The sequence below is a fragment of the Streptomyces sp. NPDC091377 genome, from assembly GCF_044757045.1.
In the GTDB taxonomy this organism is placed as follows: domain Bacteria; phylum Actinomycetota; class Actinomycetes; order Streptomycetales; family Streptomycetaceae; genus Streptomyces.
Window position 1 is genome coordinate 1 of sequence record NZ_JBIVUE010000001.1, and the last position, 113,082, is coordinate 113,082.

Here is a 113,082-nt window from a genome sequence, read left to right on the forward strand (position 1 = left end):
GTTGATAGGCCAGATCTGGAAGCGCCGTAAGGTGTGGAGGTGACTGGTACTAATAGGCCGAGGGCTTGTCCTCAGTTGCTCGCGTCCACTGTGTTGGTTCTGAAACCACGAACAATCATCGAGACCCCCCTTTGTGATGGGGTGGGTTTCTGGTTGGCTGTTTCATAGTGTTTCGGTGGTTATAGCGTGAGGGAAACGCCCGGTTACATTCCGAACCCGGAAGCTAAGCCTTACAGCGCCGATGGTACTGCAGGGGGGACCCTGTGGGAGAGTAGGACGCCGCCGAACAATTATTGGGGGAACCCCCGCACCTGACGGTGCGGGGGTTTTCTGCGTTTAGGGTCGAGGTATGCGCTATGACCTTGTGATCTTTGACAACGACGGTGTCCTGGTCGACAGCGAGCCGATCTCCAACCGGCTGCTCGCCGCCTATCTCACCGAGTTGGGGCACCCCACCTCGTACGAGGACTCCCTCCGGGACTACATGGGCGCCGCCATGCACCGCGTCCACGATCTGATCGAGGAGCGGACCGGGGAGCGGCTGCCTGCGCACTTCGACGAGGTGTTTCACGGGCGGGTCTTCGCCGCCTTCGAGCGGGAGTTGCGGCCCGTGCCGGGAGTGGTCGACGTGCTGGAGAAGCTGACCGCCGACGGGGTGCCGTACTGCGTGGCCTCGTCCGGGAGCCATGAGCGGATTCGGGTGGGGCATCGGACGACCGGGTTGGACCGCTGGTTCGAAGACGGGATGATCTTCAGCGCCCAGGATGTGGGGAAGGGGAAGCCCGCACCGGATCTGTTTCTCCACGCCGCTCAGGTCATGGGCGTCCCGGCCGGGCGGTGTGTGGTCGTGGAGGACAGCCCGCTGGGCGTGCGGGCCGGAGTCGCGGCCGGGATGGACGTGGTCGGGTTCACCGCCATGACCTCGGCCGACCAGCTCACCGGGGCCGGGCGGCTCTTCTCGGACATGCGGGAGCTGACCGGGCTGCTCGGGTGAGGGGCGTGGGGGCGCGGGCCGGGCGGTGAAGTTGAGGGGAATTCAGCTTTGGCTGGATATACCCAGGAGACGCCCGGGGGCCTACGCTCCCGCCATGACTGAGGTGCTGCGGCGCGGTAGGGCTTCGCTGGCGTTCGGGTTCTTCGCCCAAGGCGTGGCGTTCGCCCTGCTGGTGACGCGGATCCCGGCCGTTCAGGACCGGTACGGGGTGTCCGACGCGCTGCTGCCGGTCTTTCTCGCCGCGGTGCCGATCCTCGCCGGGGTCGGGAGTGTGGCCACCGAGCGGCTGGTGCGCCGGGTGCGGCCCAGTGGGGTGCTGCGGTGGTCGCAGCCGGTGGTGCTGCTGGCACTGTTCGGGGTCGGGGCCGGCGAGGGGATGGCGGGACTCGCGGTCTCGCTCGCGGTGTTCGGGCTGGCCGTGGGGGCGCTCGACGCCTCCATGAACATGCTGGGGGTGAGCCTGCAGCGGTCGTACGGGCGGAGCATCATGCTCGGGTTCCATGCCGCGTACAGCCTGGGCGGGATCGTCGGGGCCTCGCTGGCGTGGGCGGGGGCGCACTGGGGGCTGGCGCTGTGGGTGTCGTATCTGCCGGTGGTGGTGCTGGTGCCGGTCGCGCTGGTGGGGAGCCGGTGGTATGTGGACGCGAAGCCCTCCGGGGAGCGGACCGGGGAGGTGACGGCGGCAGAGGAAGCCGGGTCCGGGGTGGTGTTCAAGGCGCTGCTGCCGCTCTGTCTGGTGATGACCTTCGCGTACATCGGGGACTCCACGGTGTCCAACTGGGGTGCGAAGTACCTCCAGGACGTGCTGGGGAGTTCCGAGCAGCTCGCGACCGTGCCGTACAACGTGTACATGGTGACCACGCTGGTGGGGCGGGCGCTGGGGGATCTCGGGGTGCGGCGGTTCGGGGCCGTGGTGGTGGTGCGGGGCGGGGCGGTCGTGGCGGCGGTCGGGTTCGCGGTGGTGGCGGGGGCGCCGGGGGCCTGGGTGGGGATGCTCGGTTTCACCCTGCTGGGGCTCGGGTTGTGTGTGCTGGTGCCGCAGACGTTCGCGGCGGCCGGGCGGCTGTTCCCCGGTGCTTCGGACGCCGCGGTGGCGCGGCTCAATGTCTTCAACTACGTCGGATTCCTGATCGGGTCGCCCTTGGTGGGGGCGCTGGGGGACGCCTGGAGCTATCGGGGCGCGATGCTCGTACCGATGGTTCTGGTGCTGGTCACCTTGGTGTACGCCCGGTCGTTCGACGCTCAACCGGACCGATACGGTGGCGGGCATGAGCGGTCGCGCACAGCTGATGTGGGACGAGGCGGTAACGGGCTATGACTTCGGTCCCGAGCATCCGATGGATCCGGTACGGCTGGATCTGACCCGGAGACTGGTCGGGGCGCTGGGGCTCGACCGGGCGATGGAGGTGGTGTCGGCCAAGCCGGCCGGGGACTCGACGCTGCGGCTGGTGCATCGCGAGGACTACATCCGGGCGGTGAAGGCGGCGTCGGCGGAGCCGGGGGCCGCGGATCCGTCGTACGGGCTGGGGACCGTGGATGATCCGGCGTTCGCCGGGATGCACGAGGTGTCGGCGCTGATCGCCGGGTTGTCGGTGGGGGCGGCGGAGGCGGTGTGGCGGGGAGACGCGCTGCACGCGGTCAACTTCGCGGGCGGGCTGCATCACGCCATGCCCGGGGCGGCGTCGGGGTTCTGCATCTACAACGACGCGGCGCTGGCGATTGCGCGGCTGCTGGAACTGGGCGCGGAGCGGGTCGCGTACGTGGATGTGGACGTGCACCACGGGGACGGGGTGCAGGCGGCGTTCTGGGAAGACCCCCGGGTCCTGACGATCTCGCTGCACGAACATCCCCGGACGCTGTTTCCGCAGACCGGATGGCCGGAAGAGACGGGCGCGGAAGGGGCCGCGGCGGGGTCGGCGGTGAATGTGGCGCTGCCGGCGGGGACGGGGGACGCCGGGTGGGTGCGGGCGTTCCAGGCCGTGGTGCCCGAGCTGTTGGCCGATTTCCGGCCGGATGTGCTGGTGACCCAGCACGGGGCCGACACCCACTTCGAGGATCCGCTGGCGCATCTCGCGGTGTCGCTGGACGCGCAGCGGGCGGTGCAGGTCGCCTGCCACGAACTGGCGCACGAGCACGCCGAGGGGCGGTGGGTCGCGCTCGGCGGGGGCGGCTACGCGGTGGTGGACGTGGTGCCGCGGTCGTGGGCGCATCTGGTGGGGATCGCGGCGGGCAGCGAGATCGCGCCGGAGACGGTGATTCCCGAGGAGTGGCGGGCGCAGGTGTACGCCCGTACGCGGCAGTTGGCGCCGGTGCGGATGAGCGACGGGCGGTGGCCGGTGACGTGGGGGGCCTGGGAGGCGGGCTACGACCCCGGGGACCGGGTGGACCAGGCGGTGCTGGCGGCGCGGCGGGCGGTGTTCCCCCTGCGGGGGCTGCTGGCGTAGCGCGGGGAGCGTGGGAGGGGGGCGGGAGGAGGGTCCGCGGAGTTGCCGGTTGTTCGCGGCTCGGGACCCTCGGTGCTGTTCGGTGCCGGGCATCCGTGTCGGCCGCTCGGTTTCTACGCCGGGCTCGCGGACGCCTTGTCGGCGGCGGGATGTGCCGTCCTCACACCGGCGCAGGGTCGTTGTGTCGACATAACGACCCGGTTCGGTCTACGCATGTACAACCTTGATGACGTACGGCGAGTCGCGCACGTACGGGCGCACAACCCGGGTGGCCTCCGGTGGTGCGACCGGCGCGCATACGCCCGCTCCGCCGCCGGTCCGGGCCGCGCCGACGGGCCCCGCAGAGGCCGGTGGGCCGCTGCCCGAGCGGGTGACCGGGGGCCACGGCTGGGTCTGCGGAGCAGGTCAGCCGGGGTTCGAGGCCATCGGGCCGACCGATGCGGATGAACCCGCCCTGTTCGTCGGGCGGGCCGAGGGGCGGGTGTCGGTGGTCGTTCCACTCAAGGACGGCGTGCGGTCGGATTACCACCTGCCGCTGACCCGCTACGTACTCAATCGAGCGTGTCTGTCACAGTAGGCCGCCGATGGGTGCACCTCTTCCCCACTCGCATCACCCGCCCCTACATTGGGGAGTGAGCACGCAACGACGAAGAGTCACCGGAAGGGGAAGCCGGTGGCCGTCGAGTGCGGAAGGTTCAGGTGTGTCATGGCTGCAGCTGGCGATCAGAGGCCTCTGAGTGAGGTTCAGTTCCTTACCGTGGCGGAGGTAGCCTCGGTGATGCGAGTGTCGAAGATGACCGTGTACCGGCTGGTGCACAGTGGTCATCTGCCCGCGATCAGGGTGGGGCGGTCCTTCCGTGTCCCCGAGAACGCGGTTCATGAGTACCTCCGCGACAGTTATGTGGGGGTGGAGACGGCCTGACGGCGGCCCGGGGGGACCCTTCGGCGCCGCACGGCTGCCCTCGGATCCTCCCGGTCCGGCCTCGATTACGACCTCAGCGCTCGGGCGGGTAGGCTAGCCCCTCGTAGGTCGTGTGGGCCCATGGCGCCCAAACACCGAGTGATGAGAAGTGAGCGAGGGTTGTCGTGGGCTCTGTAATCAAGAAGCGGCGCAAGCGGATGGCGAAGAAGAAGCACCGCAAGCTGCTGAAGCGCACGCGCGTTCAGCGTCGTAACAAGAAGTAGGTGCGGTGGCGGACTTCCGAGCCGCCTCCGCGCCGCGATGCGTGTGACGCGTCTGGCGTGACCGTGGCCCCCGTCCGGATTCCGGGTGGGGGCCACGGTCGTTTCTGTTTCCGTCCCTGTCCCTGTCCCTGTTTCTGTCCGTCTTCTGGTCCCCGTTGTTCGAATCGGTGTTTTCCCGACCGTGCGGTCATCACAGCGCAACGTCGAAGCGCTAGGTTGGCGGCAGAGACGTGGTGCGTCGGGGAAGGCGGGAAGGGAAGGGCTGGTTTTGGGCAAGGTCGTACTGGTGACCGGGGCGGCCCGGCGGCTGGGGGGCCGGTTCGTACGGCGGATCCAGCGGGACCCGGGGGTGGAACGGGTCGTCGCCGTGGACGTGGTGCCGCCCGAGCACGATCTCGGCGACGCCGACTTCGTCCAGGCCGACATCCGCCAGCCGACCATCGCGCGGGTGCTCGCGGAGAGCGGCGCCGACACGGTCGTCCACATGGACGTCACCGCGACCGCGCTGGGCAGCGGCGGCCGGACGGGGGTCAAGGAGACCAACATCATCGGCACCATGCAGTTGCTCGGGGCCTGTCAGAAGTCGCCGACGGTGACCCGGCTGGTGGTGAAGTCCAGTACGAATGTGTACGGGTCGGCGTCGCGGGATCCGGCCGTGTTCAGTGAGACCACGCCGGTCAAGTCGCTGCCGAGCGGCGGGTTCGCCAAGGACACCGTCGAGGTCGAGGGATATGTGCGCGGGTTCGCCCGGCGCCGCCCCGACGTCGCCGTGTGTGTGCTGCGGTTCGCCAACATCCTCGGGCCGAGCGCGGACTCGCCGCTCGCCTCGTACTTCTCGCTGCCGGTGCTGCCGACGGTCCTCGGATACGACCCGCGACTCCAGTTCGTGCACGAGGACGATGTCATCGACGTCCTGGGGATCGGGGCGCGGGAGCCGGGGCGTGGCACGCTCAACAGCGGGACGTTCAACATCGCGGGTGACGGTGTGCTGCTGCTCTCGCAGTGCTCCCGGCGGCTGGGCCGGCCCATCGTGCCGCTGCTGCTGCCGGCGGTCACCTGGGCCGGGACGCTGGTGCGGACGCTCGGCATGAGCGACTTCTCGCCCGAGCAGATCCGGTTGCTGACCCATGGGCGGGTCGTTGCGACCGGCCAGATGCGCGAGACACTGGGGTTTCAGCCGAAATACACCACCGCAGAGACGTTCGCGGACTTCGTGCGCAGCCGCGGACCTGGACTGCTGCCGCCGGAGGCCCTTGCCAGGGCCGTCGACCGGATCGCCGCGCTGCCCGTGGCCGGCGGCGGCCACCCCCCGAGCGCCGACTGAGGAGCGCATCAACGATGGCGGACGCCAAGGTCATCCCGTTCGACGACGACCGGTCCCGGGGCGGCGCGGCACAGCGCTCTTCGCGGCGCCGGGGTGCCGGGAGTCGACGGGGCGGTGGTGAGTCGGCGTCCGTCCATGAGCTGGACGGACGCGAGACGACCAACGTCCAGCCTTTGTCGCGCCGGGGGGCGGAGGCGGAGGGGGAGGGGCATGGGGACGGGGGGTCCGTGGAGTCTGGGGACTCCGGTGGTTCCGGTGGTTCCGGGGATTCGGGGGAGGCGGCCCGGAAGGCGGCGGCGGGGAAGCCTGCGGCGGCCGGGCGGGCCGAGGGGGCCGGGAAGGCTGCGGCTGCCGGAAGGGCCAAGGGGGCCGGGCGGGCCGAGACCTCTGGGAAAACGAAGAGAACTGGACGGGCCGGGAAGGCTGGGCCGGTTGGGAAGGCCAAGCGGGCTGTTGCGGCCGAGGCGGCTAGCGCGGTCCCTGCGGCCGAGGTGGCCGGGCAGGCCGGGGCGGCCGGGCAGGGCGGGGGAGCTGGTGTGGCTGAGAGGGTTGAGCTGCCACGGCAGGTCGGAGTTGGCGGAAAGGCCGGTCAGGATCGGGCGGGCGAGTCCGCCGGGTCCGCGAGGGGTTCCGAGGATGCTGGGGTAGGTGGGGACCCCGAGGCCGCCGGGCCCGCTGGAGTCGGTGGCGACACTGGAGCAGCCGAAGCCGAAGCCGTAGCCGGAACTGAAGCCGAACCCGAACCCGAAGCCGAATCCGATGGGGCCGTTGGGCAAGGGGCTGGTGTGGCGGGGTGGGTTGCTGGGGGGCTGGGGTTTTTGCGGCGGCGGGTCACCGGGGAATATGAGGTCGATGATTTCGGGTACGACGAGGAACTCACCGATCAGGTTCTGATGTCCCTGCTGCGGCCGATGTACGAGAAATACTTCCGGGTCGAGGTGAAGGGCATCGAGAACATCCCGGCGGAGGGCGGTGCGCTGATCGTCGCCAATCACTCCGGGACGCTGCCGCTGGACGGGCTGATGATGCAGGTCGCCGTGCACGACAAGCACCCGGCGGGCCGGCATCTGCGGCTGCTCGCCGCCGACCTGGTCTTCGTACTGCCGGTCGTCAATGAACTCGCCCGTAAGCTCGGGCACACCCTGGCCTGCGCGGAGGACGCGGAGCGGCTGCTGGCGCAGGGGGAGCTGGTGGGGGTGATGCCGGAGGGGTTCAAGGGCATCGGCAAGCCGTTCAGCGAGCGGTACAAGTTGCAGAGGTTCGGGCGGGGCGGGTTCGTCTCCACGGCGTTGCGGCAGGGGGCCCCGATCATTCCGTGTTCGATCGTGGGGGCCGAGGAGATCTATCCGATGCTCGGCAACTCCAAGACCCTCGCACGGCTGCTCGGCTTCCCGTACTTCCCGCTGACGCCGACCTTCCCGTGGTTCGGCCCGCTGGGCGCGATCCCGCTGCCGACGAAGTGGACCATTCAGTTCGGTGAGCCGATCCCGACGGACGGCTATCCGCCGGAGGCCGCCGAGGATCCGATGCTGATGTTCAACCTCACCGACCAGGTCCGCGAACAGATTCAGCACACGCTGTACAAGCTGCTCGTGCAGCGGCGGTCGGTGTTCTTCTGACTTTCGCCGATCCACGACAGCGGGGGCGCCCTTCCTGACGAAGGACGCCCCCGCTGTCGTGGATCGGGCTACTCGGCGTTCTCGCCGTCGATGCCCAGGCCGGGCAGGAGGCCCGGCAGGAGGGGTGGGAGGGTGACGTCGGGCTCGGCGTTCGGAGGCTTGGTCTGGGACGGGGAGGCGCCGCCGGTGTGCTGCGGCGGGTTGAGCAGGCCGCCCGTGTTGCCGCCCAGCAGCCCCTCGTCCTCGTGGTGGGGGGTGGTGGGACGGCTGGGCTTTCCGGTGCGGTCGTCGCCGCGGTCGGTGGAGCTGTCGCCCTTGCTGGGTGCGGAGGAGGCGCCGCCGGTGCCGGTGGAGCCGGTCGACGGGCCGGTGCGCGGGTCGCCCTGGCGGTTGTCGTCGGTCGCTCCGCCGCCCTGCGTCGGGGGCTGGGGGAGCAGCGACTGGAGCGGGGCGACTTCCTCGTCTATGGCGGCGAAGACCGAGGTCACCTGGTCGCTCACGTCCCCGAGCTGCACGGGCAGCCGGTCGCGCAGGGCGCCCCACGCCTCACGGTGGGACGTGGAGAAGGAGGAGAGCGCCTGGATGGGGCCGAGCGAGTCGGGGTCGCGCTCGTAGGCCGCGGTCAGCAGCCGGTGGCCCTCGGAGGCGTCGTGGGTCATACCGGACAGGGCCCGGCGGATCTCGCCCAGGGATTCGTGGTCGAGCTGCCCGCCCCGGTCGCGCTCCATGAGTCTGCGGGCCTCGTTGAGCCGGGTGGACGCCTGGTCCAGGAAGGCTTCGCCGCGTTCGCCGTCGCCGTCGGCGAGACCGCGCTTGAAGTCCTCGATGCCGCGCTTCAGGCCGTAGAGCGAGTCACCGGGGAGGGCGTCCGAGCTGGCAGCGGCGACTCCGCCGAAGGCGCCCGCGGCCACACTCACACTCAGGCCGCCGGCCGTCAGGCCCTTGGCCAGTCTGCTGCGCGGTCGGAGCTTCCCCAGCGGGGTGGCCCGATGAGCGCCCTTGCTCCGGCGGGAGCGCTGCTCGGGCACCGAAGGGTCCGCCGCCGCACCTCCCGCGGTGCCTTCCTGGAGCATCGCCTCCATGGCGGCCACCAGCTGTGCCCGTTGTACGACCTTGACCTCCGGGTCGAGCCCCGGGCGGGGCAGTTCGCCGAGACCGGTGGCGAGGGCCAGGAGTCGGCCCTGCTCGGTCGTGTCGGCGGCTGCCGGGGTCGGTGGCGATCCCTCGGGCTGCTCGGCCGCCGTGCCCTGGCCGGCCTGCTCCTCCAGGGCCTGGGCGAAGGCGTTCGCCCGCCGGTGCGCCGATACGTTCGCGATCACTGGCGGCACCTCCTCTCGTCATGACGGTCGACTCCCCAGGGGGTCCGGAGGGTTGCACGCCCTGACCGGATGCCCTCGATCGGGTGATCGGAGCGGGCCAGGGTGTGTCCACAGGGAGCCTGCATCCCGCACAACGAGCGGCGCGGCACTTGGGTTACGGACTGCGGATGATCGGATGGGGGAGTCAACGGGCTTTCACTGACCGTGAGTTGGCGGTGGCTGAACGTGTGTACGTGTGGAGGCGCCCGGTCGGGTGATCAGCGGGCGTCGTCCGGGAGCAGCCGGGCGAGGGTGCGCACGGCGCGGTACTGGAGGGTCTTGATCGCCCCTTCGTTCTTGCCCATCACCCGGGCGGTCTCGGCGACCGACAGCCCCTGGAGGAACCGGAGGGTCACGCACTCCTGCTGCTGGGGATTGAGCCGGCGGACGGCGTCGAGCAGGGCGGCGTTGGAGAGGGACTCCAGGACGGAGTCCTCAGGGGAGCGCTCGACCTCGTTGGCGTCGAGCATCTCGCCGGTGGTGACCTCCAGACGGAAGCGGCTGGACTTGAAGTGGTCGGCGACCAGGTTGCGGGCGATGGTGACCAGCCAGGCGCCGAAGTCGCGGCCCTGCCAGGTGAAGGTGCCGATCCTGCGCAGGGCGCGCAGAAAGGTCTCGCTCGTGAGGTCCTCGGCGGTGGCTTTGCCTCCCACCCGGTAGTAGATGTAGCGGTAGACGGTGTCGCTGTACTGGTCGTAGAGACGGCCGAACGCCTCGGCCTCGCCGGCCTGGGCGCGCTCGACGAGTTCCATCATCCGGGCGCTGTCGCTGTCGGCCGCGGGACGGCGGGCGGTGGCGTTGGCGCTGGTGGTGGTGTGCGTGGTGCCGGACGTGCGCGATCGTCTGCCGACCGCGGCGGTGCTTTCGGCGAGCGCGTAGCAGGGGCCTACGGGCGCGGTGGCGGAGGCGAGCGCGGGGACGGCGTACGCGGTGGGGACGAGGTCGCGCAGCAGTTCTTGGACCGTTGCGCGAAGCGTAGCCAGGCCCGAGGCGTCAACCCCGACGTGTGGGTACACGGGACTCCCAGAGGCAGAGCTTCCATCACGAGCAGTGCGGGACCTTTCACCCGTCGTAGCGACGGAGGGGTACCGGTTTGCGTCTGAGGAGAATAACGCTTCGTGCAGGCCCTGCTACACCCAGTTGCTCAAATCATCGATTACGTCGCTTCTGTAACCGATTGACGTTCGTTCAAGTGCCGCTTGCTGAACGGTTGTTGATCGAAACGTTTCGGGTTCTGGGTAGATGAGGGGCGTGTTGTGGCTGTGCGCGGACAAGGTGAGTGGTCAGGGCGTTCCCTGGGTACGGTGCGATGATTGGCCGGTTTTACCGGTCACGCCGTTCCCGGCCGCCTGTCCCCGCGGTTCCCACCGCCTGTCCCCGCGGTTCCCGCCGTCCGTCCCGCGGTTCCCACCGTCCGTCCCCGCCGTCCGTCACTCCGCTGTCATCGGCGCTTGCGGTGCAGGGCGATCGCCGCGGCCGTGCCGCCGGCCACCGCGCCGACGCCCGCGGCGGCCGGGATGCCCACCTTCGCCGCCTTGCGGCCGGTGCGGTAGTCGCGGAGCCGCCAGTCGAGGGTGCGGGCGTGCTTGCGGAGCTTGCCGTCGGGGTTGATGGCGTAGGGGTGGCCGACCAGGGACAGCATCGGGATGTCGTTGTGGGAGTCGCTGTAGGCGGCGCAGCGCTCCAGGTCCAGGCCCTGCGCGGCGGCGAGGGCGCGGACCGCCTCCGCCTTCGCCGGGCCGTGCAGCGGCTCGCCGACCAGCTTGCCGGTGTAGACGCCGTCGACGGACTCGGCGACCGTGCCGAGCGCGCCGGTCAGCCCGAGGCGGCGGGCGATGACCGTGGCGATCTCGACCGGGGCCGCCGTGACCAGCCAGACCCGCTGACCGGCGTCCAGATGCGCCTGGGCCAGGGCGCGGGTGCCCGGCCAGATGCGCTCGGCCATGTACTCGTCGTAGATCTCCTCGCCGATGGACATCAGCTCGGCGACCCGGTGGCCCTTGACGATGGAGAGGGCGGACTCCCGGACGTCCTGCATGTGCTCGGGGTCCTCGACCCCGGCCAGCCGGAACCAGGTCTGCTGCCAGGCGAACTTGGCGAGGTCGCGGGTCTGGAAGAACTTCCGCTTGTACAGGCCCCGGCCGAAGTGGAACAGCGCCGCGCCCTGCATGACCGTGTTGTCCAGGTCGAAGAAGGCGGCGGCCTCGGTGTCGCCGGGCACCGGGAACTGGGGCTCCTCGCCGGCGTCGCGCGCGGCTTCCTCCGCGACCTCGGACGCCTCGGTGGTCTTGCGCGCGGCCTCGGCCGAAGCCTCGCCTGCGAGCACGCTCCGCGCCGTGGCGGAGCGCCTGCGGGGGGTGAGCCATCGGAGAGCGGCCATGGCGTGAGCATAGCCAGTCTGTTCGGTGGTTCCGGAGTCGGGAGGTTCGCGGGGCGTGAACTCTCCGCGTCCCCCGAGTGACGGCCTGAGCGGGCCCGCAGGGCCCCTGAGCGGGTCCTCAGCGCGCTGCCGGTGGGGTCCGGGTGGGCCCCGCGCGGGTTCCGGACGGGCCCCAGGCGGGCCCCGCGCGGGTTCCGGGCCCCTTCCGGGGCCGTCCCGGGGCGGTCCCGGGGGCGGTCGGCGGCGCGACAATGGGTTGCATGAGTCCCATCTTTCGGCGGAAGGCCCCCGCCCCCCAGGAACCCGCCGCGCGTCTCGTGACGCTGATCCGCAAGCCCGGCTGCCATCTGTGCGACGACGCGCAGACGGTGGTGGAGAAGGTGTGCGGGGAGCTGGGCGTGGCCTGGGAGGAGAAGGACATCTCGCGGGACGGGGCCCTGCACGACCAGTACTGGGAGCAGATTCCCGTGGTCCTGGTCGACGGCCGGCAGCACACCTTCTGGCGCGTGAACGAGGAGCGGCTCAGGAAGGCACTGACCGGCCAGTACAAGTAGTCCGAAAATCGCTTAGGATCGACGGCGAATCGGTCTCGGGGGCGTTGATCTAGAGGAGTGTGTGCGTCGTGGCCCCCGGACTTGCGGATCCGCGCAGCGTGTGCGCCGGTTCCCGTCGCGGACGGAGAAGTTGCGTGACCCCGGTCACGTTGGCCGGGCAAATCGGACACTGTCTTTGTGCACGCGTTCACAAAGACATAGCCTGCTGTCGACGGGGCGGTCCGGGGACACACGACCGCCTAAAGCCCCGCTCTACCCGCAGGAGCACCGTGGCAACTGGCCGAACTCACCGACCGGCGACCCGTAGCCGAGGGATTCCCGAGGCCACCGTCGCCCGGCTTCCGCTGTATCTCCGCGCCCTGACCGCGCTCTCCGAGCGCTCGGTGCCCACCGTCTCATCCGAGGAACTCGCGGCGGCGGCGGGGGTCAACTCCGCGAAGCTGCGCAAAGACTTCTCGTACCTCGGCTCCTACGGGACGCGTGGCGTGGGCTACGACGTCGAGTATCTCGTGTACCAGATCTCCCGCGAACTGGGCCTCACCCAGGACTGGCCGGTTGTGATCGTCGGTATCGGTAACCTCGGCGCCGCGCTCGCCAACTACGGCGGCTTCGCCTCCCGCGGTTTCCGGGTCGCCTCCCTCATCGACGCCGACCCGGCGCTCACCGGCCGGACCGTCGCCGGGATCCCCGTACGCCACACCGACGACCTGGAGCAGATCATCCAGGACAACGGCGTGTCGATCGGAGTGATCGCCACCCCCGCCGGTGCCGCCCAGCAGGTCTGCGACCGGCTCGTGGCCGCCGGGGTCACCTCCATCCTGAACTTCGCCCCGACCGTGCTGAACGTGCCCGAGGGGGTCGACGTACGCAAGGTCGACCTCTCCATCGAGCTGCAGATCCTCGCCTTCCACGAGCAGCGCAAGGCCGGTGAGGACCACTCCGCCGAGCACACCGCCGCCCCGGCCGCCACCAAGGGCGCCAAGCGGTCCGCCGACAAGGGACCCGACGGGGACGTGCCCGCCGTGATGCCGGCATGAGTCTGCTCGTCGTCGGGCTGAGCCACCGCAGCGCCCCGGTCAGCGTCCTGGAGCGGGCCGCGCTGAGCGGTGACGCCCGGATCAAGCTCGCGCAGGACACGGTCGCCGCCGAACCGGCCACCGAGGCCGCCGTGCTGGCCACCTGCAACCGGATCGAGCTGTACGCCGACGTGGACAAGTTCCACGCCGGGGTCGCCGAGCTGTCCACGCTGCTCGCCCAGCACAGCGGGGTCGGGCTGGACGAGCTGACTCCCCATCTCTATGTGCACTACGAGGACCGGGCCGTCCACCATCTGTTCTCGGTGGCCTGCGGGCTCGACTCGATGGTGGTCGGCGAGGGCCAGATCCTCGGCCAGATCAAGGACTCCCTCGCCGTCGCGCAGGACCTGCACACCGCCGGACGGCTGCTGAACGACCTCTTCCAGCAGGCCCTGCGGGTCGGCAAGCGCGCCCACTCCGAGACCGGCATCGACCGGGCCGGGCAGTCCCTGGTCACCTTCGGCCTGGAGCAGCTCGGCACGGCCGGCGGCGCCGGGGTCCCGGCGTACGGCAGGAAGGCGCTGGTGATCGGCGCCGGATCGATGTCCTCGCTGGCCGCCGCGACCCTCGCCCGGGCCGGGGTCGCCGAGATAGTGATCGCCAACCGCACCGCCGAACGTGCCGAGCGACTCGCCGGGATCCTGAACCTGGCCGATGACACGGACGTGGTGGCCCGCGCGGTACCGATGGACGCGGTGCCGAGCGAGCTGACACGTGCCGACATCGTCGTCTCCTGCACCGGAGCGACCGGGCTGGTCCTCACCGCCGACCGGATCGCGGAGGCGGTGGAGGCCCGCACCGGCGCACCCGCCGCCGACCGCACCGACGCCCCGGACACCCCCGAGGCCACCGCCGCCCCAGCCGGCGGTCCGGGCGCGGACGGCCGTACGACCGCCGCCGGGGCCGGCAAAGGCGCCGCCGGGGACGACGGGTGTCCGCTGGACCTGGCCGCCGTACAGCCCGGGTTCTCGGTGCTGGGCGAGGCCGCCGTCGCCGGGATGGACGCGGCGACGCTGGAGCAGCACGCGAACTGGGTCGCCGGCGGGGCCGCCGCCGAGCGGCGCGAGACCGTACGCACCGGGCCCGGGGCCGACGCCCAGCTGATCACCGCGCTGGCCGCGACCGCCGCGACCGCCGGACGGGTGCCCGAGCACCGCAAGCCGGAACCGGTCGCCGAAGCGCCGCGCCCCGAACCCGTGCTCTTCCTGCTCGACCTCGCCATGCCGCGCGACATCGACGCCGCCGTGCACCGGCTCGCCGGGGTGCGCCTGGTCGACATCGAGTCGCTCGCCGAAGCCTCCGCCGACGCGCCGATGGCCGCCGACGTCGACCAGGTCCGCACCATCGTCTCCGCCGAGGTCGCCGCGTTCGGCGCCGCCCAGCGGGCCGCGCACATCACACCCACCGTGGTGGCGCTGCGGACCATGGCCGCCGATGTCGTCGCCGGTGAGATCGCCCGCCTCGAAGGGCGGCTGCCCGCCCTCGACGACAGGCACCGCGCCGAGATCACCCAGACCGTACGGCGCGTGGTGGACAAGCTGCTGCACGCGCCGACCGTACGGGTCAAGCAGCTCGCGGCCGAACCAGGCGGCGCCGGGTACGCGGACGCGCTGCGCACCCTGTTCGACCTCGACCCCGAGACGGTGGCAGCCGTCTCCCGAGCCGAGGACAGCACAGACACGAAGGACCGACCGGCATGAGGGACAACACGCTGAGACTGGGGACACGGCGCAGCCGGCTCGCCATGGCCCAGTCCGGGCTGGTGGCGGACGCCGTGCGCCAGGTGACCGGACGCCCGGTCGAGCTGGTGGAGATCACCACCTACGGCGACACCTCCCGCGAGCACCTCTCGCAGATCGGCGGCACCGGTGTCTTCGTGACCGCCCTGCGGGACGCGCTGAACCAGGGCGAGGTCGACTTCGCGGTTCATTCGCTCAAGGACCTGCCCACCGCGCAGCCCGCCGAACTGGTGCTGGCCGCGATACCCGCGCGCGAGGACCCCCGGGACGTGCTCGTCGCCCGGGACGCGCTGAAGTTCACCGATCTGCCCCGCGGGGCCCGCATCGGTACCGGCTCCTCGCGCCGCATGGCACAGCTCAACGCGTACGCCCGCGCCCACGGCCTGGACATCGAGACGGTCCCGGTCCGCGGGAATGTCGACACCCGGATCCGGTACGTGCACGACGGTGGACTCGACGCGGTCGTCCTGGCCGCCGCCGGGCTCAACCGGATCGGCCGGAGCGACGAAGTGACCGACTTCCTGTCGGTCGACACGGTTCTGCCCGCCCCCGGCCAGGGGGCACTGGCGGTCGAGTGCAGGGCGGGGCACACCGCCCAAGACGCTGCCCTCATCGCCGCGCTCGGTGAACTCGACGACCCGTACACCCGGGCCGCCGTGACCGCCGAACGGTCACTGCTCGCCGCCCTGGAGGCCGGCTGCAGCGCCCCTGTGGGCGCACTCGCCGACCTCCTGGCCGACGGGCAGATTGTCAAGGAAATGCGCCTGCGGGGCGTCGTCGGCACGACCGACGGCTCCCGGATGGTGCAGTTGTCCACCACCGGTCCCGTGCCCGAGACGCACGAGGGTGCTGAAGCCCTCGGCCGCGAACTCGCCGCCGAGATGCTCGTCCAGGGCGCGGCCGGTCTGATGGGGGAGCGAGCACATTGAGCCCCACCAACCTTCCCGCCGGTCCGGAACACGGGCACGTCACCTTCCTGGGTGCCGGACCCGGAGATCCGGGACTGCTCACTCTGCGCGCCGTGGAGGCGCTGGCCACCGCGGACGTCCTGGTCGCCGAGCCCGAGGTGCTCGACGTCGTACGCGTCCACGCCAGGTCGGGCGTCGCCGTCGTGGACACGGACGCGGATCCCTCCGGGGACCCTCGTCCGGGCACGAGCGCGCCTCAGCTGACGGTGGTTGACGGAGCGTCAACTACCGTGCGGGGCCCCGCGGAGCGGGATGCCGCACATCTTGTCATGGAGGCCGCGCGGGGCGGGAGGCGGGTCGTGCGTGCGGTGCCCGGGGATCCGGGGCTCGACACGTACGCCGCCGAGGAGATGCTCGCCTGCGCCGCCGCCGGGGTGCCCTTCGAGGTCGTGCCCGGCGTCGCCACCGCCGTGGGGGTGCCCGCGTACGCGGGGGTGCCGCTGCGGGACGCCCAGGGCGCGGACGTCCGGTTCGTGGACGCCCGTACCGCCTCCGACCGGTGCTGGACCGAGGTCGGGGCGTCGGACGGCACGGTCGTCGTGTCCACCTCGCTGGACTCGGTGGCCGGCGCGGCGGGTGAACTGGTGTCGGCCGGCCGCAAGCCGGACACCCCGATGACCGTCACCGTCGCCGGTACGACGACCCGCCAGCGGACCTGGACCGCCACCCTCGGCACCATCGCGCAGACCCTGAAGCAGGCCAAGGTGCTGCCCTCGCCCGAGGGCGGGCGGCCGGTGATAGCCGTGGTCGGTGAGCGCAGCGCGGCGGCCCAGCGCGACCAGCTGTCGTGGTTCGAGTCCAAGCCGCTGTTCGGCTGGCGGGTGCTCGTGCCGCGTACCAAGGAACAGGCGGCCTCGCTCTCCGACCAGCTCCGTTCCTACGGCGCCGTGCCGCACGAGGTGCCGACCATCGCCGTCGAGCCGCCGCGCACGCCCCAGCAGATGGAGCGGGCCGTCAAGGGGCTGGTGACCGGGCGGTACGAGTGGATCGCCTTCACCTCGGTCAACGCGGTCAAGGCGGTGCGCGAGAAGTTCGAGGAGTACGGGCTCGACGCCCGTGCCTTCGCCGGGATCAAGGTCGCGGCGGTGGGCGAGCAGACCGCCCAGGCGCTGATCGCCTTCGGTGTGAAGCCGGACCTGGTGCCGAGCGGTGAGCAGTCGGCGGCGGGGCTGCTGGAGGACTGGCCGCCCTACGACCCGGTCTTCGACCCGATCGACCGGGTGTTTCTGCCGCGGGCCGACATCGCCACGGAGACGCTGGTCGCCGGGCTGATCGAGCTGGGCTGGGAGGTGGACGACGTCACGGCCTACCGGACCGTGCGGGCGTCGCCGCCGCCGGCGGAGACCCGGGAGGCGATCAAGGGCGGTGGTTTCGACGCGGTCATGTTCACCTCGTCCTCCACGGTCAGGAACCTGGTCGGGATCGCGGGCAAGCCGCACAACGTGACGGTGATCGCGTGTATCGGCCCCGCCACCGCCAAGACCGCCGAGGAGCACGGGCTCCGGGTGGACGTGATGGCCCCCGAGCCGTCCGTGCACCGGCTGGCCGAGGCGCTGGCGGAGTTCGGGACGCGGCGGCGGGAGGCCGCGATCGAGGCCGGCGAGACGGTGACCCGGCCGAGCGAGCGGCGTCCGGGCTCGCGCAGACGCCGGACCACGACTTAGGCCCCGGCGCTGGAGCGCGGGGGCGGACGACGGACCACGACGCAGACCCCGGCGCCGGAGCGCGGGAAGGGTGAGGTGTCGGCCGGGAGCGGGCTTGTGCTCCCGGCCGACGCCCGTTTTCGCCCCCGCAGGGCCGTCGTCCGCCGCCGGGTGATCCCTCGCCCGGATGGCCGAGCGGGCGGCGCCGTGTGACGCTGGCGTACATGCGAGCAGCCCTTGTCGAGGAACTGGCCGGTGTGGACGCCGTCGCGGTCGGGGAGCTGGCCGCGCCCCTGCCCGGGGACGGTCAAGCGCTGGTCAGAGTGCACGCGGCCGGGGTGGGGCCATGGGACGTGGGGTTCCTCGGGGGCGGGTTCCCCGGCGTCCAGGTGCCCTTCGTGCCCGGTCAGGAGATCGCCGGGGTGGTAGAGGCCGCCGGTGAGCGGGCCGGGGTGCGGCCCGGGGACTGGGTGTGGGGGACGCTGTTCCCGGCGGGCGGCGGGTTCGCCGAGCTGGCCGTGCTCGACGGCGCGCGGATGGCGGCGATGCCCCGTGACGCGGGGTTCGAGGAGGCCGCCGGGCTGGTGATCGGCGCCGGCACCGCCTACGAAGGGGTCATCGAGCGGGGCCGGCTCCAGGGCGGGGAGACGCTGCTGGTCACCGCCGCCGCGGGGGGTGTCGGGAGCGCCGCCGTGCAGATCGGGGTGGCGGCCGGGGCCCGGGTGATCGGCGTGGCGAGCGGCCACCACCACGCGTTCGTACGGGGGCTGGGGGCCGAGGCCGTGATCGACTACCACGATCCCGGATGGGCCCGGGAGGTGCTGCGGCTCGTCCCCGGCGGGGTCGATCTGCTGATGGACTGCGCCGGAGGGGCCAGCCGCGACGAGGCGCTGCGCGCGGTACGGGACGGCGGGCGGGCCGAGTTCATCGTCCTCAGCGACGCCGAACCCGCGCTGGAGCGCGGCATCACCGGCGACTCCTTCGCCGCCCAGGTCGACCGGGCCCGCCTGGAGGCCCTCGGCGGACTGGTCGACACCGGGCGACTGCGGATGAACGTCGATGCGGCCCTGCCGCTGGAGGACGCCAAGGAGGCACTGACCCGGGTCGCCGCTGGGCACACCCGGGGGAAGGTGGTGCTGCGGGTGGCGTAGGGCGAGGTCGGGGGGCCCGGGGTGGGGGTGGGGGCGCGGGCGTAGCGTAGGGGTATGTCGAAGTACGGATCCTTTCCCGGGGCGCGGCCCCGGCGGTTGCGGGGGTCTGCCGTGATGCGGCGGATGGTCGCCGAGACCCGGCTGCACCCCGCCGATCTCATACTGCCCGCCTTCGTGCGGGAGGGCGTGAGCGAGCCCGTGCCGATCGCCTCGATGCCCGGGGTCGTGCAGCACACCCGCGACAGTCTGAAGAAGGCCGCCGCGGAGGCGGTGGCGGCCGGAGTCTCCGGGATCATGCTGTTCGGGGTGCCGGAGGAGGCCAAGAAGGACGCCCTCGGGACGCCCGGCACCGACCCCGACGGGATCCTCCAGGTGGCGCTGCGGGACGTACGGGCCGAGGTCGGTGACGACCTGCTCGTCATGTCCGACGTCTGCCTGGACGAGACCATCGAGCACGGGCACTGCGGTGTGCTCGACGCGCACGGCCGGGTCGACAACGACGCCACCCTGGAGCGGTACGCCGAGATGGCCCAGGTGCAGGCCGACGCCGGGGCCCATGTGGTCGGGCCCAGCGGCATGATGGACGGCCAGGTCGGCGTCATCCGGGACGCGCTCGACCGGATCGGGCGGGAGGACGTGGCGATCCTCGCGTACACCGCCAAGTACTCGTCCGCCTTCTACGGCCCCTTCCGGGAGGCCGTCGCCTCCTCGCTGACCGGGGACCGCAAGACCTATCAGCAGGACCCCGCCAATGTGCGCGAGTCGCTGCGCGAACTCGCCCTCGACCTGGAGGAGGGGGCCGACCTGGTGATGGTCAAGCCGGCCGGGCCCTACCTCGATGTGCTGGCGAAGGTCGCCGAGTCCGTGGACGTACCGGTCGTCGCCTATCAGATCTCCGGGGAGTACTCGATGATCGAGGCCGCCGCCGAGCGCGGCTGGGTGGACCGCGACCAGGCCATCCTGGAATCGCTCACCGGCATCAAGCGGGCCGGGGCGCAGAACATCCTCACCTACTGGGCGACCGAGGCGGCGCGCAAGCTGCGGTAGCGCCGGGCCGTCCGTATCGCGGAAAAGTCTGTGCAGGATGCAGCTGTCTTTCTAGGCTGCGGGGCGAGCCGTCAGGCTCTCGTCCCGCAGCCAAGGAGCCGCCGCGCCATGACCGTCATCGAGTCCCTCTCCCCCTTGCCGCCGCTGGCCGGGCGCGTCCGGACGATCGGGGGCTCGCCGGTCCGGGACATCCTCGCGGTCACCGCCCGGCCCGAGGTGATCAACTTCGCGGGCGGGCTGCCCGCCCCCGAGCTGTTCGACACCGTCGGCATCGCGGACGCCTTCCGCGCGGTGCTGGACGAGATGCCCGAGCGGGCCCTCCAGTACGCCACCACCGAGGGCGAACCCGCGCTGCGGACCGCGCTGGCCGGCCGGATCGCCGACCGGGGGCTGCCCACCGCCCCCGACGACATCCTCGTCACCACCGGCTCCCAGCAGGGCCTCTCCCTGCTGACCACCGCCCTGATCGAACCCGGTGACACCGTCCTCGTCGAGAACCCCTGCTACCTGGCCGCCCTCCAGGCGTTCGGCTTCGCCGGGGCGCGGATCGTCGCCGTCCCCGGCGACGAGCACGGCATCGACCCGGACGCGCTGGACGACCTGATCGTGCGGGAGCGGCCCAAGCTGCTCTACACCGTCCCCACCTTCCAGAACCCCACCGGCCGCACCCTGCCCGCCGACCGCCGGGCCGCCGTCGCGGCCGTCGCCGCCCGGCGCGGGCTGTGGATCGTGGAGGACGACCCGTACGGCGAACTGCGCTTCGACGGCGCACCCGTCCCCTGGATCGCCTCGTACGGGGACGCCGCCGAGCGGGTCGCGCTGCTCGGCTCCTTCTCCAAGGTCATGGCGCCCGGACTGCGGCTCGGCTGGCTGCGCGGGCCCGCCGCGCTGCTGCGGGCCTGCGCGGTCGCCAAGCAGGCCGCCGACCTGCACACCCCGACCGTCAACCAGCTCGCCGCCGCCCGCTATCTCGCCGACCGCGACCTCGACACCCACGTCGGCCGGGTCGCCGCCGTCTACCGCGAGCGGCGCGACGCCATGCTCGCCGGGCTGGCGGACGCCCTCCCGCCGGGCTCGGTCTGGAACCGGCCCGAGGGCGGCATGTTCCTGTGGGCGCGGCTGCCGGAGCCGTACGACACCACCGCGCTGCTGCCCCGGGTCGTCCGGCACGACGTCGCCTATGTGCCCGGCGCCCCCTTCTTCGCCGGGCCACCCGACCGCGCGACCCTGCGGCTGTGCTTCGTGACCCAGACACCGGAGGAGATCGGGGAGGGGCTGCGGCGGCTGGGGGCGGGACTGCGGGGCGGGGGTACGGACGCGCCTTAGCGGTGCCTTTGGACTCGCCTTAGCGGTGCGTGGACTCGCCTTTGCGGTACCCGGACTCGCCTTCGCGGTCCCGTCCCCCCCCCGGTGGCCGTGGCAGGGGCCGGCTATCTGGACGGGACCACCCTGAGGCCGAAGTTCCAGTCGCCCAGGTGTCGGGCGATGGCGACGAACAGGTACGCGGCGTGCTCCTGGGCGGCGGCGGTGGAGATGCCGCCGATGTCGAGGAGAGTGTCCTCGGCCCAGCCGAGATCGGTGAGCAGGGCCACCGTGAGCCGTTTGGCCTCGGGGTCGTCGCCGGACACGAAGAGATGGCTGGGACCGGCGACCAGGGTGGGTTCCGCCATCACGGGCGCGTTCACCGTCGCCAGCGTCTTGACCACCCGGGCCGAGGGGAAGGCCCGCTGGATCTGCGCGCCCAGCGGCTCCTCGGGGTGGGCGAGCGACTCGTCGGCCCGGAACCCGACGGCGCAGTCGATGATCACCTTTCCGGCGAGGACGGCCTCGCCGATCTCACCGAGCAGACCGAGGGACTCGGTGCCGGGGGTCGCGTTGACGACGACCTCCGCGTGGACGGCGGCGTCCCGCACGGTCGCGACGGGCAGCCCCAGGGCCGAACGGGCCCCGGGGTCGCGCGAGCCGAGCAGGACGTCGTGGCCGGCGGCGGTCCAGGCGGGTGCGAGGGCACGGGCCACATGGCCGGTGCCGAGGATTCCGATACGCATACGGGGGACGCTAGGCGCCGCGCCCCGGCCGCCGTATCGGCCGGGGGGACCAGCCGGGACCTACGTCCCCCGGACCGGGCCTCGGTCGCAGGGACGGGGCCTGCGACCTTCTCCTGCGGTGTCCCTGCGGTGTCCCGGCGGCTCCTGGCGGCTCCCGGCCCTCTCAGACCTTCTCAGAGGCGTTCCGGGGTGCGGATGCCCAGGAGGGTCATGCCCGTGTGCAGGGTGCGGGCCGTCAGATCGCTGAGGAACAGCCGGTTCTCGGCGATGTCCCTCGGCGGCTCGGGCTTGATGACCGGGCACTTGTCGTAGAACGTCGTGAACAGCGACGCCAGTTCGTACAGATACGCCGCCAGCCGGTGCGGGGCGTACTCCGCCGCCGCCTCGGTCACCGTCGCCGCGAACGCGTCCACGTGCAGCCCCAGCGCCCGCTCCGCCGCGTGCAGCTCCAGCTCCGGGTGCGCGGCCGGCCGTACGTCCCCCGCCTTGCGCAGCATCGAACGGATCCGGGCGTACGCGTACTGGAGGTACACCGACGTGTCACCGTGCAGCGACACCATCTGGTCCAGGTCGAACTTGTAGTCCCGGCTCGCCGACGTCGACAGGTCCGCGTACTTCACCGCGCCGATGCCCACCTGGGCACCCCGCTCGGCGATCTCCGCCTCGGACAGGTCCTTCGCCTTCTCCCGCACGACCGCCGACGCCCGCTCGATCGCCTCGTCCAGCAGATCCACCAGCCGTACGGTCTCGCCCTCACGCGTCTTGAACGGCTTGCCGTCCTTGCCGAGGACCGTGCCGAACGCCAGTTGCTGCGCCGTGACGTCGTCGCCCAGCCAGCCCGCCCGGCGGGCCGTCTCGAAGACCATCCGGAAGTGCAGCGCCTGACGGGCGTCCACCACGTACAGCAGCGTGCTCGCCTTCAGCCGGAACACCCGGTCCCGGATGGCCGACAGGTCGGTCGCCGCGTAGCCGAAGCCGCCGTCCGACTTCTGCACGATCAGCGGCACCGGATTGCCGTCCGGCCCCTTGATGTCGTCGAAGAAGACACACAGCGCGCCCTCGGAGCGCACGGCCACGCCGGACTCCTCCAGCAGCCGGCAGGTCTCCGCGAGCATCTCGTTGTAGCCCGACTCCCCGACGATGTCCGCGTCCCGGACCTCCAGGTCCAGCTTCTCGAACACGGAGAAGAAGTAGATCTTCGACTCGTCCACGAACCGCTGCCAGGTCGCGAGCGTGTGCGGATCCCCCGCCTGGAGGTCCACCACCCGGCGCCGGGCGCGCGTCTTGAACTCCTCGTCGGAGTCGAACAACTGCCGGGCGGCCTTGTAGAGGCGGTTCAGATTGGACATCGCCTCCTCACCGCTGGCCTCGGCGTCCTTGTGGTCCAGTTCGTGCGGGTGCTCGTCCAGATACTGGATGAGCATGCCGAACTGGGTGCCCCAGTCGCCGATGTGATGCCTGCGGACCACGTTCTCGCCGGTGAACTCCAGCATCTGGACGAGGGCGTCACCGATCACCGCCGAGCGGAGGTGGCCGACGTGCATCTCCTTGGCCACATTGGGCTGGGCGTAGTCGATCACCGTGGTGCCCGGGTGCGGGGCAAGGGGCACCCCGAGACGGTTCGTCTCGTCGGCGTAGCGCTCCGCGAGGTTGGCGATGATCGCCCGGTCCGTGAGGGTGATGTTGAGGAACCCGGGGCCGGAGACCTCGATGTCCTTGATCACGTCGCCGGTCGTCACCCGGGAGACGACCCGGGTCGCCAGCTCACGGGGGTTCGCCTTCTCCTTCTTGGCCAGCGCGAGGATGCCGTTGGCCTGGAAGTCGGCTCGGTCGCTCCGTCGCAGCAGGGGGTCTCCGACGGTTTCCGGGAGGGTGGCCGTGAGGGCGGAGGACAGCTGTGCTTCGACTGCGTCGCTCAGGGAAGTGACCGAGGGCATGGGGTAGGTGCCGTTCTCCTCGATGGGGCGGATAGACCCGGCCAGTATCCCACGGGGGGTGTAGCGGTTTTCTGGGCGCGGGCCCCTGGGGGCCGCCCGAGGGGGCGCTGAAAAGGGGTTTTCTCCGTTCGCCGCGTTGCTGGGAGAATGTGGGGGTGGCCGGTGACCGTACCCGGTCCGTCTCTGGAGGAAGAAGGACGTGCCGATCGTGGCTCAGAGCACCGAGACCGTCGACTGGGTCTCCCGTTTCGCGGACGAGGTCATCGAGGCGTCGGAGCGTCGGGCCCCGGGCAAACCGGTCGTCGTCGCGTCGGGCCTCTCCCCCTCCGGCCCCATCCACCTGGGCAATCTGCGGGAGGTCATGACCCCGCACCTCGTCGCGGACGAGATCAGGCGGCGCGGGCACCAGGTGCGGCATCTGATCTCCTGGGACGACTACGACCGGTACCGCAAGGTGCCCGCCGGGGTCGCGGGGGTCGACGAGAGCTGGGCCGAGCACATCGGCAAGCCGCTCACCTCGGTGCCCGCCCCCGCAGGGTCCGCCCACCCGAACTGGGCCGAGCACTTCAAGGCGGCCATGGTGGAGTCGCTGGCCGAGCTGGGCGTCGAGTTCGACGGGATCAGCCAGACCACCCAGTACACCTCCGGCGTCTACCGCGAGCAGATCCTGCACGCCATGCGGCACCGGGCGGACATCGACGCCGTCCTCGACCAGTACCGGACCAAGGCCAGGACCGGGAAGAAGCAGCAGTCGCAGAAGCCGGTGGACGAGGCCGAGCTGGAGGCCGCCGAGGGGTCCGGCGCGGCCGGCGAGGACGACGGGTCCCTCGGCGCCGCCGGATACTTCCCGTACAAGCCGTACTGCGGCAACTGCGGCAAGGACCTCACCCATGTCGTCTCCTACGACGACGACACCACCGAGCTGACCTACTCCTGCACCGCCTGCGGCTTCTCCGAGACCGTGCGGCTGAGCGAGTTCAACCGGGGCAAGCTGGTCTGGAAGGTCGACTGGCCCATGCGCTGGGCCTACGAGGGCGTGATCTTCGAGCCCAGCGGCGTCGACCACTCCTCCCCCGGATCCAGCTTCCAGGTCGGCGGGCAGATCGTCGGGATCTTCGGCGGCGAGCAGCCGATCGGACCGATGTACGCCTTCGTCGGCATCTCCGGGATGGCCAAGATGTCCTCCTCGCGCGGCGGTGTCCCCACCCCCGCCGACGCGCTGAAGATCATGGAGCCCCAGCTGCTGCGCTGGCTCTACGCCCGCCGCCGCCCCAACCAGTCCTTCAAGATCGCCTTCGACCAGGAGATCCAGCGGCTCTACGACGAGTGGGACAAGCTCGACACCAAGGTCACCGACGGGGCCGCCCTGCCCGGCGACGTCGCCGCCCACGCGCGGGCCGTCGGGACCGCCACCGGTGAGCTGCCGCGCACCCCGAGGCCGATGCCGTACCGGACCCTCGCGTCCGTCGCCGACATCACCGCCGGGCACGAGGACCAGGCCCTGCGGATCCTCTCCGAACTCGACCCCGAGCAGCCGCTGGAGTCACTCGACGCGGTCCGGCCGCGCTACGACCGGGCCGAGTCCTGGATCAACACCCAGGTCCCCGCCGAACAGCGGACCGTCGTGCGCCAGGAGCCGGACATCGAACTGCTGAAGTCCCTGGACGACCGGGCACGGGACTCCGTACGGCTCCTGCTCGACGGCCTCGCCGACCACTGGTCCCTCGACGGGCTCAGCCATCTCGTCTACGGCGTCCCCAAGGTGCAGGCCGGTTTCTCCGCCGACGCCACGCCCAAGGAACTCCCCGCCGAGATCAAGACCGCCCAGCGGTCGTTCTTCGCCCTGCTCTACCACCTGCTCGTCGGCCGTGACACCGGGCCCCGGCTGCCCACACTGCTGCTCGCGGTCGGGCAGGAGCGGGTGCGGGGGCTGCTCGGGGAGTAGCCCCGCCCGTCCAGCGCTGAAGGGGGCGTCCGGCATCGCGCCGGGCGCCCCCTTCGCCGTACGTCCGTGCCGGACGGCTCGCCGCCGTCAGGCGATGTGGTCCTCCATCAGCTCGCCGTTGAGGCGGGTCGCGAAGTCGTCCATGTACTGGTTCAGTTCCCGGGACTGGAGGCGGATGCTGTACGTGGCCTCCACGTTCGCGGCGAAGGTGCCGGGGGTGGGGATGCCCTCGCCGTCTATCGAGTACTTGAAGACCTCGTACAGCTCGTCGGCCGTGGGCGGCGCCGCCTCCGGGACACCGTCGCCCAACGGCCGCAGTCCGCCCGCCCCGTTCGGTACCTGCATCTGGGGGTCGGGGGTCTCCTCGGCGTACTCCTCGACCGACTCGGGCGCCGTCGCGGGTGCCATCTCGGGCGTCAGCTCGGGCTTCGTCTCGGGTGCCGCCGCGGGCTCGGGGGAGCGCGGGTGGGGGACCGGGAGCGGGGCCTGGATCCGCTCGGACTGCTCGTCGTACCAGGACTGGTGTTCCTGCTCGGGGACGAAGGTCGGGGGCTCGTAGCCGGGGTCGTAGCCACCCTGATACTGCTTCTGCTGAGGGGTGTTGAACCACTGGCTCGGGACGTCGCCGCCGGTCTGCTGCGGGAGCCGGGGGGCGGGGAGCGGGGGTTCACCCTGGGCCTGGGCTTGGGCGTGCGCCTGCGCCTGCGCCGGAGCCTGGGCGTGGTGGACGGCGGGGGTCTGCGTGATCTGCGCCCGGCCGGTCTCCGCCTGGGCGGTGTGCGTCTGGGCGGGGTGCGTCGGGTGCGGGGACTCCAGCTCCGGGGTCGCCGGAGGCGGCGGGATCAGGGCCGGCTCGATGCCCGCCGCCGCCAGACCCGCGGGGGCCGTCTCCGCCAGCGGCACCCCGTACTTGGCGAGCCGCAGCGGCATCAGCGACTCCACCGGGGCCTTGCGGCGCCAGCCACGGCCGTACCGGGAACGCAACCGGGCCTGATAGACCAGGCGTTCCTGCTCCAGCTTGATCACCTGCTCGTAGGAGCGCAGCTCCCAGAGCTTCATCCGGCGCCACAGCAGGAAGGTGGGGACCGGGGAGAGCATCCAGCGGGTGAGGCGGACCCCCTCCATGTGCTTGTCCGCCGTGATGTCCGCGATCCGCCCGATCGCGTGCCGGGCCGCCTCCACCGACACCACGAACAGCACCGGGATCACGCCGTGCATACCGACACCCAGCGGGTCCGGCCACGCCGCCGCGCCGTTGAACGCGATCGTCGCCGCCGTCAGCAGCCACGCCGTCTGCCGCAGCAGCGGGAACGGGATGCGGATCCAGGTCAGCAGCAGATCCAGGGCCAGCAGGACGCAGATGCCCGCGTCGATACCGATCGGGAAGACATAGCTGAAGTTCCCGAAGCCCTTCTGGAGGGCGAGTTCGCGGACCGCCGCGTACGACCCGGCGAATCCGATACCGGCGATGATCACGGCACCGAAGACGACCAGACCGATGAGAACGCGGTGCGTCCGTGTCAGCTCAAGTGGCGCGGCCACCCGTACTCCCCTCCCACTGCGGTTCGTTGCGCGGCCAACAGAGTGGCACATGTGAGCGAAGGACGGGGGGCTGGACCACGGTCAGGTCCGGTTCCCGGGCCGACCCGTCACGGACGGGTGCGGACCGGTCACCGAGGCGGGTCAGGTCTTCGAGGACGACGAGGAGGAAGAGGAGGAAGAGGACGAAGGAGACTTCGTGGAGGAAGGGGACTTCCTGGACGACTCCGGTGCGGCGCCCTGGCCTTCCGAGCCCGGCTCGTCGGTGCTCCCGTCCGTGCCCCCGCCCTCGCTCGCGTTGGCCTTCGTCACCGACGCGATCGCCTCCTTGGCGGCCTTCTTCGCGTCCTTCATCAGATCGCCCGCGCTCGGCGTCTCGTCGCCCGCCAGGCCCGCGCCGTTGTAGTCGAGGGTGACGACCACGTTCTCCACCCGTGCCACGATCGTCTGCTGCTTGAAGTCACCCTCCTTCTTCTTCAGGTCGTAGCGCACGGCCGTCGCCTGGTCGCCGGTGCCGGACAGCGGCTCGGGCTTCATGTTCTTCGCGCCCTCCGCCGCCTGCACCTCCCGCACCTGCTTCTCGTAGTGCTCCCGCGCCAGTTCGTCACCCGCGCCGCGCGTGACATCCGACTCGAAGCGCAGCAACGACACATTGAGCCAGCGGAACTGGGAGCCGTCCACGCCGTTGTTGTCGAGGCTGCTCCAGGAGCAGGTCGCGCGCATCGTCGTGTCGTCCGAGGAACCCTCCTTGCCCTTGGTGCCCTCGGGCACCAGGTCCTCCAGGGTCTTCTTCGTCAGAACGTCGCACACCTCGGGCAGTTGCCGGTACGCGGCGGCCCGCACGGTCGGGGACGGGCTCGCGGAGGTCTCCTGGGCCTTCTCCGACGCCTTCTTCGCGTCGTCCCCGCCGTCGGAGCCGGAGGAGCAGGCCGCCGCCACCAGCATCACGGGAACGGCCGCCGCCCCGAACAGGACCCTGCTCACCCGCCTGGTCCGCTGGTCGCTCCGGTCGGCTCGCTGTGCTCGTCGCTGCATGGTTCCTTCACTCATGACACTTGTGTTCCCTGCCATCGGATCGGGTCCGAGGGGCCACGGTACGCGGTGAGAAACCTGTGCGAACCGTGTTCACCGCCTTCCCGGGCGAACGAGAGGAAGGGTGTGGAACGGGTCACACGCCGTCAGCCGGACAGTGAATTCGCCAGCCGCGAGGCCAGTTTCCTGGCCTTGTCCTGCATTTCCTTGCTGTCGGGTGTCGCGCCCACGGTCGCCGACTGCTCCTCGTACTCGATCGTGACGATCACATTCGACGTGCGGAACGCCACAGTCACCGTCCGCTGCTCACTCGTCGAACCCGAGCCGCTGAGCGCGTCGTCGATGAACGCCACGTCGCCGAGATCGTCCAGGGTGCGGGGGAGGGGGGCGGGGGTGGGATCGGTGGACGGGGAGGTGCCGTCCGCGGGGGAGTCGGGGGAACCGTCGGAAGAGCCGCCGGAGGAGCCATCGGCGGAGTCTTCGGTGGAGCCGCCGGTGGAGCCGTCGGTGGAGCCGGAGGACTCGGAGTCCTCGGGTGTGTCCGCGCCGGAGGGGTCGCTCGCGGGGGACGACGAGCCGTTCGAGGGGGTGTCCGTCGTGTCGGTCGGCTCCGGGAGGTCGGCCGCCTGTTCCTTGGCCGCGTACAGTTCCTGCGCCTGTGCGTCGTCGCTGACGGCGGGGTCGTACGACACCACGCGCTCCAGATCCACCAGGAGGTGGTGGGTCGCGGTGGCCGACTCGACCTTCCAGCGGCAGCCGACCTTGCGGTCCGTGTCGTACGTGAGGGTCGCCTCGCCCTCGTACGCCTCCTCCCGCCCGCGTTCGTCGGGGAGTTCCCTGATGCCGGGGAGCAGCGAGTCGAGGGTCTCCTGGCCGACCGCGCCACAGGGTTCGGGGAGGGTGCGGTAGCGGCCGGGTTCGGCGGCGGCGGTGGCGGCGCCGGTGGTGCCGGGGTTGGAGTCGTCGGACGTGTCGCCGTCGCCCGAGCCGCCGGTGCAGCCGGCCAGGACGGCCGCGAGGAGGGTGGCGACGCCGGGTACGAACGCCTTCCGCTGCACGGTGAGGCTCCTCTCGACGGGGGTGTCGGGGTGGTTCCAGGGGGCCGGTACTCCAGTGTCCCCGCAGGTTATTCGCTTGCCGCGCGCGGGTGGCCACTGGGAACAATGTGTATCGCACGCCGAGCCGTGGGCGCCGGTCCGTTGTCCCTTTCCTTGATCTTGGCGCCGGTTTTGCGATTTCAGTCTTTTGCTTTGAATTCGGGGGTTGGGGGAGAAATGTCGTACGTGGAGGTGCCCGGAGCGCGGGTGCCCATCCGGATGTGGGCCGACCCCGCGTCCGTCGAGGGCGGCGCGATGCAGCAGTTGCACAATGTCGCCACGCTGCCCTGGATCAAGGGGCTCGCGGTGATGCCGGACGTGCACTACGGCAAGGGCGCGACGGTCGGGTCCGTGATCGCGATGCGGGGCGCGGTGTGCCCGGCGGCGGTCGGCGTCGACATCGGCTGCGGGATGTCCGCCGTGCGGACCTCTCTCACCGCGAACGACCTGCCCGGCGATCTCTCCCGGCTGCGGACGCGGATCGAGACGGTGATCCCGGTGGGGCGCGGGATGCACGACAGCCCCGTCGACCCCGCGCGGCTGCACGGGTTCGCGACCGGCGGGTGGGCGGACTTCTGGACGCGGTTCGAGGGGGTCGCGGAGGCGGTCAAGTTCCGTCAGGAACGGGCTGCGAAGCAGATGGGATCGCTGGGCAGCGGCAACCACTTCGTTGAGGTATGTACCGATACATCCGGTTTGGTGTGGCTGATGCTGCACTCCGGCTCCCGCAACATCGGCAAGGAACTCGCCGAGCACCACATCGGCGTCGCCCAGCGACTCCCGCACAACCAGGGGCTGATCGACCGCGACCTCGCCGTTTTCGTCTCGGACACCCCGCAGATGGCGGCGTACCGCAACGACCTGTTCTGGGCGCAGGAGTACGCGAAGTACAACCGTACGATCATGATGGCGCTCCTGAAGGACGTGATCCGCAAGGAGTTCAAGAAGGCGAAGCCCACCTTCGAGCCGGAGATCTCCTGTCACCACAACTATGTGGCGGAGGAGCGGTACGAGGGGATGGACCTGCTGGTCACCCGCAAGGGAGCAATCCGGGCGGGGGCCGGTGAGTACGGGATCATCCCGGGGTCGATGGGCACCGGCTCGTACATCGTGAAGGGGCTCGGCAACGCGAAGGCGTTCAATTCGGCCTCGCACGGGGCGGGTCGCCGGATGAGCCGGAACGCGGCCAAGCGGAGGTTCTCGACCAAGGACCTGGAGGAGCAGACCCGGGGCGTCGAGTGCCGTAAGGACTTCGGGGTCGTGGACGAGATCCCGAGCGCGTACAAGCCGATCGAGCAGGTCATCGAGCGGCAGGGCGACCTTGTGGAGGTCGTGGCCAAGCTCAAGCAGGTCGTGTGTGTGAAGGGCTGACCCTCACATCTCCCGGTGCAGCTTGGTGTTCGATGCCTGGGCTCGGGGGCGGAGGATCAGGAGGTCGACGTTGACGTGGCTGGGGCGGGTCACCGCCCAGGTGATGGTGTCGGCCACGTCGTCGGCGGTGAGGGGGGCCGGGACGCCGTCGTAGACCTTGGCGGCGCGGGCCTCGTCGCCGGCGAAGCGGGTCAGGGCGAACTCGTCGGTCTTGACCAGGCCGGGGGCGATCTCGATGACCCGGACCGGGCGGCCGACGATCTCCAGGCGGAGGGTTTCCGTGAGGACGTGGGCGCCGTGCTTCGCCGCCGCGTAGCCCGCGCCGCCCTCGTACGTGCCGTGGCCCGCCGTCGAGGAGACCACGACCACCGTGCCGTCGCCGCTCGCCTCCAGCTTGGGGAGCAGGGCCTGGGTGAGGTGGAGGGTGCCGAGGACGTTCGTCTCGTACATCCGGCGCCAGTCCTCCGGGTCGCCGCTCTCCACCGAGTCCAGGCCGAGCGCGCCGCCCGCGTTGTTCACCAGGACGCCGATCGTCTTGAACGCCGTCGCGAACTCGTCCACGGCCGCGCGGTCGGTGACGTCCAGCGGGTATGCCGTCGCCTTGCCGCCCGCCGTCGTGATCTCCTCCGCCAGTGCCTCGATACGGTCCTTGCGGCGGGCCGTCAGCACCACCCGGTAGCCGGCCGCCGCGAGGTGCCGGGCCGTCGCCGCGCCGATTCCGCTGCTGGCGCCCGTGATCACGGCGATGCGGGAGGCGGGGGCGATGGGCGTCGTCATTCGAGGCTCCTCGGGGTGGGGATCGGGCTTCAGGGCTGGGGTCGGTCGTCGTCGTGCGTGCGGGCCCGTTGGGCCTGTTCGATGTGCGACTCGGCCCCCGTCTTCACCTGGTGACTGCGTACCGATGGACAGTAGCTCTTCCCAGGGTCGCGGCTGGTGGCGGAGCCGCCTTCAGGAGGCGGTGCCGGTGCTGGTGGTCGCGTAGGTCGTCGGGGGCACGCCGACCGTTCTGGTGAAGTCGCGGATCAGGTGGGCCTGGTCGGCGTAGCCGAGGTCGGCGGCCAGGGCGGCCCAGTCGACGTCCTGGCGGGTACCGGCGTGTTCCAGGGCCTCGTGGATGCGGTAGCGCAGGATGACCCACTTCGGGGGGACGCCGACGTACCCGGAGAAGAGGCGTTGCAGGGCCCGTACCGAGAGGTCGGGGGCGATGTCGGTGACCCGGCGGACGGACCGGTCGGCGCGGATGTGCCGGACCAGGTCCATGGCGAGGTCGGCCTGGGGGTCGGGCGCGGGGGCGAGGGACAGGAGGAAGGTGTCGAGAGCGGTGCGGCGGTCCGTGTCGGTGGGGGCGGTCACGACGGACCGGGCCCGTTCCGGGGTGGCCGCGGGGAAGACCGTCCCGGCGCTCTCGACCCGGCCCGTCCAGTGGCCGGCGGGGCGGCCGGGGGCGTAGGGGCGGAAGCCGCCGGGGCGGAACTTCACCCCGCACACCCGGCCCCGGCCGGTGAGCTTGCGGGTGTAGAGGCCGAGCGGGATGCCGGTGACCTCGGCGTAGGGCGGGCCCTCGTCCTCGTCCCACTGGAAGGTGAGGTTGACCGAGGGGTGCGGGACGATGTGCGAGGCGTAGGGCTCGGGGAGGTCCCAGTCGATCAGCCAGTACGTCTCCACCCAGTGGCGCAGCGGCTCCGCGGGCGGGTGGCGGCGGAAGCGGACGCGGGTCAGCAGCCCGGCGGGGTCGACGATGCCGCGCGTGTCCCGGGACTCGTGGGGGTCGGGGGGCTCGGGGCGGGCTGGGGCCATGGTCGGATCGTACGGCGGGGCTCCGCGCCGCTGCCCCGGCTGTCCCGGGTACCGTCGTGTTTTTTCAAGCTCCGGCCGGGTCGGGTTCCTACCGTCGGTGCCATGGACATCGAGAGCGGGACATCGGGCACGGGCGCGGGCACGGACGTGTACGGGATCGCCGAGTTGCTGGGGATCGCGCGGGAGCGGGCCGTGCCGGTGGTGCGGGCGGTGCCCGACGCGGCGCTCGGCGCGCGGACGCCGTGTGCGGAGTATGACGTGAAAGCGCTGGTCAACCATGTGTTCCAGGTGGTGATCGAGTTCCGGAAGCTGGCCGCGAAGGAGGCGGCGGACTTCTCCGGCGGCATCCCGGACCTGGTGGGGAGCGACCCGGGCTGGCGGGAGCGGTTCGCGGCGGAGACGGAGCTGCTGGTGGCGGCGTGGGCGGCGCCCGGTGCCGAGGAGGGCACGACGGGGGCGTGGCGGATGCCGGCCGCGCTGGTGGGGGCGATGGCGCTGCTGGACCTGACGGTGCACGGGTGGGATCTGGCGCGGGCCACGGGACAGGAGTACCGGGTGGACGAGGGGTCGGCGGCGGTGGTGGAGCGGCTGACGGGGGCGGTCGCCGAGCTGGGGCCGACGGCGCGGTCACAGGGCGTGTTCGGGGAGCCGGTGCCGGTGGCGGAGGGCGCCTCGGGGTTCGAGCGGCTGCTGGCGCTGACCGGGCGGGAGCCGGGCTGGCGGCCGTGAGGAGAGGGAAGGGGAGGGGTTGAGGGGTGGGGGTCCGGGGTGGGAGGTCGGCCGGGGAATAGTGGGCGAGGGGGGTCTGTTCTCCGGGTATAGTTGAACCGTCAACAATCTGGAGGGTGAGCGACCATGCAGTTCGGGATCTTCAGCGTGGGGGATGTGACCCCGGACCCGACCACGGGACGGACGCCGACCGAGCGCGAGCGGATCAAGGCCATGGTCGCGATCGCGCTCAAGGCCGAAGAGGTCGGGCTGGACGTGTTCGCCACCGGTGAGCACCACAACCCGCCGTTCGTGCCGTCCTCGCCGACGACCATGCTCGGCTATGTGGCGGCCCGCACCGAGCGGCTGATCCTGTCCACGTCCACCACCCTGATCACCACGAACGACCCGGTGAAGATCGCCGAGGACTTCGCGATGCTTCAGCACCTGGCCGACGGCCGGGTGGACGTGATGATGGGCCGCGGCAACACCGGTCCGGTCTACCCCTGGTTCGGGCAGGACATCCGGCAGGGCATCAACCTCGCCGTCGAGAACTACGCCCTGCTCCACCGGCTGTGGCGCGAGGACGTCGTCGACTGGGAGGGGAAGTTCCGCACCCCGTTGCAGGGCTTCACCTCGACGCCCCGTCCGCTGGACGACGTACCGCCGTTCGTCTGGCACGGCTCGATCCGCTCGCCGGAGATCGCGGAGCAGGCCGCGTACTACGGCGACGGGTTCTTCCACAACAACATCTTCTGGCCGGCCGACCACACCAAGCGGATGGTCGAGCTGTACCGGAGGCGCTACGCCCACTACGGCCACGGCACGCCCGAACAGGCGATCGTCGGGCTCGGCGGGCAGGTGTTCATGCGGAAGAACTCGCAGGACGCGGTGCGTGAGTTCCGGCCGTACTTCGACAACGCGCCGGTCTACGGACACGGACCGTCCCTGGAGGACTTCTCCGAGCAGACCCCGCTGACCGTGGGCTCGCCGGAGCAGGTGATCGAGAAGACGCTCAGCTTCCGCGAGTACGCCGGTGACTACCAGCGTCAGCTGTTCCTGCTGGACCACGCCGGGCTGCCGCTGAAGACCGTCCTCGAACAGCTCGACCTGCTGGGCGAGGAGGTCGTGCCGGTGCTGCGCAAGGAGTTCGCGGCGGGGCGGCCGGCCGAGGTGCCGGAGGCGCCGACGCACGCGTCGCTGCTGGCCGCCGCCCGCCGGAGCACGGAGCAGGAGGTGACTGCCGTATGAAGCTCGTCGTCGTGGCGGCGGGGCTGAGTGTCCCGTCGTCCACCCGGCTGCTGGCCGACCGGCTCGCCGCCGCCGTCGAGAAGACGGTGCCGGTCGAGGTGCGGGTCGTCGAGCTGCGGGAACTGGCGGTGGAGATCGCACACCACTTCACCAATGGGTTCCCCGGCCCGAAGCTGGGCGCGGCGCTGGACGCGGTGGCGGACGCGGACGGGCTGATCGTGGTCACGCCCGTGTTCACCGCCTCGTACAGCGGGCTGTTCAAGTCGTTCTTCGACGTGCTCGACAAGGACGCGCTGGACGGCAAGCCGGTGCTGATCGCCGCGACCGGTGGCACCGCGCGCCACTCGCTGGTCCTGGACCACGCGCTGCGCCCGCTCTTCTCGTATCTGCGGGCCGCGGTCGTGCCGACCGGGGTGTACTCCGCCTCGGAGGACTGGGGCGCCGAGGGCCTGGACGGCCGGATCGCCCGGGCCGCCGGGGAACTGGCCGCCCTGATGAGCGGGCCGGGCACGACCGCCGTGCCCGCCGGGCGGCGGCCGGTGAGTGGACGCTCACCCGAGCGGGGTCCGGCGGCGGTGTCCGACGCGGCGTTCGAGGTGGTCCCGTTCGAGGAGCAGCTCGCGGCGGTGCGGGCCGGCTGATCCGAAGGGCCGGGGCGGGCCGGCCGGCCGGCTCCGGTGAGAGCCCAGTAAGAAGGCGGCCCCGGAGCCCCGCACCCCGGTGTGGGGCTCCGGGGTTTTGTCACACTGGGGCGGTGGCCCCGACTGTGCTCCTCGCCGAAGACGACCGCGCGATCCGGCACGCCCTGGAGCGCGCCCTCACCCTGGAGGGCTACCGGGTGACCGCCGTGGCCGACGGGGTCGAGGCGCTGGCCAGCGCCCATCGCACCCCGCCGGACGTTCTGGTGCTGGATGTGATGATGCCGGGCATCGACGGCCTCCAGGTGTGCCGGGTGCTGCGTGCCGAGGGCGACCGCACGCCCATCCTGATGCTGACCGCGCTGGTGGAGACCCAGGACCGGATCGCGGGCCTGGACGCGGGGGCCGACGACTATGTCGTCAAGCCGTTCGACGTCGAGGAGGTCTTCGCCCGGCTGCGGGCACTGCTGCGCCGCACGGGCGGAAGCGGAAACGGCAACAACAACGGCAACAACAACGGCAACGGCACCGGCGGTGGTAACGGCGGCGGCGACAGGGCGGTTGATGAGGTGCCGAACCCGGCCGCTGCGGCACGCGCCGTACCCGCCGTACCCTCCGTACCCGCCGCACCCTCGACGCCCACCCCGTCCGCCGTCGCCGCGCGGCAGCTTGTCGCCGCCGGGCTGCGGATGGACCCGGACGCCCGCCGGGTGTGGCGGGACGGGCGGGAGCTGGAGCTGACCCGTACCGAGTTCGAGCTGCTGGAACTGCTGATGCGCAACGCGGGCATCGTCCTCGACCACGCCACGATCTACGACCGTATCTGGGGCTACGACTTCGGCCCCGGCTCCAAGAACCTCGCCGTCTACGTCGGCTACCTCCGCCGCAAGCTCGACGCCCCCGGCGCCCCCCAGCTGATCCACACGGTCCGCGGGGTGGGGTACGTGCTGCGGGAGGACTGAGTGGCAGGGGTGGACGACGGCGGGTGGCGGGGACGGCTCCGGTGGGTCGGGGGCCGGCTGCGCGGGGTGTCACGGCGGGTCCGGCGCGGTGGGGCCGGGGCCTCGGGCGCCGGTGGGCTGGTGTCGCTGCGGGCCCGGTTCGCGATGTCGTTCGCGCTGGTGGCCGCCGCCGTCACCGTCGTCGTCGGGCTCCTCTCCTACAGTGCCGCGGCCCGGCTGCTGCGGGTGGACCAGCAGTCCGTCTTCGACGAGGTGGTCAAGGACCTCCAGGGCGAGGTGCGGGAGCGGCGGATGTCGCCCCGGGACTTCTCCTCCTCCGCGCCGGGCCACGACCTGGTCCGGCCCGCCCGCACCGATGTGCAGGTGCTGGGGCCCACGGGCGGGGTGGTGGACAAGGGCAGTCCTGGGCTGCCGGTGGTCGCCTCGGACGTGGTGGTCGCCGCCGCCCCGGACGCGGGGCACCTCGTGGTGCACGAGGAGGTCGACGTCGGGGACGACGTGTACCGGGTGGCGACCGTCGCGCTCGGTGAGGGCCGGGGCGCGGTCCAGGTCGCGCAGGAGTTCAGCGACACCGAGGATCTGCTGCGCAGCCTCCAGCGGCGCACCCTGCTGGTGATGGCGGCGGTCGTCACCGGTGCCGGGCTGTTCGGCTGGTGGCTGGCCCGGCGGATCACCCGGCGGCTGGTGATGCTGACCTCCGCCGCCGAGGCTGTCGCCCGCACCCGGCGGCTCGGGATCGACGTCCCCGTCTCCGGCACCGACGAGGTGGGGCGGCTCGGCCGGGCCTTCGACCGGATGCTGGGCCGGCTCGCCCAGTCGGAGGACGACCAGCGCCGGCTCGTCCAGGACGCGGGGCACGAACTGCGCACCCCGCTGACCTCGCTGCGGACCAACATCTCCCTGCTGCGCCGGATGGACGAACTGCCGCCGGAGGCGCGCGAGGAACTGGTCGCCGATCTGGGGCTGGAGGCGCGGGAGCTGACCGACCTGGTCAACGAACTGGTCGATCTGGCGGCGGGCCAGTCCGACACCGAGCCGCCGCAGCGGGTCGACCTCGCCGATCTCGCCGAGGACGTGGCGGAGGTGGCGCGGCGCCGCACCGGGCGGCGGGTCGTGGTCAGGGCGGGCGGCCACACCGTCACCGGCGGGGGCCGGCCGCAGATGCTGACCCGGGCGCTGACCAACCTGGTGGAGAACGCGGCCAAGTTCGACCGGGACGGCAGCGCGCCCATCGAGATCGTGGTCGCCGGTCCCGCCCGGCCCGGCACGGTCCTGGTGGAGGTGCTGGACCGGGGGCCGGGGGTCGCCCAGGCCGATCTGGAGCGGCTCTTCGACCGGTTCTTCCGCACCGCCGACGCCCGCGCCCTGCCCGGCTCCGGGCTCGGTCTGTCCATCGTCCGCGAGGTGGCGCTGGCCCACGGCGGCGCCCCGTTCGCCCACCGGCGTGAGGGCGGGGGCTCGGTGATCGGGTTCACGGTGGGCGGGGGAGCGGCGGCGCACGGGGCGGACTAGGGTCTGTCGTTTGGATCAGCCTGGCTATGAGGAAACGGCGCTGCTCGGCGACCCCGCGACGCCGGGATGATCCAAACGACAGACCCTAGGGCTGAGCGGGCCCTTCTCCGCCCGCACTCCGGCGCCTTTCCGTACCCCGGCCCCTTTTCGCACCCCGGTCTCTTCCCGGACTCCGGATGCTTTTCGGACTTCGGTTCCTTTTCGTGGCGCCCGTCGAAGCCCGCTGATCGTTTAGCGTGCTCCGGGCGGGATGCGCGGTGGATTCCGGGAACACGGTTTCCCGGTCCGGCGCGGGCCCCGCCGAAAGGCCCGTACCGCTGCCATGACCGACCCGGCTCTCGTACACGGGCGGACCTGGCCGTCGTAAGGGAAACGCAAGGGCCGGACCGCCGAGTTCAGGAAGTCGGACAGGGAATCGGATGAAGCCACGCGTCGATCTGCTCACCAAGGAATATCCGCCGGAGATCTACGGCGGAGCCGGAGTCCATGTCGCGGAACTCTCCCGGGAATTACGGAAACGGGTCGCGCTGCGCGTGCATTGCGTCGGGGCGCCGCGCGACGAGCCCGGGGTGTTCGCGCATCCCGAGCCGGACCTCGGCCCGGAGGCGGGCGCGGCGCTGCGGACGCTGGGCGCGAACGTGTCCATGGCGGCGGGCTGCGCGGGCGCCGACCTGGTGCACAGCCACACCTGGTACGCCAACGCCGCCGGGGCGCTGGCCAAGGTGCGCTACGGGATCCCGCATGTCGTCACCACCCACAGCCTGGAGCCGCTGCGGCCCTGGAAGGCGGAGCAGCTCGGGGGCGGATACGCCCTGTCGTCGCTGGTGGAACGGACCGCGCTGGAGCAGGCGGACGCGGTGATCGCGGTGTCCGCGGCGATGCGCGCCGACATCCTGCGGGTCTACCCGGGGGTGGATCCGGCGCGGGTGCGGGTGGCGCACAACGGGATCGACACCGCCGTGCACGCCCCCGACCCGGGCACCGGGGCGCTGCGCCGGCACGGCGTGGACCCCGGCCGGCCCATCGTGCTCTACGTCGGCCGGGTCACCCGGCAGAAGGGGCTGCCCCAACTGCTGCGCGCCGCGTTCGCGGTGGACCCGGCGGCCCAGTTGGTGCTGTGCTGCGGGCAGCCGGACACTCCGGAGATCGCCGCGGAGACCGCCGTACTCGCCGATGAACTCGCGGCCCGGCGCGGGGGTGTCGTACGGATCGACGGGATGCTCGACGCGGTGTCGCTGCGGCAACTGCTCACCCACGCCACGGTGTTCGTGTGCCCCTCGCTCTACGAGCCGATGGGCATCGTCAATCTGGAGGCCATGGCGTGCGGTACGGCGGTGGTGGCGACGGCGACCGGGGGGATACCGGAGGTGGTGGTGGACGGGGAGACCGGGCTGCTGGTGCCGGTCGAGCAGCGCGACGACGGGACCGGGACGCCGCTGGCGCCGGAGCGGTTCGCGGCCGATCTCGCCGCCGCGATCAACCGGCTGCTGGCGGAGCCGGAACGGGCCCGCGCGATGGGCGCGGCCGGGCGGGCCCGCGCCGAGCACAGCTTCGGCTGGGACCGGGCGGCCGACGCCGTGCACTCGATCTACCGGGAGGTGCTGGAGGGGTGACGCGGGGACGGGGGGAGATGCCGGCGGGGTGGTGACGCGGGGACGGTGGGGAGGGGCGGGGGGCGACCTCAGGGAGTCCGTTCGAATGCGTTGACCCGCCCACCCGGGGCGCCGCTACGTTCGCGGACATGTCGGAAGCGCACTCCCCGTCGCCCCCGTCGATCGCGCCGGCCGCGTCGACGGTTCGGCACGGCGAGACCCGGGTCACCACCCTGGAGCTCTTCTTCGACCTGGCCTTCGTCTTCAACTTCACCCAGCTCGCCCGGCTGCTCAGCGACGACATGACCCCCCGGGGGCTGTTACAGGTCCTGCTGATCTTCTGGCTGCTGTGGTGGATGTACGGCGGTTACGCCTGGCTGACCAACCATCTGCCGCCGCACCGCCGGCGGCATCGGCTGCTGCTTCTGCTGGGCATGGCCGCGTTCCTGGTGCTGGGCCTCGCCACGCCCAACGCGTTCCACGGCGACGGGATCGCCTTCGGCGTGGGCTATCTGCTGATCGTGGCCGTGCACGCCGCGCTGTTCGCGTTCGGCGGGCCCAGGGCGGCCCGGAACATGCTGCGCATCGCCCCGTTCCACACGGCCGCCGCCGGGCTGATCATCACCGCCGGTTTCCTGGACGGCACCCTGCCCTATCTGCTGTGGGGCGGGGCGGTGCTGCTGGAGGTCGTGGCGCCGGTGGTGACCGGGGTGTCGGGGTTCCAGCTGCGGCCCGGTCACTTCGTGGAGCGCCACGGACTGCTGATGATCATCGCGCTGGGCGACTCGTTCCTCGCGCTCGGCATCGGCATGGACGGGGGCCAGGCCGGGCTGTCGGTGGTCACCACCGCGGTGCTGATCTTCGTCATCCCGGCCTGTCTGTGGTGGGTGTACTTCGACGAGTCGGAGAAGGCGCGCCGGGCCGAACTGGCGCTGGAGCGGCAGAGCAGTCCGCGGCGCTCCCGGCTGGCGCTGAGCGCGTTCTTCTACGCCCATGTGCCGATGCTGCTGGGGCTGATCCTGGTCGCCTCGGCCGTGAAGAAGACCATCGTGCATCCCTTCGCCCCGCTGGACCTGGCGCCCGCGCTGGCGCTGGCGGGCGGGGTCTCGCTGTATCTCGCGGGCATCGCCTGGTTCCACGGCATCCTCAAGATCGGCCCGCAGCGCTTCCATCTGGTGGCCTCGGTCGCCGCGCTCGGCGCGGTCGCCATGGGCCGGTACACCAGCGCCGTCGGCGAGGTCGTGCTGCTCGGGCTGCTCATCGTCGCCGGGCTGGTCAGCGAGCACCGCTGGTCCCGGCGCCTGGACCGGCCCGCCCCCGGTCCGCCCACCGGGAGCCCCGCTCCTGTCCCCATCCCCCCGCCGCCGCGCGTCGGCGCACAACCGGAGGTACCCCGCCCATGAGTTCCGTGGCCGACCGCCTGGACGTCATCGACACCTGCACCCGTATGGCCTGGTTCATCGACGCGGCCGAATGGGATGCGCTGGAGAGCGTGTTCGCCGACGAGATCCAGCTCGACTACACCAGCCTGAACGGCGGTGAACCCGCCACCGTGACCGCCAAGGGGCTGGTCGCCGCCTGGTCGGGGCTGCTCGGCGCCTTCGCCACCACCCAGCATCTGCTGAGCAACTACCTGGTGGACGTGGACGGCGACACCGCCGTGGCCACCGCCATGTTCCAGGCCACCCACCGGATGCCCAACGAGCACGGCGGGCCGCTGTGGACCCTCGGCGGCAAGTACCGCTTCGAACTGGTGCGCACGGACGCCGGCTGGCGGATCAGCGGCATCGTGATGACGACGACCTGGGCCGACGGGAACCAGCAACTGCTGACCCTGGCGGCACAGGCGCAGAGCGCCCAGGGCGGTTGATCCAGAGCGGCTGATCCAGAGCGGCTGATCCGGAGCGGCTGATCCGGAGCGGAAAGGGGGCCGGGGTGAAGTCAGGAAGTCAACCACCCATTCCTTGCCGCGGGTTGAGCGGACCACGAATCATTTTTCCGGGAATTCCCGCGCGGCCGTTCGGCACCCGTGCCCCTGTCGAGGAGACGTCATGAGCAATACGACCGAAGAGACCAGGAAAGTCGCCCAGCAGTGGTTCGACGCACTGACCGGAGGCGATTTCGAGACGGCGCTGAACACCCTGGACGAGAACGTCGAGTGGATCAACTACGCGCCCGTTCCCGGCTACAACGACGACATGAAGTGGATCGGTACCGTCCACGGCCGCGAGGCGGTGCTCGGCACCCTCCAGGTCTTCACCGGCGCCGTCGACGTGAAGTTCGAGAAGCTGGTCAACCTGGTGGTCGACGGCAACCAGGCGGCCGGGGTGATCAGCGAGGTCTCCGTCGTCAAGGAGACCGGCGTCGAGTTCCAGATCGAGTTCGTCCAGTGGCTCACCGTGAACGACGGGAAGATCACGCGCTGGAAGTCGTACACCGACCCCTCCCAGATCATCCGCGCGCTGCGGGGCGACACGACCGGTGACACGAGTGCTGCGGAGGCCGTCCGATGAGCGCCGAGCTGATCGCCGCCGTGCGCGGCGGGGACACCGCCGCCGTGGAGCGGCTCCTCGCCGCCGGGGCCGACCCGAGCGCCCGGGACGACGCCTCCGGGCTGACCGTGCTGATGATCGCCGCGGGGCAGGCCGACCCGGCGTCCGTGCGGGCGCTGATCGGGGCCGGCGCCGATGTGCTGACCGCCGACCGCCGCGGGGGCGCCACCGCGCTGCACAAGGCGTGCCAGGGCGGCAGCCTCGACGTGGTGCGGGCGCTGGTGGAGGCGGGCGCGTTCGTGGACGCCATCGCCCCGACCACCGGGCACAGCGCGCTGATGGACGCCCTCTGGTACAAGTACCCGGACATCGCGGCGTACCTGCTGGACCAGGGCACCTCGCTGAAGATCTACACGCACTACGGGTTCTCGCTGGAGGAGCACTTCCAGTACGAGCTGAACGTGAACACCTTCGGCAAGGACAAGCTGCTCCGGGCCGAGCGGCATCTGAAGGACCGCAAGGCCGCCGACGACGCGGCGATCGCCCGCCAGGAGCTGATGGCGGCGACCGCCGAGGGCGACACCGACCGGGTGCGCAAGCTCCTCGCGGACGGTGCCGAGGTGGACGAGCGCTACCCCAACGTGGGCGGCTTCAACGACAGTCACACCCCGCTGCTGGTCGCCTCCCGCGACGGCCACGACGAGATCGTACGGCTGCTGCTCGCGGCCGGCGCCGACGTCAACGCCGTCGAGCCCACGTTCGGCGCGGTGCCGCTGCACAAGGCCGTCTACAACGGGCACGCCGGCATCACCGCCGACCTGGTCCGCCAGGACGGCATCGACCTGGACTTCATCGGCGCCACCAACGGCTACAGCCCGCTGCACGACGCCCTGTGGCACGGCTACGAGGACTGCGCGCGCACCCTCGTGGAGGCGGGCGCCCGGCTCGACCTGGTCGCCCACGACGGCAAGACCGCGCTCGACCTGGCCGTGGAGGTGTTCGGCGCGGGCCACCCGCTGGCCGAGCAGATCCGCGACCGCGCCCAGTAGCCCAGTAGCCCAGTAGCCCAGTGGCCCGGTGGTCCGGTGGTCCGGCAGCCCCAATAGCCCAGTGGTCCGGGGCCCGGGGCGCCGTCCCCTGATCCGTCACCCCCCACGGCACGTGCCAGTCCCTGAACGTGAACGTCCCTGAAAGCGACGGGAGTCGTCCCATGCTCTTCTACGTCCAGATGAAGTGGAACCACGAGGGCCGCCTCAGCCTCGACGAGCTCTGGGAGCTCGAACAGGAGGAGGCCGAGCACGCGCAGGAGACCTTGGACTCCGGTTTCTGTGTGGGCATCTGGAAGGTCGCCGCGCAGAAGCGGGTGATCGCCATCATCGACTCGCCCGACGCCGAGGAGCTGGACCGCACCGCGCTCGGCCGGCTGCCCATGCGCGAGTACCTGGAGTTCGAGGAGGTGTGGCCGCTGCGTGACTACCTCGGCTTCGCCGACGACGTCAAGCAGCGCTACAAGGTCTGACCCCGCGGACGCGAGAAGTGAGGAGAACGCCCGTGAGCCGGTCCAGGACCCGTACCGCACTCGTCACCGGCGGCAACCGGGGCATCGGCCTGGAGACGTGCAGGCAGCTCGTCGCCGCCGGGCACGACGTGGTGCTGGGCGCGCGTGATGCCGCGCGCGGCCGGGAGGCGGCCCGTCGGCTCAAGAGCGACGGCGGCCGGGTCCGCGTCGAGGAACTCGACGTCACCAGCCGGGACAGCGTCACCGCGTGCGCCGCCCGGCTGGCGGACGCGGGGGTCGACGTGGACGTCCTGGTCAACAACGCGGGCGTCTACCCCACCGACTCCTTCTTCTCGCTGGACGAGGCGACGATGCGCGAGGCGCTCGACGTCCATCTGATGGGCGCCTTCCACACCGGTCAGGCGTTCGTGCCGGCGATGGTGCGGCGCGGCTGGGGTCGGGTGGTCAATGTCTCCTCCGGCCTCGGCGCGCTCACCGACAACGTGCCCTCGCCGCCCGCGTACGGCGTCTCCAAGGCGGCGCTGAACGCGCTGACGCTGGTGATGTCGGCCGCGGCCGGGCCCCGGGTGAAGGTCAACGCGGTGTGCCCCGGCTGGGTCCGCACCGACATGGGAGGTTCCTGGGCGCCGACCGGGGTGGAGAAGGGCGCCGACACCGTGGTGTGGCTGGCCCGGCTCGACGACTCCGGTCCCACCGGGGGCTTCTTCCGCAACCGCAGGAGGATCGCATGGTGAGCCGGGTCGCACGGCGTCCGGGGCGGCGCAGGTCGCTCATGTACACACTGGTCGCGGTGGTGGTGCTGGGCGCCGTGCTCGCCGTCACCTCCGACTATGTGCGCGCCGCCGCCAAGGAGGCGGTGCGCGCCACGCCCGAACAGCACGACAGCGGGGCGCTGGCGTCGCTGCACCCCGCGGTGCGCGGCTATGTGAGCGCGGTGGACGAGCGGGACACCGAGGCGCTGGTCGCCGTGTTCGCGTCGGACGCCGTGGTCACCGACACCGGGCGGGAGTTCCGCGGGCACGACGAGATCCGCGCCTGGGCCGACGACGAGGTGATCGGCGGCCGGCTCACCGTACTGGAGCAGACCCCCGGCGCCGACGGCGCCGCCCGGGTGCTGCTGCGCTTCGACCCGGACGGCCCGCTGCTGGGCTTCCGGGCCACCTACACCTTCGATGTGCGCGACGACCGGATCCACCGGGTGTCCATGGCGTACGCCTGACGCCGCCCACCGCGAAGGACCACCGACCGTGAGCCCGTGAAGGGCCTGAGAGAGCCTGAAGAGAGAAGGACCGCCGTGCGACGACACCGCATATCCGGCCCCCTGGCCCTCGTCGCCGCCGTCACGTTGCTGACGGCGTGCTCCGACGACGGCTCCGACGACAGCGCGGACAGCCGCCCCAGCCAGAGCGCCGACCTGGCCCTGGAACCCACCGAGACCGACCAGCCGAGCCAGAGCGAGGAGCCGGACACCGTGGAGAGCAGCGAGAGCGCCGAGGGCGGCATCGACGCGGCGGCGCAGAAGTACGTGGACGCCGTCGCCGACAAGGACCTCGACGCGCTGGTGGACGCCTTCCACCCGGACGCCCAGCTCATCGACGTGGGGCGGGAGTTCAACGGGCACGACGAGATCCGCGCCTGGGCCGACAACGAGGTGATCGGCGGAAAGCTGACCGTCCTGGAGGACAACCCGAAGAGCGACGGCACCACCCTGCTGGTGCGGTTCGCGCCGGGCGGCACCGGCGGCTTCGAGGCCAACTACGAGTTCACCTCGCGCGACGGCCGGATCAGCGAGCTGAACCTCCAGTACGCCTGATCCGCCGCCGCCGGCGTCCGACCCGTACCGCCCTACCGCCCGACCAGAAAGGCTCACCCATGAGTTCCACCACCACGAAGGGGCCAGGCGGCCGTAACCGGCTGGCGCTGGCCTCCCTCGGACTGGGTGCCTTCGTCATCGGCACCGCCGAACTCGTCATCGTCGGCGTCCTGGAGCTGATCTCCGAGGATCTCGGGGTCTCCCTGAGCACCGCCGGTCTGCTGGTCACCGCCTACGCCCTCGGTGTCTCCATCGGCGGTCCGATCGTGACCGCCGCGACCATCCGGATGCCGCGCCGGGCGCTGCTGTGGGTGGCGCTGGGGGTGTTCGTCCTGGGCAACCTGGTGGCCGTGTTCGCCGGGGCGTTCGGGCTGCTCGTGGTCGCCCGGGTGCTGTGCGGCGCCATCCACGGTCTGTTCCTGGGCGCCGCGTCGGCGGTCGCCACCGGACTGGTGCCGCCGGAGCACCGCGGTCAGGCCGTGGGCCTGGTCTTCGGCGGTATCTCCGTGTCCACCGTGGTCGGTGTGCCGCTGGGCACGCTGCTCGGCCAGAACCTGGGCTGGGAGGCCACGTTCGCCGGGGTCGTCGTGCTCGGTGTGGTCGCGCTGGCCGCGATGATGGCGTTCGTGCCGTCGGTCGTGCACGGCACCGGGGCGGGCGGGCTCTCCGAGCAGGCGCGGCACGCGTTCCACCCCCGGGTGCTGGCGATGCTGGCGGCCGGGGTGGTGCTGATGGGCTCGCAGTTCATCGCGTTCACCTTCCTCGCGCCGTTCCTGGAGGACGTCACCGGGGTGGGCAGCGGCGCGGTCAGTGCCTTCCTGCTGATCTTCGGTGTGTTCAGCGCCATCGGGACCATCGCGGGCGGGCGGTTCGCCGACATCAACGCCTCCGCGACGATGTTCATCGGGAACCTGGTGCTGGTCGTGGCGCTGGCCGGGCTGTACGTGTTCCGGGAGAACGCGGTGCTGGTCGGGATCGCGCTCGCCGGGTGGGGCATCGTCGGCTTCGGTGTGACGCCGGCCTTCCAGCTGCGGGTGATCTCGCTCGCCGGTGAGGGCGGTGACCTGGCGGCGACGCTGGGCGCGTCCGCGGCGAACGTGGGGGTCGCGCTGGGGGCGGTCGTGGGTGGCTGGGCGCTGGACGCGTTCGGGGTCGCCGACGTGCCGCTGACCGCGCTGATCGTGGCGGTGGTGGCGTTGCCGACGGTGTTCGGGACGCGGTTCCTGAAGGTCCCGGGGGCCTTGCCGGCCGGGGTGGAGGAGGGGGTTTCTGCGCCGGCGGCCGTGAAGGCGAGCGGGTGAGGCCGGGGGGTGTGGGGGGGGCTTCGGCCGGTGGGTCGGGATCCGTCTCGTCGTGGCTGGTCGCGCAGTTCCCCGCGCCCCTAAAAGCGAACGGTTCCCGGCGCTGAACAGCGAAGGGTGTTCCTCCCCCCGCCCGGAGCCCCCACCACCAGGGTTCCCCCCACCAGAGTCCCTCACCACCAGGCCCCCCACCGAGTTCCCTCCCGCCAGGCTCCCTCCACAAGGGCCCCCACCCAGTTCCCCCACCAGGCTCCCCCCATGGCCCGTTCGGGTTCCCCCCTATTTGTCCGTTGAACTATTCAGGAGTGTGAAATCCCCCTATGGCCCCCGAGACCGGAACGCGCACCGTGCGGGACGCGACGTTGGAGGTGTTGAAGCAGTTAGGGCTGACCACTGTCTTCAGCAACCCCAGCCACAGCGAGATGAAGCTCTTCGAGAACTGGCTCGAAGGGGACTTCAAGTTCGTCATGGGCTTGCAGGAGGCCGCCGTCGTCGGTATGGCCGACGGCTACGCACAGGCCACCGGTGAACCCTCGCTGGTGATCATCAACGGCGGGCCGGGGCTCGCCAACGCCATGGGCAGCGTCTACACCGCCGCCTCGGCCAAGACCCCCATGGTCATCCTCGGCGGGCAGCAGGCCCGCAAGATGCTGCTCGGCGAGCCCTTCCTGGTCGCCAAGGACTCCACCCAGCTGCCGAAGCCGTACATCAAGTGGGCCGGTGAGCCCGCCCGGCCGCAGGACGTGCCGGCGATGATCGCGCAGGCGTACCAGATCGCCCGGCAGGCCCCGCAGGGCCCGGTGTTCGTCGCCGTGCCCGAGGACGACTGGGTACGGCCCGCCGACCCCGAGCCGCTGCGGATCGCCCAGGTGCGCCGGGCCGTCGTACCGGACCCGGTCGCGCTGGAGGAGATCGCCGCCGCGCTCAACGGGGCCGAGCGGCCCGGACTGATCGCGGGCGGACCGGTGGACGCGCAGGGCGCGCGCGGCGAGTTGATCGCGCTCGCCGAGAAGCTCAACGCGCGGGTGTGGGGTGCCCCGGTGTGGAACCGCGGCGCGTTCCCCGAGAACCACCCGCTGTTCGCCGGTGTCCTGCCGCCCATCCCCGAGCTGATCAACGAGCGGCTCGCCGCGCAGCACGATGTCGTGGTGGTGCTCGGCGGACCGGCGTTCACCCTGTTCACCGCCTGGGACCTGTTCTCCACCGCCCCCGCCGACCTGGACCGCAGCCCGCGGCCCACGCTCACCGCGGACGTCGACTTCCTGCATGTCACCGACGACCCGCAGGCCGCCGCGGCGACCCTCGCCGGGCGCAGCTTCGTCGCCCCGCCCGGCGCCGTCGTCAAGGCGCTGGTGCCGCTGGTGGAGCAGCGTGAGCGGGTCGCGCTGAGCCCCGTGCGCGAGCCGGTGCCGGTGCCGGAGCCGTCCACGCCGCTCACCCAGGCGTATCTGTTCCAGGAGCTGGCCAAGGAACTCCCCGACGACGCCGTGCTGTTCGAGGAGCTGCCCATCGCGCGGGCCGACTTCCACGAGCAGATCCCGCTCGGCGCGGACAACGGCTACTTCGCCACCGCCTCCGGCGCGCTCGGCTTCCCGTTCGCGGGTGCCGTCGGCTACGCGCTGGCCCGGCCCGAACGCCGTGCGGTGGTCGTGGTCGGCGAGGGCTCGGCGCAGTACACCATCCACGCCCTGTGGACGGCGGCCCGGCACAATCTGCCGGTCACCTTCGTCATCCCCGACAACTCCGGCTATCTGTCGCTGAAGTACTACCTCCAGGACCAGAAGTCCTGGGAGGCCGGGTACGACCTCAGCGGGGTCGACATGGCGCAGATCGCCCGCGGGTTCGGGGTGCGCGGCGAGCGGGTGGAGTCACCCGACGGGCTGCGCGAGGCCCTGCGTGACGCGCTCACCGCCGACGGACCGGTGCTGCTGGACGTCGTGGTCTCCGACCCCGGCCTGTTCCGGCTCTGACCGAGAGGAGAGAAGCATGACCACCACCGCGCAGCCCGGGGGCGCAGCCCCGGCCGCGAACCACCCCGAGGGCGCCGTCGTGCACCATCCGGCGGGGACCGGGCCGACGTACTGGTTCGGTGACGCCATCTACACCTTCAAGGCGACCGCCGAGAACACCGGCGGCACCCTCACCCTCGCCGAGGCGACCGTGCCGCCCGGCGGCGGGCCGCCCCCGCACATCCACCCGCACGCCGACGAGGCGTTCTGGATCCTGGGCGGCACGATCGAGTTCCTCAACGGCGAGAAGACCTTCGTCGCCGGGACCGGGGACTTCGTGTTCGTGCCGCGCGGCACCCGGCACCGGTTCCGCAACGTGGGCCTCCAGACCGCCCATCTGCTCTTCATGTTCACCCCGGCCTATCTGGAGAAGTTCTTCATCGAGATAGGCCAGGAGGCACGCGCCGGAGAGGCGCCGCTGCCCCTGACCCCCGAACAGAAGCAGATGATCGTGGACCTTGCTCCCCGGCACGGTCTGACGCTGGCGCTTTAGCCGGCGAGGCAGCGCAAGCAGGAGAGGCTGGACAGGCGTGGAGGAGACAGTGACCATGCGGGCCGCCGTCGTGGACGGATTCGGGCCCGCCGACACCCTGCGGGTGGAGCGGCTGCCGGTACCGGTGCCGGGCCCCGGCGAGGTGCTGGTACGGGTGGGTGCCGCCGGGGTCAACGCGATCGACTGGGCCACCCGTGCCGGACACGGTGTCGGGCTGCCGCACCTCCCCGCCGTGCTCGGCTGGGACCTGGCGGGCACGGTCACCGCGACCGGCCCGGGCGCCGACCGGTTCGCCGTCGGCGACCGGGTGTACGGCATGCCGCGCTTCCCGGACCTGGCCGGCGCGTACGCCCAGTACGCGGCGGCGCCGCAGGACGAACTCGCCCCGGTCCCGGCCGGGGTGGGGATCACGGAGGCCGCCGCCCTGCCGATGGTGGTGCTCACCGCCTGGCAGACGCTCTTCGAGCACGGCGGCCTCCGCCCCGGGCAGCGCGTTCTGGTGCCCGGGGCGGCCGGTGGCGTCGGCCATGTCCTGGTCCAGCTCGCCGCCGACGCGGGCGCCGAGGTGATCGGCACCGCCTCCGCCCGCAACCGCGAGTTCGTGCTGGGCCTCGGCGCCGTCGAGGTGGTCGCGCACGACATGGTCCGTGACGTCAAGGACGTGGACCTCGCCGTGGACCTGATGGGCGGCGCCGAGTTCTTCCGGCTGCTCGACGTGGTCCGGCCCGGCGGCATCGTTGTCACCCTCAAGGGTGAGGGCCCGGACCATCGGCGGGCCGCCGCGCAGCACGGGGTGCGTACCGGCTTCACCTACGTCCGCCCGGACGCGGCCGTCCTCGGACAGGCCGCCCCGCTGATCGCGTCCGGGCGGGTGCGGCCCGCCGTCGAGCGGGTCTTCCCGCTCGCGGAGGCGGGACACGCCCACGCACTGGGTGAACAGGGCCATGTGCGCGGCAGGCTGGTCCTCGACCTGTCCTGACCGGGCGGGCGAGACAACGGAGGGAGACACGATGATCCTGGTGTCCGGGGCGACCGGAAACGTCGGCGGTGAGCTGGTCGCCGCGCTCGCCCGCGAGGGGCGGCCGGTACGGGCGCTCGTCCGCGGCGAGCCCGCGCCCGGCAGACTGCCCGAGGGCGCCGAGCCGGTGGTCGGGGACCTCAACGACCCCGCCTCGCTGCGGCCCGCGCTGGACGGCGTACGCGGGGCGTTCCTGCTGCCGGGGTACGCCGACATGCCCGGGGCGCTCGCCGAGCTGAGGGCGGCCGGGGTGGCGCATGTGGTGCTGCTGTCCAGCATCTCCGTCCCGGACGGCGACCTCGGCAACGCGGTCTCCCGTTTCATGATCCGCTCCGAGGAGGCGGTACGGGAGGCGGACCTGCCCTGGACGATCCTGCGGCCGAGCGGGTTCATGTCCAACACCTTCCAGTGGAAGGGGCAGCTCGCGGCCGGCGATGTCGTGGAGGACGCCTTCGGGGACGTCGCCATCGCCTCGGTCGACCCGTACGACATCGGCGCGGTGGCCGCGCGGGTGCTGCTGGACAAGGAGCACGTGGGGCAGACGTACGCGCTCAGCGGGCCGCGGGCGCTGCTGCCGGGGGACCGGCTGCGGCTGCTCGGCGAGGCGCTGGGCCGGGAGCTGACCTTCGTCGGGCTCAGCGACGCGGAGGCCCGGCGGCGGATGGACGGCACCATGCCCGAGGAATACGTCGAGGCGTTCTTCCGGTACTACGGCCAGGGCTCGGAGCACGCCCTGGACGACTCCGTGGTGCGGCCGGGCGTACGGCAGGTGCTGGGGCGTGGGCCCAGGGAGTTCGCGCAGTGGGCGCGGGCTCACGCCGGTGAATTCACAGACCCGAAAGCATAGGAAGGGCGGACAGACATGAGCACGGTGGAGACGGTGCGGTTCAAGCTGATACCCGAGGTCGGGACGGAGGAGTTCGACGCGCTGGACCAAAAGGTCGAGAGCGAGTACATGGCGCAGCGGCCGGGGTTCGTGTCGCGTGAGGTGACGCGCAGCGAGGAGGGGGAGTATCTGGTGATCGTCCACTGGGCCACTCCCGAGGACGCGGACGCGACGATGAAGGGGTTCTTCGGGGCGTCGGAGACACAGGACTTCCTCGCCGCCATCGACAAGTCCACGGTGGCCTCCGGGCGGTATCTGACCGTGCGGTAGTCCCTCGCCCTCTCACAAGCCTCAGCCCGCCGTCTCTCCTGGAGAGACGGCGGGCTTCGGTGTGTCCGGGCTAGATCCCGGTCACCTTCGCGATGTTGAAGGGGAGGGTCACGGGGGTCAGGCCGAACTGGGAGCGGACCACGTGCAGGGAGCCGGCCCGGCGGACCAGGGTGGTGGGGCGCAGCAGGGTCGGGTCGGTGGCCTGCTGTTCGATGGTGGCGGTCAGGCCGTCGGCGCTCAGGGCCAGCCGGCTGATGCGGTCGGTGCCGAAGTGGGCCATCCAGAGCTTGTTCTTCTCCAGGAGCAGACCGTCGGCGGAGATGAGGGAGGGCGCGTCGCCGTTGACCGTGACCTTGTGGGCGTTGCCGGTCTTGGTGTCCAGGCGGAACAGGTCGCCGCTGGACATGTCGACGGTGATGAGGAAGCTGCCGGTGGCGTTGGACTCGATGCCGTTGAGGGTGATGCTGCCCGCGGGGTGCGGGGCGACCAGGCCGTTGAGGTCGTACGCGGTGGTCAGGGTGCGGGGCGCGGGGTCGTGGGCGACGGCGTCGTCCAGTTGCGGGACGGTGATCCGGTACACCAGCTGGCGCAGTGAGTCGGTGAGGTAGGCGTTGCCGTTCGGGGTGAGGTCCAGGTCGTTGATGACCGACTGGCCGGGGGTGGGGGAGACGAACCGGGCGAGGCGGGCCTTGGTGGCGAGGTCGTAGACGGTGACACCGTCGTTGTCGGTCACCCAGAGCCGGCCGTGCTTGTCGACGTCGGCGCCCATGGCCATCGTCCGGCCGTCGGTTCCGGGTGGCAGGAAGAGCTGTGCCTGGTGGTGGCCGGCCGCGGCCCGGAAGACCGCGCCGGTCTTGAAGGCCGTGATGTACGTGTCGCCGTTGCGCGGGTCGACGGCTATGCCCTCGGGGTACGCCTGGTCGCCGGGGAGGGCGATGGTGTCCTCGATCTGCACGGAGCGGTGGCCGGGGGCGGCGGGCGGTGCGGCGGCCACCGTGGTCGTGCCCGTGAGCCCGGTGAGCAGTCCGGCGAGCGCGAGCCCGAGGGTGACCAGCCGGCGGTGGGTGCGGAGGGGACTCATCCCTGATCCTCTCGTCAGCGGCGCGGCAAGAGCGCGCCGAAGGTTTGGCCGAATGTGTGCGGCTTCTCGGCGAGAGGAACGTATGGCTGGAATCTTGCAGTCCAAGAGGGCCAAATGGTGCATGTGGCATGTTATTTGTGGTGATCTGGGGGATGAGCTGCGCTGATTCCAGGGGGATGCGGCTGAGACTTTACGTTGGGGTGGCGAGACTTTCCGGATGTGGTTGGCCGGATTCCGCATGATGGGCCGGATGCGGCTCGTGCGCGGACCGGTCAGGGGCCGCCGGCGGGCCGGTGCGGGCGCATGAGAAACGGCCCCGGAGGGTGCCTGAGCACTCCGGGGCCGTTCTGTGGGTGAAGGGGGGAGGAGGGGGTGAAGGGGGTGAAGGGGGAGGAGGGGGCGGGCCGGTCAGCCGTGTTCCAGGATCCGCCGGGCCTCCCGTACGCCCTCCTGGGTGCCGAGGACGATGACCGTGTCCCCGCCGCGCAGCCGGAACGAGGGGCCCGGCGAGGGATAGGTGTCGGCCCGCCGCAGTACGGCCACGACGGAGGCGCCGGTGGCCGTGCGCAGCCGGGTCTCGCCGAGGGTGCGGCCGTTCCAGTGGCAGCGCCCGGTGACGGTCACCCGGTCGGTGAGCAGCCCGAAGTCGGTGGTGTGCAGCAGGGTGGGATGGTCGGGGGCGGGCAGCAGGGCGTCGGTGAGGGAGAGGGCCTCGGCCGCCGTCAGCTCGGTCGACAGTCCCGCCGCCTCGTGGTGGACGCGCAGGGTACGGCTGCCGTCGCCGTGGGCGATGACGGAGAAGGTGTCCTGCCGACGGGTGGTCAGCTCGTACTGGACGCCCACACCGGGCAGCGGGGTGGTCCTCAGACGGGGAGCGCGCACGGTCGTCTCCTTCTCGGTCCCTCGCGGTGCTTCTCGGTCTTTCTCGGTGCTTCTCGGTACTCGGTACTCGGTCCTTCTCGGTGGCCGCAGGTCCCGCGGGGCCCGGTCGGTCTCAGCGCACCGGGCGCAGCCACATCGCGCCCAGCGGCGGCAGCGTCACGACGGTGCTCGCCGGCCGGCCCTGGAAGGGCTCCCCGTCGGCGCGCAGCCGGCCCGGGTTGACGACGCCGGAGCCGCCGTAGTCGCGCGCGTCGGTGTTGAGCACCTCCTCCCACTCGCCGGCCTCCGGCAGGGCGAGGCGGAAGCCGTGGTGCGGGGCGGGCTGGAAGTTGCTGACGCAGACGAGGAGTTCGCCGTCGGCGCCGTGGCGCTCGAAGGAGTAGACGTTGGCCTCGGCGGAGTCCGCGTCGATCCAGGCGAAGCCCTCCGGTTCGCTGTCCCGGCTCCACAGCGCCGGGTCGGCCCCATAGTGCCGGTTCAGATCGCGCACCAGGTCGCGCAGTGCGGCGTGCGGGGTGTGGGCGAGCAGCGACCAGTCCGGGCCGAGGTCGTGCGACCACTCGGTGTCCTGGGCGAACTCCTGCCCCATGAAGAGCAGTTGCTTGCCCGGGAAGGCCCACATGAAGGCGAGGAAGGACCGCAGGTTCGCGAACCGCTGCCAGGGGTCGCCCGGCATCTTCCCCAGCAGCGAGCCCTTGCCGTGCACCACCTCGTCGTGCGACAGCGGCAGCAGATGGTTCTCCGAGTAGGCGTAGACCATCGCGAACGTCATCGCGTGATGGTGGTACTGCCGGTACACCGGGTCCAGCGCCATGTACGACAGCGAGTCGTGCATCCAGCCCATGTTCCACTTCAGGCAGAAGCCCAGCCCGCCCAGGTCGGTGGGGCGGGTCACCCCGTCCCAGGCGGTGGACTCCTCGGCGATGGTCACCGCGCCCGGGTTGCGGCGCGGCACGGTCGCGTTGACCTCCTGGAGGAACTCCACCGCCTCCAGGTGCTCGCGCCCGCCGTACGCGTTCGGCGCCCACTGGCCCTCGCCGCGCGAGTAGTCCAGGTAGAGCATCGAGGCGACGGCGTCGACCCGGATCCCGTCGACATGGAACTCCTCGCACCAGTACAGGGCGCTGGCCACCAGGAAGTTGCGGACCTCGTCGCGGCCGTAGTCGAAGATGTACGTCCCCCAGTCGGGGTGTTCACCGCGCCGCGGGTCGGGGTGCTCGTACAGCGGGGTGCCGTCGAAGCGGGCCAGCGCCCAGTCGTCGCGCGGGAAGTGCGCGGGCACCCAGTCCACGATCACCCCGATACCGGCCCGGTGCAGGGCGTCCACCAGGTACCGGAAGTCGTCGGGGCCGCCGAGGCGGGCGGTCGGCGCGTAGTAGGAGGTGACCTGGTAGCCCCAGGAGCCGCCGAAGGGATGCTCGGTGACCGGCAGGAACTCCACATGGGTGAAGCCCATCGCCTTGACGTACGCGGGCAGTTCCCGGGCCAGTTCCCGGTAGCCGAGGCCGGGCCGCCACGACGGCAGGTGCAGTTCGTACACGCTCATCGGCTCGCGGTGGGCGGCGAAGGAGGCGCGGCGGGCCATCCAGGCCGCGTCCCGCCACCGGTAGCCGGAGGCGAACACGATCGAGGCGGTGCCGGGGGCGGCCTCCGCGCGGGTGGCCAGCGGGTCGGCCTTCTGCACCCAGCGGCCGTCGGGGGTGAGCAGCTCGTACTTGTAGTGGGTGCCGTCGCCGACGCCCGGCACGAACAGCTCCCACACCCCGCTGATGCCGAGCGAGCGCATCGGATGCGCGCGGCCGTCCCAGTGGTTGAAGTCGCCGACCAGCCGGACCGCCCGCGCGTTCGGCGCCCACACCGCGAACGCGGTGCCCTGACTGGACTGATGGGTGCGGACGTTCGCGCCCAGCACCTTCCACAGCTCCTCGTGCCGGCCCTCGCGGATCAGATGCAGATCCAGCTCGCCGGGGACGGGCAGGAAGCGGTACGGGTCCTCGTAGACATGCACGTCGTCGCCGTAGCGGGCGGCGACCCGGTAGGCCGGGGCCCGGCCGAGGGGCAGCAGTCCGGCGAAGACGCCGTCGCCCTCGTGGTCCAGCTCCAGCAGTTCGTCGCCGGCCGGATCGGTGAGGGTCACGGCGTCCGCGAGCGGGCGCAGCACCCGGATCGTCACCCCGCCGACCGCGGGATGCGGGCCGAGCAGGGCGTGCGGGTCGCTGACCTCGCCGGTGACGAGCCGCTTGTGGTCGGTGGCGGGCAGGGCCGGGGGGTGCGGTGCGGTCGTCACGGCTGCGGGTTCCCGTCGGTGAGGATGTGGGCCACCTGGACCTGTGGATCCAGGCGTACGTAGGCGTCGCGGCGCCAGCGGAAGGTCTGGCCGGACAGCGCGTCGTACACCTCGAAGGCGTCGGAGCGGTCCAGGCCGAGCGCGGGCAGGTCCAGGGAGACGGTCGTCTCGCGCACACTGTGCGGATCGAGGTTGAGCACCACCAGCACCCAGTCGGTGTCGTCCCGCTTGGAGAAGCAGACCACCGCGTCGTCGTCGGTGCGGTGGAAGCGCAGATTGCGCAGCTGGTGCAGGGCGGGATGGGCGCGGCGCAGTTCGTTGAGGGTGCGGATCAGCGCGGCGAGCGAATCACCGGCCGTCTCGTGGGCCTCCCAGTCGCGCGGCCGGTACTGGTACTTCTCCGAGTCCAGATACTCCTCGCTGGCCGGGCCCGCCGGCACGTTCTCGTACAGCTCGTAGCCCGCGTACATCCCCCAGGACGGCCCGGCCATCGCCGCGAGCACCGCCCGCACCGCGAACGCGGGACGCCCGCCGTACTGGAGGTAGGCGTGCAGGATGTCCGGGGTGTTCACGAACAGGTTGGGCCGCAGGTAGGCCGCCGACTCCTCGCCGCCGAGCCCGGCCAGCTCCGAGAGGTACGACTCCACCTCCTCCTTGGAGTTGCGCCAGGTGAAGTACGTGTACGACTGGTGGAAGCCGATCCGGGCCAGGGCGTGCAGCAGCGCCGGGCGGGTGAACGCCTCGGCGAGGAAGACGACATCGGGGTCCGTGTCGTGCACGGCGGCGAACAGCCGTTCCCAGAAGCCCACCGGTTTGGTGTGCGGGTTGTCCACCCGGAAGATCCGCACCCCGTGCGCCATCCAGTGCCGCAGCACCCGCAGGCACTCGGTGTGCAGCCCGTCGGGGTCGGTGTCGAAGTCGATCGGGTAGATGTCCTGGTACTTCTTCGGCGGGTTCTCCGCGTACGCGATCGAGCCGTCCACCCGGTGGTGGAACCACTCCGGGTGCTCCCGCACCCACGGATGGTCGGGGGAGCACTGGAGCGCGAAGTCCAGCGCCACCTCCAGACCCAGCTCGGTGGCGCGCGCCACGAAGTGGTCGAAGTCGTCCAGGGTGCCGAGGTCCGGGTGGATCGCGTCGTGCCCGCCGGCCGCGGAGCCGATCGCCCACGGCGAGCCCGGGTCGTGCGGGCCCACGGTGAGGGTGTTGCCCGCGCCCTTGCGGTGGGTGGTGCCGATCGGGTGCACCGGCGGCAGGTACACCACGTCGAAGCCCATGTCCGCCACCGCCTCCAGCCGCTTCGCGGCGGTGCGCAGGGTGCCGGGGCGGGGCGCCACCGGCATCCCGTCGGCGTTCGGGCCGTCCGGCACGATCGCGCCCTCGGACCGCGGGAACAGCTCGTACCAGGCCCCGTACAGGGCCCGTTTGCGGTCCACGCGCAGCGGCAGTTCCTCGGAGCGGGTGACCAGGTCGCGCAGCGGGCGCGCGGTCAGCAGGCCCGTCACCACCGGGTCGAGGGCGGCGGCGAGGCGCTCCTCGGGGGGCCGGCCCGAGTCCCGCAGCCGGGTGGCCGCCTTCAGCAGCGGGGCGCCCTCGCGGTGGGTGAACGCCGCCGCGGCGCGCTCCAGGAGCAGCGCGCCCTCGGCCAGCACGAGCGGTACGTCGATGCCGGCCGGGATCTTCACGTCGGCGGTGTGCCGCCAGGTCGCCAGCGGGTCCGACCACGCCTCCACGCGGAAGGTCCAGTCGCCCTCCCGGTCGGCGGCGACGGACGCCGCGTAGCGGTCGGTGCCGGGGGCCTGGAGCCGCATGGGGGTCCATTCGGTCTCGGTGCCGTCGGGGGCGGTCAGTACGACGTTGGCGCCGACGGCGTCGTGGCCCTCGCGGAACACGGTCGCCGACACCTCGAACGTCTCGCCGGGGACGGCGCGGGCGGGGCGGCGGCCCGCCTCCACGCTGGGGCTCACGTCCGTGACGGGGATACGTCCCACCGTGGGCGTGTACCGCCTGGCGGCGGGGCTTGGCTGCATGCTGTCTCCTTGCTCGCGGCGCGGGGGCCTGCGGGGTGCGGGTGCCGGCGGGGCGGGAGCTGTGGTGCGGGGTGCGGGTGGGGGGCGGGTGCGGGTGGGGGGTGGCTGGGTGCGCGGTTCCCCGCGCCCCTGAAAGGCGGTGGGGTTGCGCTCGGGTCTCTCGTGCCGGTGCGGGTGGGGGTGGTTGGGTGCGCGGTTCCCCGCGCCCCTGGAAAGCGGTGGCGTTGTCAGCGGTGTAGGCCCGTTGTGCCGTTGCTCACGTCGGTGATGATGCGGCGGTAGCCCGCCACCAGGGGGTGGTGCGGGTAGGCCGTGCAGAAGAGGCGTTCGCCCGCCAGGGAGGCCATCTCCGGGGCGTACGGCAGGATCGCCGTGAGCTGGGTGTCGTAGGCCCGTTCCACCTCGCCGTGCAGACGGTCCCGCTCGGGGCCCTCGGCGGCCATGTTGACGGCGACGGTCAGCGGGAGGCCGCCGAGGCGCTCGGCCAGCGACACCGTCTCGCGGGCGCCCGCCAGATCCAGCCGGTCGGCGCGGGTCACCACGACCAGCGCGTCGGAACTCGCCATCGCCGTCACCGTCTCGTTGTTGAACCCGGCGTGGGTGTCCAGCAGCAGTACGTCCAGCGCGAGGGCGTCGATCAGCCGGTCGAAGCCCTCGCGCAGCAGGCCCACGTCGTAGCCGCGGCCAAGGATCTCCGCGGCGGCGGCCGAGCGGCTGCGGGCCGGTATCAGGAAGAAACCGCTGTGCCCCCAGTCGCCGTCCGCCTTGTAGACCGCGTCCTCGATCTCGCAGCGGCCGATCAGATAGTCCGTGAGCGAGCGGCGGCGGCTCTCGGCCACCGCCCCGCCGAAGATCACGTCGAGGGCCGGTGTGTGGATGTCGGTGTCCACCAACCCCACCCGCTGGCCCGACGCGGCCAGCAGCAGCGCCAGATTGGCCGCCGTGCTCGACTTGCCGGTGCCTCCTCTGTAGGAGTGCACCGTGATGATCTGCGACATGTCCTCACCCCGTTGCTTGTGGATCGGTTCGCCGACTGCGGCTCGTCATCCGCTCAGCCGTCCGGAGCCTCGGGCCCCGGCCCGTCCGGGGAGCGCCAGTGAACGGTCATCATGGTGATGTCGTCGGACTGCTCGGCCGTCCCGACGAACTCGCCGAGCGCCCCGTCCATGTGGTCGAGCAGCTCCTCGCCGCGCACGGCGGCCTCCGCGAGCCGGCTGACCATCTCGTCCTCGCCGAAGAACTCCCCGGACGCCGAACGCGCCTCGGTGACCCCGTCGGTGTAGATGAACAAGGTGTCGCCGGGGCTGATCCGGGCGTAGCCCAGCGAGAACTCGACATCCGGGATCACCCCCACGGCGGGTCCGGTCGGCGGGAGCAGAACCGGTTCTCCACCGGTCGCGCTGACCAGCACCGGCGGATTGTGACCGCCGTTGATGTACACCAGATTGCCGGTGACGGGGTCCAGGACGCCGAAGAACAAGGTGGCGAAGTAGCCCTGCCGGATGTGGTTGCGGGTCAGGTAGTTGTTGGTGCCCGCGACCGCGTTCAGCAGCGGGGTCGCCCCCACCACCGGGATGGCCCGGCTGTGCTCGGACCAGCCCGACTCCTCGCCCATCAGCTCCGCCGCGATCAGGCTCTGCAGTCCGCTCTGTTCCGCGGTGTGCCGCAGCAGCGAGCGGATCAGCGCCATGAACAGCGCCGCCCCCACGCCCTTGTCGCACACGTCGGCGACCACCAGCGCCAGGCGCCGGCGGTTGACGATCTCGAACACGTCGTAGAAGTCCCCGGCGACCGTGCGGGCCGGCCGGAAGCGGACATGGATCTGCCAGTCGTCCGGACTGGGCAGCGCGTCCGGCAGGAAACCCAGCTGGATCTCCCGCCCGATCTCCAACTCCCGCTCATAGCTGAGGAGTTCCGCGTGCGCGGCGACATCCGCCATCGTCCGGGTGTACCGGGCGCGCTCATGGCAGCGGCGCAGCCGCGCCTGCACCAGATGGGCGTGGAACGGCGGCACCAGATAGTCGGAGCCCGCGTGCACATGACCGTCCAGCAGATGCAGATCCTGCTCCGCGAACGCCACCACCGGTGGTTGCAGGCCCTCGTCGTCGAGCCTGCGCGCCACCGCGCGCACACTGTGCGGAGTCAGCCCGGCGTGCGCGAGGACCACGCTCACCTCGGGCAGCCGCCCCGGCGAGGTGGCCAGCACCTCGCCGGGGCTGTGCAGATGGACCTCCGCGCCCACCCGTTCCAGCGCCTCGTGCAGGTCGGGAGGCAGGTTCCGCCGCTCACCCAGCACCAGCACCTTCGTCTGTGCCATCTTCGCCTCGTCTACTCCGTCGCGGGTGTGCCGCGCGCGTCCTGGCGTCGCTGCGTTCCGCTGTCCGCCGGGCGATGCATCTCCAGCGTGCTGACGTTGCGCCCGGCGACCAGCCGGTAGTCGTACCCGTCCAGGGAGGTGCAGGCGAGGTACACGCCGAGCCCGCCGATCCGGCGCTCGGACAGCGGCGCCTCCAGATCGGGGTCCCGCTTGCCCTCACGCGGATCGAACGGGGGTGCCCCGTCCTCGATCCGCACCCACACCGTGGACGCCTCGACACCGCCTTCCAGAAGGATCTCGCCGGGTGCTCCCCGATAGCCGTGGACCACGGTGTTGGTGGTCAGCTCGTCCGCGGCCAGCCGCAGCCGGTACAGCCCGCCCGTGGTGAGCCCGCCGCGCCGGCCGACGTCGAGCACGAACTCGGCGACCCGGTCCAGCGCTTCCAGCTCCGCGGGCACCCTGACCGGGGCCGGACCGCTCACCGCGGGACCCGCCGTGAACCGCAGGGCCCCTTCGGTGGGCGTGCCGGTGCCCGCGGGCGACCCGGTGGCGGCCTGCCGGTGATCGAACCCCATCCGCCTGCCCGCCCCCTCACACGTCGACGAGATCGATGCTGTGGTCGAACCCGGCCAGCCGGATGGTGCGGGAGACCGGCTCCGGCGCCCCGACCACCGCGATCCGCACCCCGTCGCCCATCTTCTGCCGGGCGAAGACCAGCGAACGCAGTCCCGCGCTGGACAGATACGACAACTGCGCGGCGCTGATGACCAGTTCGACCGCGCCCGCCGCGGCGGCCCGGTCGATCGCGTCGTGGAACTGGCCCGCGCTGGACGCGTCCAGCTCCCCGACGGTCTCGATGGTGGCGACCCGGTCGTTGACCCTGAGCTTCACTTCGAAGGACACGGTGACTCTCCTCGCGCGACAAGGGACTAAAGCAAGGGACTAGGGCTAGGGACTAGGGACTAGGGCAAGGGACTGCGGGTGGGTCAGCGGCCCACCAGGACGACCACGGCGTGCGCGTCGAGCTGGTAGCGGCCGGGATGCTGGAGCGCCGGTTCGGCGCCCAGCGGCTGGGCGGCGCTCGCGGAGGTGTCCGCGAACAGCCGCCAGGACTGGCCCTCGGGCAACTGGGGCAGCTCCAGCTCGTGCGGCTCCCAGTGCGCGTTGACGGCGACGTACACATGGTCGTCGCGCACCCGGCCGCCCTGGGCGTGCCGGCCGCAGCGCATCAGCGCCAGCACCCGGCAGTGGCTGGACCAGTCCGGCGACCAGGCGCGCACCCCGTGCCAGCTGAGGTCGGGGTAGCCGCTGCCGACCTGGTCGGTGCCGGTCGGGTGGGCCGCGCCGCGCAGCACCGGATGGGCGTGCCGGAAGGCGATCAGCGACCGGGTGAAGTCCAGCAGTTCGGCGTTGGCGCCGACCAGACCCCAGTCGAACCAGGACAGTTCGTTGTCCTGGCAGTAGGTGTTGTTGTTGCCGAGCTGGGTGCGGCCCACCTCGTCACCGGCCACGAACATGGGCACGCCCTGGCTGGTCATGAGGATCGCCATGAAGTTCTTCATCTGCTTCAGCCGCAGGGCGCGCACATGCGCGGAGGCGCTCGGCCCCTCCTCGCCGCAGTTCCAGCTGTTGTTGTCGTTGGCGCCGTCGCCGCCCGACTCCCCGTTGGCCTCGTTGTGCTTGTCGTTGTACGAGACCAGGTCGTTGAGGGTGAAGCCGTCGTGCGCGGTGACGAAGTTGACCGACGCCGCGCAGGTGCGGCCCTGGTAGAGGTCGGGGGAGCCGGCCATCCGGGTGGCCAGCTCACCGACCAGGCCCGGCTCGCCCTTGATGAACCGCCGTACCGTGTCCCGGTACTTGCCGTTCCACTCCGACCAGCGGCCGTAGTTCGGGAAGTTGCCGACCTGGTAGAGGCCGGCCGCGTCCCACGCCTCGGCGATCAGCTTGGTGCGGCGCAGGATCGGGTCGGCGGCGAGTTGCTCAAGGAGCGGCGGGTTGGGCAGCGGGGCGCCGTCCGGGGCCCGGTCCAGGATGGACGCGAGATCGAAGCGGAACCCGTCGATGTGGTACTCGGCGACCCAGTAGCGCAGGCACGACAGCACGAAGTCACGCACCACGGGGTGGTTGCAGTTGACCGTGTTGCCGGTGCCGCTGAAGTTGAAGTACTCGCCGCGCGGCGTGAGCATGTAGTACGTCGCGTTGTCCAGGCCGCGGAAGGAGATCGTGGGGCCCTGCTCGTTGCCCTCCGCGGTGTGGTTGAACACCACGTCCAGGACGACCTCGATACCGGCCTTGTGCAACTCCTTGACCAGCGACTTGAATTCGTCGGCCTGCATGCCGAAGCGTCCCGTGGCCGCGTAGCCGGCCTTGGGCGCGAAGAACGAGACGGTGTTGTAGCCCCAGTAGTTGTGCAGCCGCTCGCCCGAGACGGGGTCGGTCCGCGGATTGTCCAGCTCGTCGAACTCGAAGACCGGCAGCAGCTCGACGCAGTTCACGCCCAGCTCCCGCAGATACGGGATCTTCTCCCGCAGCCCCGCGTAGGTGCCCGGCGCCGCCACCCCCGAGGAGGGGTGGCGGGTGAAGCCGCGCACATGGGTCTCGTACATGACGAGGTCCTCGCTGGGGATGTTCAGCGGGGTGTCGTCCCCCCAGTCGAAGTCGTCCTCCAGCACCCTGGCCCGGTACTGGTACGGGACGCTCCAGTCGGGCTCGACACCCCACACGTCCCGGCCGGAGACCAGCCGGGCGTACGGGTCGCTGAGCACCCGGGTGCGGTCGAAGCGGTCACCGGCCGCCGGGTCGAAGGGGCCGTCGGCGCGGAAGCCGTACTCCAGCCTCTCGGCGTCCAGACCGAACACCGTCATCGCGTACACGCTGCCGATACGGAACTCGGGCGGGAACTCCAGCTCCGCGAGCGGCTCACGCGCCCCGATCTCGAAGAGCACCAGGCTCATCGAGGTCGCGCGGTCCGAGTACACGGAGAAGTTGATCCCGCCCGGCACCGGGTACGCGCCGTACGGGACGGCTCGTCCCGCGCGCACCCAGTAACCGGAGATCCGGCGCGTCGGATAACCGTCGACGCGCTCACGTATGTCCTGGAGGGTCATCGGCCGGCGCGTTCCAGTGCCGAGCCGAGATCGTCGGCGGTCTCGAAGAAGTCCAGGAAGCCGGTCGCCGACATCACGAACCGCACCTCCTCGGACAGCCCCACGAGCGTCACCGTCGCCTCCAGCTGCTGGGCCCTGCGGTGCACGATCAGCAGGGTGCGCAGACCGGCGCTGGAGATGTAGGTGATGCCGCTGAGATCCACCAGCACCAGCGAGTCCTGGCGGATGAAGGGCAGGAGCTGGGCCTGGAGCCCGCCGGAGGTGGTCGAGTTGATCTCGCCCTCCAGGGCCACCACACAGCAGGCGCCCTCCATCCGGGATGTGAGCTTGACGGTCATCCCGTCACCTCCGGGGGATTGGTCGGGGTGAGGCGGACCTTCACCTTCACCCGGCCCGAGGTCTCGGGCAGGCGCACGGTCAGCGCGCCGGGATCGAAGTCGGTGTGCGGCTCGCCGTCGATCTCCACGCTCTCGATCAGCACCGCGCCGGGCGGCAGCAGATCGGGCGAGACACGCAGCGTCCGCTCGGGCAGATCGGCCGGGTCGGGCTTGAACCAGAAGTCCATCGCCTGCCCGTTGATCAGCAGGTTGTTGTAGACGGCGGCGAGGTAGCACAGCTCGGCCGAGTGGTACATGGACATCGAGTGGCTGCCCTTGAGCCGCTCCACCCCCAGCAGGTACGGCAGCCCGTTGGCGAGGGTGTTGAAGTAGACGGCGCCCTCGTCGTGGTCGAGGAAGAACGCGTTGTAGAACGACTGGGCGTCCCGGGCCTCGGTGCGGAAGTCCTCCCGGCCGGTGATGCCGTGCAGGATCAGATAGGCGAGGATCGCCTGCTCCTGCTGCCACCACGCCTTGCGGTCGTGCCAGGCGAAGCGGTACTGCTCCTCGCCGTCGGCCCTGACCCGCTCCACCACGTCGTACCAGCCGCCGCGCTGGCGGTCGCTGCCGATCTCCGGCATGGTCTCGCCGAGGCTCGCGGCCAGCTTCGCGTAGGTGTCCTTGGGACGCAGCGACTGCATCCGCATCAGATTCCAGGCGATCTTCAGGTTGTGGCCGACCACCGCCCGGTCCTGCTGCCAGCCGTGGGTGGTGTCCGCCGACCAGTCCTTGTGGAAGCGTTCCTGCACGAAGGGGCTGTGCTCCGGGTCGGGGAACCGCTCCGCGATGGTGTCGAAGGTGTACTCCAGCATGTCGGCGTACGCCTTCTCGCCCGTCGCGAGATACAGGTTGATCAGATACGCGGGGGCGTGGTCGCCCACCGAGTTCCAGTTCTTGCGGGCCCGGTTGGGGCCCAGCGACTCGTGCTCGGCGGAGAGCAGGATCGGGTCGATGTGCGAGTAGTACCCGCCGTGCTCCGGGTCCAGGTAGAACCGGTCGAAGAGCCGGATGGTGGCGTCGGCGTCCGCTTTGATCCGCGGGTCGCCGGTGGCCCGGTAGGTCTGGATCGGGCCGGCCAGCGCGTAGATCTGCTCGTAGGCGGGCAGCGCGTCGTAGTCGTCGGAGAACTCCGAGGTGAACAGCTTGGTCTCGGTGTCGCCGTCGACCTTGAGGCCGTGGTACCAGTACACGACGTTCTCGTCGGTGTCCACGAACCGCATATGGGCGCGGAGGTACTCGGTGCCGCGCTCGGCGACCTCCAGGTACTCCTCGTCACCGGTCAGCAGGAACGCCGACGCCATCCCGTACACCAGCCGGGAGATGGTGTCGGTCTCCTGGATGTGGCTGGCGGTCTTGTCGCCGCTGAGCCGGATCTCGGTGCGGTACCGGGTGAAGTCCACCGGACCGTCGCCGAACTGGGCCCGGCGGTAGAACGCGGCGATCTCCTGGATCTGCCGCACCCACCAGCCGGCCTCCTCGAAGCGGAAGTCGTCGGTGTCCCGGCCGGTGAACACCAGCCGCTTCGCCTCGAACCGCAGTCCTCCGCGCTGCGGGTAGAAGACCCCGTACGCCAGCAGGAACCGGCCCTCGGTGAGCAGGTCGTCGATATGTCCCGAGGCGTCCTGGTAGGGCTCGCCCAGGTTGTGCAGAAGCTCCGCGCTCGCGCCGCCGTCCAGGGCGATCACGAAGGAGCGGCCGTCGGCGGTGGCGACGGTGACCTCGCGGGCCGCGCGGTCGAACGCGGTGACACGGCCCGCGATGGTGTCCGAGAAGGTGAAGTCCACGGTGCCGGGGTTGCTGGTCATCTCTCACGCACCTCGCAGCACTAGCTCGTCGATGATGGTCCTGGCGAACAGATGGCAGTGGTCGCCGGTGCGCCCGGTCACCAGATCGCCGTCCACGACGACGTCCTGGTCCACGTAGTTGCAGCCCATGTTGCGCACGTCGCCGATCAGGTTGTTGTGGCAGACGACCTTGCGGCCACGCACCACGTACGGGATCGAGGCGGCCAGCCACATGCCGTGGCAGATGATCCCCTTGACCACCCCGGACCGGGCGAACGCCCGGCGCAGCAGATCGGTGGCGGGGGCGAGGCGCTCGATGTCCTCGGTGTAGCGCAGCCGGTCGGCGACCATGCCGGAGGGCACGATCAGCGCGCTGTACCTGCGCAGCCGGCGGTCGTCCAGGTCCTCCAGGCTGCGGTCCACGGTCAGCGGCGCCCGGTACTCGTGCCCGGAGAAGGTGATGGAGCTGTTGCCCCACAGCCGGGTCAGCAGATCGACCCGGGCGCCCTCCTCGGCGAACCGGCGCTGGTAGTAGGAGATCTCGGGCTCGTAGAAGTCGCTCTCGGCCAGGACCGCTATCCGGCGCCCGGAGAGCACTCCGTCGCGCGACGGGATCGTTGCCATGGCTCAGCCCCCCTCGGTGGTGCGCAGATCGATCAGGAACGGGCGGTCGTCGGCGAGCATCCGCTTGACCGCCTCCGTCACCTGGCTCTTGTCGTCCACCCGCACCCCGTCGACCCCGAAGCCGCGGGCGATCTCGGTGAAGCCCAGATCCGGCCGGGACAGGTCGAACGGGGTGGGGTACGCGTGGGGCGCGACGCCGCGCTCGCGCCAGTACTGCTCGATGTTCAGGTCGAGCAGTTTGTACGAACGGTTGTTGCAGATGACGAACTTGGCGCCGATCCCGTGCCGGACGGCCGTGTACAGCGCCTGGAAGGTGTACATCGAGCCGCCGTCGCCGGTGAAGCCGATCACCGTCTTGTCCGGGTGGGCCAGCTTGATGCCGAGGGCGCCCGGGATGCCCACGCCGAGCGAGCCGCCGCGGGTGGAGAACCAGTGGCCGGGCAGCCGTCCGGGCAGATGGGCGTTGAGCGGGCCGGCCGCGGTCAGCGCCTCGTCGAAGACCATCAGGTCCTCGGGCGCCTCCGCCGCCAGTTCCCGCAGGAAGGTGTGGAGCAGCGAGCCGTCGTCGGCGGGCAGCGGCGGGCGTTCGGCCCGGCGCCGCCGGAGACGGTCGGCGGCCCGGTCGCGGTCGGCGCCGGTCAGCCGGGCCTCCAGCCGCCCGGCGAGCGCGTCGAGCGTCGCCTTCGGGTCGGCGACCAGTCCGAGGGTCACCGGGTGGTTCTTGGCGATCTCGTAGCCGTCGAGGTCGATGTGGACGATCCGGGCGTCCTCGCGGAACGGCGTCCCGGTGTCCGGGAAGACCTCCGGGAAGACATACGTCCCTACGATCAGCACCGCGTCCGCGTCCCGGACCGCGCCCGTGCTGACCTCGCCGAACATATGGCCGAGCTGTCCGCGGTAGAGCGGGTGCCGGGCGTCCAGGTTGACCTCGGAGTAGTCCACGCCCCAGATGTCCGCGCCGAGCTGCTCGGCGACCCGGGTCAGTTCCTCCTGGGCGCCGGAGGCGGAGACGCCGTCGCCGATCAGGACGAGCGGCCGTTCGGCGCCGGCCAGCAGCGCGGCGGCCCGGTCGAGCAGCGCGGGCACCGGCAGCGCGGCGGTGTCCAGGAAGGTGCTCGGCACGACCGGCTCGGAGTTGACCGCGTCCAGCACATCCATGGGGAGGGCGACGAAGACCGGGCCGCGCGGCGGGGTCATCGCCATCTTCATGGCCCGGCGCAGCACCCGCAGCACGGAGCCGGGGTCGGTGACCCGGGTGGCGTACTTGGTCACCGGGCGGGCCATCGAGACCAGGTCGGCGGCCATCTGGGCGTCCATCGACTCGTACTGGACGCCGGACTCGCCGGCGATCACCACGAGCGGGGTGTGGCCGCGCTTCGACTGGTAGAGCATGCCGATCGCGTTGCCGAGCCCGACACCGCTGTGCAGTTGCAGCAGGGCGGGGCGGCCCGTGGCGCGGGCGAACCCGTCCGCGATGCCGGCGGCGACCGTCTCCTGGAGGGTCAGGACGTACTGGATCTCGTCGTAGTTCTCCAGCGCGTCGAGAAAGCCCTGCTCGACCGTGCCTGGATTGCCGAACATGTACGGAATGCCGTCGGCGATGAACTGCTCGATGATCGCCGCGTTGCCCTGCCTGGCCATGTCTTCCTTCTCTCGCTGGGACCTTGGGGAACGTCCCCGGGGGCGACCGGGGGGACCGCGACGCCGGGACACCGGTGCCGGGGGAGGCCGGGTGCTCGGCGCCCGGCGGCGAACGGCCGGGCGCCGGGCGCCGGGTGAGACCGGTCGCCGCCGGGGAACCGCGCGGCGGCTACCAGCCGAAGCGGGTGAGACCGTCCTCCAGGACCTCGACGATCTTCTCGCCGGTCAGATACGAGTCGGGGGTGGAGCGGCCCGTGATGAACGGGTAGTCCACGATCACCGACGTCTCCTTGCCGAAGTTGCCGTGGTAGCGGCCGTCGGGGCCGGTGGCGTCCCGCAGGATGTACTCCAGCGGGTACGGCGGCGGGCCCATGTTGAAGTCGGTGCCCAGGAAGCCCGTGCCGTCCTTGTAGTCGTACTCCTTGCAGTGTCCGGTGATGTGCTTGCCCCAGACGATGGACTTGCGGTCCTCCCAGTCCCGCGCGAACGCCAGGCAGGTGACGCCGTAGCACTCGGCGGCGATCGGCTTGCCGGCCCGCAGGAAGGCGAGGACCAGTTCGTGGACCCGCTCGTTGTTGCCGAGGTCGACCACCGGCCCGGAGCCGCCCACGATCAGCATCGTGTCGTACTCCTCCACCTCCTGCGCCACCACGTCGAGCGCCCGGTGGTACGCCTCCAGCTTGCGCAGATAGTCGTCCTCGCAGGTGTACGGGCGCTCCGGCACCCAGCTGGAGATGTCGATCGGGTCGTCCAGCCGGTCGGACTCGTCCACCTCGCGGGTCAGCTTCGCCACCCGTTCCGAGGTGACCGAGCGGCCCAGCGGCGGGTCGATGTACTCGGGGTCCATCGACGGCGGCAGGGCGTGTGCCCGCTTGCCGGTCGGGGTGGCGAACACGACCTCGTAACCGCGCAGGTCGAAGTGGTGCAGCGGCCCGATGAGTTCCTCGCCCCAGTAGCCGTGCTCCGACAGGATCACGAGGATTTTCTTGGCGTTCCTCCTGGCCACGCCTGCTCCTTGGGTAGTAGGTGCGGGGTGATGCGAGATCAGCGGGCGTCGGGGCCGATGATCCAGTTCTCCCGGACAGCCAGGGAGAACACGTACTTGGGGTCCGCGATCTCCTCGCGGGCCGCGGTGACGCGCTCGGTGAAGTACGGCGACTTCAGCGCCGCCTCCAGGGCGGGCACGTCGTCGAACCAGAGCTGCTCGACCGAGTCGAAGCCCGACTCGCCGAAGACGTAGGCGCCGTCCACGGTGTGGGCGTGCAGATAACGGCGCAGGCCGGGCAGTTCCTTGACCACCCCGGCGTACTCGTCGAGGCTGCGCTTGCGGTAGTCGGCCAGGTCGGTGCCCGGGCGGCGCTTCAGCAGCACCGTGAGCTTGACCCAGTCCTGGCCCTTGGCGAGCGGGGGGCCGGCGACGATCTCGTGGGCGGTGGTGTCCACCACGAGGGTCATCCAGAACGCCGCCCACTTGGGCTCGTCCAGCCGGGCTCCGTTCAGGAACTCGTCGGTCTGGAGGGACGCGAGCTGCTCCTCGCCGTTGGCCAGCCAGATCTCCGCGATGCCCTGGTGGGGCAGGGGCGGGGTGCCGAGGTTGCCCTCGATCTCCACCACCGTGTCCACCAGGTACTTGCGGATCTGCGGGATCTTGGCGGCGTACTGAACGGCGTGGGTGTTGACCCAGTAATCCTGGAACTCCTGTGCGGTCATCCCAGGTTTGGGGGCCGCGAGAATGAACTGGTGGATCATGTGAGAATCTCCTGTTCCACACCGGTCCGGATGTCTGAAATCGTGTCGATGCGGGCGCCCCGGGGCAAAGGTTCCGGGTCGACTATCTGACGTGGGGACGGATGGGGTTCCGCCCGCCGCGACACCCCCCGCCGCCGCCGGTCCGCACCTGTGAAAGTGCAGGTCAGGGCGTTAGGTGGTGGGTCTGGCGAGTCGGCGGACCGCGGCCAGCGGGATCGGCAGCCACGCGGGGCGGTTGTGGGCCTCGTACACCGCCTCGTAGACCGCCTTGTCCGCCTCGAAGGCCCGCAGCAGGACCGGATTGCACCGCGGGTCCATGCCGCCCGCCTCGGCGTAACCGGCGCTGAACGCCCGCCGGTTGTGCACCGCCCACGCCGACGCCCGGCGGGCCGACCGGCTGCCGTGCGCCGCGCCGGGGCCGCCCGCCGCCTCGACCAGGGCGTGATGGGCCGCGTAGTCGAAGGAGCGCAGCATGGCCGCCACGTCCCGGACGGCCGGATGCGGCCGTCTGCGTTCGGCGAGCGGATGGCCCGGCTCGCCCTCGAAGTCGATCAGCACCCAGCCGTCCTCGGCCCGCAGCACCTGGCCGAGATGGAGATCCCCGTGCACCCGCTGCACCGGCAGCGGATGGCCGCGCTCCGCCATGTCCCGCAGATCCTGGTGGATCGCCCGCAACTCCCGCGCGAACGGCAGCAGTTCGGGCACCTCCTCCAGTGCCGACTCCAGCCGTCCGGTCAGCTCCTCGGACAGCCCGGCGATCTCCGGCGGGCTCAGCTCCCGGCTGCCCAGCCGGTCGGCCAGCGCCGCGTGCACCCGGGCGGTGGCCCGGCCCAGCGCCTTCGACTCCTCGGCGAACCCGCCGAGCAGGGCCACCGAGGCGCACGCGCCGGTGATGCACGAGCCGGCCTCGGCGGTGGCCAGCGCCCAGCCGTCGCCGCGCGAGGGCACGAACCGCTGGAGGATCGCCAGCGTGGTGCGGCCCGCGGGGAAGCCGTCGGAGGTCTGCATCCAGGCCAGCGGATGCGCGCTCGGCACGTCCCCGGCCTCCCGCAGCGCGGTCAGCAGCTCCAGTTCGGGGTGCGGGCCCGGCACCAGCCGGCGCAGCACCTTCAGCATCAGCCGGTCGCCGAAGGCCACCGAGGTGTTGGACTGCTCGGCGGTCAGCGTCCGCGCGGGCAGCCCGGCCGGGATGCCGGCGCCGGGCACCCGGTGGCACTCCACCACCCCGTCGGCGTCCTCGGCCGCCAGCCGGTCCAGCAGCCGGGACATCAGCTCCGGGTCGCCGGTCGCCTCGTACACCACGTCCCCGGAGTCCAGGGTGCCGAGGACGGTGTCCGGCCGGGGCGGCGGTCCGGACGTGCGGACGCCGAGGAGCAGGTGGTACCACTCCTCGTGTCCCGGCTGTCCGGCCCGCACGATCAGTTGGAGCAGGGCCGGATCGCCCGGGTGGACCAGATCGGCGACCACCGGTTCCACGCGCGGCGGACGGTCGCCCTTGCCCGCGAACCAGCGGCGCCCGGCGAGCCAGCCCGGCAGCAGTGGCAGCAGCGAGCCGGCGAGCCGGTCGGCCGTCGTCGGGGTGACCGGGGCGCTCATGCCGGCACCTGCGCCCGGCGCGGGGCGGGCACCTGGGCCGGGGCGGGCACACCGGCCAGCACGGAGACGGCATGGGCCACCGTCACCATCGTCATGTGGTGGTGCCAGCCGCGGAACGAGCGGCCCTCGAAGTCCCGGGCGCCCAGCCGGTCGGTGACCGAGGCCAGGTCGTCGGAGACCCGGCGGGCGAGCATCGCGGTGCGGTAGACGGTGCCGAGCTGCGGCCGGGAGAGGTTGGAGAGCCAGTACTCGCCCGGGGTGCGCCGTCCGCGTACGGTCCAGGCGCCCAGCAGCACCATCTCCTGGCGCTCGTTGAGCACGGGCGCCCCGGCCCGGCGGCGGCGCATCCGGACCCGGGTGGTGCCGACCGAGGTGGCGCGCACGGTGTCGGTGGTGTGGTCGTACCACTCCACCGGCATGGTGGTCCGGCTGAGCGCCGCGGTCAGCGCGTCCGCGCCGCCCCCGTGGTCGGCGGCCGGGGCCTGCGGGAACGGCTCCAGGAGCGCGAACCGGGAGGCCGGGTCGATACGGACCACGAACGGGATCTGGCGGGCGTTCAGCTCGGCGCAGACCGCGTACGGATCGGCGTCGCGCAGATCCGTCACCACCGGCTTGCCGGGCAGCCGCCACTCGGCGGCCATCCGGTCCACCGACCCGATCGCGCAGATCTCCGGCGGAGCGGCGTCGACATGGCGGGGTATGGAGGCGCGGCGGCGGCGCTCGGGGTGGTCGGTCCAGCACTCGGGCAGCGCCAGCCGCCAGTCGACGGGGCAGCTGCCCTGCTCGGAGACGAGCCAGACACCGCTGGCCTGCTGGCAGTTGACGATCCGCCCGATGTGCGGCACCCACTGCCGCTCCACGCCCACCGAGTGCTCACCGATCTTGGTGATGACCAGCGGCTGCGCCACCCAGGCGCGCGGGTTCAGCCGGTCGGTCAGCAGATCGGCGACGGCCCGGCGCACCGGACCGCACTGCCAGGTGGACTTGGTGATGAATTGATAAAGACTTTGCTCCACGCTGTTGCCGGCGCCGCCTGCCAGTCCGCGCATGGTCTTTTTTCCGTCAACAGTGAGCAGGCCCCGTACATATAGCTCTGCCCAACGCCGCTGATCGCTGCGCGGAATCGACTCCAGTGCCCGGCTGAGAACCTCGTCGAATAAGTCCTGCGAGATTCCCGCGGGCAGTTTCTGCCGCTCTTCTACGGCCATGGTGGGGGCCCTTCTGAAAGTCAAGCTGTTTTTCCCGCCGTGACAGGGGCGGAACAAGCCCGTCCGGAATGGCCCGCCGGCCGCGGGTGCGGTCGGCCCGGTCCGGCTCCGATGCGGAAGGCGATCGCTCATTCGCAGGGGGCGTATTGGGGGCCGGAATTCCGGATGGAGTTGTTTCCGCTGTGTGTCAGGGCCGGAGGCGTGGACCCGAGACCGGGCGGCGGCTGCCGCCGGGCCGTCCGGTCCCGGGTCTTCACGGGCCCGCCGGGCCGGGGGATGGTGTGCTCCGGCGGGCGCGCGGGGCGGCCGGAAGCCGCCCGCCCCGCGGGTCGGTCGGGTCAGCCGCCGCGGCCGGACCAGGCGAGCATCCGGTCGGGGGTGAGCCGGCGCAGCAGCGGCGACCAGTCGGCGGGGGCCTCTCCGGGCTCGTTGTAGAGCTCGAAGGTGCGTCCCGCCGCCTCGGGCAGCCGCAGCGCCTGCACACACGCCTCCGCCACGGCCGACCGCGAGACCCAGCCGTCGCCCCGGTCGTCCTGTTCCAGCCGGACGCCGGAGCCGGCGAACGCGTCGTCGGTCAGCCAGCTCGGCCGGATCACCGTGTACGGCAGTCCGGAGGCGCGCAGGGCGTCCTCGCCCCGCAGCCGCCAGTCGAGCAGCCGCCCGTAGGCGTTCATCGGGTGTTCGCGGCGGGTCACGAAGATCTGGCTGACCAGCACCACGTGCGGGCGCTCGGCCTGGTCGGCGAGGGCGGTGAGCATATTGCGCACACCGTCGTACATGGTGGTCTCCGGGCTGTCGGGGCCCGAGTTGGCGGTGCCGGGTTCCACGCTGAACACGACGCCGGCACACCCCCGCAGTGCCGGTGCCAGGGTGTCGGCGTACCGGACGTCGGCCCGGCGCAGTTCCACTCCGAGCGGCACCCGCCCGCACTGCGGACTACGGCTCACCACCCGTACCTGATGACCCTGTTCGGTCAGCCGCCGGGTGACGCGCGTGCCGAGCCGGCCCGCGCCGCCCACGACGGCGATGGGGTTCTCCATGGATCGCCTCCTGGTCGAGACGTGGTGACATCGAGCGTGCTGATCGGCCGTGCCGATCGCCTGTGACCGGGCCCTGGCCGAGTTCTGATCGAGCCTTGGCCGGCCCTGGTCGAGCCCTGATCGAGCCCTGATCGAGCGTGGAAAGCGCCGTGCACGTGATGCCGGATGTCTCACATCCAGCGGAGGATGTCCTCGGCGCTCCTGAGTTCGGTCCTCGCGGGCAGCCCCGAAAGGGCGGGCACCCGAAGCCGCGGGTAGACGGTGACCCCGCAGTAGCGCGCACCCGGCCACAGGACGGCTCCGTCGCCGACCGCCGAGTGGTGTTCGAGCCGGATCGGCCGGGTGCGCTCGGAGCGCAGTTCGGCCATCGGGCCCACATAGCTGTCGGTGAGTTCGGCGTAGGCGCCGATCACCGCGGATTCGCCGACGGTGGAGCGCAGCAGCGTGGTGCCCTCGCGGAGTTCGGCCCCGTCGCCGATGTCCGCGTGCTCCAGGCGTACGCCCTGGCCGATCTCCACGTCCTGGCCGATCCTGACGCCCGGTCCGATCACCACCGACCCCTCCTCGATCTTCTGGGCGAGGGTGGTGCCGGTGACATCGTCCTTGGTGCGCAGGCTGGACTCATGGACCCAGGGCCGGCCCGTGGCGGGGTCGGGGCGGTCCATCAGCCGGTTCATCTGCTCGTACGCGCCGTCGAGCACGAGTCGTACGGTGTCCAGGTAGTCCGGTACGTTGCCCAGGTCGCCGAGTCGGGCGATGGTGTGGGTGGCCACCGGATGGCCCTGCTCGACCAGCCAGGGCAGCAGATCGCCGCCCCAGTCGAGCCGCTGGTGGGAGCGGCGGAACAGCCCCGGTTCCCGGGCGAGCAGCCGCAGCCGGCCGCAGTCGACGAGGTACATGCCCGCGTTGGTGGGCAGTACGGCGCCGGGGTCGCCGTCGGTGTGCGGGAACAGGGCCCGCAGTTCGGTCTCGCCCGGTTTCTCCACGAAGCCCCGCACCAGCCCCGCGGGGTCGGTGCGCATGACGCCGTATTTGTGGGAGATCTCCGCGGGGGTCCGGGCGACCGAGGCGATGGTCACCAGCGCGCCACGCGCGTTCTGGGTGCGTTCCATCGCGGCGAGGTCGAAGTCGAAGAGCGAGTCGACGGGCAGTACCAGGGCGGGTCCTTGCAGGTCCCACTGCTCCAGGTTGTGGAGGGTGGCACCGGCGGAGCCGACGTTGTAGCGGTCGAAGCGGGAGCGCGAGTAGGTGATGCGGACACCGTGGCGTTCGCCGTGCCCGAGCAGCAGCTTGATCTGGTTGCGGTTCTCCAGGCCGTGTGTGACGACGTAGAACCGGCGTATGCCCTGCTCCCGGCAGCTCTCCAGGACCCACTCGATGAGCCGCCGCCCGACGAAGGGGATCAGGGCCTTGCTCCTGATGTAGTCGGCGGACTCCAGGGTGATCGGCTTGGCCCGTTCACCACGACCGCCGGCGAGAATGATGCCGACGATTTCGCTCTTCGTGCTCATCACGCCCCCATCGTGTTGAGAATGTCGTGGTGGTAATCGATTTACGGCCAGTGATCGTCTTGCGTGTCGTCGGTGTGCGGCAGATGAAGCTTGCCGCCGTCCGGTGTGGAGACTGCTTCCTTCACCGGATTCGAACCCCCCGCGAGTATGTGCGGTGCGCCGAATGAGACGACCGCCGTCAATGCGGTTGCGGTGAGCAACTTCGCGGTCCGCGTCATTTCCATTTTTCCCTCCCGTTGGCTGAAAGCGAGCCCCGCTTTCGCCTCTGGAATCATTGCGTACGGAACACCGCCATTGGGGGTTTGGGTAGCATCGTGAAGGTGCAGTGCAGAAACCGGAAGGGGGGGTATATGTGCAGGAATCCGGACATAAGGCCGCAACCTAACGTCGTGCGTATGTGCGATGAGGGGCTCGCGGTCTATCGCCGGGCCTTGGCCAAGGGCCCATTACGAGGCGAAGTGCCCGAGTGTCTCCTTGAGTTGGGGCTGCTGCGGCCGTTGGCCGAAGACCCCGCACTGCTCGGCGCGGTGCCGCCCGACATCGCCAGCAGCGAGCTGCGACGCCCCATCGAGCGGGCCGTACTCGTCCAGCAGCACACCATCGCCGCCATCCGGGACGCCCTCACCGTCGCCGAGGACGTCTACCGCGAGGAGTACCGCGAAGCCGGCACCGCCGTACGGCTGTTGAGCGGCGCCCATGTCATCGACGCCGCCCTCCAGCAGTGCCGCGACGAGTGTCAGGAGGAACTGCTCACCGCCAAACCGGGCGGCGCCCGGCCCACCGACGCGCTCGCCAAGACGCTGCCGCACGATCTCGCCCTGCTCACCCGGGGGATCCAGCAGCGCACCCTCTACCAGCACACCGTGCGCACCCACGGCCCGACGCTCGCCTACATCGAGAAGGTGACCGCCGCCGGCGCCGAAGTACGCACCCTCAACGAGATCTTCGACCGGCTCATCATCTACGACCGCCGGATCGCCTTCATCCCCGACCCGCTGCTGGACGTCAACCAGACCGCCCTGGCGATCGAGCACCCGGCGATCGTCCACTACCTGGCCACCGTCTTCGACCACGCCTGGCAGCGCGCCGAGCGGGTCAGCATCACCCAGGACCATGTGCGGCCCCCGCTGATGACCGACGAGACCCGCAGGGCGGTGCTGCGGCTGATGGTCGAGGGCTACACCGACTCCGCGATCTCCAAACGGCTGGGCATCAGCACCCGTACCGTCTCCGCCCACATCAAGAAGGCGTCCGAGTCGCTCAACAGCCGCAGCCGCGCCCAACTCGCCTATCTGCTCGCGAAATCGTCGCTCGTGGACGACGTGGTGTCCTGACGGACGGCCGCGAACTCCGAAAGCGGGACGCTTCCCCGGTCCGGCCCACCGGGGAGGCGTCCCCCACCACCCCGGCTCCCACTTGTCCGGCCCGCTTCCGTCCGGCTTCCCCCTGGTCGGCCTGCCTGCCTCCCGGCCGGTCCACCGTCTTCCGGTTCTACGCCGGGTCGGTCAGCGCGTGCGCCGCGCCGAGGGTGGACTCCACCTCCGCCGCCGCCGTGCCGAGGGCGCTGCCGGTGCCCGTGATCACCGGGTGGCCGGGCAGCAGCGCGGCGAGGGCGTCGGCCACCCCGCCGGGTGCCGGGCGGACGCCGGTCACGACGAACCCGCCCCGCCGCAGGGCCAGTTCACCGGCGGCGGCCTTGAGATGGGTGGCGTCGCGGTAGACCAGGTGGGCATGGGCCAGCCAGGGCGCGACCGCGCGAGCCGCGCGCGCGACACCGGTGCCGTACTCGCCGATCGACACCAGGCACACCTCGTCCTCGTTCGCGCCCGTGGACTCCCAGGCCAGCGGTGCGGGTGGCGGGCCGCCCGGGGTCAGGTCGGGGCGCGGCCAGTAGGGGCGCGGGGTGCCGCCGACGCCGATGTGGTACGGCCGGTCCGCGCCGACGGCGGCCCGGATCACCGCCCTGGTCTCCGTCGCCCCGCACGGCTCGGCGAGGGTCACTCCGTCCAGCCCCCGCAGCAGCGGTTCCTGGGCGAGCAGCCCGGAGCCCGGCGCCACGACATGCGCGCCGGCCGACAGATAACTGGCGCGCAGCGCGGCCGGCACCAGACCGGGACCGGTGCACACGAAGGGCCGGAACCCGGCCGCCACCAGCCCCCGTACGACCTCGATCATCGCGGAGGCGACCCCGCGCAGGGCGAAGAACCGCTCGGGGTGGGCCTGTTCGAAGGGGTGCTCGACCCGGCCGGGCAGTCCGGCGAGACAGACGACCCGGCCGTCGATGGCGGCGAGGGCGACGAGTTCGGCGCAGTAGGCCCGGAAGCCGGAGACCCCCCGGACGGTGGCCTCCGCCCCGTCGTCGCCGTCCGCTCCCGGCGGCGGCCAGGCGGGGGCGGTCGCCGTGCGGGCCCGGGGCAGCGGCGGCCGGGTCCCGCCGGCGCGGGCGGGGGACTGCCGGGGGCCGGGCGTGGTCACCTCCCCGAGGGTCGTCATCTCCCGCTCCGGTCTGCGCTTCGCCCGGCGGTGTGCGGTAACAGGGCCCTGTCCTCTTCTCTTCGGCGGGACGCCGGTGTCCGCGGTCCGCTCCGGTCGCGTGCGCGTACGTCGTCCCGCTCCCTCTCCGTCTGCCGTTGCCAGTGCATAACCGCCCTCTTCCCGCGTCCGGTCGTGGACCGCGTGTAGGCATGGGGTGGTGGACGTTCCGGCCGGTGGCCCGGCGGCACAGCGATGGGCGCCGGTGCGTGCGTGACCGGTGGGGAACGGCCGTGGTGGGGGCCGTGAGGAAAACGCCTGCCGGACCGGCCGGGCCCCGGCGTGGCGTGGTGTCAGGAGCCGGCGCCCCCTCAGGGAGGCGTACCGCCGCCCGTGGGGCGTCGTCGCTCCGGCCGTGCGCCACAGTCGTAGGACACGTCGGTCCCTCCCCCGTCGTGGACATGCGGCGGCGCCGTACGGACCCCGCCCCCGACAAGGCTGCCCCGCCGGGTGCCGTGCACGGAAGGTGTTCACGGAACAACGTTGCGCGTTCGGGCGGTGGTTGGATCACCCATCGGACGGCCTCGGTCCGTACCACTCCCGCTCCGGCCCGCGAAGTGGTACGGAATGTTATATTCCGCCCCTTGTTGACGCTGGCGCCAAGGTCGCTCTAGGTTCGCGGAAGCTCATGGGGGAACGTCGGTGTCCCCCAGGGTGCGGCCGGGGGGTGACACGCGGTGCCGGACGAGGACCGTCTCCAGGACGACGGACTGCTCGGACTCATCGAACTGCTGGCGATGGAGGCACCACCGTCCGACCCCGGGGATCCCACCGGTACGTTCCCCTCCGACCCGGTCGGCCCCGCCCCGGCCGCCTCCGCCGGCGGGTCCGCCGCCACGGCCGCCTCCGCCGCCGCGTTCCGGGCCGGGATCCCCCTGCCCAGGCCGGGCGAGTTGCCCGAGGAACCCGCGCTGCGCGAGCGGGCCCGCGGTCTCGCCCGGGACGCCCAGGCCCTGTCCGTGCGCCGCAGACGCCGCGAGGCCGGGCTGGACTCCCTGCTGGAGACCGCCCGCGAACTGGCCCGCCGCCGCGAGACGGAGCCCTTCCTCCAGGCCGTGGCCCGCCGCGCCCGGCTCCTGCTCGGCTGCGACCTGGGCTGGGTCAGCCTCATCGACCCCGGCACCGGCCACGGCCGTACCGTCGTCACCGACGGCACCACCCGCACCGCGATCACCAGCTTCCGCATCCCGCCCACCGGCGGCCTCGGCAACACCGCCGCCGCCCGCTCCACCCCCTTCTGGACCCCGGACTACCTCACCGACGAACGCTTCCCCCACTTCCCGGCCGCCGACGACGCGGTCCGCGCCGAGGGACTGCGCGCCGTGCTGGTCGTCCCCCTGCGGTCCCACGACACCACCCTCGGCGCGCTCTACGTCGCCGCCCGCGCCGTACGGCAGTTCGTCGCCGACGAGGTCGCGCTGCTCTCGGCGTTCGGCGATCTCGCCACCGTCGCCGTGGAGCGGCTCCGGCTGCTGCACCGGGCCCGGCGGGGCGGCGCCCCCGAGACCGTCGCCCACCCCGTCGGCCCGCCCGACCGCGACCGGCTGCGCGCCCGGCTGATGGACCACGTGCTCCAGGGCTGCGGGCTGGACGACGTGGTCGCCGGCGCGGTGGGGGACGTGGGCGGACCGCTGATGGTGCGCGACGCCGTCGGCCGCGTCCTGACCCGCACGGACGGCTTCCCCGAGGTGGACGAGGCCCAGGTCGGCCAGGGCACCCTCGACGCCCACGCGGAACGCGCCCCCGTCCGCACCGCGGGCGGGGTGTGGCTGTGCCCCGCCTACGCGGGCAACGACATGCTCGGCACGCTGATCCACGCCCCCGCCGGGGAGCGGGAACCCCAGGCGGCGCTCCAGGCGCTGGCCCAGGCCGTGTCCGTGCTGCTGCGGATGCGGGCGGGTGCCACGGCGGCGGAGGGCCCGGGGCGCGACGAACTCCTCGCCGAACTCATCGCGGACACCCCGCGCTCCATGGACCGGCTCGCCCTGCGCGCCCGCCGGTTCGGGGTGGACCTGGAGGAGCCGCACGTGGTGCTGGTCCTGCGCGCGGAGAACGGACCGCAGGGCAGGGCGCTGGTCTGGTCCTCCTCCTACGCCCACCGACACGCCGGACTGAAGACCGCCGACGGGGACCTGATCGTCCTGGTGCTGCCCGGCACGGACGCCTCGCACGCCGCCCGCGCCGCCGCCACGGCCCTCGGCGAGGCCATCGGCCACCCCGTCACCGCCGGTGCGGCGGGCCCGGTCACCGACCCGCGCGCCGTCCACGGCTGCCACGCCGAGGCCCGCCGCTGCCTCGACGCCCTCACCGCCCTCGGCGGCACGGGCGCCGCCGCCTCCCCACGCGACCTCGGCTTCCTCGGCCTGCTGCTCGCCGACCACCCCGACACCTCCGCGTTCATCGCCGGGACGATAGGGGAGGTGCTGGAGTACGACGTACGCCACGACACCGAACTCGCCCCCACCCTGGAGGCGTACTTCGCGGCCGGGGGCTCCCCGCGCCGCGCCGCCGAGGGACTGCACGTCCACCCCAACACGGTCTCCCGCCGGCTGGAACGCATCAACGACCTCCTCGGCCCCGCCTGGCAGGAGCCGGTCCAGGCCCTGGAGGTCCAACTGGCCCTGCGCCTGCGCAGAACCCTGCACGCGCTGCGCGGCGAGGGCGGAACCCTGCTGGGCATGCAGGGCGCATGAGGACTGAGGGCCGGCGTCGGTCAGAGGGATGTGCCCGGCCACGGCGACGACGGTCGTACCCCGCCCTCGCCCGCCCCGCCCACCGGGGCCCCGCCCCGCGCCGCCGCCCGCGGCCGGTCGACGCGGTGGAGATGGTGGGTGGGGTCGTCGGCCGGGTTGTCCGGGGTGAGGGCGCCGACACCGACGCGGTGCAGCCCGGCCCGTTCCAGGGCCCGCCAGGAGGGCCGGTTGGCGGCCACGACGGGGACGACGACGCAGGGCGCCCCGGGGTGGTCGGCCCAGGTGCGCGCGATGAAGGAGCGGAGCATCGCCGGACCGAGGCCCTGGCCGGTCAGTTCGGGGTCGCCGATCAGATAGTCGAGGGTGAGGGCCCCCGCGGGCACGGGGACGAGGGCGGCCAACTGGTCGCGGTACTCGGGAAAGTCGTCCAGCCGCACCCGCTGCACCAGCCCGACGGGCCGTCCGTCGAGCAGCGCGAGGAAGTCCTCGGAGGGCTCCTCGCCGCGCGCGGCCGGCCCGAAGTCCCGTGCCACCGCCTCCGCCGAGGGGTCGTGATTCCACCACCGCCGCACATGCGGCCGTGCCAGCCAGGTCCCCAGCAGCGGAAAGTCCGCCTCCTCGCCCCGACGCCAGCTGATCACCGTCACACCGCCACCCCTTTTCCTCCCCTTCGTGCCCCCTCGGGAGGCTACGCGGCCGGGCTCCCCGGAAACCGTCGAACATGAGTCTGGTCGGGCGGGATTCCCCAGGGGTTCCCGTGGGCATGGGTGTCCTGGATCACACATGTGTGGTGAGTGTCGGACGGGACCGGGTCCGTACCCGAGGACGACGGCCTCGGAGCGGATGCGAGGATGAGGCGCCATGACCGCAGGGTGGTGTTCTCGCACGGTACGGGCCGCGTTGTTCGCGGCCGTCTGTGTGCTGCTCGCCGCCGTGGGTCACGTGCTGATGTCCGGCAGCGACCTGCCCGCCTGGGTGCTCGTCGTCGCGCTGGGCCTCACCGGCGGTCTCGGCTGGTGCCTGGCCGCGCGTGAGCGAGGGCTCGCGCTGGTCGTGTTCGTCGCCGTCGTCGCCCAGAGCCTGCTGCACACCGCGTTCTCCTTCGTGCAGTCGGGAGCGGGACCGGCCACCACCGGGCCCGGCGATCCCGGCCATACGGCCCATGGGGCGACGGGCGGCATGTCCGACGGTTCCGCGCTGGCGGACCAGGTCGGTCACATGGGGCACTCCATGACCGGTTCCGCCTCCCTCGGCATGTTCGCCGCGCACCTTCTCGCCGCCCTGCTCAGCGGGGTGTGGATGGCCTTCGGCGAACGCGCCGTCTTCCGGATGCTGCGGGCCGTCGCCGGCTGGCTCGCCGCGCCGCTGCGGCTGCTGTTCGGGCTGCCCGTCGCGCCCCGGCGGCCGTACGTCCCGCCGCGCCGTCCCGCCCGCGGCCGGACGCCGCGCTCGCTGCTCCTCGTCCACGCCATCACCTCTCGGGGTCCGCCCCCGGGGATCGCTGTCGCCTGACGACAGCCGGTAGACCCGGGCCGCGTCCGACGCGCCCCGGGCCGCGACCGTACGCCCGCCCCGTCGCGCGGCGTCGTACGGCCGGATTCCCGCTCACCGCACCGGACCGCACCGGACCGCCCGCGCCGACCCGCGCGCGCCGTCCGGCGTCCGGTCGATCCCGAGAAGGACACCAGGTGATCACCACTGAGTCACAGCGTGCCGATGACTCGATAACCGCTCTGGCGCTGGCCGCCCGTGGCGGGGACCCCGCCACCGTCGAGCGGTTCGTGCGCGCGCTCCACCGCGATGTGCTGCGGTACGTCGCCCATCTGTGCGCGGACCCCCAGGCCGTGGACGATCTCGCGCAGGACACCTTCCTGCGGGCCCTCGGCAGTCTGCACCGCTTCGAGGGCCGGTCCTCGGCACGCGCCTGGCTGCTGTCCATCGCCCGCCGGGCCGTCGTCGACAGCTACCGCTACGCCGCCGCCCGGCCCAGGCCCTCCGACACCGCGGACTGGCAACTGGCCGTCGAACTGGCCCAGCCGCGCGGGCTGCCGGGCTTCGACGACGGGGTCGTGCTGCTCGACCTGCTGGCGTCGCTGCCCGACGAGCGGCGCGAGGCGTTCGTCCTCACCCAGCTCCTGGGACTGCCCTACGCGGAGGCCGCCCAGCTCAGCGGCTGCCCCATCGGCACGGTCCGCTCCCGGGTGGCCCGAGCCCGAGCCACCCTGACCTCCCAACTGACCGCAGCGGAATCAGAACCCCTGACAGCAGCCTGACCCCGGTCCCCCTTCCGGGGGCACGGAGACCCGCGCACGACACGTTCCCCGCCCCCCTCTTGGGGCGCGGGGAACCGCGCACAGCACACATCCCCACCGCACTCTTCAACCCGGTCCCCGCCGTCTCCTGGGGGCGCGGGGAACCGCGCACAGCACACATCCCCACCCGCACCCCCCAACCCCCGGCTTTGCCATCTCTTTACAACCCACCCCACCCCCACCTCGTCTCTCCGCAAGACCCGTCACCCAGACCGCCGCCCCGCGCACCAGCACCACCCCCCGGTCCCCGACCGACCCGGCCGCGGCGGTCCGACGAAAGAGAGCGAACCCGATGCGCCGAACCGTCCTCAGTGCCGCGGCACTCGTCTGCACCGCCGTCCTGGCGATCAGCGCCCCCGCATGGGCCACCGCCCCCACCACCGGCGGCAGTTCCGACCCCACCCCCAGCGTCTCCGTCCCGCCGAGCGACGAGAAGACCCCCACCCCCAGCCCCACCAAGCCCAGCCCCACCGACGTCGGCGCCACCCCGACCGTCGAGCCGTCCGCCGAGCGCCCGACCCCCGCCCCGTCGACTCCGCCGCAGGACGGCCAGGTCAGCGTCGTGCCGAGCGGCGCTCCCGACACCGGTGTGCTGCCGACGGCGGGTTCGGGTCCGGCGGCATGACCTCACCGCTCTCCCGGCGCGCGTTCGCCGTGCTGGCGACGGCGGCCACGGCCACGCTCCTCGCCGGGTGCGGCGGGGGCAGCGGCACCGAAGGAGCCGAAGGCACCAACGGCACCGAAGGCACCAACGGCACCAAAACCGCCGCCCCCGAGACAACGCAGACGTCGGTCCCGGTCCGTCTCCTGATCCCCGCCATCAAGGTCGACACCCCGGTCGTCCGCGTCGGTCTCGACGCCGACGGCACCGTCCAGGAGCCGCCGGTCACCGAGCACGACCGGGCGGGCTGGTACGAGCACTCCCCGGCGCCGGGTCGGCTCGGACCGTCCGTGATCCTCGGCCATGTCACGGTCGGCGACTACGGCGACGGCGTCTTCCGGCGCCTCGAACGGCTCCGCAAGGGCGATCTGATCGAGGCCCGGCTGGGCGACGGCACCAAGGCCGAGTTCGCCGTCGCGTCCCTGCGGACGGTCCGCAAGGCGGACTTCCCGACGGAGGACGTCTACGGCGACGTGAAGCGGCCCGAACTGCGGCTCATCACCTGCGGAGGCCCCCGTACCGGCGACGACGAGTACCGGGACAACCTGATCGTCTTCGCCGAGCCGCGGCCGGGCGGCGACTGACCACAGGCCCGGACCGGGAACGCGAACCCCCGGTCCGGGCTCTTGCCCTACGACCCCCGCCCCACCCGGCCCGAGCCACCCCCCCCACGACCATGGAGAGCGTTGAAACGGTCCCGTGACAGCGCGGCTTCCGAGCTGTTCGCCGTCCTCTACCCGCGTCTGGCCGGCTGGTGCCGCCGCCTTGTCGACGACGACGAGACGGCGCACGAGATCGCGTCCGAGGCGTTCACCCGGCTCTGGGCCCGCTGGGCCAAGGTCGAGGAGCCGCGCGGTTTCCTGTACGTCACGGCGGCGAACATCGTCCGGGACCACTGGCGCAAGCTGGAGCGCGAGCGCCGCGCCGTGCGGCGGGCGACGAACGAGGCCGCCGTACGCCCGCCGCACACCGAACCGGCGGACCCCTCCGTACGCCTGCTGGTGCAGTCCCTGCCGGAACGGCTGCGGGTGCCGATCCTGCTGCACTACTACGCTGACATGCCGATCCGGGAGGTGTCCGCGCTGACCGGGCGCAAGGAAGGGACCGTCAAGGCCGACCTGCACGCGGCCCGCGAACTGCTCCGCGTCCACCTGAGGAGAAGCCTTGACCACACGCCCTGACGTGGACCCGGGGTCCGAGGAGGACCCGCACGACCCCTCGTACGCCCCTCACGACGAGTCGTACGACCTGTCCCTGTCCGACCGCGCGGACGACGACGATCCGCTCACCGTGATCCTCCGCCCCGCCGCCGACCGGCTCGCCGCGCCGCCCGGGCGCTACGAGGCGATCCGCCGGAAGGCGGCCCGGCGACGGGTGGTGCGGGCCGCGGTCGGCGCGGGGGCGACCTGCGCGGTGGCGGTGCTGATCGCGCTGCCGGTGTTCCGGCAGACGGCCCCGGAGGACCCCCGGGAACCGGCCGTCCCCATGGCGCCGGACGAGCCCGCGCCCGGTGTCTCCGAGCCGCCTCCCACCGAGGCCCCCACCCCCTCCCCCTCGGAGCCGGGCGGCTCCGGCGAGGCCCGGGTCGGGGTGACGCCGTCCTCGTCGCCGCCGCTGACGCGGGGCAGCGGCAGCCCGACGACGATCCCCACCCCCACGACGCACCCCCCGAGCCCCGAGCGTTCCCCGGGCGCGCGGGGGGAACCGGGCCCCGGCGACCAGCCGCCGAACGGCGCGTCGGTCGACCGGTCCGACGCCCCCTCGCCCGCCGTCGACTGACCACCGACCCGGTACCGCTCGTCCCGGCTCGGCCGGGACCGGGGCCCCGCCGGGACCGGGGCCCCGCCGGGACCGGGGCCCCGCCGGGACCGGGGCCCCGCCGGTCAGCCCGGATACGCGTGGGTCTGGGTCGCCTTCACCGACGCCCAGACGTCGGCCCCCGGCCGCAGGTCCAGCTCCGCCGCCGCGACCGTCGTCAGATCGGCCAGCAGCGACAACTCCCCGGTGAGCGCGGCCCGGAACTGGTCGCCGTGGGTCTCCATGCCCGCCACCTCGCAGTGCCAGAGGTTGCGCGCGCTGGCGCCCGCGGGCCGCTCGCGGTGCAGGGTGACGGCCGAGGGCGGGAAGACGACGTAGACCTCCCCGGTGAGGACCTCCGTCGTCGTGATCACGGGACCGCCGTCCGCCACCCGGACCCGGTGCCCGTCTGCCTCGCCCCGGTAGAGGTTGAGGCCGACGAGATGGGCGATGTAGTCGGTGCGGGGCCGGCGGGCGATGTCCGTGGGGGCGCCCCGCTGCACGATCCGCCCGTCCTCGACGACGATCAACTGGTCCGCGAGCACCATCGCGTCCAGCGGATCGTGGGTGACGAGTACGGCGACGGCCTCGAAGTCGGCCAGATGCCGCCGGAGCTGGGCGCGGACCTCCAGCCGGGTGCGGGCGTCCAGCGCGGCGAGCGGCTCGTCCAGGAGCAGCAGCCGCGGACGGGTGGCGAGCGCGCGGGCGAGGGCCACCCGCTGGGCCTGTCCGCCGGAGAGGCCGCGCGGCTTCTTCCCCGCGTGCGCGGCGAGCCCCATCCGCTCCAGCCAGCCCGCGGCCTGCTCCCGGGCCCGCGCCTTGGGCACCCCGTGGCAGCGCGGGCCGAACGCCACATTGTCCAGGGCGGTGAGGTGGGGGAAGAGGAGGTAGTCCTGGAAGACCACCCCGACCGGCCGGGACTCCGGCGGCGTACGGTGCAACTCCCGTCCGTCGAGCCGCAGATGACCGCCGGAGAGCGGGGCGAGACCGGCCAGCGCGCGCAGGGCGGTGGTCTTGCCCGCGCCGTTCGGGCCGAGCAGCGCGACCACGTCCCCCGGTGCCGCCGTCAGCTCGACGTCCAGCCGGAAGGTGCCGCGCTCCACCACGAGCCGGGCGTCGAGCCCCTGGCCCGTCACGAGGGTGCCATCCAGCGGTCGCGCAGCCCCGCCAGGACCGCGATGGACACCGCCAGCAGGACCAGACTGAGGGCGACGGCGGCCTCCGGGTCGTTCTGCAGGGCCAGATAGACGGCCAGGGGCATGGTCTGGGTACGGCCGGGGAAGTTCCCGGCGAAGGTGATGGTCGCACCGAACTCGCCGAGCGCCCGCGCCCACGCCAGGACGGCCCCGGCCGCGACACCGGGGGCGATCAGCGGCAGGGTGACCCGGCGGAACGCGGTGAAACGGGACGCGCCCAGGGTCATGGCCGCCTCCTCGTAGCGGTGGTCGGCCGCCCGCAGCGTGCCCTCCACGCTGATCACCAGGAAGGGCATCGCCACGAACGCCTCCGCGATGATCACCCCGGTGGTGGTGAACGGCAGCGTGATCCCGAACCAGGCGTCCAGCCAGCGCCCCACCACCCCGTTGCGGCCCAGCGCCATCAGCAGGGCCACACCGCCGACCACCGGCGGCAGCACCAGCGGCAGCGTCACCAGCGCGCGGACCAGCCCGCGCCCCGGGAAGTCGACCCGGGCCAGCAGCCAGGCCAGCGGCACCCCGAACACCAGGCACACCGCGGTCGCCGCCGTCGCGCAGATCAGGGAGAGCTGGAGCGCCTGCCACACCGCCGGACTGCTCAGCAGCTCGGGCATGCTCCGCCACGGCGCCCGGATCAGCAGCGCGATCAGCGGCACCACGAGGAACGCGAGGCCGATCAGGGCGGGGACCAGCAGCGCCGCCGGGACCCGCCCGCCGGGCCGCGCGGGCCTGCCGTCACCCCGGCGGGCCCCCTTCGGCCCACCCGGCAGGGTGTCCGCGGCGGCCTCGTCCGGGGTGGGCGCGGTCACGGCTTGAGGAACCCGGCGCCGGTCAGGACCCGCCGGCCCTCGGCGGAGCGCACCAGGTCGATGAACGCCTCGGCGGTGTCCGCGTTGGGGGCGTCCTTCAGCAGGGTGATCGGGTAGTCGTTGACGGCGTCGGCCGCCTCGGGGAACTCCACGCCCTCCACCTTGTCACCCGCGGCCTGCACATCGGTCTTGTAGACCACGGACGCGTCGGCCTCCTTCAGCACCACCTTGTTGAGCGCCGACTTCACGTCCTCCTCGTACGAGACGGGCGTCAGCTTCAGACCGGCCGCGTCCAGCGCCTTCTGCGCGGCGGCCCCGCACGGCACCGCCTCGTCGCACAGCACCACCTTCAGATCCCGGTCGGTGAGGTCCTTCAGCGAGGCGATCCGGTCCGGGTTGCCCGGCAGGGTGGCGATCTCCAGCTCGTTGCGCGCGAACGTCCGCGGGGTGCCCTCGGCGTCCCCGGCGTCGGTGACGATCTGCATCGTCTTGGGGCTGGCGGAGGCGAACACATCGGCGGGGGCGCCGCCGGTGATGCTCGCGGCGAGTGCGTCGCTGCCGCCGAAGCTGAAGGTCACCTCGGTGCCCGGGTGGTCCTTCTCGAACTGCTCGCCCAGCGTCGTGAAGCTCTCCTGGAGCGAGGCCGCCGCGAAGACGGTCACCTCCCCGGAGAGCTTCTGCGAGGCCGTGCCGGAGGCCCCGGCGGAGGCGTCCGGGTCCGACGAGGAGCCGTCGGAGCCGGAGTCGGAGCAGGCGCTCAGGGCCAGCAGGGCGGCGGCACCTGCGCCGGCCGCCTGCAACGTCCGCCGGGTCCGGCGCGCGGAACGGGTCATCACGGGTCCACTCCCTCTGGCGGCCCCTCGGGTGGGGACACCTCTAGTCGGTCTCTCGACCACGCGTCCGGTGGGCGTGATCGGCGAGAGCCGGCCCGGGGACGATCCGATGGCCCAGCTGGTCGATGATAATGCCGCATCTGCCAGGAGAAAGTCTCTTGTCATATCGCATGAGCCTGATGATCTCCTCGAACGGCTCGCATGTGCGTTTGTACGGGGGTGCCCTCCGGGTACCGTCAACCGGGAGGTGATAGCCCGTGGGTCAGTCCCTCGCGGCACCCGGCACCACCGCGGACGCGGAACTCGCGCTCACCGGCGATCTGGCCCGGCCCGCCCGGCTGACCGTCCCCGATCTGCTCGGCTGGCCCCAGCACCGGGCGCAGGTCGCCTTCGAGTGCGCCACCAGCGGTGTCCAGCGCCATGTCTTCACCGGCCCGCTGCTGCACGAGGTGCTCACCGCGGCCCGCCCCGCCTTCGACCCCGTCCGCCGCAAGGACCGGCTGCGCTTCCTGATCGCCGTGTCCGGCGCCGACGGCCATCACGCGCTGCTCACCTGGGCGGAGATCGACCCGGACTTCGGCCGTGCCCCCGTCCTGCTCGCCGTCACCCTGGACGGCACCCCGCTCGACCGGGTCGGCCCCCAGCTGGTCCTGCCGCAGGACCGCTGCGGTGCCCGCCACATCAGCTGCATCACGGCGATCCGGGTGGACGGCGGCTATCTTCGCTGAACCGTGATGCTGCGCCGGCTCGAATACCTCGTCGCCCTCGCCCGCGAGCGGCACTTCGCCCGCGCCGCGCCGACCACGCCAGCCGTGCCCCGGCCGACCGCCCCTGGCGGACCATGCCGCACCACGGGATGACCCCGCGCATCTCCGGTTCCCCCCTCTCCGCCCAGGCCCGCTGCGCGGCCGGCCTCACACGCGGTCGATGTGCACGTTCGTCGACTTGACCCGGGCGGTGGCCTCCATGCCCACCTCAAGGCCGAGTTCCTCCACGGCCTCCCGGGTCAGCAGCGACACCAGCCGGTGCGGACCGGCCTGGATCTCCACCTGCGCGGCGACATCACCGAGCTTCACGGCGGTGACGATGCCGGGGAACGCGTTGCGGACCGAGGTGTACGGGGTGTCCTCCTCGGCGCCGCCGCCCTGGGCCAGCTCCACGGAGAACGCGGCCAGGTCCTTGCCGTCGATGAGCCGTCTGCCGCCCTCGTCCCGGTGGGTGGCGACCCGCCCCGCGTCCGCCCAGCGGCGCGTGGTGTCCGGACTCACCCCGAGCAGCCGCGCGGCCTGACCGATCGTGTATGCCTGCATGCCCGCCAAGATAGGCCAGCGCGTGACACGGAACGCCCCCACCGGCCACGACGCGCACCGGCCACCACCGCGCGGTGGCCGTGACACGCGCCGGCTAGGCAGTGCGGCGGCTGCACACCGGCAGCGAACGCTCCACGTTCAGCCGTTGCAGCTCCCGCAACTGGGTGTCCAGTGCCTCCGGTTCCACGAGATGGCGCAGCACGGCCCGGTGGAAGGCGTCCCGCAGGGGGCGGGGCATCACGTCGGAGGCGTCCCAGCAGCGGGTCTGCCGCTGTGCGCCGAGCAGGACGGCGCCGATCTCCTCCCGGGTCCCGTCCAGGCCGCCGGTCGGTGCCGCCGCCTCGTTGGCCGGGTAGGCGGGCAGCGCGGTGCCGGGGTCGGCCAGGTAGCGGATCAGCTGCCGGGCCTCCTCGGTCGGGTTCAGCAGGGCGGCGAGGTCGCCGGCGACCTCCCAGGCCCCGGCGTCCGGCCCCGCGCCGGGGACGACCTCGGAGGAGTGGACGTAGTCCCCGCCCCGCGCCCGCCAGTGCTCGGCGCGGAAGGACCCCTGGTGCTCCAGGCGCCGGTCCGCGCAGTCCGTCGCGTATCCGGTGGTGAGCGCCCGCCCGGCGGGCTCCCCGCCCGCGCCGACCAGGTCGCCCCAGGTCGTCCAGGCCCTGCGCACGGCGGGATCCGTCCAGGCCAGCCGGCCGTTCGCCCACTCCTCGTACACCTGCGGCCCGGCCTGCTGGAGCAGGATGTCCTCCACCCAGTCGGTGCCGGGCCAGCCGGAGGTCGCGCCGGACTCCATGCCCAGACACCAGCGCTCCGCCCCGCCCGCCGACTCCACGGTGGGCGGGGCGCCGCCCGTGTACCAGACCATGCTCTTGAGACCGGCCTTGACCGGCAGCCAGTACGTATGGGGGTCCGCCCGGTCCGGGACCGTCATCCGGGGCGCCCAGATCTCGTCGTAGTGCCCGGTGTCGAACAGGCCGTCCAGCGGGTGGAGCCGGCCCTCGACGGCGTAGGCCAGCAGTTCGCCCGGCCCCGGCAGCACCGCCACGTCCGGCGCGCTCCCGGCCGCCACGTCGGCGGCCAGCACCTGACTCAGCGCCGAACTGCCCTGGTAGAGCACATCGATCCGGTACTTCTCCTCGAACGGCCCGATGACGTCCTCCTCGAACCGCTCGCGCTCCGCGCCGCTCCAGTTGGCGAGCAGCGTCACCGAGCCCTTCCAGGACTGCGCCCAGCGCACCCCGGCGACCACCCCGGCGCCGAGCAGCACCAGACACACGCACAAGATGCCCAGCGTGCGCGGGCGGATCCGGCTCATCGGGGCCCCCTCGGCCGGTACTCGGCGATCCGCGGCCACAGCCCCCACACCGTCAGTGCCATCACCGCGGCCCCTCCCAGCAGTATCCAGTCGGACAGCGACGCCCAGAAACCGGCGTCCGCCAGGGCGCTGTGCACCCGCTCGGCGGCCAGCGCGATCTCGTCCGGGTCCTTCGCCCGTACCCGGATCTCGGCGACGGCCCCGGCCATCGCCCGCTGCGCGTCCCGGGTGATCCAGCCCAGCACCGGTACACCGAGCCCGCACACCACGGTGGCGGCCAGCAGCCGCACCTGAACGGGCCGCCGGAAGTGCCGCCGCAGGAACCGCTGGGTGCCCAGCAGCGCCAGGAGCAGGGCGACGTACAGCGCCGTGACCGCGCTCCAGCCCACCCACAACTGCCAGGGGAAGGTGGCCTGCCGCTCGGCCTCGGCGAGCTGTTTGCCGCGCAGGGCGTCGAGGCGGCTCATGATGGCGCCCTCGTCGCCGGCCGCGGGCCCGGCACCGGACGCGGGCCGGACGCCGAGCACCTGTTCCGCGTAGGACAGGTAGGCGGCGCCGAGCGCTTCCTGGTCCTCCTCGCCCCACCGTTCCACCCAGCCCGAGTAGACGGCGATCAGCCCGGTGACGGTCTGGAGGTCGTGACGGCCCTCCGTGCCGATGACGTTCTCGGAGGCGGCCAGCGCGAGACTCTGGTGGGCGACCGAGATCTGGGTGTGGAACTCGCCGCTCAGATCGCCCTCCGGCCCGCTCACCACCGCGTGCGCGGCACGGAGCGCGTTCTGCGCGGTGTCGACGGCGAGGATCCCCGGGGTGCTGGACTCCGCCAGCGGCACGGTGTCGTCGTGCACACCCCGGTAGGCGAGGAACAGCGTGAGCGTGGCCGCCGCCCCGAGCGCCAGCAGCAACCGGAGTCTGCGGGTCAGCTCCCGCGCGGTGCCGCTCATGACGGCCCCCTGAAGTCATGGCGGCAGGTGGGACAGAACCGCGCGGTGGCCGGCGCCTGACGGGAGCAGCCCGGACAGGTCACGGTCGCGCCGCCGGCCCCCGCGCCCCGGCCCCTGCCGGTGCTCAGGTCGGACGCGGGGCCGTAGGTGCTGTGGCTGCTCTCGGTGATCAGATGCTCGAAGTCGACTGCCCTCACCCCCGGACGCAGCCTCACCCGCCCCATCTCCGCGTCCTCGATCTCCACCAGTGCGGTCAGCCGGGCGAGTTGCCGGTCGGAGTCCATGGCGTGGGCGAGCCGCACGGCCCGGCCCAGACTCCGCTCCGTCAGCCCGGCGTCGCCGCCGTGGAAGGCTTCGCGCGCGTCGACGATGGCCTCGGCGAGCCGGAACTCCAGGTCGAAGTGGTCGACCTGGGCGTCGGTACGGGCGGACAGCGCGGGGTCGTCCGTCCAGTGCACCACGCAGGGCCTCGGCGGGGGCAGCCGTACGTCGGTGCCACCGGGTACGCCGACGGCGACGACGGCGAGCTGGAGGTCCTCGTGGTGCGGGCGGCCGGTCGGGTCGGCGGAGAGACAGAGCTGGTAGCGGCGGAACTCGTCGCCCCAGGCACGGGTGACGAACCGCCGGGGGCCGGTGCTGTCGCCGCCCTCGGGGGTCAGTTCGGCCTCGCCGGGATACACCTGCTTGAGGTAGCGCACCGCGGCCCCGGTCATCGGGGTCACGGAGATCTCCAGTTCGGGCACCGTCTTCGCGAGGAGCCGGCCCATCAGCTTCTCGTACTCCGCCGCGAGCGCGGCCTCGTCACGGACCGACGAGGCGCTGCCGTGCAGCCGGCGGGCGATACCCAGCAGTTCCTGGCCGTCCCAGCCGTCGCCGATGCCCCAGGCGTCGCAGATCAGCCGGCCCGCGCACAGCTCCAGCACCTCCGCCAGCGGCATCCGTTCGTCGTGCTGGTTCTTGCCGTCGGTGAGCAGCAGCACATGCCCGATGGGCGCGTCCTGCTCCGCCAGCAGCCGACGGGACAGCTCCAGCCAGGCCCCGATGCAGGTGCCGCCGCCCGCGACCAGCCGGTGCACGGCCCGTACCGCCGCCGCCCGGGTCTCCTCGTCGGCGCGGGCCATTCCCAGGGTGCCGGGGTAGACCACGGCCGCGTCCTCGTTGCCCCGGACCACCGCGAACGGGGTGCCGTCGGGCAGCATCCGGATCGCTGCTACGGCCGCCTGCCGGGCGGCGTGCAGCTTCTCCGGCGGCCAGGCCATCGAGCCGGAGCAGTCCACGGCCAGCACCTGGGCGAGCAGCGGGCCCCGGCCCGTGCCCTCGGTGCCGTCCACGCCGACGGTGAGGATGGCGTGCATCTGCGGGTCGTCCGCCTCGCCGGACAGAAACGGCCACTGGCTGACCTCCAGCCCGACGGTGACCTGCCCGGGCACCTCACCCGCCCCGGGCGTTCCGGTGTCCACCATGTTCCGCGCCCCTCACCCTCGTCGCCGTCCTGCGTAGTGGCCGTAGTGGCCGTCCTGGCCGTCGTGCTCGCTGTCGCTTCCCCATGCCGTACGCGGAGGTCCGGGTCATCCGGTTCGTCCGGGTCATCCGGTTCTCCGGGGCATCCGGGGCATCCGGGTCATCCGGGTTCCGGTTCGTCCGAGCCGCCGGGGCCGTGCGAGGCGTCCGGACAGCAGGTCCCGGAACCTCGGGGGCTCGGGGAGCACCGCGTACGCCCGGTCCAGCAGAGCGCCGCGCTCGCCGAGGTCGCCCGCCTGCTCCGCGAGCCGCTTGAGGGACCCGGACAGCAGGACGGCCAGGGCCTGCGGGCTGTCCTCGGACCCGAACACCTCCCCGACGGGGAAGCCGGGCCCCCAGCCGGTGGGCGGACGGCAGCCGAGCGCGTGCTCGCGCACATCGGTGACCAGCCGTTCCCAGGACCCGCTGCCCTCCAGATGCAGGGCGGCCAGGCGCTCGGCCGCCGCGCCCAACTCGGCCGCGCCCGGCCCGGATCCGCCCGGCAGCCGTCCGACCAGCAGCCGGACGGCCGCGACGCGGGCGGCGTCGTAGTGCCGCGAGACCGTCGGCACCTCGTCCAGCACGGCGACGGCTTCGTCCCGCTCGCCCTTTCGCAGATGGATACGGGCCAGCCCGAAGGCGGCGCTGCCCTGGGTGGGGTCCCGCCGCCGGACCGCCTCGTAGTACTCGGCGGCGGGCCGGGCGACACCCAGCGCCGCGGCCTCCCCACCCTGGGCACGCCGGACCGGCCCCGGGCCCGTCGGCTCCCGTTCCGATGTGCCCTGGTCTTCGGACCCCGGGTCTTCGGACTCCTGGTCTTCGGACTCCTGGTTCCCGGACTCGGGGTCTTCGGACCCCTGGTCCTCCAAGGCCCGTTCCCTCTCCTCCCGTTCCTTCGCCTCCCGGTACTCCGCGCAGTACCCGAGGGCCAGCTTCGGCGCGGACTCGCCCGGCAGCGTGTCGTAGGCGGCCATGAACTCGGCCTCCGCCTCGGCGACTTTGCCGCGCGTCAGATGGACCAGGCCCTGGTGCCAGAAGATCCGCCAGTCGTAGTCGCCGCTCCACCCCTTCGCCGTCCGCGCCCAGACCTGCGCCTGATCCGCGTCCCCGGCGTCCAGATAGGCGCGGCACAGCCACAGCGCCGCCTCCACCGTGCGCAGCCGTGGATCCTGCCGCGCCCGCTCCGCGACCCGCTGCGGAGTGTCGGTGGTGAGCCCGTCGAGCAGTACGGTGGCGTCGTCGGCGGTGTCGGGGATCGGGGTGGGCAGGGCCAGCGCCGCCTCCCGGGGGTCCGGGGGACCGACGGGCAGCTCCGGTGCCTCGGTCCCGGTGCGGCCGGTCCAGTGCCGCAACTCCGGTACGGTGCCGAGTCCGGCGCCGAAGACCGACGCGGTCGGCTCGAACCGGGTGGACCGCTCCGGGTACGGCTCGTGTCCGGCGAGGGCCCGGTGCTCGCGCAGTACCTCCCACAACTGGCGGGACATCTCCGCCGCCGAGCCGAACCGGGCGGGCGGTTCCGGGTGGGTGGCCCGCCGGATCAGCGCGTCGAACGAGCGGGCGGCGAGCCCCACGGGCGCCGTGGCGTGGGCGGCGAGCCGGCCCAGGGTCCGGCCGACGGTGAACAGATCGCCGTCGATGTGGAAGCCGCGCTCGGCCAGCTCCTGACTGCTGGGCGGGTAGCCGTCGGTCAGGGTCATACCGGAGGTCCGGTCACCGATCGGGCGGATCCCGCCGAGGTCGATGAGCTTGATCCGGCGCCCGTAGTGGATGACGTTCTCGGGCTTCATGTCGCAGTACAGCAGCCCCTGGTCGTGGAGGTACTCCAGGGCGCCGAGGATCATGCAGCCGTAGGTGATGACATGCCCGAATTCGAAGGGGCCGCCGAGCAACCGGGTCCGGTCCTCTTCCCGGTCCCGGCCGGTCCGCAGCGAGGAGAGCGGGTGGCCGCCGACGTACTCCATCACGATGTAGCCGGTGGGCTCCGGGTCGCCGGGCACCTGGTGCTGCACGTAGGTGATGATGCGGACGATGTCCGGGTGGTGGAGCGTGGTGAGGGAGCGGCGCTCCTCGACGGCCGCCCGCCGGGCCGCGGCGTCACCGCTGTTGATCAGCCCTTTGAGGACGACGTGCAGCTCCGGCACCCGGGTGTCCTCGGCCAGGTAGATCCAGCCGTGGCCGCCCACCGCGAGATAGTCGAGCACCTTGTAGTGGCCGCCGACCACGTCGCCGGGCCGCAGTTGCGGCCGGAACGAGTACTCCGTACCGCACTCGGGGCAGAACCCGTGGTCGGGAGCGGGTCCGCCGTCGTACGAGAGCCCGATGATCCCCGGGCAGTTGTCCTTACCGCAGGGCCGGCCGTTCGTGGGCAGACGGGCGGCGGGGCGGACGGCGTCCGCGAGGTCGGGGGAGGGGAGGGAGGGCAGGACGAGGAGACCGTCGCGGTCGAGTTCGTCGGCGAGCGGGGCAGTGGGGGTGCTCGGGGTGCTCGGATCGGCGGGCGGGGAGGGGGTGATCGGGACCGTGGGGCTGGTGGGGGTGGTCGGGACGGCCGGGACGGTCGGGGTGCTTCGGCGGGCCGGGCGGCGTACGGCCCCGGGCGGCGCGGGGGCGGACGGGGTGGCGGGGGCGAGGGGCGCGGCGGGCGGCACGGGGGCGGCGGGCCGTCGGCCGCAGGTGTCGCAGAAGCCGGTCCCCATGATGAGGCCCTGGCAGCCGGGTCTGACACAGGCGGGGGCCGTGGTGGTCATGACGGCGCACCTCCGGGACGAGGGGACCGCTGCCCGTCGGAACCGCTGGGTCTGTCGGGACGGTTGGGTCTGTCCGGACGGTTGGGTCTGTCCGGACGGTTGAGTCTGTCGGGACCCGGGCGTCCGTCGGGACCCGGGGACCCTTCCGGTCTGTCGGACCCATCGGACCCATCGGACCCATCGGACCCTTCGGACCCGTTGGACCCTTCGGGCCCGTCGACCTCGTGCGTGTAGGCGTTCACCGCCGCCTCGGCCGCCCGCACATCGCAGGGTCTGATCTGGAGCAGGGCGTGCGCCCGGAGATAGAGGGCGTCCACGGCCGGGTCCTCCTCGCCTTGGACGGAGCGCTGGTGCAGGACGTGGTAGCCGTCGAGGCGTCCGCCCAGTTCGATCCGCCGTGACTGGAGCCGTCCGAGGCGGTCGATGTGCCGGGCCAGCCGGGCGGCGACCCGTTCGGCCAGCCGCTCGAAACGGGCCAACTCCCGGCCCGGATAAGATCTTTGGCCCGGATCCGACCCTTGGCCCGGACCCGACCCTTGGCCTGGATGCGATCCTTGGCCCGGATCGCCTCGGGAGCGGGTGAGCGAGGCGAGGGCGGCGTGGGCGGCCACCAGGTCCGAAGCCAGGGGCCGGCCGCCGTCGGCCCGCACCTCGGCCCGTAACGCGGACAGCGCCCCGGCGAGCGGACCGGTGATCTCCCTCAGCCGCTCCACCAGCCGTGCGTGGCGCTCCCGTAGGGGCCGGGTCACCAACTCGTCGCGGGCGCGGCGGTACAGGGCGTCCTCGGAGCGGAAGACGAGGAGCAACCGGCTGCCCCCGGCCCGCAGCACCTCCAGCAGATCGAGGAGGGCGGGCGGGTCCACGGCCGTGTCGACACCCACGACGACCAGGCTGAGGGTGGCTCCGGCGGCCCGGATGCGGTCGGTCGCGGAGTCCGCGGGGTGCGGCCACAGCCCCATGCGCTCGGCGATCCGCTCGGCGATCTCCGCGCAGCTGAGCCCGTCGGCGTCCACCGCCAGATCGTGGCCGCCGGCCGAGGGGACCGTACCCGGTGAGCCGAGCGAGGCGCGATGGACCGACGCGGGGGTGCGCAACTCCCGGTCGGCGAGGGTGATGGCGCGGCGCAGTGTGGCGGTCCGGGCCCCGTCATCGGGCCGTACGACGCTGATCTTCACCTGCTGTCCGTCGTCCCGCAGCCAGGCGGCGAGGCTCTGGGCGAACGGTTCGTCGAGCAGGGCCTGGGAGGAGGTGTCGTCGTCGGTCGACCGGAGCCGGGCGTCGACGGCGCTGCGGCCCACCGTGAACGGGTGGACCTGACGCAGATGCCGGACGATGGTGTCGGCCGGGGCCATGAAGGAGAACCGATTGCCGTGGCTGTCCTGCTGCCCGGTCAGCACCATGCCGAAGACCTCACCGGTCAGACTGTCCGCGACGCCCGCGCCGCTGCATCCGGGGCTGGCCAGCTCACCGGGGCTGGTCGGGATGAGCTGCACCTGTCCGTCCCGTCCGACGCCGCCGATGACACCGGCCCGGAACCAGATGCCGCCGTTGTGGCTCCTGGGGAAGCCGTACATCCGCACCTCGCGGTGGGAGGCGGACAGCCGGTGCAGCCGTACCGCGTCCCCGGCGGGCCGGTGCCGCTCCAGCCGCAGCAGTGCCACGTCCCCACTGGGATCGCCGTCGGCGTCCTTGGTCTCGGGCACATAGGCGTCCCCGTCGACCCAGGCTGCGGTGGACGGCACACGATGGCAGGCGGCGCCGACGAACTCGGCGGTGATCCGCCCCCGGGCCGCGTCCACCACATGGGCGCAGGTGAGCACCCGGTCGGGGCTCAGCAGAATACCGGCCCCCACGATGTCCCCGTCCGCTCCCCGGATCCGTACCGCCCAACCGGGCGTCTCCATGAACGAGGCGGCCTTGACTCCCCCGCCAGCAGCCATATCGCAACTATACGGGCGCCTACTCTGGTGGCCTACGCATCAACCAGTCTTCGAGGGAGTCGAGTTGACGAACGAACGTGGGTTCGTGGGACTTGCCGAGGTGATCCGTGAGATCCGCAGTGAGCTGGACCAGGCCCGCGCGGAGGCGCGGGGCCAGGAGGTCGGCTTCACGGTGGAGAACGTGAACCTCACCTTCACCGTCCAGGTCCACCGTTCGGGTAGCGGGCGCGGTGGGGTCAGCATCGGCGTGGTGACGGCCGAGGTCGGCGGTACGGTCGACCGCCAGACGACCCATCAGGTGCAGGTCGACCTGAAGCCGGAGCTGACCACCACCGGCGAGCGGGTGCAGGTCAGCCGGACGGGGCGGGCCCGGGGCGCGGGCGACTGAGTCCCCGGGACGGGGGCTGAGGGGGCTCACCAGGGGGGCTCAGGGGGCGCAGGCCGCGGCGATCGACAGGCTGTTCTCGTAGAGGTGGTGGCGGGTGATCCGCCCGTCCTCGACAGTGAGGCGCAGCGCGAACGGCCCCGCGAAGGACCTTCCGGTCGCGCGGACGGTCCCCGACAGATGCCCCGTCAGGACGGCGTCGGTGCCGTCGACGAGGAAGGCGTCGATGGAGGCCCGCGCGTCCTCGGGCACGGTGTGCTCCGTCAGCTCGGTGAACTGGGCGGCGCATTCGGCGGCGGTGGACCGCGGCCGGATCCACGGCACGGTGGGGTTCTCGGCGAGCAGCCAGTCGACGTCGTCGGCGAAGAGCGCGGTGAGCCGCTCGGTGTCCCCGGCCAGCCGCGCGGCGAGGAACTCCCGCACCACGGCCCGGGTGGCGTCGGCGACGGCGCCCGCGGTGGCGTTCTCGCTGGTCATGGCACTCTCCTCGTGACTGCGGCCGTCCCCTGCGGGGCTCGTTCTCCTCGATGCGCCCATCCTGCCGGGACGCCGGAGACCGGGTCGATTACCGCGGAGGTAAGGAGTCGATCACCGCGAAGGAGGAGTCGATCGCCGCGGAGGTGAGGAGCGGGGGAGGGCGGGCCGGGACCGGCTACTCCAGAGGGCGGCACCCGGCAGCGCCCCGCGGCACCCGGTCGTACGGTGACGGAATGGACGGACGTCGTCGTGCCGGACCGGGTTCCCGTCCCGGCTACCTCGCCGCAGCGGCGGTCTTCGCGGTGGGCATGGCGGGCACCACCCTGCCCACCCCGCTGTACGGCCTGTACCGCGAGGAGATCGGGTTCTCCGAGCTGACGGTGACGGTGGTCTTCGCCGTGTACGCGCTCGGAGTGATCACCACCCTGCTGCTGGCCGGGGACCTGTCGGACCGGATGGGGCGGCGGCCGGTGCTGCTGACGGCGCTGGTCCTCGCGGCCGGCAGCGATCTGTGCTTCCTGCTGGAGGACGGGCTGCCCCTGCTGTTCACCGGCCGGGTGCTCTCCGGGTTCTCGGCCGGGCTGCTGAGCGGTACGGCGACAGCGGCGGTGCTGGAACTGGCCCCGGAGGGCCGGGAGGGCCGTGCCGGGTTCGCCGCGACCGCCGCCAACAGGGGCGGCCTGGGGTGCGGCCCCCTGCTGGCGGGGCTGCTCGCCACGTACGCCCCGGCCCCGCTGCACACCCCGTTCCTCGTCCATCTGGCGCTGCTGGTCCCGGCGGTCACCGTCGTGCTCGCGCTGCCGGAGACCGTGCCGGGCCCGCACCGCCCGCCGGGCCGACCGCAGGGCATCGTGGTGCCGTCGGAGGTGCGGGGGGTGTTCGTGCCCTGCGCGGCGGCGGCCTTCGGCGGCTTCGCGCTGCTGGGCCTGTTCACGGCGGTGACGCCGGCCTTCCTCTCCGAGACGCTCGGGGTGACCGACCTGGCCGCCGCCGGGGCCGTCGTCTTCTCCGTCTTCCTGGCCTCCACGTTCGGCCAGTGGCTGACGTCCCGCACCGGCACGGACCGGGCCCTGCCCGCCGGCTGCTTCGTCCTGGTCCTGGGCCTGCTCCTCATCGGCTCCTCCCTCGGAGCCGCCTCGCTGCCCCTGCTGCTGGCCGGCACCCTGATCGGCGGCACGGGCCAGGGGCTCGCCTTCCGGGCCGCGCTGACCACCGTGGCCGCCGCCGCGCCCGCGGCCCGGCGAGGCGCGACGATCTCGGCGTTCTTCGTCGTCGCCTATACGGGGATCTCGCTCCCGGTGGTGGGCGTCGGGGCCCTCTCCCTCGCCCTGGGCCTGCGCGCGGCGGGCCTGGTCTTCACCGGCGCCCTGACTCTGCTGGCCCTCACGGTGGGCCTGACCCTGCTGCGCCGCGCGCTCGGGCCGCGGGCCTGAACCCCGCGAGCCTCAGGGACGGGCTCGGAGACGGGACTCAGGGACGGGACTCAGAGACGGGACCTGGCCTGCTCCTCGGTGAGCGTGGTCCGGAGATTGGACTCGTGGAGGTCGCCGAAGACCTCGATGCGCAGGGACTGGTCGATCCCGCCGACGGACACGGGGTCGAAACCGCTCGTGCGGATCAGCGCCGCGACGGCGTCCCCGGCGGCCTCGTCGTCGGTGGCGTAGAACTCCACGGCCCGGGGCGTGCGGTGGGCGGCCTCGGCGAGGGTGTTCGCGGTCAGGGTCCCGAACGCCTTGACCAGACGGGCTCCCTCGGGCAGCAGACCGGCGAGGACGGCGCCGGAGGACTGGTCCTCGGGCAGGGTCTTGGTGATCGCGCCCTGGCCGTCGATGGCGATGGGGTTGGAGGGGTCGACCAGGATCTTCCCCGCCACCTGCCCGTCCCACTGCTCGAACAGGTCCTTGATGACGTCGAACCAGACCGCGAGGACGATCACCTCTGCTTCCGCGAGGGCCTCCTCGGGGCTGACGGCCCGCGCCCCGGCACCGATCCGGTCGGCCACCTGCCGGGCGTCGTCCGTCTTCCGGCTCGCGAGCAGCAGCGGTTCGCCGCCGCGTGCCAGATTGGCCGCCAGCCGCGACCCGATGTCGCCCATACCGATGATCGCTGTGGTCACGAGGTTTCACTCCCACCAGCCAGAGAGGCAAGGCACCGGCCGAACGGCGCCGGAACACCCCCCGCCCCCCCATTGCAGCAGCCCGCCGCCACCCCCGCATCCCGGGCCGGACGGGCCCTGCGGCGCCGGGCCGGCTACTCGGCGCGCTGGAAGCGGAAGGGCTCCCCGCCCTGGGCGTCCGTGGGAGTGGCCTCCAGGCTGTCCCCGTCGACCACGACCTCCAGACTCACCGGCACGCTGACGGTGAGGCAGGCGGAATCGAACGCGATCCGGTAGGCGGCATCCGATCCTTCCTCCTTCTTCCTGGCCGTGACCTTCGCGTCCCCGCACAGCCTGGTCGGCGAGGTGCCGAGGACGGCTCTGCTGTTCTTGTCGACGCGGATCATCGACCCCTCCGCGAAGTCGGCGAACCCCGGCGGCTGCGGCCCGGCCGCGATCCACTCCCCGGTGATCGGCTCCGCGTCCTCGGAACACCCGACGAGAAGCAGCGCCGCGGTGAGAGTGGCGGCGGTCACGGCGAGCGTTCGACGCATACGGGTCTCCCGGTGACGGACGGCAGGCTGGGCCGCATTCAAGCAGACCCGCGCGGTGGAGGGGCGGGTTCCCTGTGACTGGTGACTGGTGACTGGTGACTGGTCCGTTGGCCGTTGGCCGGTTCGGCCGAGCGGTCGTCGCGGTCGTGGCTGCCGTCGCTGTCGTGGCTGTGGTCGCTGTCGTGGCTGTGGTGGCTGCCGTCGCTGTCGTCGCTGTCGTCGCGGGCGAACCGGCGACGGGCCCGGCCCTACCACCGTTCGCGGTCCAGCGCGGTGACGCCCTCCGCGGCGAGGACCGCCTCCCATCGCTCGGTCAGCGGCCCCGCCCAGGCGCGGTCGACTCCGTGCGCGTACCGCAGCATGCCGTCGACGTGGCGGACGAAGCCGCCGAGCGAGCTGTAGCGGGCGTGCGCGACGTGCGCGGTGAGCCCGAAGGTGGCGGCACCCCGGACATGGGCCTCCAGCCGCTGCCGCGCCGGTACGGGGATCCGTAGCCGGTCACCGTCCACGAGCAGCCCCAGGACCACCTTCCGGGCGCCGGGCGGGACGACGCGGGTCTTCTTGCGGTGCACCCTGAAGTGCGAGCGGTGCACCGCCTTGGTGATGTCCGCGACGCAGCGGGTCACGGTGGCGCGGTCCAGGTGGCGCAGGGTCGAGAACGTCATGTCGTCCGCGTAGCGGGTGTAGGCCAGGTCGTACCGGTCGGCCACCTCCCACAGCCGCTCGTCCAGGGGGCGGGCGACCAGGTTCGCGAGGGCGCCGCTGGTCGGGGCCCCCTGCGGCAGGAAGCCGGGGGCCCGCCCGGGATAGGAGTCGATGACGGGGTACTTGTACCTGCCGCCGCCCCTGGTCTCCCCGTCGGGGAGCCGGGTGCAGATCCGCGCGATCTCGAAGGAGATCAGCGGGTTGTAGCCCAGGCTCCGCAGGACGCGGTACACCGCCGGCTCGCCGATCCCGTGGAAGAAGTCGTGGAGGTCGAACTTCAGCAGCCAGGTGGCGCCCAGATGCCGTCTCGCGCACTGCACGGCCGAGCGGCCCGGCTGATAGGCGTAGCTGGCGCGATGGGGGTGGACGTGGTCGAAGACATGGGCGAGCAGCCACCGCTGGATGTCCATGAGCACGGGACTCGGCGCGGAGATGGTCCGTACCGCGCCCGGCGCGCGTTTCGGCCGTGAGAACACGGTGTAGGGGTCGAGTTGCCGCTGCACGATCCTGCGCAGGTACAGGTACTCCGCGCCGGTCAGATGGGCCAGGTGCCGCAGGGTCAGGATCGGGGTGACGGAGTGGTCCTCGGCCCGCCGGATCTGGGTGAGTGCCTCGTCCAGGACCTGTGGGTCGATCCGCTGGGCCAAACCCTGTCTGCGGTAGGCGTGCGGGGAGTCGATGACGGCCTACCTTTGGTGTATCCCGCGAGGGCCTTGGGACGTGCCGCCAGGCCCACGTCGGACACGGCGCGTTCCAAGTCTCCTGCGATCGCCAGTTTGCTCACAGCCGCCGCTCATGGCGACGGCCTGACCCGCACACAGGCGGGTCGTCGCCTCGACGAGAACCTCGCCGATCGCTCTAGGCGTCACCGACTCCCCTTCAACCGGCGAGGATAGTAAGGCTCGGTGCTGCCCTGCAATCCTCCGGTGACCCGCCGCGGTCTCGCCTTCGCTCTGCGCAGCTCCTGCCAACCGGCGTCCGTGAGGCGCGTCCGCGCGTCCACCAGCCCCAGCCGCCACGCCAGTACGGTGATCTCTCCGGCGGCCGGGACGGACAGGCCCAGGAGCGCCGCCAGTTGCGCCGGGTGGCGTCGTCGTCCGGCGACATGGGCGAGGACGTCGATGAGGCGGTTCAGCTCGGGCCGCTGCATCGACCGCAGCCGGCTCGCCGCGGCCAGGCGGGGCTGCCGTACCGCCAGCAGCCGGCGTTGCCGGTCGAAGTCCGGCCGGTAGTCCGCCAGTGACCGCATCAGCTCCGGCGGCGCCGTGCGATGCCGGAAGAACGGCACCCATGTGCCGTAGGGGGAACGTCCTTTGGTCTGGCGCACGATCATCGGGAGGTTGTTGGGGACGGTGTGCTCGAACACCGCGAGCCCTTCGCTGCCACCCCACCCGTGGGCGCCCGCGGTCGAAGGCGCGTACCCGGTGCACACCGACCTGATGTGGTCGCGCTCGTGCGGTTCCCAGTCGGCGGACGCGAAGTCCATACCGCAGTGGAGGACATGCACACCGTCGTACCAGGGGCTCGCCTCAAGGCGTCGGACGGCGGTGGTCGAGGCGGCGAACAGCACCAGATGCAGCCGGACCAGCCCGAGCGAACGCCAGCTGCGGACGGTGGGGTTGCGCAGCCAGGTCCCCGCGTACCGCAGCACCTCGTCGCCCGATCCGGCGTGGTCGGACACGAACACCAGCCGCCGGACACGACGGTTCTTCAACGCCTCCAAGGACGACGTCCGACGGGACAGCACGGCAGTGTCGAACATCCGCTCGGTCCCGCGCACGATGTTCTGCACGATCAGCTCACTGCCCCCGGTGCCGGGGACCGCCGGCTCCAGGCCGTCCACGAACATCGTGCCGCCCGCGTCGACGGAACGGACGCTGAACAGCGCCGCCGGCCCCTCCGCCGGAGCGGCACGGGTGAGCACCCGGTGCAGATGCTCCGTCAGCCCCTGCCGGAAGGTGCTGGACGAGAAGAAGTGCAGACTGTCCAGCAACCGCTGTGCGGCCGGGGCGTCCCCGGGCCTGAAGTTGCCGAGCCAGGCCGCCCCTTGCCCTGTCTCACTCGGCCGAACCCTCACCCCACGGCACCCCCCGAGCAGAGCCTCTCATCGGAGGCGCCGAGCTTGTCTATTGAATCGAAGAACGTCAACATAGAAGTATGTCGAAACAAGAGCTTCCGGTGATCGGTCAGGACGCCACGGTGGAGGACTGCTGTCCGACGCTGCTGTCGGCGCCGCTGGACGAGGGCCAGGCCGTATCGCTGGCGAAGGTGTTCAAGGCGCTGGGTGATCCGGTGCGGCTGCGGTTGCTGTCGATGATCGCCTCCCGCGCGGGCGGGGAGGTCTGCGTCTGTGACCTCACCCCGGCGTTCGCCCTGTCCCAGCCGACGATCTCCCACCACCTCAAGCTTCTGCGCGAGGCGGGCCTGATCACCTCCGAACGGTGCGGGACGTGGGTGTACTACCGCCTGCTGCCCGAGATGACCGACAGACTGGCCGGCGTCCTCACCCGCCCCGCGGGTGCCCCCCTGCCCGAGCCCGCCGTTCCCGCCGTTCTTGCCGTTCCCGACGAGGCCGACGCGTGACGGCCCCCGTGGCGGCGGGACCGGTGTCCGCGCGGCTGTCGTTCCTGGACCGCCACCTCGCGCTGTGGATACTCGCGGCGATGGCCGCCGGTCTCGTCCTGGGACGGATCGTCCCGGGCCTGGGGGACGCGCTGGCGAAGGTGACGGTGACGGGGGTGTCGCTGCCGATCGCGCTGGGCCTGCTGGTGATGATGTACCCGGTCCTCGCCAAGGTCCGCTACGACCGTCTGGACGCCGTCACCCGCGACCGGCCCCTGCTGGTGTGGTCGCTGGTGCTGAACTGGGTGATCGGCCCGGCGCTGATGTTCGCCCTCGCCTGGATCTTCCTGCCCGACCTGCCGGAGTACCGCACCGGGCTGATCATCGTCGGTCTGGCCCGCTGCATCGCCATGGTCATCATCTGGAACGACCTCGCCTGCGGCCACCGGGAGGCCGCCGCCGTCCTGGTCGCCCTCAACTCCGTCTTCCAGGTGGTCGCCTTCGGCCTGCTCGGCTGGTTCTACCTCGACCTCCTGCCGGGCCGCCTCGGTCTCACCACCACCGGCCTGGACACCGGCGCGTGGGACATCGCCCGTGCCGTCCTCGTCTTCCTCGGCATCCCGCTCGCCGCCGGATTCCTCACCCGCCGCCTCGGCGAGAAGGCCCGCGGGCGGGACTGGTACGAGACCAGGCTGATCCCGCGGATCGGCCCGTTCGCCCTGTACGGACTGCTGTTCACCGTCGTGGTCCTGTTCGCCCTCCAGGGCGACGCCATCACCTCCCGGCCCTGGGACGTCGCCCGGATCGCACTGCCGCTGCTGGTGTACTTCGCCCTCATGTGGGCCGGATCGATGGCGCTCGGCCGCGTGATCGGGCTGGACCACCCGAAGGCGACGACCCTCGCGTTCACCGCGGCGGGCAACAACTTCGAACTCGCCATCGCGGTCGCCGTCGCCACCTTCGGCGCCACCAGCGGCCAGGCCCTCGCCGGAGTCGTCGGCCCGCTCATCGAGGTCCCCGTCCTCATCGGCCTCGTCCACGTCGCCCTGGCCGCCCGCCGCTTCTTCCCCGGGCCCGCGCCGACGGCCGGGCCGGCAACCGTCCCGGAAGGCCCCGCCCATGTCTGAGCCCCAGCCGTCCGTGCTGTTCGTGTGCGTCCACAACGCCGGCCGCTCGCAGATGGCCGCCGCCTTCCTCACCCACCTCTCCCAGGGCCGGATCGAGGTCCGCTCCGCGGGGTCCGCCCCGGCCGACGCCGTGAACCCGGCCGCCGTGCGGGCCATGGCGGAAGTCGGCATCGACCTGTCCACGCAGACCCCGAAGATCCTGACCCCCGAGACCGTGCGGGCGTCCGACGTGGTGATCACCATGGGCTGCGGCGACACCTGCCCCGTCTTCCCCGGCACGACCTACCTCGACTGGAAGCTCGACGACCCGGCCGGACAGAGCCTCGAAGCCGTCCGTCCCATCCGCGACGCGATCGAACAACACGTCCGCGCCCTGCTCACCAGGCTCCTGCCCGAACCCACCTGATCCCCCGCACAGAACAAGCCCACCGACGACCGGGCGGAAACCCTCCGAAGCACAGACCACGGTGCCGTCGCCGAGCCCCTCCGACACAGCCGAGACACCGACAGCCCCGACAGCCCCGACAGCCCCGACAGCCCCGACGGCACCGACAGCCCCGACGGCACCGACAGCCCCGACAGCCCCGACAGCCCCGACGGCACCGACAGCCCCGACCGCCCGACCGGAACGGCTTCCAGCTCAGCGCTTCTTGGTCTTCTTCTGCTGCGGCGGAGTCCAAGGCCCCCGGTGCAACTGGCAGCGCGAGTACCCGATCATCGCCGGGTTCCGGCACCGCTGTCCGGTCTTCGTGTCGGTCGATCCACACCTGACCTGCTTACCCACGCGTCCTCCCCGCCTGGTCGAAAACGCCGCGTACCCCACCCATCGTCCCCGCCAAAGCCCCCCATGGCCCCGCCTCGGACCGTCATCGGCTGATTCAGACCGGTTCATGCCTGAAGAGCGAGACTCCACTCGGGCCCGCAGATCAGACGCGGCTCACGCCACCGCACGCCTGGAGAAGTCCTCATCGACTCGCCACGCACGAATCTGCACCGCCACCTCGGGCGGGCCGTGCCGGGATCCACAGGGCTCTGCGCCATGCCGACGAGGCCAGACATGCCGCGCAGCCCGCCGGGCACCGCGGCCTCGGAGCACATGGAAAAAGGCGAGGCCCGAAGGCCCCGCCCGACCCGCAGGAAACCCCGGCTCAGGGCCACACCAAGCAATAAGGCTGATGCCCCGCCTCATGCAGCCGATGCGAGAAGTCCTGCCACTCGTGCAGCAAGTGGGGGCGGGAGGGCGCTGACCTGGTGCTTCTCGGTGAGACGTGCGTTGACCTGGGGGAAGTGATCTCGGCAGTTCTCACGGGTCAACGCCGTTTCCCGGGCTCATGTGCCCTGGATGTGCCCTGGCCTCAAGGGGGCAGGGCTGTGGGAGTCGCCTATAGATGCGTCGCTGCTCAGGCTCGATCCGCAGAAGTCTCACGGATCAGGTGATTGAGGCCCTACTTGGCATCTGGGGCAGACGGCTTGGGACACGTCCTGCGGCGGCCTCCAGCTCCGAGGAATCACTCATCCCGGGAATACAGCTGATGGATGGTCAGGCCGACTGCTAGCGTCATGATCGTCACATGGGCACTCATATGCCCCACTCGCACCAGACGCACAGGACAACCGTGAAGATCAAGCGCGTTCGCATCGAGAACTTCTGCTGTCTGCACAAGGTGGACGTGTCCTTCGAAGACATCACCTCATTTATCGGGCCGACGGGGGTCGGCAAGTCCACCGTGCTGCGTGCGCTCGACTGGTTCTTCAACGGTGAAAAGGGTGTCGCGCTCAGTGACGATGATGTTCACTCGGCAGCGGACGGCGACCGAATCTCGGTGGAGGTGGAGTTCTACGGGCTCACCGAGCATGATCACCATATCCTCGGCCGGTACGCGCCTGATGGCGCAGAGAGCGTGAGCATCTGGCGGACCTGGCAGAACGGTGAGGACAAGATTACCGGCAAGGCTCTCGCGTACGGACCGTTCGAGGAGGTGCGCAAGAACGACAAGGCCATGGAACTGCGCCGTGCCTACGACCAGTTGAAGGAGGGAGACTTGGACTTGGGCCTCCCGTCGGCTGGTACCAAGGAGAAGGTCCTGGAGGCGATGCGCACCTGGGAGCTGGCGAACCGTGACCGCCTCACCGAGGCTGAGGTGGAGGACACCCATTTTTTCGGTTTCGCCGGGCAGAGCAGGCTCGCCCAGCTGATCGACTTCGTGTTCGTCTCCGCGGACCTGCGGGCGTACGAGGAGGCCGACGATCATAAGGCGACCGCGCTCGGACGCATCCTCGACCACGCCGTAGACCGATCGCAGGCGAACGAGCAACTCGGCGAGATCGAGGAGAACGCTCATCTGGCACGGCAGGAGGTGCACAGTAAGGTGTACGGCCCCGTGCTGGACGAGGTGTCGGCCGCGCTTTCGGCGGAGGTCGCCAAGTTCACAACCGGACGTGAGGTCGTCGTGACCCCCACCGTCCAGGCGCCGAGGCCGGCCCGGACCACGTTTCAGGTGAGTATCCGGGACGGTGCTGCTCATACCTCGGTGCACCGGCAAGGGCACGGTTTCCAGCGCGCCCTGATCATCGCGGCGCTCAAGTACCTGGCTGACCGCAGGCGTCCGGCCGACGGCATGCGGACGCTGTGTCTGGCCATCGAGGAGCCCGAGCTGTTCCAGCACCCGCCGCAAGCACGGACGTTCGCGAGGGTGCTCCGCGAGTTGGTTGCCGCCTCTCCGCAGGGGCGTACCCAGGTCATGTATGCCACCCACAACCCGGTCTTCATCAATCCGAAGGGCTACCACCAGATCCGTCGGCTTTGCCGCACTGCTGGTCAGGACCACCCGTTCACCGAGGTGTGGCAGGCCACGGAAGAGGACCTGTGCAGGGCGCTCGACGGGCTTGTCGACAAGCGGGTGATCAGGAGCAGGACCGAGGGAACATTGGGGGGCGCACTGGCAGAGGGGTTTTTCGCCCATGCCGTGGTGCTGGTCGAGGGGAGAGGCGACGAGGGAGTGATCACTGGTTGCGCGGACCGGTTGGGGGTCAACCTGGGCGCGGAGGGCATCAGCGTCATTGAGGTGAACGGCAAGGACAACCTCATGATCTCCGACGCGCTCTTCAGCGCGCTGGGCGTGCCGTGCTACGTGGTATTCGACGGCGATTCTGGCATGGAGGAGCGCAAGCGGGAGTCGGTGCGCCATCTCATTCCGCAGCAGCGTCAGGAGAAGGAGGAGGAGTTCGAGCGCCAGGCACGGAACAACCGGGTCAAGAACGCAAACCTTCTGCGGTACCTGGGTACGACGCCGAACGCCCAGCCCGTCGATGACTCGACCGGCCGCTACACCGTTTTCGAGGACACACTGGAGATCTACCTCGACCAGAACTGGCCGGCCTGGGAGGAGCGCAGACAAGAACTCGTCCGCGCCGGAGAGGGTGTGGAGGGGAAGAACTCGGCGACGTACCTGGAGACCACTCGGACGGTAGCGACGGAGCCCCCGTTCCTGCTGCATGCGCTGCTGGAGAACGTCCGTTCGCTGGCCGGGCGGCGGTAGTCCCGCGGTTTCTCGCTCAGGATTCTTCCGATTCAGCTCCGCCGTAGATGCTAGCCCTCGCTTCTCCCTGCTCTCGGAACAGAGAGGGGCAGACCGACTGTCCGAGTATCGTGAACCTTGAGGTGGCGGCCTCCTACTGGGTCTGGACGGCCGGGAGGGAGGGATCGGGGCCGAAGTCGTCCACCTGCATCCTGGCTTGGCCGCCGGGTGGGCTGGTCAGTACACCCTGGACTCGGACTGGGACGCCTGCATCGTGGCACTGGATGGCTGTGTGGTAGTCGCTGTCGAGCAAGTCCATCCAGACGGTCCTGCTGCGTCGTTTGATCAGAGTCTGGACGCCTACGCGGCCGGTCTCGTCCTCGGGGTGACGGCTGAGGTCGGTGACAATGCCGTAGATCAGATGGCGGCTGGTGTAGACGCGTGTCTTCAGTTGGGCGGACACGCGGTCCACGATGTCGATGGCGGCCTGGTTGAACTCCACGCGTGGAGGTGTGCCTGGTGGCGGTGCTGTCACGCGTGACCAGTTGAAGGAGACGTCCAGAGACCCTACGGAGTCTGTGTTCACGACCTTGCTGAGCGCCGTGCATAGTTCGTATGAGACACCTTCGCCGATTGAGTCGCTGATCTCACTGGGAGTGGGTTCCCGCTCCGCGTTGGCCATGTCTTCCAGGATGCCGAGGGCGCGAGACATGGTGGCGGTGACGCGTCGGTCGAACAGCGTCTCCTCTACCCCGACCTCGATGTACTCCTGCCCAGGCGAGTACACGTCTTCGGGGGATCGTGCCTGGCTGATGATGGGGACGATGTACGAGCCACGGCGAGTTTGACCCAGGCGGACCTCGCGAGCCTGTTCCCGCGCCCGGGTGGGGAAATTGCGGAAGTGCCCTTGCCTACGGATGGTGGCTGCCGCCGATGCCACCCGCAGGCGCTTGGCCGAGATGAACAGCTCGTAGCCGGCTTCCAACGGAATCGACCCGTCGCTCATGGACGGGTGGGAAGCCCGAAGGTCGGTGACGTCGTTGAAGACGGTGGCGACGGCGTCGTGGACAGCTGTCAAGTCACTGGCCTCGATGCGTGCCAGGTCCGCGAGAAGAATCTGGGTGCGTTTGCCGAAGTCGGGGGCTCCGGCCTTCATGGGGACGAGCACGACTTCGTCGGCCGGTCCGGGCAGGCTCCACAGTTCTGCCACATCACCACCGGAGACCGGAGTCCACCCGGTGACCTTCAGATAGTTGCGCATTTCGTTGGGCCCGAAGTTGGGGTCAGCGTGCACCACCTCAGTCCACCCCCTGACTCGTGGTGGTGATCAGTCGACGCGCCGCATCGAACATGGCGCCCATGGCCTTCACGGTGAGCGATTGGTGCTCGGGGAGATTGATCGCGGTCGACACGCTTCCGTTGGCATCCCCCATGCCGTGCAGAGAGGCCCAGTACCCGTGGCAGGCCAGGATTATCGACTCCGGTTGATGCGTGACCCAGCGACCGATGTCCGGAGGGACTATGAGCAAAGCCAGGTGACCGAGTGCCGAGCGCTCTGGGTCGCGTAACTTGTTGTAGGTCTCCACATCGAGATCGAAGCTGTACCCGCCTCGGGTGATGCGAGGGCTCTGCGTGCACTTGAGCTGGATGTCGACCATTAAGCCTCGTGAGCGCAGCGTCACGTCAACGCCGTCTTTGTCGACGTTCCAGTCGCAGATTGTGTAGCCGCCCTGGGTGGCGAGGACGTGCACGTAGGCACGACTGACTTGCTCCTTCTGCCAGCTCGTCGCCTCTGTCGCCACTGGTCCCCCTCCCTCGGCTGATCGCGAGGATAGGACGACTGAGCGGTCGGTGGAATAGGGCCTGCCAGTGGGGTATCGGGGGCAACTCGCCTTCCCTGACGGCCAATTGCGTCGAAGATCGGCCGTATCGCCTGGTCAAGACGCCTCTGAAGCCAAGGCGCGGAGCGCGGGGGCGAGCTTTGGATGATCTCCCCGGGACGCCGACTGCAGTAGCTCGGTGATGACGATGATCTGGGCGATGCGTCCGGGCTCGGTCATGAGTACGGGGAAGGTGGCGCGGACGCGGTAGGCGAATGTGGGGACGAGCAGGGAGTAGGCCAGCAGCATGGCGGCGTCGTAGCCGACCGGTGCCAGGCCGAAGCCTTCCCAGTCGAGGAGATAGGGAGTGGCGGCTGTGAGGTTGGCGGTGTGCAGGTCTCCGTGGGCCGTCGCCCAGTCTGTGATCCGAGGGCCGGGCATGCCGAGGAAGCGTGGGACGGTGCGGTCCACCCACTCCTGTCGTACGGCTACGCGGTCCGTGGGGACGGCGTGTACGTGATCGAGGTCGGTGCGGAGAGAATCCCACCAGGAGGTCGGCGGATCCGGGTCCGTGCACAGAACGGGGGTGGGGGAGCAGGCCGGTTCGGTGACGTACTCGTGTAGTTCGGCCTGGTAGGCGTAGCCATCGCTGCTTGATTCCGTGGTGCCGTGCAGCAGTGGCTTGTGGACGCGGTTGTCGAAGAGCACGGCGCCCTGGCGGTTGCCCTCCCAGATCTTTCCCGCTGCCTTGTCCTGGGGTGCGGAGAGCAGCCTCAGCCAGCAGGATCCTCGTTCTGGGTGTTCGGCGCGGCTGCTGAGGGTGCGGCCGTGCCAGCCCCAGAACTCGGGGTCGGCGATCTCGACGCCCAGTGTCTCTGCGGACCGCGTGAAGGCTCGGCGCATGCGTTGCTGATCCGTGGGGTCAGGTGGCGGCGAGTACATCCAGCACCTTTCGCAGCGTGGAGGTCGGGATGGCCGGGCTTCGTAGGGCGGCTTGGGCTTCGGCCCAGTGTGCCCGGGTGGAGGCGGAGAGCAGAATCCGTGTCACTCCAGGGCATGATGCCGCCGCCAGCAGGCATGCCTGGGCCGTGGTGAGGTGCGGGGCTAGCAGCGCGGTGAGTTCTAGGGTGGCCAGGCGCGGTAGCTCGCCGCCGAACAGAGGCGCTGAGGCGTACACCTGCCATCCGAGCGCGGCTGCCTGAGAGATGGGGCCCTCCTCGTCCATAGCCTGGGTGAACGCGGTTGCGGTGACCAGGGATACGGGCAGTTGAATGGCTCGCAGGTGGTGCTGTTCCGTGCCGGCGGCTTCGGAGGCCAGTTGATGCAAGGTGGGGATGGTCAGGGTGCCGGTGTCGAAGCCGTCCCAGGTGGCGACGCCGTAGGCGGTCAGGGTGCCGGCCGCTGCTTCTGCTTCGAGCGCGGTGAAGGCGTCGCTCAGGGCCTCGTACGCGTCGCCGGCGGTGTGCTCGGGGTTGTGGGCGAAGACGAGGTCGAGGCGGTCGCGGCCGAGTTCGGTGCGGTTGCGGGCGCACTGCCAGTGGACGTACGAGGCACTCAGGCAGTGGCTGTGTTCGGCCTCCTCGATGGTGAGGGCCCTGTTGGAAAGGGCGTCCTTGATGGCCTGATCGGTCAGGAATCCGACCTTGGTCGAAACCGGGATCGGGTGCCGGGCGAGGACGGGGGCGAGCAGGGACTGGGCCTGACCGTCGAGGTAGTTGGGCGCTGTGTCGATCCAGGCGTCGGCCGGGCTGGTGGCTGCGCGGGCGACGGCTTCGTTCAGGGCGGAAGGGCGGATGCGGTACGTGCCCAGCCCCAGGGATGCCGTCCTCATCGTCTGTCTCCTTCCACTGTGATCGCTTGGCCGTCCATCAGTTCCGAGGCGATGGCCGCGACCTCCGCGACCGAGATGCCGGATGCTGTGGCCAGCTCGCCGAGGGACACGGCGCTGGGTGCGGTGGACAGCAGGTGCTGGAGAAAGGGCCGGGCTTCCCCAGCTATTTCCCACTCGTTGTCACAGGCCCAGAAGATCACGACCTCTTTGTTGGCCACAGGCTCCATGTGAGCTCGTGTGGTGGTCAGCTTGATGCGGAGGCCCGGGACTGCGGGGATGCCGGTGATGTGAGGCAGGCTCGGCCGCAGACGGGTGAGGTCGGTCCCGTCGCGCATTGCCGTGTACCGATCGACGAGGTGCGGGTTTCTCAGGGCGGTGGTGACTTCCATGCGTAGTCGTTCCAGGTAGGCCGTCTGCTGGGTGGCTGGTGCGTGGACGGGCAGGTCCTCTCGCAGAACGTCGTGGCGGCGCAGGTCGTCGGCGAGCCAGGACAGCAGCTGGGCGCCGGTGATGGTCTGGATGCCGAAGGTGAGGTGGAGGGAGTGCTCGCCTTCGGAGGCGGCCACCGAGTGCCACCAGCCGCGGGGGAGGTAGAGCAGGTCACCTGGGCGCAGGACCAGCTCCGTGATCGGCTGTTCCGGCGGTGGCTCGGGCTGGTCGGTGTCCTTGTACATGGGTGCGGTGCGGGTGGGGCCGTACAGCTTCCAGCGTTTGGCTCCGTCGATCTGGATGACGATCACATCGTGGTCGTCCCAGTGCACGCCGAAGCCCTCGCGGGCGGTCCATGAGGCGTACAGGTTGGTCTGCACTCCGGTGCGCAGCCAGTGCTCCAGCTCCATCGCGGCGCGGCCGACGGGCGGGTGGAGTTCGTCGACGGCGTCGATGACCAGGGAGGCGCCCTCGGCGAGGCGGGCGTGCAGTTCGCTGGGGTGCAGGCGTTGCCAGACGGTGTGCCGGCGGGTGGTGACCGGGGCGGTGTAGCGGTGGGCGGCCAGCATCTCGCCGTCTGCGGAGAGGCGGAAGCGGGGCGGCTCCAGGCGGTGGGTGGCCAGGATGGTGTTGACGTCGTCCCATGTGATCAGGCTGCCGGGGTTGGTGAGGGCGGCGGGGACGTGGCGGTAGTGGCGGTGGAGCACCTGGGCCAGGAACTCGTCCTGGCCCAGGTGAGCCGCCAGGTTCAGCGGCGACAACGCGTCTCCTCCTGGATCAGTCGTTGCCGTCGGTACGGCCGGTGCTGCCGCCGTCGGACGGGGTGACGCCGCGTTCGCGGGCGGCCTGGATCCTGCGACGGGCCTTGACCAGGCCCGGCTGGGCCGGGCCGGTCGTCGGGGCCGTGGCGGTGCTGTTGGGCATTGGTTCCTCCTGGTGTGAGAGATGAGGTGCATTGCGGACTCGCCCCGGACGGCGCTCGACCTGTCCATGGGCTCGGGCGGCTGATCCGCCCGGGGCGGGGTTTGCAGCCCGCCCCTGCCAGGG

Annotated in this window: 104 protein-coding genes, 1 rRNA gene and 1 pseudogene; 54 read left to right on the forward strand and 52 right to left on the reverse strand. The window is 71.7% G+C overall.

Annotation, left to right across the window (positions count from 1 at the left end):
• The first annotated feature begins 171 nt into the window (after nt 1–171).
• The 9 genes and pseudogenes from rrf to ACIQNG_RS00045 all read left to right on the forward strand — a co-directional run bounded on the left by rrf (nt 172) and on the right by ACIQNG_RS00045 (nt 7,566).
• Nucleotides 172–288, forward strand: a 5S ribosomal RNA gene (rrf, locus tag ACIQNG_RS00005).
• A 61-nt stretch (nt 289–349) separates the two neighbouring features.
• Nucleotides 350–994: an HAD family hydrolase gene (locus ACIQNG_RS00010; RefSeq protein WP_401481775.1), complete on the forward strand. Its 645-nt coding sequence runs from the start codon at nt 350–352 to the stop codon at nt 992–994.
• Nucleotides 995–1,088: 94 nt separating this feature from the next.
• On the forward strand, nt 1,089–2,312 hold the full coding sequence (locus ACIQNG_RS00015; protein ID WP_401481778.1) for an MFS transporter: 1,224 nt from the start codon (nt 1,089–1,091) through the stop codon (nt 2,310–2,312).
• A complete protein-coding gene (locus ACIQNG_RS00020) occupies nt 2,263–3,438 on the forward strand; it encodes an acetoin utilization protein AcuC (protein WP_401481780.1) in 1,176 nt (391 codons plus the stop codon). Before ACIQNG_RS00015 ends, ACIQNG_RS00020 begins: the two co-directional genes overlap by 50 nt.
• A gap of 72 nt (nt 3,439–3,510) precedes the next feature.
• Nucleotides 3,511–4,015 (forward strand): annotated as a pseudogene (locus ACIQNG_RS00025) (phosphatase); the annotation flags it as partial.
• Nucleotides 4,016–4,144: 129 nt separating this feature from the next.
• Nucleotides 4,145–4,360 carry a helix-turn-helix domain-containing protein gene (locus tag ACIQNG_RS00030; RefSeq protein ID WP_141316280.1) on the forward strand — a complete coding sequence of 72 codons (216 nt, stop codon included), beginning with the start codon at nt 4,145–4,147 and terminating at the stop codon, nt 4,358–4,360.
• A gap of 164 nt (nt 4,361–4,524) precedes the next feature.
• A complete protein-coding gene (locus ACIQNG_RS00035) occupies nt 4,525–4,623 on the forward strand; it encodes a 30S ribosomal protein bS22 (protein WP_003948845.1) in 99 nt (32 codons plus the stop codon).
• Nucleotides 4,624–4,891: 268 nt separating this feature from the next.
• A complete protein-coding gene (locus ACIQNG_RS00040) occupies nt 4,892–5,947 on the forward strand; it encodes an NAD-dependent epimerase/dehydratase family protein (protein ID WP_401481782.1) in 1,056 nt (351 codons plus the stop codon).
• A gap of 554 nt (nt 5,948–6,501) precedes the next feature.
• Nucleotides 6,502–7,566, forward strand: a complete 1,065-nt coding sequence (locus ACIQNG_RS00045; RefSeq protein WP_401482496.1) for a lysophospholipid acyltransferase family protein — start codon at nt 6,502–6,504, stop codon at nt 7,564–7,566.
• 68 nt (nt 7,567–7,634) lie between these two features.
• On the opposite strand, the gene ACIQNG_RS00050 is transcribed toward ACIQNG_RS00045, so the two are convergent.
• The 3 genes from ACIQNG_RS00050 to ACIQNG_RS00060 all read right to left on the reverse strand — a co-directional run bounded on the left by ACIQNG_RS00050 (nt 7,635) and on the right by ACIQNG_RS00060 (nt 11,304).
• Nucleotides 7,635–8,885, reverse strand: coding sequence for a DUF5667 domain-containing protein (locus tag ACIQNG_RS00050; RefSeq protein ID WP_401481785.1), 1,251 nt, complete (start codon nt 8,883–8,885; stop codon nt 7,635–7,637).
• A gap of 257 nt (nt 8,886–9,142) precedes the next feature.
• Nucleotides 9,143–9,940, reverse strand: a complete 798-nt coding sequence (locus ACIQNG_RS00055) for an ECF subfamily RNA polymerase sigma factor, BldN family (RefSeq protein WP_401438696.1) — start codon at nt 9,938–9,940, stop codon at nt 9,143–9,145.
• A gap of 425 nt (nt 9,941–10,365) precedes the next feature.
• Nucleotides 10,366–11,304 (reverse strand): HAD family hydrolase, encoded by a 939-nt coding sequence (locus tag ACIQNG_RS00060; protein ID WP_401438693.1) that lies wholly within the window; start codon nt 11,302–11,304, stop codon nt 10,366–10,368.
• A gap of 260 nt (nt 11,305–11,564) precedes the next feature.
• Between ACIQNG_RS00060 and ACIQNG_RS00065 the strand changes: the two genes are divergently transcribed.
• From ACIQNG_RS00065 to ACIQNG_RS00100, 8 genes are all read left to right on the forward strand, one after another.
• A complete protein-coding gene (locus ACIQNG_RS00065; RefSeq protein ID WP_401481789.1) occupies nt 11,565–11,858 on the forward strand; it encodes a glutaredoxin family protein in 294 nt (97 codons plus the stop codon).
• Nucleotides 11,859–12,127: 269 nt separating this feature from the next.
• Nucleotides 12,128–12,895 (forward strand): redox-sensing transcriptional repressor Rex, encoded by a 768-nt coding sequence (locus ACIQNG_RS00070; RefSeq protein ID WP_401481792.1) that lies wholly within the window; start codon nt 12,128–12,130, stop codon nt 12,893–12,895.
• Complete coding sequence (locus ACIQNG_RS00075; RefSeq protein WP_401481795.1) at nt 12,892–14,634, forward strand: glutamyl-tRNA reductase; 1,743 nt, start codon at nt 12,892–12,894, stop codon at nt 14,632–14,634. The genes ACIQNG_RS00070 and ACIQNG_RS00075 overlap by 4 nt, the downstream gene beginning before the upstream one ends.
• Nucleotides 14,631–15,602, forward strand: coding sequence for a hydroxymethylbilane synthase (gene hemC / locus ACIQNG_RS00080; protein WP_401438682.1), 972 nt, complete (start codon nt 14,631–14,633; stop codon nt 15,600–15,602). Before ACIQNG_RS00075 ends, hemC begins: the two co-directional genes overlap by 4 nt.
• The gene (locus ACIQNG_RS00085; RefSeq protein ID WP_401481799.1) at nt 15,599–17,305 is read left to right on the forward strand and encodes a uroporphyrinogen-III synthase; all 1,707 of its coding nucleotides are present in this window, start codon (nt 15,599–15,601) and stop codon (nt 17,303–17,305) included. The genes hemC and ACIQNG_RS00085 overlap by 4 nt, the downstream gene beginning before the upstream one ends.
• Before the next feature lie 203 nt (nt 17,306–17,508).
• Nucleotides 17,509–18,435, forward strand: coding sequence for an NADP-dependent oxidoreductase (locus ACIQNG_RS00090; RefSeq protein WP_401481802.1), 927 nt, complete (start codon nt 17,509–17,511; stop codon nt 18,433–18,435).
• Between the two features lie 54 nt (nt 18,436–18,489).
• The gene (gene hemB / locus ACIQNG_RS00095; RefSeq protein WP_401481805.1) at nt 18,490–19,482 is read left to right on the forward strand and encodes a porphobilinogen synthase; all 993 of its coding nucleotides are present in this window, start codon (nt 18,490–18,492) and stop codon (nt 19,480–19,482) included.
• A gap of 108 nt (nt 19,483–19,590) precedes the next feature.
• On the forward strand, nt 19,591–20,808 hold the full coding sequence (locus tag ACIQNG_RS00100; RefSeq protein ID WP_401481808.1) for a PLP-dependent aminotransferase family protein: 1,218 nt from the start codon (nt 19,591–19,593) through the stop codon (nt 20,806–20,808).
• 104 nt (nt 20,809–20,912) lie between these two features.
• On the opposite strand, the gene ACIQNG_RS00105 is transcribed toward ACIQNG_RS00100, so the two are convergent.
• Nucleotides 20,913–21,530: an NADPH-dependent F420 reductase gene (locus ACIQNG_RS00105; protein WP_401481811.1), complete on the reverse strand. Its 618-nt coding sequence runs from the start codon at nt 21,528–21,530 to the stop codon at nt 20,913–20,915.
• A 173-nt stretch (nt 21,531–21,703) separates the two neighbouring features.
• Nucleotides 21,704–23,467: an arginine--tRNA ligase gene (argS, locus tag ACIQNG_RS00110; protein ID WP_401481814.1), complete on the reverse strand. Its 1,764-nt coding sequence runs from the start codon at nt 23,465–23,467 to the stop codon at nt 21,704–21,706.
• A gap of 199 nt (nt 23,468–23,666) precedes the next feature.
• Here argS and lysS point away from each other — a divergent pair, with 199 nt between their 5' ends.
• Nucleotides 23,667–25,412 (forward strand): lysine--tRNA ligase, encoded by a 1,746-nt coding sequence (lysS, locus tag ACIQNG_RS00115; protein ID WP_401481817.1) that lies wholly within the window; start codon nt 23,667–23,669, stop codon nt 25,410–25,412.
• 87 nt (nt 25,413–25,499) lie between these two features.
• On the opposite strand, the gene ACIQNG_RS00120 is transcribed toward lysS, so the two are convergent.
• The 3 genes from ACIQNG_RS00120 to ACIQNG_RS00130 all read right to left on the reverse strand — a co-directional run bounded on the left by ACIQNG_RS00120 (nt 25,500) and on the right by ACIQNG_RS00130 (nt 29,041).
• Entirely contained in the window at nt 25,500–26,954 is a 1,455-nt protein-coding gene (locus ACIQNG_RS00120; protein ID WP_401481820.1) for a DUF2637 domain-containing protein, read from the reverse strand.
• A gap of 141 nt (nt 26,955–27,095) precedes the next feature.
• Nucleotides 27,096–28,001, reverse strand: a complete 906-nt coding sequence (locus ACIQNG_RS00125) for a DUF3558 family protein (protein WP_401481822.1) — start codon at nt 27,999–28,001, stop codon at nt 27,096–27,098.
• Between the two features lie 128 nt (nt 28,002–28,129).
• Nucleotides 28,130–29,041, reverse strand: coding sequence for a DUF3558 domain-containing protein (locus tag ACIQNG_RS00130; RefSeq protein ID WP_401481824.1), 912 nt, complete (start codon nt 29,039–29,041; stop codon nt 28,130–28,132).
• 216 nt (nt 29,042–29,257) lie between these two features.
• Here ACIQNG_RS00130 and ACIQNG_RS00135 point away from each other — a divergent pair, with 216 nt between their 5' ends.
• Nucleotides 29,258–30,451, forward strand: coding sequence for an RtcB family protein (locus tag ACIQNG_RS00135; protein WP_401438651.1), 1,194 nt, complete (start codon nt 29,258–29,260; stop codon nt 30,449–30,451).
• Nucleotides 30,452–30,454: 3 nt separating this feature from the next.
• Here ACIQNG_RS00135 and ACIQNG_RS00140 read toward each other — a convergent pair whose 3' ends face one another.
• Together ACIQNG_RS00140 and ACIQNG_RS00145 are read right to left on the reverse strand one after the other, a co-directional pair.
• Nucleotides 30,455–31,228, reverse strand: a complete 774-nt coding sequence (locus tag ACIQNG_RS00140) for an SDR family NAD(P)-dependent oxidoreductase (RefSeq protein WP_401481826.1) — start codon at nt 31,226–31,228, stop codon at nt 30,455–30,457.
• Between the two features lie 171 nt (nt 31,229–31,399).
• The gene (locus ACIQNG_RS00145; protein ID WP_401481828.1) at nt 31,400–32,248 is read right to left on the reverse strand and encodes a DUF6597 domain-containing transcriptional factor; all 849 of its coding nucleotides are present in this window, start codon (nt 32,246–32,248) and stop codon (nt 31,400–31,402) included.
• 102 nt (nt 32,249–32,350) lie between these two features.
• Here ACIQNG_RS00145 and ACIQNG_RS00150 point away from each other — a divergent pair, with 102 nt between their 5' ends.
• The 20 genes from ACIQNG_RS00150 to ACIQNG_RS00245 all read left to right on the forward strand — a co-directional run bounded on the left by ACIQNG_RS00150 (nt 32,351) and on the right by ACIQNG_RS00245 (nt 50,712).
• A complete protein-coding gene (locus tag ACIQNG_RS00150) occupies nt 32,351–32,977 on the forward strand; it encodes a TIGR03086 family metal-binding protein (protein ID WP_401481830.1) in 627 nt (208 codons plus the stop codon).
• Nucleotides 32,978–33,103: 126 nt separating this feature from the next.
• Entirely contained in the window at nt 33,104–34,207 is a 1,104-nt protein-coding gene (locus ACIQNG_RS00155) for an LLM class flavin-dependent oxidoreductase (protein WP_401481832.1), read from the forward strand.
• Nucleotides 34,204–34,848 carry an FMN reductase gene (locus ACIQNG_RS00160; protein ID WP_401481834.1) on the forward strand — a complete coding sequence of 215 codons (645 nt, stop codon included), beginning with the start codon at nt 34,204–34,206 and terminating at the stop codon, nt 34,846–34,848. The genes ACIQNG_RS00155 and ACIQNG_RS00160 overlap by 4 nt, the downstream gene beginning before the upstream one ends.
• A 113-nt stretch (nt 34,849–34,961) precedes the next feature.
• Complete coding sequence (locus ACIQNG_RS00165; RefSeq protein ID WP_401481836.1) at nt 34,962–35,807, forward strand: response regulator transcription factor; 846 nt, start codon at nt 34,962–34,964, stop codon at nt 35,805–35,807.
• A 66-nt stretch (nt 35,808–35,873) separates the two neighbouring features.
• Nucleotides 35,874–37,319 (forward strand): ATP-binding protein, encoded by a 1,446-nt coding sequence (locus ACIQNG_RS00170; RefSeq protein WP_401438717.1) that lies wholly within the window; start codon nt 35,874–35,876, stop codon nt 37,317–37,319.
• Between the two features lie 419 nt (nt 37,320–37,738).
• Nucleotides 37,739–38,932: a glycogen synthase gene (gene glgA, locus ACIQNG_RS00175; RefSeq protein ID WP_401481838.1), complete on the forward strand. Its 1,194-nt coding sequence runs from the start codon at nt 37,739–37,741 to the stop codon at nt 38,930–38,932.
• 128 nt (nt 38,933–39,060) lie between these two features.
• A complete protein-coding gene (locus ACIQNG_RS00180) occupies nt 39,061–40,314 on the forward strand; it encodes a low temperature requirement protein A (RefSeq protein WP_401481840.1) in 1,254 nt (417 codons plus the stop codon).
• Nucleotides 40,311–40,781: a nuclear transport factor 2 family protein gene (locus ACIQNG_RS00185; RefSeq protein ID WP_401438624.1), complete on the forward strand. Its 471-nt coding sequence runs from the start codon at nt 40,311–40,313 to the stop codon at nt 40,779–40,781. The genes ACIQNG_RS00180 and ACIQNG_RS00185 overlap by 4 nt, the downstream gene beginning before the upstream one ends.
• A gap of 181 nt (nt 40,782–40,962) precedes the next feature.
• Entirely contained in the window at nt 40,963–41,424 is a 462-nt protein-coding gene (locus ACIQNG_RS00190) for a nuclear transport factor 2 family protein (RefSeq protein ID WP_401438621.1), read from the forward strand.
• Nucleotides 41,421–42,452 carry an ankyrin repeat domain-containing protein gene (locus ACIQNG_RS00195; protein ID WP_401481843.1) on the forward strand — a complete coding sequence of 344 codons (1,032 nt, stop codon included), beginning with the start codon at nt 41,421–41,423 and terminating at the stop codon, nt 42,450–42,452. The genes ACIQNG_RS00190 and ACIQNG_RS00195 overlap by 4 nt, the downstream gene beginning before the upstream one ends.
• A 161-nt stretch (nt 42,453–42,613) precedes the next feature.
• The gene (locus ACIQNG_RS00200; protein ID WP_401438615.1) at nt 42,614–42,922 is read left to right on the forward strand and encodes a muconolactone Delta-isomerase family protein; all 309 of its coding nucleotides are present in this window, start codon (nt 42,614–42,616) and stop codon (nt 42,920–42,922) included.
• A 32-nt stretch (nt 42,923–42,954) separates the two neighbouring features.
• Nucleotides 42,955–43,656, forward strand: a complete 702-nt coding sequence (locus ACIQNG_RS00205; RefSeq protein WP_401481845.1) for an SDR family NAD(P)-dependent oxidoreductase — start codon at nt 42,955–42,957, stop codon at nt 43,654–43,656.
• Entirely contained in the window at nt 43,650–44,141 is a 492-nt protein-coding gene (locus ACIQNG_RS00210; RefSeq protein ID WP_401481847.1) for a nuclear transport factor 2 family protein, read from the forward strand. The genes ACIQNG_RS00205 and ACIQNG_RS00210 overlap by 7 nt, the downstream gene beginning before the upstream one ends.
• A 75-nt stretch (nt 44,142–44,216) precedes the next feature.
• On the forward strand, nt 44,217–44,735 hold the full coding sequence (locus ACIQNG_RS00215; RefSeq protein WP_401481849.1) for a nuclear transport factor 2 family protein: 519 nt from the start codon (nt 44,217–44,219) through the stop codon (nt 44,733–44,735).
• A 59-nt stretch (nt 44,736–44,794) separates the two neighbouring features.
• Nucleotides 44,795–46,036, forward strand: a complete 1,242-nt coding sequence (locus ACIQNG_RS00220) for an MFS transporter (RefSeq protein WP_401481851.1) — start codon at nt 44,795–44,797, stop codon at nt 46,034–46,036.
• 320 nt (nt 46,037–46,356) lie between these two features.
• Entirely contained in the window at nt 46,357–48,006 is a 1,650-nt protein-coding gene (gene mdlC / locus ACIQNG_RS00225) for a benzoylformate decarboxylase (RefSeq protein WP_401438600.1), read from the forward strand.
• Between the two features lie 16 nt (nt 48,007–48,022).
• Nucleotides 48,023–48,538 carry a cupin domain-containing protein gene (locus ACIQNG_RS00230; protein ID WP_401438597.1) on the forward strand — a complete coding sequence of 172 codons (516 nt, stop codon included), beginning with the start codon at nt 48,023–48,025 and terminating at the stop codon, nt 48,536–48,538.
• Between the two features lie 37 nt (nt 48,539–48,575).
• Nucleotides 48,576–49,517 carry an NADP-dependent oxidoreductase gene (locus tag ACIQNG_RS00235; RefSeq protein WP_401481854.1) on the forward strand — a complete coding sequence of 314 codons (942 nt, stop codon included), beginning with the start codon at nt 48,576–48,578 and terminating at the stop codon, nt 49,515–49,517.
• A gap of 31 nt (nt 49,518–49,548) precedes the next feature.
• Nucleotides 49,549–50,403: an SDR family oxidoreductase gene (locus ACIQNG_RS00240; protein ID WP_401481856.1), complete on the forward strand. Its 855-nt coding sequence runs from the start codon at nt 49,549–49,551 to the stop codon at nt 50,401–50,403.
• Between the two features lie 15 nt (nt 50,404–50,418).
• Nucleotides 50,419–50,712 carry an antibiotic biosynthesis monooxygenase family protein gene (locus ACIQNG_RS00245; RefSeq protein WP_401481858.1) on the forward strand — a complete coding sequence of 98 codons (294 nt, stop codon included), beginning with the start codon at nt 50,419–50,421 and terminating at the stop codon, nt 50,710–50,712.
• Nucleotides 50,713–50,782: 70 nt separating this feature from the next.
• Here the strand turns inward: ACIQNG_RS00245 and ACIQNG_RS00250 are convergent, their stop codons facing one another.
• The 20 genes from ACIQNG_RS00250 to ACIQNG_RS00345 form a co-directional block, all read right to left on the reverse strand.
• Nucleotides 50,783–51,793 (reverse strand): SMP-30/gluconolactonase/LRE family protein, encoded by a 1,011-nt coding sequence (locus ACIQNG_RS00250; protein WP_401481860.1) that lies wholly within the window; start codon nt 51,791–51,793, stop codon nt 50,783–50,785.
• Nucleotides 51,794–52,201: 408 nt separating this feature from the next.
• Nucleotides 52,202–52,675, reverse strand: a complete 474-nt coding sequence (locus tag ACIQNG_RS00255; RefSeq protein WP_401438582.1) for a cation:proton antiporter regulatory subunit — start codon at nt 52,673–52,675, stop codon at nt 52,202–52,204.
• Nucleotides 52,676–52,787: 112 nt separating this feature from the next.
• Nucleotides 52,788–54,962 carry a 1,4-alpha-glucan branching protein GlgB gene (gene glgB / locus ACIQNG_RS00260; protein ID WP_401481863.1) on the reverse strand — a complete coding sequence of 725 codons (2,175 nt, stop codon included), beginning with the start codon at nt 54,960–54,962 and terminating at the stop codon, nt 52,788–52,790.
• Nucleotides 54,959–56,992 carry a maltotransferase domain-containing protein gene (locus ACIQNG_RS00265; protein ID WP_401481865.1) on the reverse strand — a complete coding sequence of 678 codons (2,034 nt, stop codon included), beginning with the start codon at nt 56,990–56,992 and terminating at the stop codon, nt 54,959–54,961. Before ACIQNG_RS00265 ends, glgB begins: the two co-directional genes overlap by 4 nt.
• A gap of 227 nt (nt 56,993–57,219) precedes the next feature.
• A complete protein-coding gene (locus ACIQNG_RS00270; RefSeq protein ID WP_401481867.1) occupies nt 57,220–57,990 on the reverse strand; it encodes a P-loop NTPase in 771 nt (256 codons plus the stop codon).
• A 53-nt stretch (nt 57,991–58,043) separates the two neighbouring features.
• A complete protein-coding gene (locus tag ACIQNG_RS00275) occupies nt 58,044–59,309 on the reverse strand; it encodes a PP2C family protein-serine/threonine phosphatase (protein ID WP_401438570.1) in 1,266 nt (421 codons plus the stop codon).
• 11 nt (nt 59,310–59,320) lie between these two features.
• Nucleotides 59,321–59,884, reverse strand: a complete 564-nt coding sequence (locus ACIQNG_RS00280) for an ATP-binding protein (RefSeq protein WP_401438567.1) — start codon at nt 59,882–59,884, stop codon at nt 59,321–59,323.
• Nucleotides 59,885–59,900: 16 nt separating this feature from the next.
• Complete coding sequence (locus tag ACIQNG_RS00285) at nt 59,901–60,212, reverse strand: STAS domain-containing protein (RefSeq protein WP_401481870.1); 312 nt, start codon at nt 60,210–60,212, stop codon at nt 59,901–59,903.
• A gap of 83 nt (nt 60,213–60,295) precedes the next feature.
• Nucleotides 60,296–62,416, reverse strand: coding sequence for a glycogen debranching protein GlgX (gene glgX / locus ACIQNG_RS00290; protein WP_401481872.1), 2,121 nt, complete (start codon nt 62,414–62,416; stop codon nt 60,296–60,298).
• A complete protein-coding gene (locus tag ACIQNG_RS00295) occupies nt 62,413–62,754 on the reverse strand; it encodes an STAS domain-containing protein (RefSeq protein WP_401438559.1) in 342 nt (113 codons plus the stop codon). Before ACIQNG_RS00295 ends, glgX begins: the two co-directional genes overlap by 4 nt.
• Nucleotides 62,751–64,598, reverse strand: coding sequence for an AGE family epimerase/isomerase (locus tag ACIQNG_RS00300; RefSeq protein ID WP_401481874.1), 1,848 nt, complete (start codon nt 64,596–64,598; stop codon nt 62,751–62,753). The genes ACIQNG_RS00295 and ACIQNG_RS00300 overlap by 4 nt, the downstream gene beginning before the upstream one ends.
• A 3-nt stretch (nt 64,599–64,601) precedes the next feature.
• Nucleotides 64,602–65,201 (reverse strand): DJ-1/PfpI family protein, encoded by a 600-nt coding sequence (locus ACIQNG_RS00305; protein WP_401438554.1) that lies wholly within the window; start codon nt 65,199–65,201, stop codon nt 64,602–64,604.
• 3 nt (nt 65,202–65,204) lie between these two features.
• A complete protein-coding gene (locus ACIQNG_RS00310; RefSeq protein ID WP_401481876.1) occupies nt 65,205–66,842 on the reverse strand; it encodes a thiamine pyrophosphate-binding protein in 1,638 nt (545 codons plus the stop codon).
• Nucleotides 66,843–67,011: 169 nt separating this feature from the next.
• Entirely contained in the window at nt 67,012–67,848 is an 837-nt protein-coding gene (locus ACIQNG_RS00315; RefSeq protein WP_401438548.1) for a type 1 glutamine amidotransferase domain-containing protein, read from the reverse strand.
• 38 nt (nt 67,849–67,886) lie between these two features.
• A complete protein-coding gene (locus ACIQNG_RS00320; RefSeq protein WP_401481878.1) occupies nt 67,887–68,591 on the reverse strand; it encodes an EthD domain-containing protein in 705 nt (234 codons plus the stop codon).
• A 171-nt stretch (nt 68,592–68,762) separates the two neighbouring features.
• Nucleotides 68,763–70,187 carry a phosphotransferase gene (locus ACIQNG_RS00325; protein ID WP_401481880.1) on the reverse strand — a complete coding sequence of 475 codons (1,425 nt, stop codon included), beginning with the start codon at nt 70,185–70,187 and terminating at the stop codon, nt 68,763–68,765.
• Nucleotides 70,184–71,527: an IS701 family transposase gene (locus ACIQNG_RS00330; protein WP_401481882.1), complete on the reverse strand. Its 1,344-nt coding sequence runs from the start codon at nt 71,525–71,527 to the stop codon at nt 70,184–70,186. The genes ACIQNG_RS00325 and ACIQNG_RS00330 overlap by 4 nt, the downstream gene beginning before the upstream one ends.
• A gap of 206 nt (nt 71,528–71,733) precedes the next feature.
• Nucleotides 71,734–72,435 carry an SDR family oxidoreductase gene (locus ACIQNG_RS00335; RefSeq protein ID WP_401438538.1) on the reverse strand — a complete coding sequence of 234 codons (702 nt, stop codon included), beginning with the start codon at nt 72,433–72,435 and terminating at the stop codon, nt 71,734–71,736.
• A gap of 170 nt (nt 72,436–72,605) precedes the next feature.
• The gene (locus tag ACIQNG_RS00340) at nt 72,606–73,946 is read right to left on the reverse strand and encodes a sugar phosphate nucleotidyltransferase (RefSeq protein ID WP_401438536.1); all 1,341 of its coding nucleotides are present in this window, start codon (nt 73,944–73,946) and stop codon (nt 72,606–72,608) included.
• 41 nt (nt 73,947–73,987) lie between these two features.
• Nucleotides 73,988–74,221 (reverse strand): hypothetical protein, encoded by a 234-nt coding sequence (locus tag ACIQNG_RS00345; protein WP_401481885.1) that lies wholly within the window; start codon nt 74,219–74,221, stop codon nt 73,988–73,990.
• A 183-nt stretch (nt 74,222–74,404) separates the two neighbouring features.
• On the opposite strand from ACIQNG_RS00345, the gene ACIQNG_RS00350 reads away from it, so the two are divergent.
• Nucleotides 74,405–75,280, forward strand: a complete 876-nt coding sequence (locus ACIQNG_RS00350; protein ID WP_401481887.1) for a LuxR C-terminal-related transcriptional regulator — start codon at nt 74,405–74,407, stop codon at nt 75,278–75,280.
• 157 nt (nt 75,281–75,437) lie between these two features.
• On the opposite strand, the gene ACIQNG_RS00355 is transcribed toward ACIQNG_RS00350, so the two are convergent.
• Nucleotides 75,438–76,439, reverse strand: coding sequence for a transketolase (locus tag ACIQNG_RS00355; RefSeq protein WP_401438530.1), 1,002 nt, complete (start codon nt 76,437–76,439; stop codon nt 75,438–75,440).
• Between the two features lie 716 nt (nt 76,440–77,155).
• On the opposite strand from ACIQNG_RS00355, the gene ACIQNG_RS00360 reads away from it, so the two are divergent.
• A complete protein-coding gene (locus tag ACIQNG_RS00360; RefSeq protein ID WP_401438527.1) occupies nt 77,156–79,171 on the forward strand; it encodes a helix-turn-helix domain-containing protein in 2,016 nt (671 codons plus the stop codon).
• A 20-nt stretch (nt 79,172–79,191) separates the two neighbouring features.
• Here the strand turns inward: ACIQNG_RS00360 and ACIQNG_RS00365 are convergent, their stop codons facing one another.
• A complete protein-coding gene (locus ACIQNG_RS00365) occupies nt 79,192–79,818 on the reverse strand; it encodes a GNAT family N-acetyltransferase (RefSeq protein ID WP_401481890.1) in 627 nt (208 codons plus the stop codon).
• Nucleotides 79,819–80,032: 214 nt separating this feature from the next.
• Here ACIQNG_RS00365 and ACIQNG_RS00370 point away from each other — a divergent pair, with 214 nt between their 5' ends.
• The 6 genes from ACIQNG_RS00370 (at nt 80,033) to ACIQNG_RS00395 (ending at nt 83,923) form a co-directional block, all read left to right on the forward strand.
• Nucleotides 80,033–80,683 carry a hypothetical protein gene (locus ACIQNG_RS00370; RefSeq protein ID WP_401481892.1) on the forward strand — a complete coding sequence of 217 codons (651 nt, stop codon included), beginning with the start codon at nt 80,033–80,035 and terminating at the stop codon, nt 80,681–80,683.
• A 176-nt stretch (nt 80,684–80,859) separates the two neighbouring features.
• Nucleotides 80,860–81,444 (forward strand): sigma-70 family RNA polymerase sigma factor, encoded by a 585-nt coding sequence (locus ACIQNG_RS00375; RefSeq protein WP_401438518.1) that lies wholly within the window; start codon nt 80,860–80,862, stop codon nt 81,442–81,444.
• A 331-nt stretch (nt 81,445–81,775) separates the two neighbouring features.
• Complete coding sequence (locus ACIQNG_RS00380) at nt 81,776–82,108, forward strand: sortase-dependent protein (RefSeq protein ID WP_401438515.1); 333 nt, start codon at nt 81,776–81,778, stop codon at nt 82,106–82,108.
• Nucleotides 82,105–82,728 carry a class F sortase gene (locus tag ACIQNG_RS00385; protein ID WP_401481894.1) on the forward strand — a complete coding sequence of 208 codons (624 nt, stop codon included), beginning with the start codon at nt 82,105–82,107 and terminating at the stop codon, nt 82,726–82,728. The genes ACIQNG_RS00380 and ACIQNG_RS00385 overlap by 4 nt, the downstream gene beginning before the upstream one ends.
• A 102-nt stretch (nt 82,729–82,830) precedes the next feature.
• Entirely contained in the window at nt 82,831–83,325 is a 495-nt protein-coding gene (locus ACIQNG_RS00390) for an RNA polymerase sigma factor (RefSeq protein WP_401438510.1), read from the forward strand.
• Entirely contained in the window at nt 83,309–83,923 is a 615-nt protein-coding gene (locus ACIQNG_RS00395) for a hypothetical protein (RefSeq protein ID WP_401481897.1), read from the forward strand. Before ACIQNG_RS00390 ends, ACIQNG_RS00395 begins: the two co-directional genes overlap by 17 nt.
• A 104-nt stretch (nt 83,924–84,027) precedes the next feature.
• Here ACIQNG_RS00395 and ACIQNG_RS00400 read toward each other — a convergent pair whose 3' ends face one another.
• The 3 genes from ACIQNG_RS00400 to modA are packed head-to-tail and all read right to left on the reverse strand — an operon-like array spanning nt 84,028 to nt 86,779.
• A complete protein-coding gene (locus tag ACIQNG_RS00400) occupies nt 84,028–85,092 on the reverse strand; it encodes an ABC transporter ATP-binding protein (protein ID WP_401438714.1) in 1,065 nt (354 codons plus the stop codon).
• Nucleotides 85,074–85,946 carry a molybdate ABC transporter permease subunit gene (gene modB / locus ACIQNG_RS00405; protein WP_401481899.1) on the reverse strand — a complete coding sequence of 291 codons (873 nt, stop codon included), beginning with the start codon at nt 85,944–85,946 and terminating at the stop codon, nt 85,074–85,076. The genes ACIQNG_RS00400 and modB overlap by 19 nt, the downstream gene beginning before the upstream one ends.
• Nucleotides 85,943–86,779, reverse strand: coding sequence for a molybdate ABC transporter substrate-binding protein (modA, locus tag ACIQNG_RS00410; protein WP_401438501.1), 837 nt, complete (start codon nt 86,777–86,779; stop codon nt 85,943–85,945). Before modA ends, modB begins: the two co-directional genes overlap by 4 nt.
• Nucleotides 86,780–87,036: 257 nt before the next feature.
• On the opposite strand from modA, the gene ACIQNG_RS00415 reads away from it, so the two are divergent.
• Nucleotides 87,037–87,507 (forward strand): molybdopterin-dependent oxidoreductase, encoded by a 471-nt coding sequence (locus ACIQNG_RS00415; protein ID WP_401481901.1) that lies wholly within the window; start codon nt 87,037–87,039, stop codon nt 87,505–87,507.
• A gap of 186 nt (nt 87,508–87,693) precedes the next feature.
• On the opposite strand, the gene ACIQNG_RS00420 is transcribed toward ACIQNG_RS00415, so the two are convergent.
• The 6 genes from ACIQNG_RS00420 to ACIQNG_RS00445 all read right to left on the reverse strand — a co-directional run bounded on the left by ACIQNG_RS00420 (nt 87,694) and on the right by ACIQNG_RS00445 (nt 96,532).
• Nucleotides 87,694–88,089, reverse strand: a complete 396-nt coding sequence (locus ACIQNG_RS00420) for a molybdopterin-binding protein (RefSeq protein ID WP_401438496.1) — start codon at nt 88,087–88,089, stop codon at nt 87,694–87,696.
• A gap of 94 nt (nt 88,090–88,183) precedes the next feature.
• Nucleotides 88,184–89,401 (reverse strand): ABC transporter substrate-binding protein, encoded by a 1,218-nt coding sequence (locus ACIQNG_RS00425; RefSeq protein ID WP_401481903.1) that lies wholly within the window; start codon nt 89,399–89,401, stop codon nt 88,184–88,186.
• The gene (locus tag ACIQNG_RS00430) at nt 89,398–90,345 is read right to left on the reverse strand and encodes a hypothetical protein (RefSeq protein ID WP_401481905.1); all 948 of its coding nucleotides are present in this window, start codon (nt 90,343–90,345) and stop codon (nt 89,398–89,400) included. Before ACIQNG_RS00430 ends, ACIQNG_RS00425 begins: the two co-directional genes overlap by 4 nt.
• Nucleotides 90,342–91,808, reverse strand: coding sequence for a VWA domain-containing protein (locus ACIQNG_RS00435; RefSeq protein ID WP_401481907.1), 1,467 nt, complete (start codon nt 91,806–91,808; stop codon nt 90,342–90,344). Before ACIQNG_RS00435 ends, ACIQNG_RS00430 begins: the two co-directional genes overlap by 4 nt.
• A gap of 123 nt (nt 91,809–91,931) precedes the next feature.
• Nucleotides 91,932–94,592 carry a tetratricopeptide repeat protein gene (locus tag ACIQNG_RS00440; protein ID WP_401481909.1) on the reverse strand — a complete coding sequence of 887 codons (2,661 nt, stop codon included), beginning with the start codon at nt 94,590–94,592 and terminating at the stop codon, nt 91,932–91,934.
• On the reverse strand, nt 94,589–96,532 hold the full coding sequence (locus ACIQNG_RS00445; RefSeq protein ID WP_401481911.1) for a trypsin-like peptidase domain-containing protein: 1,944 nt from the start codon (nt 96,530–96,532) through the stop codon (nt 94,589–94,591). Before ACIQNG_RS00445 ends, ACIQNG_RS00440 begins: the two co-directional genes overlap by 4 nt.
• Before the next feature lie 64 nt (nt 96,533–96,596).
• On the opposite strand from ACIQNG_RS00445, the gene ACIQNG_RS00450 reads away from it, so the two are divergent.
• Nucleotides 96,597–96,920, forward strand: a complete 324-nt coding sequence (locus ACIQNG_RS00450) for a trypco2 family protein (protein WP_401481913.1) — start codon at nt 96,597–96,599, stop codon at nt 96,918–96,920.
• 39 nt (nt 96,921–96,959) lie between these two features.
• On the opposite strand, the gene ACIQNG_RS00455 is transcribed toward ACIQNG_RS00450, so the two are convergent.
• Nucleotides 96,960–97,394, reverse strand: coding sequence for a nuclear transport factor 2 family protein (locus ACIQNG_RS00455; protein ID WP_401481915.1), 435 nt, complete (start codon nt 97,392–97,394; stop codon nt 96,960–96,962).
• A 233-nt stretch (nt 97,395–97,627) separates the two neighbouring features.
• On the opposite strand from ACIQNG_RS00455, the gene ACIQNG_RS00460 reads away from it, so the two are divergent.
• Entirely contained in the window at nt 97,628–98,827 is a 1,200-nt protein-coding gene (locus ACIQNG_RS00460; RefSeq protein WP_401481917.1) for an MFS transporter, read from the forward strand.
• A 50-nt stretch (nt 98,828–98,877) separates the two neighbouring features.
• On the opposite strand, the gene ACIQNG_RS00465 is transcribed toward ACIQNG_RS00460, so the two are convergent.
• The 4 genes from ACIQNG_RS00465 to ACIQNG_RS00480 form a co-directional block, all read right to left on the reverse strand.
• Nucleotides 98,878–99,510, reverse strand: coding sequence for an NADPH-dependent F420 reductase (locus tag ACIQNG_RS00465; RefSeq protein WP_401481919.1), 633 nt, complete (start codon nt 99,508–99,510; stop codon nt 98,878–98,880).
• A gap of 134 nt (nt 99,511–99,644) precedes the next feature.
• Nucleotides 99,645–100,043 carry a hypothetical protein gene (locus ACIQNG_RS00470; RefSeq protein ID WP_401481921.1) on the reverse strand — a complete coding sequence of 133 codons (399 nt, stop codon included), beginning with the start codon at nt 100,041–100,043 and terminating at the stop codon, nt 99,645–99,647.
• A 248-nt stretch (nt 100,044–100,291) separates the two neighbouring features.
• A complete protein-coding gene (locus ACIQNG_RS00475; protein WP_401481923.1) occupies nt 100,292–101,395 on the reverse strand; it encodes a reverse transcriptase family protein in 1,104 nt (367 codons plus the stop codon).
• A gap of 218 nt (nt 101,396–101,613) precedes the next feature.
• Nucleotides 101,614–102,825: a hypothetical protein gene (locus tag ACIQNG_RS00480; protein ID WP_401481925.1), complete on the reverse strand. Its 1,212-nt coding sequence runs from the start codon at nt 102,823–102,825 to the stop codon at nt 101,614–101,616.
• 80 nt (nt 102,826–102,905) lie between these two features.
• Here ACIQNG_RS00480 and ACIQNG_RS00485 point away from each other — a divergent pair, with 80 nt between their 5' ends.
• From ACIQNG_RS00485 to ACIQNG_RS00500, 4 genes are all read left to right on the forward strand, one after another.
• Complete coding sequence (locus ACIQNG_RS00485; RefSeq protein WP_401481927.1) at nt 102,906–103,331, forward strand: ArsR/SmtB family transcription factor; 426 nt, start codon at nt 102,906–102,908, stop codon at nt 103,329–103,331.
• Entirely contained in the window at nt 103,328–104,437 is a 1,110-nt protein-coding gene (gene arsB / locus ACIQNG_RS00490; RefSeq protein WP_401481929.1) for an ACR3 family arsenite efflux transporter, read from the forward strand. The genes ACIQNG_RS00485 and arsB overlap by 4 nt, the downstream gene beginning before the upstream one ends.
• Nucleotides 104,430–104,843 (forward strand): arsenate reductase ArsC, encoded by a 414-nt coding sequence (locus tag ACIQNG_RS00495; protein WP_401481931.1) that lies wholly within the window; start codon nt 104,430–104,432, stop codon nt 104,841–104,843. The genes arsB and ACIQNG_RS00495 overlap by 8 nt, the downstream gene beginning before the upstream one ends.
• 1,210 nt (nt 104,844–106,053) lie before the next feature.
• Nucleotides 106,054–107,976, forward strand: coding sequence for an ATP-dependent nuclease (locus ACIQNG_RS00500; RefSeq protein ID WP_401481933.1), 1,923 nt, complete (start codon nt 106,054–106,056; stop codon nt 107,974–107,976).
• Between the two features lie 133 nt (nt 107,977–108,109).
• Here ACIQNG_RS00500 and ACIQNG_RS00505 read toward each other — a convergent pair whose 3' ends face one another.
• From ACIQNG_RS00505 to ACIQNG_RS00530, 6 genes are all read right to left on the reverse strand, one after another.
• On the reverse strand, nt 108,110–109,252 hold the full coding sequence (locus ACIQNG_RS00505) for a hypothetical protein (protein ID WP_401481935.1): 1,143 nt from the start codon (nt 109,250–109,252) through the stop codon (nt 108,110–108,112).
• A 1-nt stretch (nt 109,253) separates the two neighbouring features.
• The gene (locus tag ACIQNG_RS00510) at nt 109,254–109,757 is read right to left on the reverse strand and encodes a DUF4365 domain-containing protein (RefSeq protein WP_401481937.1); all 504 of its coding nucleotides are present in this window, start codon (nt 109,755–109,757) and stop codon (nt 109,254–109,256) included.
• A gap of 135 nt (nt 109,758–109,892) precedes the next feature.
• Entirely contained in the window at nt 109,893–110,678 is a 786-nt protein-coding gene (locus ACIQNG_RS00515; protein ID WP_401481939.1) for a phosphotransferase, read from the reverse strand.
• A gap of 19 nt (nt 110,679–110,697) precedes the next feature.
• Nucleotides 110,698–111,606 (reverse strand): aldo/keto reductase, encoded by a 909-nt coding sequence (locus ACIQNG_RS00520; protein WP_401481941.1) that lies wholly within the window; start codon nt 111,604–111,606, stop codon nt 110,698–110,700.
• On the reverse strand, nt 111,603–112,796 hold the full coding sequence (locus ACIQNG_RS00525) for a cupin domain-containing protein (protein WP_401481943.1): 1,194 nt from the start codon (nt 112,794–112,796) through the stop codon (nt 111,603–111,605). The genes ACIQNG_RS00520 and ACIQNG_RS00525 overlap by 4 nt, the downstream gene beginning before the upstream one ends.
• Before the next feature lie 16 nt (nt 112,797–112,812).
• A complete protein-coding gene (locus ACIQNG_RS00530; protein ID WP_401481945.1) occupies nt 112,813–112,959 on the reverse strand; it encodes a hypothetical protein in 147 nt (48 codons plus the stop codon).
• Between the last annotated feature and the right edge of the window lie 123 nt (nt 112,960–113,082).

Bases quoted from the DNA above. Each gene is read 5' to 3' on its own strand.
- ACIQNG_RS00010 (WP_401481775.1), top strand. From the start codon at position 350: ATGCGCTATGACCTTGTGATCTTTGACAACGACGGTGTCCTGGTCGAC.
- ACIQNG_RS00015 (WP_401481778.1), top strand. From the start codon at position 1,089: ATGACTGAGGTGCTGCGGCGCGGTAGGGCTTCGCTGGCGTTCGGGTTC.
- ACIQNG_RS00020 (WP_401481780.1), top strand. From the start codon at position 2,263: ATGAGCGGTCGCGCACAGCTGATGTGGGACGAGGCGGTAACGGGCTAT.
- ACIQNG_RS00030 (WP_141316280.1), top strand. From the start codon at position 4,145: ATGGCTGCAGCTGGCGATCAGAGGCCTCTGAGTGAGGTTCAGTTCCTT.
- ACIQNG_RS00060 (WP_401438693.1), bottom strand. From the start codon at position 11,304: ATGGCCGCTCTCCGATGGCTCACCCCCCGCAGGCGCTCCGCCACGGCG.
- ACIQNG_RS00065 (WP_401481789.1), top strand. From the start codon at position 11,565: ATGAGTCCCATCTTTCGGCGGAAGGCCCCCGCCCCCCAGGAACCCGCC.
- ACIQNG_RS00075 (WP_401481795.1), top strand. From the start codon at position 12,892: ATGAGTCTGCTCGTCGTCGGGCTGAGCCACCGCAGCGCCCCGGTCAGC.
- hemC (WP_401438682.1), top strand. From the start codon at position 14,631: ATGAGGGACAACACGCTGAGACTGGGGACACGGCGCAGCCGGCTCGCC.
- ACIQNG_RS00090 (WP_401481802.1), top strand. From the start codon at position 17,509: ATGCGAGCAGCCCTTGTCGAGGAACTGGCCGGTGTGGACGCCGTCGCG.
- hemB (WP_401481805.1), top strand. From the start codon at position 18,490: ATGTCGAAGTACGGATCCTTTCCCGGGGCGCGGCCCCGGCGGTTGCGG.
- ACIQNG_RS00100 (WP_401481808.1), top strand. From the start codon at position 19,591: ATGACCGTCATCGAGTCCCTCTCCCCCTTGCCGCCGCTGGCCGGGCGC.
- ACIQNG_RS00105 (WP_401481811.1), bottom strand. From the start codon at position 21,530: ATGCGTATCGGAATCCTCGGCACCGGCCATGTGGCCCGTGCCCTCGCA.
- argS (WP_401481814.1), bottom strand. From the start codon at position 23,467: ATGCCCTCGGTCACTTCCCTGAGCGACGCAGTCGAAGCACAGCTGTCC.
- ACIQNG_RS00125 (WP_401481822.1), bottom strand. From the start codon at position 28,001: ATGAGTGAAGGAACCATGCAGCGACGAGCACAGCGAGCCGACCGGAGC.
- ACIQNG_RS00135 (WP_401438651.1), top strand. From the start codon at position 29,258: ATGTCGTACGTGGAGGTGCCCGGAGCGCGGGTGCCCATCCGGATGTGG.
- ACIQNG_RS00140 (WP_401481826.1), bottom strand. From the start codon at position 31,228: ATGACGACGCCCATCGCCCCCGCCTCCCGCATCGCCGTGATCACGGGC.
- ACIQNG_RS00145 (WP_401481828.1), bottom strand. From the start codon at position 32,248: ATGGCCCCAGCCCGCCCCGAGCCCCCCGACCCCCACGAGTCCCGGGAC.
- ACIQNG_RS00150 (WP_401481830.1), top strand. From the start codon at position 32,351: ATGGACATCGAGAGCGGGACATCGGGCACGGGCGCGGGCACGGACGTG.
- ACIQNG_RS00155 (WP_401481832.1), top strand. From the start codon at position 33,104: ATGCAGTTCGGGATCTTCAGCGTGGGGGATGTGACCCCGGACCCGACC.
- ACIQNG_RS00160 (WP_401481834.1), top strand. From the start codon at position 34,204: ATGAAGCTCGTCGTCGTGGCGGCGGGGCTGAGTGTCCCGTCGTCCACC.
- glgA (WP_401481838.1), top strand. From the start codon at position 37,739: ATGAAGCCACGCGTCGATCTGCTCACCAAGGAATATCCGCCGGAGATC.
- ACIQNG_RS00180 (WP_401481840.1), top strand. From the start codon at position 39,061: ATGTCGGAAGCGCACTCCCCGTCGCCCCCGTCGATCGCGCCGGCCGCG.
- ACIQNG_RS00185 (WP_401438624.1), top strand. From the start codon at position 40,311: ATGAGTTCCGTGGCCGACCGCCTGGACGTCATCGACACCTGCACCCGT.
- ACIQNG_RS00190 (WP_401438621.1), top strand. From the start codon at position 40,963: ATGAGCAATACGACCGAAGAGACCAGGAAAGTCGCCCAGCAGTGGTTC.
- ACIQNG_RS00195 (WP_401481843.1), top strand. From the start codon at position 41,421: ATGAGCGCCGAGCTGATCGCCGCCGTGCGCGGCGGGGACACCGCCGCC.
- ACIQNG_RS00200 (WP_401438615.1), top strand. From the start codon at position 42,614: ATGCTCTTCTACGTCCAGATGAAGTGGAACCACGAGGGCCGCCTCAGC.
- ACIQNG_RS00210 (WP_401481847.1), top strand. From the start codon at position 43,650: ATGGTGAGCCGGGTCGCACGGCGTCCGGGGCGGCGCAGGTCGCTCATG.
- ACIQNG_RS00220 (WP_401481851.1), top strand. From the start codon at position 44,795: ATGAGTTCCACCACCACGAAGGGGCCAGGCGGCCGTAACCGGCTGGCG.
- mdlC (WP_401438600.1), top strand. From the start codon at position 46,357: ATGGCCCCCGAGACCGGAACGCGCACCGTGCGGGACGCGACGTTGGAG.
- ACIQNG_RS00230 (WP_401438597.1), top strand. From the start codon at position 48,023: ATGACCACCACCGCGCAGCCCGGGGGCGCAGCCCCGGCCGCGAACCAC.
- ACIQNG_RS00240 (WP_401481856.1), top strand. From the start codon at position 49,549: ATGATCCTGGTGTCCGGGGCGACCGGAAACGTCGGCGGTGAGCTGGTC.
- ACIQNG_RS00245 (WP_401481858.1), top strand. From the start codon at position 50,419: ATGAGCACGGTGGAGACGGTGCGGTTCAAGCTGATACCCGAGGTCGGG.
- ACIQNG_RS00250 (WP_401481860.1), bottom strand. From the start codon at position 51,793: ATGAGTCCCCTCCGCACCCACCGCCGGCTGGTCACCCTCGGGCTCGCG.
- ACIQNG_RS00265 (WP_401481865.1), bottom strand. From the start codon at position 56,992: ATGCAGCCAAGCCCCGCCGCCAGGCGGTACACGCCCACGGTGGGACGT.
- ACIQNG_RS00270 (WP_401481867.1), bottom strand. From the start codon at position 57,990: ATGTCGCAGATCATCACGGTGCACTCCTACAGAGGAGGCACCGGCAAG.
- ACIQNG_RS00275 (WP_401438570.1), bottom strand. From the start codon at position 59,309: ATGGCACAGACGAAGGTGCTGGTGCTGGGTGAGCGGCGGAACCTGCCT.
- ACIQNG_RS00280 (WP_401438567.1), bottom strand. From the start codon at position 59,884: ATGGGGTTCGATCACCGGCAGGCCGCCACCGGGTCGCCCGCGGGCACC.
- glgX (WP_401481872.1), bottom strand. From the start codon at position 62,416: ATGACCCTCCAGGACATACGTGAGCGCGTCGACGGTTATCCGACGCGC.
- ACIQNG_RS00295 (WP_401438559.1), bottom strand. From the start codon at position 62,754: ATGACCGTCAAGCTCACATCCCGGATGGAGGGCGCCTGCTGTGTGGTG.
- ACIQNG_RS00300 (WP_401481874.1), bottom strand. From the start codon at position 64,598: ATGACCAGCAACCCCGGCACCGTGGACTTCACCTTCTCGGACACCATC.
- ACIQNG_RS00305 (WP_401438554.1), bottom strand. From the start codon at position 65,201: ATGGCAACGATCCCGTCGCGCGACGGAGTGCTCTCCGGGCGCCGGATA.
- ACIQNG_RS00310 (WP_401481876.1), bottom strand. From the start codon at position 66,842: ATGGCCAGGCAGGGCAACGCGGCGATCATCGAGCAGTTCATCGCCGAC.
- ACIQNG_RS00320 (WP_401481878.1), bottom strand. From the start codon at position 68,591: ATGATCCACCAGTTCATTCTCGCGGCCCCCAAACCTGGGATGACCGCA.
- ACIQNG_RS00325 (WP_401481880.1), bottom strand. From the start codon at position 70,187: ATGAGCGCCCCGGTCACCCCGACGACGGCCGACCGGCTCGCCGGCTCG.
- ACIQNG_RS00330 (WP_401481882.1), bottom strand. From the start codon at position 71,527: ATGAGCGATCGCCTTCCGCATCGGAGCCGGACCGGGCCGACCGCACCC.
- ACIQNG_RS00335 (WP_401438538.1), bottom strand. From the start codon at position 72,435: ATGGAGAACCCCATCGCCGTCGTGGGCGGCGCGGGCCGGCTCGGCACG.
- ACIQNG_RS00340 (WP_401438536.1), bottom strand. From the start codon at position 73,946: ATGAGCACGAAGAGCGAAATCGTCGGCATCATTCTCGCCGGCGGTCGT.
- ACIQNG_RS00345 (WP_401481885.1), bottom strand. From the start codon at position 74,221: ATGATTCCAGAGGCGAAAGCGGGGCTCGCTTTCAGCCAACGGGAGGGA.
- ACIQNG_RS00355 (WP_401438530.1), bottom strand. From the start codon at position 76,439: ATGACGACCCTCGGGGAGGTGACCACGCCCGGCCCCCGGCAGTCCCCC.
- ACIQNG_RS00370 (WP_401481892.1), top strand. From the start codon at position 80,033: ATGACCGCAGGGTGGTGTTCTCGCACGGTACGGGCCGCGTTGTTCGCG.
- ACIQNG_RS00380 (WP_401438515.1), top strand. From the start codon at position 81,776: ATGCGCCGAACCGTCCTCAGTGCCGCGGCACTCGTCTGCACCGCCGTC.
- ACIQNG_RS00385 (WP_401481894.1), top strand. From the start codon at position 82,105: ATGACCTCACCGCTCTCCCGGCGCGCGTTCGCCGTGCTGGCGACGGCG.
- modA (WP_401438501.1), bottom strand. From the start codon at position 86,779: ATGACCCGTTCCGCGCGCCGGACCCGGCGGACGTTGCAGGCGGCCGGC.
- ACIQNG_RS00420 (WP_401438496.1), bottom strand. From the start codon at position 88,089: ATGCAGGCATACACGATCGGTCAGGCCGCGCGGCTGCTCGGGGTGAGT.
- ACIQNG_RS00425 (WP_401481903.1), bottom strand. From the start codon at position 89,401: ATGAGCCGGATCCGCCCGCGCACGCTGGGCATCTTGTGCGTGTGTCTG.
- ACIQNG_RS00430 (WP_401481905.1), bottom strand. From the start codon at position 90,345: ATGAGCGGCACCGCGCGGGAGCTGACCCGCAGACTCCGGTTGCTGCTG.
- ACIQNG_RS00435 (WP_401481907.1), bottom strand. From the start codon at position 91,808: ATGGTGGACACCGGAACGCCCGGGGCGGGTGAGGTGCCCGGGCAGGTC.
- ACIQNG_RS00440 (WP_401481909.1), bottom strand. From the start codon at position 94,592: ATGACCACCACGGCCCCCGCCTGTGTCAGACCCGGCTGCCAGGGCCTC.
- ACIQNG_RS00445 (WP_401481911.1), bottom strand. From the start codon at position 96,532: ATGGCTGCTGGCGGGGGAGTCAAGGCCGCCTCGTTCATGGAGACGCCC.
- ACIQNG_RS00455 (WP_401481915.1), bottom strand. From the start codon at position 97,394: ATGACCAGCGAGAACGCCACCGCGGGCGCCGTCGCCGACGCCACCCGG.
- ACIQNG_RS00460 (WP_401481917.1), top strand. From the start codon at position 97,628: ATGGACGGACGTCGTCGTGCCGGACCGGGTTCCCGTCCCGGCTACCTC.
- ACIQNG_RS00470 (WP_401481921.1), bottom strand. From the start codon at position 100,043: ATGCGTCGAACGCTCGCCGTGACCGCCGCCACTCTCACCGCGGCGCTG.
- ACIQNG_RS00485 (WP_401481927.1), top strand. From the start codon at position 102,906: ATGTCGAAACAAGAGCTTCCGGTGATCGGTCAGGACGCCACGGTGGAG.
- ACIQNG_RS00495 (WP_401481931.1), top strand. From the start codon at position 104,430: ATGTCTGAGCCCCAGCCGTCCGTGCTGTTCGTGTGCGTCCACAACGCC.
- ACIQNG_RS00515 (WP_401481939.1), bottom strand. From the start codon at position 110,678: ATGCGCCGAGCCTTCACGCGGTCCGCAGAGACACTGGGCGTCGAGATC.
- ACIQNG_RS00520 (WP_401481941.1), bottom strand. From the start codon at position 111,606: ATGAGGACGGCATCCCTGGGGCTGGGCACGTACCGCATCCGCCCTTCC.
- ACIQNG_RS00530 (WP_401481945.1), bottom strand. From the start codon at position 112,959: ATGCCCAACAGCACCGCCACGGCCCCGACGACCGGCCCGGCCCAGCCG.